Genomic DNA, 115,050 nt, shown 5'->3' on the forward strand with positions numbered 1-115,050 from the left:
CCCGGCCCACACGGCCGGGGGCGGCGCTGTCTGTATTCGGCGAACCCCAGCGGACCGGCCCGGCCGAGAGGGCGAGCAACATCACCCTCGCCCCTCTTCGCCCCCGGCACCCCTTTGCCTTCCTTTGCTCTGCACCCGTCCGCGCACCACCTACCCAGCGTGACTGTCGCCTGGGCGGGTGCAGAGCAAAGGAGGGTTCGCGGGGCCATCGACCAAGAGCGCAGGCCGCCACCGGGGTGACGTTTGACCGTTTCCGCCCCGGGTAGCTGATCGACGTGACCGACGACGCAGACGCATCCGTGGCCGGCGAGCCGGACACCCAGGCCCTCGACGACCTGCTCGACGACATCTTCCGGGCGCAGGAGCGGGTCACCCAGGCGGAGATCTATCGCCGGGCGGTGGCCGCCGAGCTTCCACCGGACCTGCTCGCCCGCATCGACGCGCTTCCCGAGGGCGAGTACTCGGTGGACGAGGCCAGCGACCTGCTGGGCGGTTCCATCGGCTGAGCGAGCGACCTGGGCGGCACCATCGCGCGAATGACCGCAGGAGGGACACCGACATGACGCACCACGAGGACCACGACGAGAAGGTGCCGGCGCTGGGTCAGCCCCCGAAGGGCAGGGACACCACGCCCGAGCCGGACTTCGCCAACGAGCACGACCGCACGGCGGTGGATCGGGACATCATCACCGGGGCGGACGAGGACGAGCGGGAGCCGGAGTCGCCGCACGGTTGGTCCGGCATGCAACGTTGAGGCGTACGAGAAAAAAAGGGGGGCCGGTGTCTGCCGGCCCCCCTTTCCCGTCCTGCTCGTCAGTCGTCGTCCTGGTGCCCACCCTCGGCAGCCTGTTGCGCCGTCGCGTACGCCATCTGGAGGAAGTCGGACGCGGCGACCGCCGTCAGCGCGGTGGCCACCAGACGGGTGAGCCGGGGCGCGAGCACCAGGCCACCGGTCAGCCCGGTGGCCACCCAGACCGCCAGGCAGAACGGGCAGCTCAGCAGCTCGCCGATGGCGTGCCGGGTGGGGCTGCCCGAGTCGCGGACCTGCTCCATCACCTCGCCGCTGCCGATCGGACGGTCGTAGCGGGTGAACGGCGCCCGCAACGGGCTGGTCACCGCGTCCTTGGACAGCAACCGGCTCAGCTTGTGCGTGGCGATGGAGAGCAGCACCACGTCGGACGGCGCGGGACGCTCCGGCACCGGTCGGCCGGTCGCCTTGACCAGGCCGGCGAGAACCCCGGTCACCCCGGCGTAGGCGCCCATGGCCACCAGGTAGCCGCCGAGCGGCCGGTGCTCGTGCGGCGCGTACGCCCGGCGCAGCCGGGCCGCCTTCTGTCGCAGGCCAGTGTCGCTCACCCGATCTCCTCACGTGTCGTGGTGGTGCGGGAACGGCGTCCCGCGCGGCCGGCTCAGCCGGCCTGGAGGTTGTCGGCGACCTCGCGTGCCAGGTTGGTGAGCGCCTCGTCGGCCAACTGGTCCGGACCGGGTCCGCCGGACCCGTCGGCCAGGTCGAGCTGAATCCGGGCGCCACCGGAATCGGCCGGCTCCACCCGGATCTCGGCGGACCAGTCGTCGGCGTCGCCGTCGCCCCAGCGGGCGCGCAGCTCCTCCCCGCTGATCTCCGCCGCGGGGCTGCCGTCGCCGCGCAGCGGCTCCGGCAGCCAGGCCGAGGCACGGTCGGGGTCGGTGGCCGTGTTGAAGACCACCTCGGGTGGCGCGGACATGCCGCGCACGGCGCGCGCCGGCATCACGCGTCCCGCAGGCGGCTGGGATCGACCTCGCGACCCGGGTGTCGGGCCAGGTACTCGGTCTCCAGCTCCGCCGTGCGCCGCAGGTGGTTCGCGAGTGCGGAGTCCGTCGCGTGCCGCAGGGTGTCCAGGCGGGTGCGGTGCAGGCTGTGCATCTCGCGGATCAGGTCCTCGTCGGTCAGCTCCGTCGGGTCGATGCCGAGCAGGTCGCCGTCGAGGCCGGGAGCGCCGGCCGGGTCGGCGAGCTGATCGCCGCCCCACTCGGGCACCCGCTGCTCCGGGCTAATATCCGCACTGCCGCTGGACGCGAAGCCGTCCCCACGTACCGATCCGGTCATGATCGCCCCCCTTGATCTCGTTTGGGCTGGCGTCTAGACGATTGCCCAGGCGTGGTGATGCCAAACCAAGCCGGCGAGGCGACGACTACGACACGGTGTCGGAGACCGGTAGCGCCCCCGGTACCCTCAATGTCATGAGGCGGCTCTGGACCCCGGCGTGGATCGCACGCCACGTGGCCATGGTCGTGCTGGTCGTGGGCTTTCTCGGGCTGGGCTGGTGGCAGATCAGCCGGGCCACCGCCGGCAACAGCCTGAGCTGGGGGTACGCGGTCGAGTGGCCGATCTTCGCCGGCTTCGTGGTCTACGTCTGGTGGCGTGAGGTGAAGCTGGCCCGCCGCAGGGCGGCGGAGGCCGACGCGCCGCCCGCGGATCCGGCCGTCGAGCCGGCGCCGGCGGTCACCATCGGGTCCCGACCGGCGGTACGCCGCCCGGTGCGGGTGTCCCGGGTGCCGGCCGCCGGCGATGTCGTCGAGGACACCGACCTGGCCGCCTACAACCACTACCTGTCATGGTTGAACGCCAATCCGGGCGCCCGGCCCGGTGACTATCCCGGCTGAGCCGGGCTCGGAAGGACGGACGAAGGTGGGCGCTGCCCTTACCCGGTACCGCGTGATCGCCTGGATCGTGGGCGTGGTGCTGATCCTGCTGGTCGTGATCGGCATGCCGCTGAAGTACGCGTTCGACAACCCGGTCGTCGTGGAGACCATCGGGCCGGCGCACGGCTTCCTCTACATGATCTACCTGGTGGCCGCGTTCGACCTGAGCCGCCGAGCCGACTGGCCGCTGAAGCGGATGCTGCTGGTGATGCTGGCCGGCACGGTGCCGTTCGTCTCGTTCTACGCCGAGCGCCGGGTCAGCGCCTGGGTGGCCGCACCGCAGGAGGAACGGACTCCGGAGCCCGTCCTCCCGCGATGACGGTGAGCGGGCGTGAAGATTGGTTGCGCCGACCTTCACGCCCCTCGGCGGGCGAGTAGCCATCCGGCCAGCGTCAGAGCGGCCCCGACCGCCACCAGCAGGATCGAGTCGACCGCCACCAGTCCCACCAGAATCAACACCGCTCCCGCCACCGACAAGGCATACGCCTTCGGGTTGCGGGCAGCGGACGGTGGCCGCACCCCTTTTTTGACAGGTTTCGTCATTCCATCTCCCCTAATGACTTAATTATCAGCGCTGGGTGACTTTTTCGCGTTCTTCCTATCGATCCTCATCGAGCGAAGTATCAGGCCACCGGCGATGGCGGGGATTGCGCCGATCGGCACGAAATACCAGGACATCAGGAAAAACAGCGAGCCATCGGTACGCCCGTTCTCCGCCACAAAATGCTCCGGATCATTCGGGTCCACCCAGATGGTCAACGCCTGCGGCGGCGGGCTGCTGCAGGCGGCGAGCTTGGCGCAGGGGATCCAGTCGTGATGCTGCTCCCCCTCGTACATGTAGTAGACCTCGATCCGGTCGACGCCGCTCCCTCGGGCGTCGCCTCCCTCCCGGTCGGTGAGGGTGGCCGGAACCTGCACGCCTTCCACGCGCAGCCGATCCGCCTCCGATGAGTCCCACCACCGGTAGCCGAGCGAACTGCCGAGCAACCCCAGGCCTATCAGGAGCAGAATCATCGCCGTACGGAGCAGTTTCCGCTCATCCTCAGTTGCATCGGCCAACCACACGCGAGAAACCGTCCCTACCTCTTCGTCACGACATCCCCATCGATCGACCCACCCTAGAACCCAGCCGAGGGCTGGAACAGCCCTCGGCTGGGTTCGTCACCACGCGAAGGGGTCGGTGAACGGGACGCCCATCTGCCACTTCGCCACGCCGCCCGGCGCCGAGACCGCAACCCAGCCCAGTTGGGCAGCCAACGCCCTTGCAGCGGCATCGGTAGCAGCGGTATCCAGCCCGCCTCGAGGTCTGTACTGCTCCTTCCAGGAAAGGCTGTAGCTCCCGGTCGGATGGCGCCAGCTTCGCGGCGCGGGGACGGTGTTGCCCATCCGCGTCGTCTTGTACAACGGCACCGCTGGGATGAATCTGTATGAGGCATAGTCGATCACCGCCCCGCCCAGGGCTCTCGCCCAGGCCTCTGGCGACTTCGCCCCACTCTTCGAGGAGTAGAGGTCCATGCCTCGGCCGCCCACGGCGACCCCCAAGCCGATCCCGCCGGCAATCGCGCAGACCCCAGCCGTGGCGACGATGCACAGGGCCGCGCCGGTGATGCCGACCGCGCCGGTGACCCAGTCCCGGTTACCCCGCCACCACTTCTTCACCCCCTCGGAGCCGCTGGTCAAACACTTCCAGTCCTTGAAGGCGCACTTCGGACCATCGAGCTCACCCTCTGGCTTCTCAGGAATGGGCGCCGGGGGGCAGACCGGAGTACTTGGGATGTGCACTCGGGGCTTCGGCGGCCCTGCGGGTATGTTCGCCGTAGGGCCCTGCCAATTCAGTGCCGATCGCCAGACATTCAGCACCACTCGGGCCACCAGCCACACGCCCGGCATGCCGGAGTACTCCATCGGGATCCAGTAGAGCGTGTTGCCCACCCCACCGAGGCAGACGGATCCGCCGTACCGGCAGAAGAGGTAGTAGTCGGCACGGTAGTGATAGCGGTAGCCGCCCTTGGTGCTGGTCCAACTGTCGCTTCCGAGGTACGTCCAACTGCCACCGGGCTCCCGGCCAGTCGGATCGGACTGCGTGATGGGGCTGTTGCCCGCGTAGGCGTACCCATTCATCTGCTCGGGCGCGTCCATGTTGAACACCGGGTCAACACTCACGAACCGACCGAGCCCCGGGTCGTACTCGCGTGCCCCCAGATGGGTGAGCCCCGTGTTGTCCACCGTCCCACCGACGAAGCCCTTGCTGTTGGGCCAGGCCGGCGATCCGCCACGGGCCGTGCCGTACGGCGTCTGTCGGCGGATGGTGAACTGCTGGTTACCTGCGTTGACCGACACCTGGGCGGTGCCCTGATGGTCGCTGCCGAGCCATACCAGCCCCGCGGCGGTACGAGATGCGATCGTCTGCCCGTTGAAGGTGTAGTAGCGGGTGCAGGAGAGATTGCCGTCGGAGGTGCGGTATCGCACTTCCTGGCCCGGAAGGTAGAGCGTCTTCCCGGTCGGGTCCTTACGAATCAGCCGATTGCCGTCTGCGTCGTATATGTAGCTGGTGGGGCCTGTGCTGTCGGTGCTGGTGGCCAGCAGACCCTCCGGATCCCAGGTCAGGGTTTGGGTACCGGCGGTGGCCGTCGGCCGGGTCAGGGTATTGCCAGCCGCGTCGTAGGTGTAGGAGGTGGTTGCGGTGACCACCCCGTTGACCTTGGTAGTGGTGCCGTTGAGTGCGTGTGGCCGGACTCCGCCGCCGGCTGGATATCCGTAGTTGTAGGTGGTGACGCGCTCGCCGGACGAATTGCTGCGATCGATCTCCTCCAGCCGGCGACCCGCCTTGTCGATGTCCCACTCCAGCCAGTACTTGGCTGGACCACCGAGGCCGGAGACGGTCGGTGCGGTGTTGCAGTCGCCGTTGGCCGGCGTCCACGCCTGCGCCAACTGCCCTCGGTAGTCGTGTTGGAAGCATTGGTGGTCGGCTCCGCCCGTGGCCGCCATGTCGGACATCTTGGTGATGTTGCCGACCTGGTCATAGCTGTAGCGAACATCCGTGATCTTGTGCGGCGCGGTCGAATCCCGATCGGTGCTGCTGCCGGACACCCGGCCAGTTTCGAGTTCGTACGTGAACGAGCGGAAGACTCTCGATCCCGTCTCCGAATAGAGGCCGGTATACATCTCGTACTGATCGACCTTGCCGAGTGCGTTGTAGTCGGTGTCCGCCACATAGCTGGATTTCGGTCCGGCACCATATAGCGTGGTCAACTGTTTTGGCAGCCCGGAAACGGGGTCGTAGTGCTGGAACAGCGTCTCCGTCGGCAGGTCCGCACTGGCAGGAAGAGACCCGGAGGCCACACTGCCATCGACGTTGTAGGTGGCGCCGAAATCGTAGGTGCCAGCCAAGCCGGTCTCCGATGTCGGAATGACCACCTGCGTACCGGTGGGTTGGTAGTTGTCGTTGTATCCCGTGACCTTCACCTGGTAGACAGCCGTGCCAACTGCCCTGCTGCTCTGCGTGAGTTGTCCCTTGGCGAGGGTGTCGTACAACCACTCTGCCCGCAGCTTCCCACCCACCTGGTTCTCGTAGACCGCTCGCTTGCGACCGAGCGAGTCGTACGCGTAAACCAGCTTCTGGTTGAGCGCGTCCGTCGTAGACGTGACGCGGTCGGCGTTGTCGTACGTCATGCTGGTCGGCCCACGGTCCGGGTCGGTGGCCCCGATGCGCCGGCCACGGATGTCGTAGTTGAACGCCCACTGGTTACCCGCCGGGTCCGTCACTTGATCGAGCAGACCCTTCCGGTTGTAGCGGTAGAGAGTCGACTCGTATGTGCCGGTCGGGGTCGCACCGTGGTACTGGCGTAGCTCCACGGTGCGCCCCTGAGCGTCGCCCACCTTGGAATCGACGGTGCCGCCCAGCGGTGGGGTGGTGTCAACCCGGTCGCCGGCGTAGTAGGTGCGGGTCCTGTTCCGTTCGGCACCGTACGGCTGGAAGACCGACGCGACCGCCCGACCCACCCCGTCGTACTCGGTCCGCATCTGGGTTGGGACGAAGGCCGCTTCCGTCGAGGTGACCAGAGTGGTGCCTGGCGAGCCGGCGGTGTGGTACGCGCTGTAGGACTTCACCTCCCGACCGGCGGTGTCGTAGAAGGTGTCGGTCAGCAGGCGGCCACCGGACGGTGACGCGGCCTGGGTCTGCCGCTTGCGGAGCAGGCCGTCGTAGAGCTCGTACCGTTCGACGTAGTTGCCCGCCGAGTTGAGGGCCTTCGTAGTGATCACCGAGGGCGCGTCGGCCCGGATCAGATAGTCGTACGTGGTGTTCGCCGGTTGGGTCGTCTTGTCACGGCCTGGACCCCAGAGCGCTTTCAGTCGGCCGAGGCCGTCATAGCTGGTCTCGGTACGCTTACCGTTGGCATCGGTGACCTTGGTTGCCAGGCCCCAGCCAGGTTCCAGTTCACTCGTGATGGCATGGCTCAGTGGGTTGGTGACCACGAGACCGGTCACCGGGCCACCACTGGCCGGGACGTACGCCGTCGTGGACCGAGCGTTCACCGCGTCCCAGGCCTCCGTTACCCGGCCGTAGACGTCGAACGCCGCCCGAGAGACGGTCACGAAGGACGGCGCACCGGCCGTCCAAGCCGACATCTCTTCATTCCGGGTGGCCTCGCCGCGCGTCGGCGCCACACCGTGGGTGTTGCCGTCGTAGGAGACCCGCTCCACCGAGATGACCTTGTCCTCGGTGAGGCTGGCGGGGTTCTCCGCGTCAGCACAGCGGACCGCGTAAGTGGACTTGGTGTGCGGCTGCCCGATGAGCCAGTTCGTGGTGTTGTTCGCGTACTCGGTCTTGACACACTGCTCGTCACCGGCGTTGTCGGCGTCACCCAGATCGTCCACCTTGGTCGGCAGACCCTTGTCGTCGAAGGTGGTGTACTGCGAGGTGACCCGCTCACCGCGGCCGGCGTCCAGGGTTATCCTGTTGTGCCGTCCGGAAACATCCACGAATCTCGCTTCGACGAGATCGCCGTTGATGGTGCGGGAGGCGGTAGCGGAAGACTGCCAGGGCTCGCTCACCTCACGGGACACGACCGCGCCCTCGGGACCGTTGTACGTGGTCTTCTCTCGTTCCATGCCGGCGTAGGCGTCCTCGTCCTTCACCGTCGGCACGCCGGTCCCCGTCACCGACACGTTGCGGGTCCCGGTGGGCTGCTTGTCGCCGTGCATGCCGCGGAAGTACTTCGTCTCGACGTAGGTCTGCTCGCCAGGGTCACCGACGGTGACGCCAACCTTCTCGTATCCCCGCCACACCGACCAGGTCTTGTCCTTCTTCCCGATCAGTCCGTCGTCGTCGGCGTAGTGCCACGCCGGATCGCCGAGGTAGCTGTACGAGTAGGCGGTCCGCGGACTGCCGTTCGGAGGTACGCCACCGGTGTGGTCGATCTCGTAGATGGTGGTCACCACGTACTTGTGGAACCAGTCGGTGACCGGGTTGGTGTAGCCCTCCGGTGTCCAGCGGACCGGGTAGCAGCGCATCGTGTTGCTGTGCGGGGCACTGGGCATCCGGGATCCGGCGATACAGTCCGGCCCGGAGTAGGTGACGTTCACCGTGCCACCGCTCTCGCTGCGGATCGCCGCGAGACGCATCCAGTTCATCGCGGCCGAGTGGTCGATGGTGTCGACCCGATTGCTGAGTTGCGTCTCGGTGAACTCGATGTCCGGTACCGAGGCGGTGGTGCCGACCAGACCCGCGTGGGAGATCTTCTTCAGGAACAGGCCCGCCCTGGTGCCGTCACCGGGGTCGGGGAACGTGTGGGTGAGGGTCCATCGCTCCACGTTGCGGTAGGCGCTGCCGTCGCGGACCTGTGTGGTCACTGTCGACAGCCGCTTCTTCGACCAGAAGGTGGGCGCACCGACCAGGCAGGAGTCGCCGGTGCACTCCTGGTCCCAGGGGGTGTCGGGCCAGTGGGCCGCATCGTGGTTGGAGCAGTCGTTCAGGCACCGGTCCGCTGCGGCGAGATCCACCCGCATCGGCGCGGCCACGCCACGATAGAGCGAGTCGGTGCGGACACCGCCGACCGCGGTGCGGTTGTCGGTGCCGTACTCGATCCGGGTCAGGTAACCGCCCCGGGTGTAGGAGGCGACGTCGTCAGCGGTGTTGTTGCGGGCGTATCCGTTGGACTCCTTCGCGTACCAGAGCGACATGGTGTTGCCATGCGGATCGACGATGTAGTCCAGGTTCCACCGCCACGCCTGCATACAGTCTGAGGCGGCGAAGTTGGAGCCCCGGCAGGGCTCATTGGGGTCGTTACCGAAGACCGGGACCGTCCAGGTGGAGTTGGTCACCGCCTTGTCGGTGGTCCAACCGGCCAGCTTGTGCCGACCGAACCAGTACTGGGTGCCGTCGGTGGTGGTGACCTTCCAGTGCTCACCATCGTTGTCACCGTTGCCGTACGACGTGCCGCCGACGATGCGCTCGGCCCGGGTGCCGTTGTCCCGGCGCAGGTGCCAGTAATCGTCGGTGGCGTTGTAGATCAGCTCGCCACCGGCGCCACCGAGCGACATCGTCGCGTTGTTGGTCTCCCAGCACAGGTCACCGGTCTTGGTGGCGTTGTTGTTGTCGTCGCCGTCCATGTCCTGCCCACAGGACCGGTAGCGCCGTTCGATGAAGTCGCCGGGGACGAACTCGAAGCCCTCGCCCACCCAGGATGGCTGGTTGTTGGAGGCCGCGTGCCGCCCGTCGACGCTCTGCGCGGAGTAGGCCAGCTTCATCTCCGGCGTCGGCCCATTGAGCCCTGGCGGGTTGCGCATCGGGTACGACCAGGTGAAGTCACCGGAACTGCTACCGGCCGACCAGGTCGCCGAGGGCGAGAGACTGGTCGCGCCGTAGTCGCCGGCCGCACCGGAGGGGCCGGCGGTCAGAGCGAACAGGCTCCCCTGCGCCGCCAGGTCGAGGCTGCCCTTCTCCGTCATCCGAGGCTCGACCGGCACGGTGGCGGTCGCCGTACGCGCGGCGAGGTCGTTGCGAGTCGGCAGGACGGTGCCGGCGCACTCCGGACGCCCCGGTGTGCTGAGGGCACAGGCCGGCAGGGAGACCAGGCGTAGCCGGCTCGCCCAGTCGGCACCGTAGGCAGTGGCGAATGCCCGGTAGTCGACGCCGAGTTCGACGGTGCCCCGTTGGGCGGCACCGTCGACCCGGGCGACCCGGAGCAGCACCCCACGGATCCGCGCCTGCTCGGCGGCCCGCTGGTCGAGCACGCTGACCCGGACCCGGCTCGGAATCGAGCTGGCACCGCGCGCGGAGGCCTCGGGACGGTTCACCCGCACCGGCAGCGCCCCGGCTCGGGCGGGCGAAGCCACTCTGCCCTGCGTCGTCGGCCCGGGCAGGTCGACCTCGGCGGTGCCCGCCGACGGCCATTGGGGGGCCGGCTGCGCGGAGGCCTCCGGTACGGCGGCCTTGGCCGCCACCTCGCCGGCGGGCACGGTACGCACAGGTACCGGTTTGACCTTCGCAGCCTTCGGTGCCGTGAAGGGTTCCGGTGTCGATGCTCGAGCTGGCGGTACGAACAACGTCGTGGCAGTTAGCGTCACCACCAGAAGCATCACGACGAATGTCCTGGTTCGGCTGGGTTTGGACGACGGCACGAACATGTTAGTGGACAGGCTCGACTGCACCGGGTTACCTCCGAGAGGGGTCCGAGGAGCGACGGCTGTGGGGAGAACCGGCTGTGGTCAGGAAGTTGGTGGGTTGATCCGTAGGCCGAGGTCGGCACGGAGTACCGGTTGCCGGTGTGTGTACTGAAGAGCTGCTGTGCCGTCGGCACCTTCGAGGCCGATGGTCGCCGCACCACCGCGCTCCACGAACGTCCCGTCGAGATCGGCGTAGACGAAGCTGTATCCGCCCGCCTCGTCGAAGATCAGCTGGAAGGTGACCCGAATGTTGGGGTCCTCGTAGGAGGACACGTTGCGCCACTCGATGACGAACTGCCGGCTGGGTGCCGTACCTCGGAGCGCGGTCCGCACGCTGGCCGAGGAGTCGACCACCCAGTCATGCCAGAACGGGTAGATGCCGTTGGCCGGGCTGCCCGCCGACGGGATCGGATAGGGATACGGAGACGGCGCCTCCGGGTTGGCGAAGCTGACCAGCCCGTTGGTGTCCACCCAGGCCGAGCTGACCGACTGCCCGTACAGCGTGACGGGGAACGGCAGGTCGACTCGTGTGTCCCGATCGTCGCCGGTGAGGGACAGGACCGCACCGTCGGCGGGGGTGTACGTGATCGGTTGTTCGGCGATGGTGTAGCCGGCACCGGCCGGAGTTGCCCCCACGGCGAAGTTGACGACCCGACTGGTACCAGCACCGACGGTGGTGTGCTGCACCGAGGAGCCGCGGCAGGTGCCGGTGGGGCTGGTGGCGATCACCGCATACGAGCCGCTGGGAACGCTCGTGACCTGGTAACTGCCCGTGGCTGAGGTGACGGCGGTCTTCCCGCCGACCGCCACGGTCACGTCGGCCACTGGCGTTCCCTGGCAGCTGACCGTGCCGGTCACCGTACCCAGTCCTGGTGGGCTGGGCCGGAAGGTGACGCCCTGGCCGCTGGTCAGCAGCGCCTCCCGGTGCAGGTACTGGAAGGCCACGTCGCCGGCGGCGTTCTCGATGCCGATGGTCGCCTGACCGCCGCGCTCCCTGGCGTCAGCGGGGTCGATGTCCGCGTAGGCCAGCGAAATGTCGCCGTTCTCGTTGAAGATGACCTCGAACGACGCGCGATACGCCTTGTTGCCCGAGCGGTACACGTTCCGCCATTCGACCACCCACTGCCGGTTCGGCGCCGCGCCGCTGAGCTTCGTGGCGATCGCGCTTGAGGCGTCGACCCCCCAGTCGTCGAAGAACGCGTACACGGCGTTGTCGATCGTCCCGCCCAGCTCGTCGTACGGCAGGGGGGTTGGCGTTGGCGTGTCGGTGTCGATGCCGTCGAGGCTGCTGAAGCTGATCAAGCCGTTGGAGCTGATCCAGGCGGAGGTGTGGGTCTCCCCATAAAGCTTGATCGGGAATGGCGCGGTCTTCTGCCAGACCTTGTCGTCGCCGCGCCACGTCTCCACCACGTCACCGGGGATGAAGGTGACCGGTCCGGCTTCACAGGAGTAGCCGAACTCGTCGCCGTTGGACATCACTGAAAGGTCGAGATCCTGGGCGCCACCGCCGGGATGGTTGACGAACTGGCGGGCGTACTGCCCGACGCACCGGTTGTCGGCGCCGACCGCGCCCACCACCTGCTCTCCGATGGGCACGTTGGCGAACTGGTAGCCACCATCCGCCGCGGTGACCGTCGTGCGTCCTCCCGGGTCGAGGGTGACGGTGGCGCCGGCGATCGGCTCACCCGTTCCGGCGGTCGTCAGGGTGCCGCTGATCGAGCCCGGCGGCGCCGGAGTGAAGGTGATGGAGCCGTTGCTGACGGCCGCCGGCTCCATGAAGGAGTAGAGCTTCGCGACGGCGCCGGAGGCACTCTCGATGCCGATGGTCGCGCTGGAGCCCTTCTGAACGAGGTTGGTGAGAGTGCCGTAGTGGAAGGAGATCCGACCGTCTTCGTGCAGCATCGCCTCGAAGCTGATGCTGTAGGTCGCGGTGAACGTCTGCAGCACCATGCTTGACCACTCGACGACATAGGTCCGGTTCGGCGCGGTGCCGATGGTCTTGGTGCGCATCACGCTGCTGGATCCGATAGCGAGCTGGTCGTCCCAGAACGGGGCGATTATCGCGTTCGGCGCGTCGACCCTCGGCATGGTGGGATTGATGATCGTGATCGGAGCTGCATCGAAACTGATCAGCCCGTTCTGGTCCACCCAGCCCGTGGTGTAGGTCTTTCCATGCAGAGTGAACGGGAACGGCAGGGTCACCTGCGATGTGCCGTTGGTCGGAGCCAGCGGCGTGTCGGCGGTGACATAGCCGGACGCACCGACGGCGCAGGCGTAGCCGAGACTGCCGTAGTCGACGGTGAGTTGCAGCGCCCGTACCGTGTCCTCGGTCAGGTCGACCTGGCTCTCCACCGACGGGCCGCACCTGTAGTTCTGGGTGGACGAGATGGTGTAGCTGTCGGCCACCACGTTGGTGAACTGCCATGCCCCGCCCGCACCGGTGGTGGTGGTCAGCCCGGTCGGGTCAAGGGTGACGGTCGCGCCGACCACCGGGTTGCCCGACGGGTCGACAAGGGTGCCGGACAGATCGTGCTTGGCCAACGGCCCAGTCGTCGGGGGGATGGCGAAGGTGATCGCCTGACCGGTGGCCAGTGCCGGAGTCGCAGCTGAATACACCAGGCCGTCGTCGCCACCAGGTGCTTCCATCCCCACCACCGCGTTGGCCCCACGTTCAGCGTCGTTGTCGAGCTGGTCGTAGTTGGTGGTGACGGTGCCGTCGGCGGCCAGCAGGACCTGGAAGGAGAGCCGCTGCGCGGTCGACGACTTCCGGTGCACGTTTCGCCATTCGATGACGAACTGTTCGCTCGCACCGGTTCCCACCGTCCCCGTGCGCACACTCGCCGAGGAATCCACGACGAGGTCGTCCCAGAACGGAGCGAGCAGGCCGTTCGGGTCTGCCGGAGCGGGCAGTGCGCCCCCGGTGTACGGGTGGGATCCACCCGGGTCGGTGAAGGAGACGAGACCGTTGGTGTCCACCCAGGCGCTGCGGTACGCGTGGCCGTAGAACGGGAACACGAAGGGCAGTGCCACCTCGCCGACCGCGTCGTCGCCCGTCAACGCGAGCATGGTGTCGGCGGCGATGAACGGTTTCGCCGACGTGGCGCAGGTGTGCCCCTCGTCGTCCCGATACGCCTGCAGCGGGAGATTGACACCGAGCCCCTGGCCGTCGATCTCCCACGGACCGCTGGTGCCGGAGAGCCCACACCGGCCGCCGAAGGAGCCGACGAGGGTGTAGACCCCGGGCGCGAAGCCGGCGAGGCTGAACCCACCTTCGGGGCCGCTGGTCGTCTGCAGCCCGCCCGGTTCCAGCCGCACCGTGGCACCGTCCAGCGGCATCCAGTTCTCGTCGTAGACGGTGCCGTAGACGAACGCCGTCACCTTGATCGTGAAGGATGCCTGGGAGATTCCGCCGAGTCGACCGCCGTCGTCCAGGGATGCCACGTAGATCAGGCGCATACCGGTGGTGGCGCCGGCACTGATGGTGACCGTGGCGGTCCCACCGGCGACTGTCGCATTCACCGTGCTGCCCAGCGTGGTGTCGCCCACGCTGTACCGGAACTTCGTGATGTTGGTGTCGCCACCAGCGTTGAACGTGACCTGGAGCTGCCCTCCGGCGGTCACCTCGGTGCCGTTGGGGAATGACACCACCGGCTGCAAGGGCACTGCCAGCTCGGCAAGCTTGGTCGGGGTTTCGACGAGGTTGTAGACCCGGATGTCGTCGACGGCGCCGGTGAAGAGGCCGTCGTCGGCGCCGCTCCACCTGCGCTTGCCGACGGTTATCGAGCCGGTGGCGTTGAAGCCGCCGACCAGCGTCGTCGTCGCGGTCTGAGCCACCCCGTTGACATAGAGGGTCATCTTCTTCGTGGCGCCGTCGTAGGTCGCCGCGATGTGAGTCCACTTTCCGGCGGTGGCCGCCGAGTTGGACAGGACATGATGCAGCGCGGTGTTGGTGGTGTCCGCGGTCGACATGGTGAATCGCCACCGCTGGCTCGCGCCGGAGTAGCCCAGACTGTAGGCGTGCGACTGGGCGCCGTTGGCGCTGAGCACGGCCTGGTAGCCGGTGGTCGGCACGGTCGGCAGCCGAACCCAGGCTGCCACGGTGAAACTTCCGTCGGTACGCACCGGGGTGGCCGCGCCCGTGTCCGGATTCGGGGTCAGCACTGAACCTGTCAGTGAGCCCGTTGTGCTGCCGTTGAGACTGAGCGCGGTGCCGACACCGGCCCGACCCGGCGTCCGGGTTCCCGATGGGGCCAGGGTGAGCGTGTTGCCGTGACCGGTGACGTCGGCAGCGGTGTTCCCGGTCTCGTCGAAGGTCCAGCGGGCCGCCGGACCGGATCCTGCCCGTACGGAGAACGTGTAGGTCGCCGGTACGAGCGAGTACCGACCGGAGTGGTCCCGGGACCAGACGCGCAGGGTGTTCACCCCGTCGTGCAACGGCATGACGCTGATCGAGGCACTGAAGTCCGACCGGGCCGGCACGTTCTGCGCCTCGGTGAGCACGCCCGAGTCAAGGGTCCAGGCGTATTCCCTCACCTCGTACGGACGCTGCGTCGGCGGTGCCACGGCGAACACACCCGCTACGCCGACCCCACCACGCGGCGTGCCGTCGTTGCTGTAGGTGGTGGAGCTGAGGCCCCCGGGTTCCTTCGGAGGTGTGGCATCCACTGTGAACTCGCAAGTGCCGGACCAGTCGCCGTAGACCGATCCGTCCCACGTACGCGCCTGCCACACGTAGGTGGTGCCGTCCACCAACCTGCCGGACGGAATCTGCTTCGACACCGCCGACGGGTTGCCCGACGCCTGGGAGATCTTGTTGGTTTCGTTGCGCGAGCCGCCGAGCGGCCACCAGTAGAACCACGTCGTCAGGGACTGCTGCGAGCTGTCCGGGTCGGACTGCCTCACCGACAGGTACGGGGTGGTGTTCAACACGTACGGTCGGGAGTTGCCGACGGCGCAGGGCTTACCGTCGGACTGGTGTCCCGACGGTGGGTTGGGTTTGGTGTTGTAGGTGATCGACAGCTTCGGCGTCGAGTGCTTGAACCGCTTCCACTGGTTCTTTGTGCCCTCGTCGATCGCCCGGAGCCCCACCGTCAGGTCGGCCCAGCCGCTCTTTGCCGCCCGGTCGACCATTCGGGTGACGTCGAACTCGATCGTTCCGGTCCCCAGGCAGCCGTGCGCCCCACCGATCTTGCGGTTCGCCGACGTCTGAGCGGTGTAGCTACTGTCCCAACTCGGCTGGTTGTTCCAGGTCGTGGAGGATGAGATCTTCCCGGTGAGCCAGAGCTTCGCGTTGGACTTCGGGTTGCAGGTCCAGGAGTGGAGTTGCTCGATCCGGAATTCGGCCCTGCTGATGATCTTGCCCCTGACCGCGCTGGTGTTCATCCGAAACAGGGATCGGATGATGTGGTCCGCGCAGCCGTCACAGTCCTCGGTACGACCTGCCCCGGCAGCGCCGTAGGTGGACGCCCGCTGGAGGGCGGTGGAGTTCTGCCAGAACGAGCTGGACTTGTGCTTGCTCCACACCGATGTCCAGGCGTTGCTGGCTATCCCCCCGGTCCACGACGGGTCGATGTAGATGGGCAGCTTGGTCCGTGGGTCGTCCAGCATCGCCCGGTCCGGCACGATGGTCAGGGAGTCGCGGCTGACCGTCACCGGCATCACCGCGCGCCGGGCCACCCCGGCGGTGCCGGCGGGTGCGTCGGTCGATCGGGCGCCCTGGCCAGCGAGGTCCGGCTCCGCGCCGGCGACCGTGGCGTCCCACATCAGCGGGGCTGGCGCACTGAAGACGTTCTGGCCGTTGGCGTCGCGGGCCGCCAGACCACCGCCGGGCGCCGGACTGACCGTCACCCCTTTGCTCTCCAGACCGAAGCGCAGGGATCTGAGCTTCGGGTTGGCCGCTGCCTTCCGGGTGTGCACCACCAACACCTCGGAGAAGCCGAGGGCGCCGGCCGTCACCCGCAGGTCGACCTCGGGCAGCACGTTCCGGTAGATGGCAGTGGATCCGTCAAGCACCGGCGCGGGCAACCGCCCGGGCCAGGACATCGTCAGCTCGCGGGCACCGTCGCGGAGCCGAGCCAGCGGCGCGCTCTCGCCCCCTGGGGAGAAGACCATCGGGAGCACCGACGCCCTGGGGGCAAGTCCTTCCGAGGTCGCCTTGAGGACAGTGTCCACCGGCACCCAGGAGTCACCCTTGCGTACCCGCACCGGCTCGATGCTCTGCTCCAGGGTGAGCGATCCGTCGGGGTTGAGGAACGTCTGGGCGTACTCGGTGCGCTCAGACAGAATCTCCACCTGCCGGCCACAGGTGGCGAGCATCGCGCGGGCGCTCTTGGCGTTCGGTTGGACGTCGACGCAGGCAGCGGCGGGCGTGGGCGCGGCCGATTGGGCCGGAGCGGCAGGTGGGACGAGCACCGAGGCTGGCAGGAATGCCATGACCAATAGGGCCGAACTGCGATGACGAATGCCCAAAAAGGGCGTGCGACGCCCACCATTAACGACCATGAACAGCCCCCGTGTTGATCGATCCGCCTCCGCGGCGCGCTCAACATACTGAGCCGATCTTCAGTTATCAATATTCAAGATCAGTGAGTTCACGCCTGGTGCGTCAACGGCCGAATTACGGCCGGCTGGGGCGTAAGGGTCCGCACTGCCCAGACTGGTCAGCCCGCCAGGGGGCCGCCGCCTGAGCCGGTCGCGCCCGATCAGCGGTTGGGCCGCCACGGGTCCGCTTCGGCGAGCGGGTCGACCCAACTGCCGTAGCGGTTGACCTCCCGGGCCCGCAGCAGCGACCGGGTGACCTGGCCGAACTGCCGTTCGTCGTCGGCGCTGAACAGCAGCACCTCCGAACCTTGGTACCACCCCCACAGTTCGTGCGGCGGTGGGCGCCAGCGGTCGCCGACCAGGGCGAGTGCGGCCGGGAGCAGGAACACCGCGCCGAGGATCAGGTACGCCCCGGCGGTGAGGCGGTGCAGACCGCCGGTGAAGCCGAGGAGCACCCCCACACCGCCGAGCATGCTGGCGGTGATGACCACGGCCCGGACGGCGATCCGGTCGTGCGGACCCCGGGTGGTACGCAGATGGGTCAGGTCGGCGACCCGGTAACTGTTCCGACCGACGGTGAACCGGTCGACGGTCACGATGATGCCGGGCCGCGCGTACAGCAGGGTCGACCGGGCGCCCGGCACCGTTCGCGGCGGTCGCGTCTTTGCGCCTTCACGATTCACGGTTCCTCCCGAAGGGGACGGTTGGCCGAGTGGGCCCGCTGGCGACAGTCATCGCTGCCTGTCGACGGGATTCCCGGCTCCGGACTTCATTGTGTTGCGGCATCGCCAGTCGACCTGGGCATTTCCCGGGTCCCGACAGCTCGCCACGACCGGGTGACATCGCCGAGAAACAGCATCCATTTCAGCTTTTATCGGTTATGGCGGCTAGGAATCCGGCGGCATACGCCCGGAACGACGAAAGTCGCATATCCGTCAGTGGGCCGCGAAAAGGGCGATGTTCCCCCGTCCCCAGGCGTCATCAGCCACGATGGCGCCACCCAGCCCATGGGCCCGACCCGCAACTCTCCCAACTTTCGCCCCTGCTTCAACTGCGAGCGACATCCGTCCCGGGTTAGGTTGGGCGAGCCGGTCCGGCCCAGTGCCGTCCGCCCGGATGGCCCCGGCCGGTGTCGTCGAGGGCGTCAGCAGCCCCGGCGGCCGTGGGAGAGGGGCCTTCCGCTCTTGTCATCCCTGAGAAATCTGCTGCGCACCGTGGCGCTGGTCGGCATGTCGGCCGCGCTGATCGCCCCGACGGCGGTGGCCCAGGCCGAGCCGTCCCCCGCCGACCTGACCCGCCGGATCGAGACGTCCTCGGCCGAGTTGGAGCGGGTCGTCGAGTCGTACAACAAGTTGCGTGAGGAGATCAAGACAAACGAGGCCGCCGTGGCCCGATTACAGACCCGCATCGGCCCGCTCGAACAGCAGGTCGAGCAGAGTCGGGCCGACGTGGCGGAGCTCGCCTCCACCGCGTACAAGAGTGGCGGTCTGCGCACCGCGGACGCCCTGCTGCGTCCCGGCGGCTCGGCCGCGCTGCTGGACCGGCTCGGCACGATCGAGCAGTTGACCCGCCAACGGCAGGAGCGCATCTCCGGCTTCACGACCGACCAGCAGCGACTGCTCGACGAGAAGGCCCACCTGGGCGCGACCTTGACCCGACAGGCAGCACAGGCTCGCCAGCTCGCCGCAGGTAAGAAGCAGATCGAGCAGGACCTGGCCAAGCTGTACGAGCTGCGCCGGCAGGCGTACGGGGCCGCCACCGAGCGACCCGAGCCCAGGGCGGCGACGAGCGAGGCCAAGAACGTGCCCGCCGTGTCCGGTGCTGCCGGCGCGGCGGTGCGTTACGCGTTCGGCGCGATCGGCAAGCCCTACGTCTGGGCGGCCGACGGGCCGAACGGCTACGACTGCTCCGGCCTGACCTCGGCTGCCTGGCGGGCTGCCGGGAAGTCCCTGCCGCACAACACCAGGATGCAGTGGAGCGCTGTCGCCCACATCGGGCGGGGCGAGCTACGCCCCGGCGACCTGGTCTTCTACAGCGGGCTCGGGCACGTCGCCCTCTACGTGGGCGACGGTCAGGTGATCGACGCGCCCAGCGCCGGTCGCAACGTGCTCAAGCGTGGCATGAACATGATGTCCATCCAGGGTTACGGCCGGGTGCGCTGACCACCATCGGAAACGGCGAACGGCCGGCGTCCCCCTATCGGACGCCGGCCGTTCGCCGTCATTAGTCATTACTTCCAGGTCAGGCTGCTTGCAGCCCTTCCGCCCGAGCCAGCTCGCGGAGCCGGCCGAGGGCCTGGATCTCCAGCTGCCGGATCCGCTCGCGGGACAGCGAGAAGCGGGACGCGACCTCGGTGAGCGAGTGCTCCCGGCCGTCCTCCAGCCCGTAGCGGGCCCGCATGATGCCGGCGGACCGGTCGTCGAGGTGGTTGAGCAGCCCTTCGATGCGCTGCCGCTCCAGGCCGCTGAGGACGATGTCCTCCGGCGACGGCGCGTCACTGTCGGCGACCAGGTCACCGAGGTTCGTGTCGCCGTCGTCGCCCACCGGGGTGTCCAGCGAAACGGTGTCCTGCGACCAGCGACGCAGCTCGTTCACCCGCTCGACGGTGACGCCGAGGGCGTTGGCGATCTGCTCCGGCTCCGGGTCGCTGCCCAACTCACGGGTCAACTGCCGGGCCACGTTGCGCATCCGGTTGACGTCCTCCACCAGGTGCACCGGTAGACGGACGGTGCGCTCCTGCTGGGCGATGGCCCGGCTGATCGCCTGCCGGATCCACCAGGTGGCGTAGGTGGAGAACTTGTAGCCGCGCTCGTAGTCGAACTTCTCGACCGCCCGGACGAGGCCGGTGTTGCCCTCCTGGATCAGGTCCAGCATGGGCATCCCCGAGCGCACGTAGCGCCGGGCGATCGACACGACCAGTCGGAGGTTGGCGCGGATGAAGAGGTCCTTCGCCCGCTCGCCCTCGACGACCAGCCACTCCAGGTCGGCCCGGTCGACACCGGCGGGAACGGCTTCCTCACCGAGCAGGTGCTCGGCGTAGAGGCCGGCCTCGATCGCCTTGGAGAGATCGACCTCCTTGGCGGCGTCCAGCAGTGGCGTCCGGGAGATCTCGTGCAGGTAGACGCCGACCAGGTCGCGCTCCTCGGCAACCTCGTCGGTTCGCATGCCGATGTTCTTGTCCACGTTGCCCACGGTCCCCTCGCTCGCGCCGGTTGCCCGGTTCCTTGCCATTCCCCACACCTGTCAGCCCCTGGTAACTTCTGCTGTGCCCATCGGTGCTGACACCTACACAACAGATGAGACGTGTCGGGGATTCCTCGTCGTGAGTCGAAAGTGTCACGAATGCCTGAGTAGTAGCTGAAAGCACGGTCCATGTTTGCTGTCAGCACCCCATCGGGTGGCTCGCCACTGGGCACCACGTACGGGTTACCGCACCATGGCAACACCGCCCGCCGTGGGGGCACAGCGACCCGGGTCACCACCGCGATGCGATCCTGGTCACTGCCAGATACGCACCGGTGCACCGGTCGGTTCATTCACGAGGGTGTTATTACCCCTCGGCCAGATGAACAATCCGAGGGCTCGTTCGCTTCCCGGTACGGGTGGCGCTAGGAGGCGAGCAGGGCGAGTGCGCCGCGCACCTGGTCGGCCGAGCGGGCCAGCGCGGCCCGGGCGGCGTCGATCTCGGCGCCCGAGACCAGGGCGACCAGCGCCGTCTTCAGGTCCCCGTCGGCCTCGGTGAGGGCCTGCCGGGAGAGTTCCTCCGAGCAACCGGTGGCCTCGACCAGAATCGAGATCATTCGTCCGCGGAGTTTCGCGTTGGTGGCCACCATATCGATCATGAGGTTCGAGTAGACCCGCCCCAGGCGCACCATGACGGCGGTCGAGAACGTGTTGAGGACCAATTTCTGCGCTGTGCCCGCCTTCATCCGGGTCGACCCGGTGACCACCTCGGGTCCGGTGTCCACCCCGATGAACACGTCGACCGACCGGGCGGCCTCCGCCTCCGGATTGGCGCAGAGCAGCACCGTCGAGGCGCCCTTGGCGCGGGCCGCGGCAAGCGCCCCGAGGACGTACGGGGTGCGTCCGCTGGCCGCCAGACCAACCACCAGGTCCCCGGCCCGTACACAACTGGCCGCTTCGACCGCGCCGCCCCGGTCGTCGTCCTCGGCGTCCTCGACGGCCCGCCACATGGCGTCCGGGCCTCCCGCGAGGTGCGCGCAGAACCAGTGTCGGGGCGAGTTGAAGGTGGGGGCCAGTTCGGCGGCGTCGAGCACGCCCAGTCGGCCGGAGGTGCCGGCCCCGAAGTAGTGCACCCGGTGGCCGCCGCGAAGCGCCGCGACCGCCAGGTCGACGGTGGTGGCGATCTCGTCGAGCACCGCGGCGACCGCCGCGGGCACTCGCCGGTCCGCCTCGTTGATCACGGTGAGCACGTCCCGGGTCGACATCAGGTCGAGGTCGACGCTGAGCGGGTTACGCCGTTCGGTGGGGGCACCCACCCGGACCGTGGGGCGAGCGGGCCGTGCGGGCATCTCCGCACCGGCCGTCATGCCCGCCTCCGGTTGGCACCCACCCGGTGCGACTGGACCGCCTCGGCGGTCGCCTCCAGGGCCTTGCGGGCCCGGGCCCTGTTGCGGGCGGCAACCCCGACGAAGAGGCAGTCGACCACGGTGAGCTGGGCCAGCCGGCTGGCCGTCGCGCCGGAGCGGTAGGTGGTCTCCCGGGCCGCCGTGGTCAACACGAAGTCCGCCACGTCGGTGATCGGCGAGCGCGGGAAGTTGGTCAGCGCCACTGTCGCCGCACCGCGGGTACGGGCCTGCTCCAGCACCTCGATCACGTCGGAGGTGGTGCCGGTGTGCGAGATGCCGATCGCCACGTCTCCCCGGCCCAGGAGGGCGGCCGAGGTCAGCGCGGTGTGCACGTCCGGGAAGTAGAAGGCGATCCGGCCGATGCGGTGCAGCTTCTGCTGGAAGTCCGAGGCGACGAACCCGCTGGCGCCGGCGCCGTAGATGTCGATCCGACCGGCACCGCTGATCGCCTCGACCACCTGCTCGCAGACGGCCGGGTCGAGTTGCTCGGCGGTCTCCTCGACGGCGCGGGCGTCGTTGAACGCGATGGTGGCGATGATCTGGGCGAGGTCGGCACCGGGCGGGATGTCACCGCCGACCACTCGGGCGTCCGGTGGCTCGATCCGGCGCGCGGCCTCGGCGGCGAGGCGGATGCGCAGTTGGGGGTAGCCGTCCATGCCCACCGAACGGCAGAACCGGATGACTGTCGCCTCGGATGTCTCGGCTGCGGTGGCGAGGTCGGTGATTGTCCGCCGGGCAGCGGCCGCCGGGTCGGACACGACCAGCCGGGCGACCCGCTGCTCGGCGGGCGACAGCGATGGCAACAGCCCGCTGATGTGGACGATCAGCCCACCGGGCTCGTGACTCGCAGAAATCTTCGGACTCTTCGCCACGGATGAAACTTACTTTCAGCAGGCGTGAGCGTCAACTATGACTGTCCGAGGTGGGGGAAACTTCGATCGCCGGGATCACCGGTCCCGCACAGCCTGCCACTTCCCCAGGATCGCCGCCTCATCCGCCGGGCCGAGTCCACCCTGCCGGACGGCCGCCGGCTGTGCGGCCATCCAGCACGCGGTCGCCCGAACGGTATCGGCCAGCGGACGGACCGTCAGACCGGCGTCCAGGGCCGGTCGGACGTCCCGGTCCATCAGGCCGGCGGTCTCCGGCAGTCGCACCCAGAGCGGCAACGCCCGCTCCCCCGACCACTCGCGTACGTCGTGGGACACCAGGAACTCCTGGTCGACCCAGGTGAGAGCCGGATCGGCGACGCCCAGCCCGGCGGCCACACCGGCCAGCAGGTCGGCCCGGGACATCGCCCGACCGGTGCCGTCGTACGTGCCGCCGAGTCGGGTGCCGGCGGCGTGCAACAGCCAACGCGCCAGATCGGCGACGTCCACGAACTGCACCCGATCGGTCGGACGCCCGGGGGCCAGCACCTCGCCGCCGGCCGACAGCCGCCGCACCCAGTACGGGAAACGATCGCTCGGATCCTCCGCGCCGACGATCAGCCCCGCCCGGCAGATGAACGAACGGTCCACGCCGACCCGCTCCCGGACCAGTTCCTCGATGCTCACCTTGCACTCGCCGTACCAGCGGTGGTCCGGGCCGACCGGACCGTCCACGTCCGGCGGGGCCGGCGCCAGGATCGCCGCGTCCGCAGCGGTCTGGCCCGGGGTGGTGTGGTCCGCGTACACCGAGATCGTCGACACGAACGACCAGTGGCCGACGTGGTCGGCGAGCGCGGCGAGCGCGTGCCGGGCGTGGCTGATCTGGCGGGTCACGTCGACCACTGCGTCGAAGCCCTCGGCCGCGAGCGGGACGAGCGACTCGGGATCATCGCGGTCGGCCGCGACGAACCGCGCCCCGGCCGGCACCGTGCCGGACACGCCCCGGGCCGCGCAGGTGACCTCGTGACCCTGTTCGACGGCGAGCAGTGCCGTCGCCCGGCCGAGGAACTGGGTGCCACCGAGAATGAGGATCCGCATCCGCCGATCCTGCTCCCCCCAGCTCCGAACAACCCAGCCGCTCTGCCGACGGCAGACCGTGATCATGAAGTTGTTGCCACTCGGATCGGCGTGTCACGGCAACAACTTCATGATCGGCGGAGGCGGGCGGAGGGGGCGGAGGGGCGCGCAGGGACGTGGGGGGCACTAGCGTGGGGCGTATGGGACTGGGCAGCGTGTTGGTTACCGGGGGGTTCGGGGGGCTTGGCGGGGCGGTCGTGACCGCGTTCGCCGAGTCGGGCTGGCGGGTGGTCGTACCGGAGCGGAAAACCCGGCCCGGGTCGGAGCCGGCGGCGGCCGGACTGGTCCGCGTGGTCGCGGACCTGGGCGAGCCGGCGGGCGCGGCGCAGGCGGTCGAGGCCGCGGCCGGCGAACCGGCGGCGCCGCTGCGCGCGGTGGTCAACCTCGTCGGGGGGTACGCCAGCGGCGGGTTGGTGCACGAGACCCCGGTCGAGGAGTTCGAGCGGATGCTCGCCGTCAACCTGCGGCCGACCTACCTGGTCACCCAGGCCGCGCTCCCGCACCTGGTGGCGTCCGGCGGCGGCGCGGTGGTCTGCGTCTCGGCCCGCGCGGCGGTCGCCCCGTTCCGCGGCGCGGCCGGCTACTCGACGGCCAAGGCGGCGGTGCTGGCCTTCGCCAACGCGGTAGCTGTCGAGTACCGGTCGCAGAACGTGCGCTGCAACACAGTGCTGCCCAGCGTCATCGACACTCCGGCGAACCGGGCGGCCCAGCCCGACGCCGACCATTCCCGCTGGGTCACCCCGGCCGAGATCGCGCCGGTGATCCGGTTCCTCGCGTCGGCGGATTCCGCCCCGACCAGTGGTGCCACAGTGCCGGTCTACGGGCGGGCCTGAGCCACCACCGGGCCGACGTCCTCTCCACCCGAGGCGGACGACGGTAACCACGTCTCCAGGTGCGCCTGGATCTGCTCGGTCACCTCCTCGGCCGGGCGGCCCGCGTCCACCAGCACGAAGCTGGGGTACTCGGGCAGTGCCCGGTAGGCGGTGTCGGCGGCGGTCAGCCACCCCATCGTCTCGTGGTCGGTGCCGCGTTCCTCGATGCGCCGGTACGCCTCCGCCGGGTCGACGGCGAGCAGGAAGGTCACCTGCGGCGTCGGGAACAGCCGGTAGCCGGCCCGGGCGAGCCGCTCCCAGCGCTGCCCGCCGTGCGCCCGGATGCTCGCGTACTGGCAGGCCGAGTAGCGGTCCATCACCGCCGTCCGGCCGGTGAGCAGACAGCTGATCAGGGCGATGGCGATGGCCAGCCAGCGCAGCACCGACTCCACGGCCAGCACGCCGTCACGACCGACGAGCCGTTGCGCGTCCGGCCGGCCGAGGCGTTGGGCGAGCCGGCCGAGCCAGCGGCGGCCACTGGCGTTGCGGCGGTAGGTGGCGGGGCGTCCGGCGGCGTTCAGCGCGTCGGCCAGCCGGTGTGCCTGAGTGGTCTTGCCCGAACCGTCGATCCCGATCAGGGCGACGGTGCGCAATCGGGCCTTGCGTCGTCGCATCCCCGATGATCTGGCCACTCTCCACAGGTTATCCGACCCACGCACCTGGTCCGCGAGGTTTGTGGTGCTTCATCCCTGTTGACGCCCGACCGAGACACCAGCAGGTGTGGACGACCGGAATGCCGGGTACCGGAGTTTGAAATCCAACCGCCGGTCCACCAACACGACGACGGAGGAACCAGATGGCTGAGCGCGGAGACGAGAGTCTTGTGCACACCCTCAAGAAGGTCGCCGCCGTGCTCAAGCAGTCCGAAATTCCGTTCGCCCTGGGCGGCAGCTTCGCGGTCTACGCCCACGGAGGCCACTCCAGCGATCACGACGTCGACTTCCTGATTCGGGAGGCCGACGTGGAAGAGGCACTGGAAGCCCTGGTGGCCGCCGGCTTCGTCGCCGAGCGTCCACCGGAGGACTGGCTGGTGAAGGTGTTCGACGACGACCGGATGGTGGACCTGATCCACCGGCCGATCGAGACACCGGTCACCGAGGAGACGTTCACCGACACGGTCATCCGACCGGTGGACGCGATTCGCATGCCGGTGCTGTCCGCGACCCAGCTGATGGTGCACAAACTGCTCAGCTTCTCCCAGCACTACTGCGACTTCGCCCGCGGGCTCCCGCTGGCCCGCTCGCTGCGGGAGCAGATCGACTGGGAACGGGTACGCAAGGAGACGCAGCACTCGCCGTACGCCGAGGCGTTCCTGGTGCTGCTGGACCGGCTGGAGGTGGTGCCGGCCGCCGGCACCCAGCCAGGAGAGGGGACATCGTGACCCACCATCGCGACATCGACGCCGGGCCACCTGACGAGTACGTCGAGGCGGAGATCCAACGGTTGCTCGTCGAGGACCCCGCCGTCGCCGAACAGGGGATCACAGTGGTTCGACGGGAACGCGCCCTCGTGCTCTACGGCGAGGTGGAGAGTCCGCACCGGCGGGAGGAGATCCTGCGTCGGGTGTCCGAGCGCTTCCCGGACGTGCCGGTCACCAGCGACATCGGGGTGATCCGCGCCCAAGCGCCCACGGAGATCGAGCAACTGCCCTGAGGGAGGTTCCATGGTGATCCGGATTGCCGCTGTGGGCGACGTGCATCTGGACGAGGACGTGGTCGGCCGGTTCCGACCGGCGTTGGAGGAACTGCCGGAGTGCGCCGATGTGCTGCTGCTGGCCGGGGACCTGACCCGGCACGGCACCGAGGCCGAGGCGCGCTGCGTGGCAGAGGAGTTCGGTGGGTTGGCCGTACCGGTGGTGACAGTGCTGGGCAACCACGACCACCAGTGCGACCAGGTGCCACAGGTGGTCAAGGTGCTGGAGGACGCGGGCATCACAGTGCTCGAGGGCAACGGCGTCGTGCTGGACTGCGCCGGTGGCCGGCTCGGCATCGCCGGCGTCAAGGGCTTCGGCGGCGGGTTCGCCGGGCGGTGTGCCAGTGACTTCGGCGAGCCGGAGATGAAGGCCTTCGTGCGGACCACCACCGACAGCGCGGACCGTCTCGGTGCGGCGCTGCGCTCACTGGACTGCGACATGCTGGTCGCGCTCACCCACTACTCGCCGGTGCCGGACACGCTGGCCGGCGAGCCGTTGGAGATCTACCCGTTCCTGGGGTCGTACCAGTTGGGGCAGGCGATCGACTCGGCGCCCACGGCGCTGGCCGTGCACGGGCACGCGCACGCCGGCACCGAGCGCGGCACGACCCCCGGCGGGGTACGCGTCCGCAACGTCGCGCACCCGGTGATCAAGCAGGCGTACAGCGTCTTTCACGTTGGCGATCAACTCGACACCGACCAGGTTTCCCCGATCGGCCAGTCGGGTAGTCAGAGGTCATGGAGCTGATTCTCTGGATTCTCGCAGTCGTACTCGTGGTCGCCGGCATCCTCGCGCTGTTCCGCCGGCAGATCCTGTGGGGCATCGTCCTCATCGTCGTCGGGCTGTTGGTCGGCCCGGGTGGTGTCAGCATCTTCAATTAGCGCTCATACGCCTTGACAACGGGACCCGCCGGGGTCGCCGCGACCGGAGCTTCGTCCTCCCGACAGAAGCACCGGCCGTGGCGATCCCGGCGCTTTTTCGTGGGTGGCCGGCCCGGTGAACCGCCCTCCCGCTCGGCGGTTTGAGCCGACCCCGAGAGGAAATATCTCGACCATGGAGATATCTCAGGACGCGCCGGCGACCTCCGGGCGGCGAGCGTGGTGGGCCCTCGCCGGTTTCGCGGCGGCGGTCTTCGTGGCGGCCGCGATCGGCGGGCTGGGCGTGCAGGGCACCACCGAGGAGTACGCGAACCTGCGGCAGCCCGGCTGGGCCCCGCCGTCGTGGCTGTTCGGCCCGGTCTGGTCGCTGCTCTACGCGCTGATCGCGGTGGCCGGCTGGCTGGTCTGGCGCCGGGTCGGCTTCTCCCCTGCCCTCTGGGCCTGGACGGCCCAACTCGTGCTCAACGCGATCTGGACCCCGCTGTTCTTCGGCGCCGGGCAGTACGGTCTGGCGTTCGCCGAGATCGTTCTGATGTGGCTGGCGATCGGCCTGACCGTGGTGCTGTTCGCCCGGGTGTCCCGGGTGGCGACGGCGCTGCTGCTGCCGTACTGGGCCTGGGTCACCTTCGCCGCCGCGTTGAACCTGTCGATCTGGCAGCTGAACAACTGACCGCACGGTCCCCGGCGGGGGTGCCCGCCGGGGACCGTAGCCGTCACCGGGTCAGCAGCGGGGCACGCCAGGGATGTAGCCGTCGGAGCCGGTGTACACGTACGCGTCGGCGATGTAGCGGCCGGAGCCGATCCGGTCCCAGATCGAGCTGGTGCCGTACGTGCCGGTGACAGTGGTGCCACTGGTCTGGCAGGCGATGGTCACCCGGGTGCCGTCGGCGACGGTGCCCACCGAGGCGTACCCGGTGCCGGGGCCGGAGCGGACGGTCAGTGGCGTGCCGCTGGTGTCGACGGTGCCGTTGCCGCTGCCCGAGGAGCACCCGTTGTTACTGGTGTAGCTCTTGCTGCCCCAGTAGAGCGCGAGGGTGCCGTTGAAGCGGACCTGGATGTCGGCGCCGTTGAGGCGCTGCTCGTAGTGCAGGTGGGGGCCGGTCGATCCGCCGGTGGTGCCGACCCAGCCGAGCACCTTGCCGTACCCGACCGTCTGCCCGACCGAGACGTTGAAGCCGTTGAGGTGCGCGTAGTAGGTGCTGTAACCGCCCCCGTGGTTGATTCTGACGTATTTGCCGTAGCTGGTGCCGCCGAGGTCGGTCACCCGGTCGACGGTGCCGGGGGCGCTCGCCACCACCGGGTCGCCCTGATCGTTGGTGCGGTTGAAGTCGACGGCGTACGCCGGGCTGTGGTCCGACCGGGTCTGCCCGGACCAGGACTGGCCGCACGGGAACGGCACCTTGAAGGTCGGCGCGGCCATCGCCGGGGTCGCCGGCACCAGCGCTCCCCCGACGAAGAGACCCGTCACCAGCAGGCTGATCCACCGCTTTCGCATACAGCTCCTCCTATGTCGAAAACCTTCGATCCGGTGCCCTCAGCCTGACAGATATCGTCACTCTTCGAAAGAGTCCCCAGCTTGTCCCGGGGGAGCGCGCCCACCAGGGCAGCCCGCAGGTTTCCGGATTGTTACTCGCTCGTGTCTGACAGGGGGTGGACCCGGGCCGGATGCAAGCGCTTACATGTGTGCACGCCCAATCGGACCGGCGACGGGTCACCAGCACGACCGCGCCGGCTAGGAAGGAGGACGGCATGGCGGTCTTTACCAGACCACGCCAGGCCTTCGTGATCGCCGGTGTACTCGGGCTGGCGCTCAGCGCCACCGCCTGCGGTACCGGCGACGACAAGAAGAGCAACAACGCGGGCTCCGCGGAGTGCGCCGCATACGACAAGTACGAGGGCCACGACGGCAAGAAGGTCTCCATCTACGCGTCCATCCGTGACGCCGAGGCCGACCTGCTGGAGCGGTCGTGGTCGCAGTTCACCGACTGCACCGGCATCGAGATCGACTACGAGGGCAGCGGCGAGTTCGAGGCGCAGCTCCCCGTCCGGGTCGACGGTGGCAACGCGCCCGACATCGCCTTCGTGCCGCAGCCGGGCCTGGTGAAGCGCTTCGCGGACGCCGGCAAGCTGAAGAACCTGAGCGCCGACACCAAGGCCCTCGCCGAGCAGAACATGCCGGCCGACTGGCTGAAGTACGGCACCGTCAACGGGACGCTCTACGGCGTGCCGCTCGGCGCCAACGTGAAGTCCTTCGTCTGGTACTCGCCGAGGACGTTCAAGGAGAAGGGCTGGGAGGTCCCGACCACCTGGGACCAGCTCATCGCCCTGAGCGACAAGATCGCCGCCAGCGGCACGAAGCCGTGGTGCGCGGGCGTCGAGTCCGGTGACGCCACCGGCTGGCCGGCCACCGACTGGATCGAGGACGTGCTGCTGCGGACGGGCGGCCCCGAGGTCTACGACCAGTGGACCACCCACGCCATCCCGTTCAACGACCCGAAGGTCGTCGACGCGGTTGACCGCGCCGGCAGCATCCTCAAGAACGACAAGTACATGAACGGCGGCTTCGGCGGCGTCAAGAGCATCACCACCACCGCCTTCCAGGAGGCGGGCCTGCCGGTGACCACCGGCAAGTGCGCGATGCACCGACAGGCGTCGTTCTACGCCAACCAGTTCCCCGAGGGCACCAAGGTGGCCGAGGACGGCGACGCGTTCGCCTTCTACCTCCCGGCCATCGACCCGGCCAAGGGCAAGCCGGTGCTGGGCGCTGGCGAGTTCGTCGTCGGCTACGCCGACCGTCCCGAGGTCCAGGCGGTGCAGACCTACCTGGTCTCCGCCGAGTACGTGAACAGCCGCGCGAAGCTCGGCAACTGGGTCACGGCGAACAACAAGCTGGACATCGCCAACGTCGCCAGCCCGATCGACAAGCTCTCCGTCCAGATCCTCCAGGACAAGACGGGCACGTTCCGCTTCGACGGATCCGACCTGATGCCGGCCGCCGTCGGCGCGGGGACGTTCTGGAAGGGCATGGTCGAGTGGCTGAACGGCAAGGCGACCGCCCCGGTGCTCCAGGGCATCGAGAGCAGCTGGCCTAAGTGATCCCGGCGGTGGCCCGGTCCGCGTTCGCGGACCGGGCCACCGGCCGAGGTGGACCCGGAAGGGAGGGTTGATGGAGTTCGACTTCGCCGATCAGCAGCCGAAGCTCCTCATGCTGATGTACGGGCTGGTCGCCTTCGTGCTGGTGGTGGGTGGTCTCCTACTGCTGCTCGACGTGGTGCCGGCCTGGTTCGCCCGCCGGCGGGAGGCGCAGCTCATCGCTGCCTCCGTAGGCGGGGGCCCGCTGCCCCGCCGACGCAAGCAGAGGGAAGGGCTCTTCGCGTTCTTCTTCCTGCTGCCGACGCTGCTGCTGCTCGTCATCGGCCTGGTCGTACCGGCCATCCGCACCACGCTGCTCTCCCTGATGGATGGGACCAGCACCAACTGGGTGGGGTTGCGCAACTACGGCTGGATGTTCTCCGACGACTCGATCTTCCGGGTCCTGATCAACACCCTGGTCTGGGTGCTCCTGGTCCCGCTGGTGGCGACCGGGTTCGGCCTGATCTACGCCGTACTGGTGGACAAGGCCCGGTTCGAGGCGGTGGCCAAGTCACTGATCTTCCTGCCGATGGCCATCTCCTTCGTCGGCGCCAGCATCATCTGGAAGTTCGTCTACGCCTACCGGGGCGACGGCGATCAGATCGGTCTGCTCAACCAGATCGTGGTCAGCCTCGGCGGTGAGCCCAAGCAGTGGCTGCTCGAATCGCCACTGAACACGCTGCTGCTGATCGTCATCATGGTCTGGATCCAGGCCGGTTTCGCCATGGTGGTGCTCTCCGCAGCGATCAAGGCGATCCCCGGCGACATCGTCGAAGCCGCCCGGCTCGACGGCGTCAGCCCGTGGCAGATGTTCTGGCAGATCACCATGCCGAGCATCCGGCCCGCGCTGATCGTCGTGGTGGTGACCCTCACCATCGCCACGCTCAAGGTCTTCGACATCGTCCGGACCTCGACGAACGGCAACTACGACACCAGCGTGATCGCCAGCGAGATGTACAACCAGGCGTTCCGGTACGGCCAGAACGGGCAGGGTTCCGCGCTCGCGGTCTTCCTCTTCATCCTGGTCATCCCGGTCGTGATCTACCAGATCCGCAACCTCCGTCAGCAGCGGGAGGGCTGAGATGACCACCGCAACGCCCACCGTCGCCGCCGGCACCCAGAAGACCGACGGCACCCCGACCACCACTGCCGGCCGGGTCCGCAAGCGGTTGAACAGCCGAACCGCGACGCTCGTCTCGATCGTCATCGCGGTGGTCTGGACCATCCCGACCTTCGGCCTGCTCGTCTCCTCCCTCCGCCCGGAGGACGAGATCAAGACCACCGGCTGGTGGACGGCCTTCACCAACCCCCAGTTCACGTTGGAGAACTACCAGCAGGTCCTGTTCGGGCGGTCGTCGTCCTCCGGGCAGCTCGCCGGTTCCTTCATCAACTCGCTGGCGATCACCATCCCGTCGGTGCTCTTCCCGCTCGCCTTCGCGTGCCTCGCCGCGTACGCGCTCGCGTGGATCAACTTCCGCGGCCGGGACTGGGTCTACATCGCGATCTTCGCGTTGCAGATCGTGCCGTTGCAGATGGCCCTGGTGCCGCTGCTCAAGTTCTTCTCCACCGGTGTCACCCTCGGCGGCGTCACACTGATGCCGGCCTGGGACCTGGTCGACGAGCAGAAGTTCGCCCAGGTGTGGTTCGCGCACACCTGCTTCGCGCTTCCGTTCGCCGTCTTCCTGCTGCACAACTTCATCTCGCAACTGCCGGGGGACCTGATGGAGGCGGCCCGGGTCGACGGGGCCACCCACCCGAAGATCTTCCGCACCATCGTGCTGCCGCTGATCACCCCGGCGCTGGCGGCGTTCGGCATCTTCCAGTTCCTCTGGGTCTGGAACGACCTGCTGGTCGCATTGATCTTCGCCGGTGGCGGCGATGAGACCGCCCCGCTCACCGTCCAACTCGCCGAGATGGCCGGCACCCGCGGCAACGAGTGGCAGCGCCTGACCGCCGGCGCGTTCGTCAGCATCGTCGTACCGCTCATCGTGTTCCTGTCCCTGCAGCGCTTCTTCGTGCGAGGTCTGCTCGCCGGCAGCGTCAAGGGCTGACCCGCGCGTCCGCCGCCGCCCGGCCCCTCGGGCGGCGGCGGACGCGCCGGGCACCGAGCGGGGGAAACCGTGACGAGGATCGATGATGTGGCCCGGCTGGCCGGAGTGTCCACGGCCACCGTCTCGCGGGCGCTGCGCGGACTACCGACGGTCTCGGCCGCCACCCGACGCCGGGTACTCGCCGCCGCCGAGCAACTCGACTACGAGGTCTCGCCGAGCGCGTCCCGGCTCGCCGGCGGCCGGACCGGCACGGTCGCGGTGGTGGTCCCCCGGATCACCCGCTGGTTCTTCAGCACCGTCGTCGAGGCGGTCGAGGAGTACCTCCACCAGTCCGGCTACGACCTGCTGCTCTACAACCTGGGCGGCCGGGAGCAGGTCCGCCAGCGGGTCCTGCGGACGGCCAACCTGCACAAGCGGGTGGACGCCATGATGCTGGTCGCCACGCCGCTGCGCCCGGCCGACCTGACCGCGCTGGCCACGCTGGAACTGCCCGGCGTCACCATCAGCTCGGGCAGCAGGGTGCCCAACTGGCCGTGCGTACGGATCGACGACGTGGCGGCCGCGCGGGCCGCGACCAAGCATCTGATCGACCTCGGCCATCACCGGATCGCCCACATCTCCGGCGACCCGGACGACGAGTTGGCCTTCACCACCCACCTCGACCGACGCCGGGGTTACCAGGCGGCACTGCGCTCCGCCGGGCTGCGACCCGACCCGACCCTGGACATCGAGTCCACCTTCACCATCGACGGCGGCAACCGGGCCACCGCCGAGCTGCTGGCCCGCGGCGAGCCACCGACAGCGATCGTCGCCGCCTGCGACGAGATGGCGATGGGCGCTTTGACCGCCCTGCGCGACGTCGGACTGCGGGTGCCGCAGGACGTCAGCGTGGTCGGCATCGACGACCACGACCTGGCCGGTGTGCTCGGGCTCAGCACCGTCGCCCAGCCCGCCGCCGAGCAGGGCCGGCTGGCCGCCCAGATGCTGCTCGACCCGCTCGGGGCCCGGCCGCCGGGCCCCATCGTCAGTCAGCGGGACGCCGGTTGCGACACTCCGATGGTCCTGCCCACTCGGTTGGTGGTCCGGGACTCGACAGCACCGCCCCGGGCACACTGAAACCCAAACACCGCAACACGGGAGACGACCCTGAACACCGACCCGACGCAGCAGACCCCCTCCGTTCACCAGACCACCGGCTGGTGGACCGAGGCCTCCATCTACCAGATCTACCCCCGCTCGTTCGCCGACTCGGACGGGGACGGAATCGGTGACCTGCCCGGCATCACCGCCCGCCTCGACCACCTGGTCGAGCTGGGCGTGGACGCGGTGTGGCTCTCCCCCTTCTACCCCTCGCCGCAGGCCGACGCCGGCTACGACGTGGCCGACTACCGCGACATCGACCCGCTGTTCGGCACCCTCGCCGACGCGGACAAGCTGATCGCCGAGGCCCGGGCCCGCAACCTGCGGGTGATCGTCGACCTGGTCCCGAACCACACCTCCTCGGCGCATCGCTGGTTCCAGGCCGCGCTGCCGGCCGCGCCCGGCAGCGCGGAACGGTCGCGCTACATCTTCCGGGACGGCAGTGGCCCGGCCGGCGACCAGCCGCCGAACGACTGGCAGAGCGTCTTCGGTGGTCCGGCCTGGACCCGGACGGTCGACGCCGACGGACAGCCCGGCCAGTGGTACCTGCACCTGTTCGACACCGGGCAGCCGGACCTCAACTGGGACAACCCGGAGGTGCACGCGGAGTTCCTGGACGTGCTGCGCTTCTGGTTGGACCGCGGCGTGGACGGCTTCCGGGTCGACGTGGCACACGGCCTCATCAAGCAGGCCGACCTGGCCGACTGGCAGGAGCCGCAGGAGATCCTCTCCGGCAACGAGATCGACAAGCCCCGCCCGCCGATGTGGGACCAGGACGGCGTGCACGAGATCTACCGGCAGTGGCGGCAGGTGCTGGACAGCTACCCCGGCGAGCGGGTGCTGGTCGCCGAGGCCTGGGTGGAACCGGCCGAGCGGCTGGCCCGCTACGTCCGCCCGGACGAGATGCACCAGGCGTTCAACTTCGAGTACCTGCTCGCCGCGTGGAGCGCACCGGCCCAGTACGCGGTGATCACCCGTTCGTTGGAGGCGACCGACTCGGTCGGCGCGCCGACCACCTGGGTGCTGTCCAACCACGACGTGGTGCGGCACGCCTCCCGGCTCGGCCTGCCGGTCGGCACCGTGCGCCCCAACGGCATCGGCATCGGCGACCCGCAGCCGGACGCCGCACTCGGTCTGCGCCGGGCCCGGGCGGCCACCCTGCTGATGCTGGCGCTGCCCGGCTCGGCGTACCTCTATCAGGGTGAGGAGCTGGGGCTGCCCGAGCACACCACCCTGCCCGACGAGGCCCGGCAGGACCCGACCTGGACGCGCAGCGGGCACACCCAACGCGGCCGGGACGGCTGCCGGGTGCCAATCCCGTGGGAGGCCGACGCCCCGTCGTACGGCTTCGGGCCGACCGACGCGAGCTGGTTGCCGCAGCCCGCGCTCTGGGCGGAGTACGCGCTGGACCGCCAACGCGACGTGCCCGGCTCGACCTACGAGCTGTATCGCACGGCGCTTCGGTTGCGCCGTGCCCACGGGCTGGGTCGCGGCACCCTGGAGTGGTTGTCCTCCGGCGACGAGGTGCTGAGCTTCCGCAACGGTGAGCTGACCGTGCTGACCAACTTCGGTGCCGTCCCGGTGCCGATGCCGGCCGGCGCCGAGGTGCTCGCCGCCAGCGCGCCCCTGGACGACAACGGCGCGGTCCCGGCCGACGTCACCGTCTGGCTGCGCGGCTGACCGAACGCTCACCGGCCCGTCCCGCGGTACTCGCGGGCGGGCCGGTCGGCGTGGACCGCCCCGCACCCGCCGCGCCGATCTTGCAGTTTCGGTTGTCGGTATGGGTCCGATGTCGCTTCTGTCGGGACAGTAAGCGCAAGATCGCGGGGCGCGCGGGGTGGGGTTAGAGGCGGTTGGCTCGGGTGTGTAGCAGGTCGTGCACGTTGTCGATGTCCGCTGGTGAGGTTCGCGAGGCCAGCCAGTACATGACGCCGGTCGGGATGAAGAAGAGCTGGAAAGCGGCCAGCCCGACGGCGAAGTTCAGCGGTGGCGGGAATGCCGCTCGCAGTGCCTGGAAGGCCACCCCGACCAGCCCGTTGCCGGCGGCGCGACCGACCCCGTTGACCAGGTTGCCCAGGCTGTAGACAGTGCCCCGGTGCTCCGGCGGGTTGACGTCGGCGATCAACGCGAACCAGTTCGGCGAGTTGGCCGACGTCAACGCGAGCGCCACGATGGCGGTGAGCAGGCTCAGCCCGACCGACGGCTCGGTGAACACACTGGCCAGTACCGCACCCACCACCGCGCCGCCGCTCGCGCCGTCCGGCACGTCGATGGTCACCGGTACGAAGAACAACACCAGGTAGAACGGCAGCGCGGCGAGGATGCCGATCGAGGCGACGAGTGCCCGCCCTCGCGGGGTACGACGTTGCACGGCGTCACCGATCAACCCGCCCACTATGGAAAGCACCCCACCGAGCTGGAACAGGGTGGCGAAGACGCTGCCCACCACCACCGCTGTCGACGTGGAGTAGCCCTGGGCCTCGGCCCGTTCGGCGAAGAGCACCGGCAGCCAGACCAGCGAGCCGAACGCGGCCTGCGCGGTCAGACCCTGCAGGATCAGCCACCGGTTGGTCCGCCGGGCCAGGATGCGCGGCAGGTCGGCGCGACTGATCCGGTAGTCGTACTCGGCGCCGGCGTCCAACCTGCCGGCCAGTTCCGGCTCGCTCTGGCCACGCCGGACGTCGTACGTGAACAGGTAGGCCAGCGTGGCGACCAGGCCGACGCCGGTCAACAGCAGGAACGGCCGCCGCCAGTCGGCAGCCCCGAGCAGCCCGCCGACGAGGGTGCCCGCGAGGGTGCCGACCCCCTGGGAGAGCCCCCAGAAGCTCATCACCAGCCCGCGCCGAGTCGGCGAGATCAGGTCGGTGACCACGGAGAAGCCCACCGAGCCGACCGCGCCGAGGCCGACCGCCGCGACCAGTTGCGCGGCCAGGAACGTCAGGTAGCCGCCGGCGAGCGCGCTACCGCCGGTGCCGGCTACCCAGAGCAGCGTGCCCACCATGAGCAGCGGTTTGCGGTTGGTGTGGTCCCCGACGTACGCCCAGCCGACCGCCGCGACCGCGCTGACCAGGAAGCTGACCGCGGTGACCACGCCGAGCAGCCGCCCGGACACGTCGAACGCGTCCGAGATCGGGCCGTACAGCGGGGGGACCAGCCCGATCGCCACGTTGTCCAGCGAGGCGAGCAGCACGAACACCACGACGCTGTACAACCGGTGCGCCGGCCCACCGCCCCGACCGTGCGGGCGCAGGCCGGGCCCGCCACTGGTCACCGTCATGACCGGCAGCCAACCAGACCGCGTGAAGGAGGTCGTCACGCGGGTGGGTGCCGGTCACCGTCGACCGGCACCCATCCGCGTCGATCCCGACTGTCAGCGCCGGTCGAGCACCAATCCGCGCGCCGCGGCGTACTGGTCCCGCACGGCGGGGACGGCCGCCGCCGCGTACTCCTCGGTGCCCTCGACCGCCCAGACGGGCGGCGCGGCGCCGCCCAGGGCGACCCAGGCGGCCTGGCGGGCGGCGCCGTCGGCGACGTACTCCCCGGCTGGCGGGACGACGACCGGGCAGCCGAAGACCTGCGGGGCGATCTGACGCACCGCGGCCGACCGGGCCCCGCCGCCGACCAGGATGACCCGGCGGGCGGTGGCACCCTGTGCGGTCAACGCGTCCAGCCCGTCGGCGAGCGCGCAGAGCATGCCCTCCACGGCGGCCCGCGCCAGGTGCGCGGGGGTCGACGTGCGCAGGGTCAGGCCGTGCACCGCACCGGTGGCGAGCGGTCGGTTCGGCGTCCGCTCACCCTCCAGGTAGGGCACCATGACCAGTCCGTCCGCCCCGGCCGGCGCGGAGAGCGCCAGCTCGGCCAGCTCGTCCAGGTTGACGCCGAGCATCGCGGCGGCGGCGTCCAGCACCCGGGCCGCGTTGAGCGTGGCGACCAGGGGCAGGAAACGGCCGGACGCGTCGGCGAAGCCCGCGACGGTGCCGCTCTCGTCAGCGGCGGGCACGTCGGCGACGCTGAACACGGTGCCGGAGGTGCCGATCGAGACGATCACGTCACCCGGGCCGGCGCCGACGCCCAGCGCGGCGGCCGCGTTGTCCCCGGTGCCCGCGCCGAGCAGCGCGCCGCCCGGCCCACCCAGTACGTCGGACAGCTTTCCCGCCGAATCGGCCGGACCGAGCACCTCGGGCAGCACCAACCGCCGGCCGAAGCCGCGCTCCAGCAGGTCCAGTCGGTATTGCCCGGTGGCCGGCGACCAGTAGCTGGTACCGCTGGCATCACCCCGGTCGGTACGCAGCGCGTCAAGCCCCGGTGCGCCGGCCAGCCGCCAGGTCAGCCAGTCGTGCGGCAGGCAGACGGCCGCCACCTGGGCTGCCCGCTCCGGCTCGTGCGTGGCCAGCCAGCGCAGCTTGGTGAGGGTGAAGCTGGCCACCGGAACGCTGCCGGTGGCCTCGGCCCAGAACCGACTCCCGGCCGAGCCGCCGCCGGCCTCCTCGATGAGGTCGGCGGCGGCGTCGGCGGATCGGGTGTCGTTCCACAGCAGCGCCGGGCGGACCACCCGGCCGTCCTCGTCGAGACACACCATGCCGTGCTGCTGGCCGGCGACGGAGATCGCCGCCACGTCGGCCAACCCGCCGGCCTGGTCGGCGGCGCTACGTAGCGCCTGCCACCAGGCTTCCGGGTCGACCTCAGTGCCGTCCGGGTGCGGTGCCCGGCCCTGCCGGAGCAGGGCGCCTGTCTCCGCGTCCCGGATCACCACCTTGCAGGACTGGGTGGACGAGTCAACGCCTGCGACCAACGGCATGGCGGGGCCTCAGCGGGCGCCGAGCAGGTGCTCGACGGCGAGCTGGTTGAGCCGGACGAAGGCGAAGCCCCGGGCGGCCACGGCGTCGACGTCGACGTCCTCGAACGCGGACCGGTCGGCCAGGAGCTCCTCGTAGCCCTCGCCGTCGCCGAGCGTCGGCGTGCTCAGCTCGCCGACCTTGCTGGCGGCGAGCGCCTCGACCACCTCGGGGTCGGCGCGGAACGCCGCTGCCCGCTCCTTGAGCAGCAGGTAGGTGCTCATGTTGGCCGCCGCGGAGGCCCAGACACCGTCCATGTCCTCGGTGCGGGACGGCTTGTAGTCGAAGTGCCGGGGGCCGTCGTAGGCCGGCCCGCCGTTGGGGCCGCCGTTCTCCAGGAGGTCCACCAGGGCGAACGCGTTCATCAGGTCACCGTGGCCGAAGACCAGGTCCTGGTCGTACTTGATGCCGCGCTGGCCGTTGAGGTCCAGGTGGAACAGCTTGCCCTGCCAGAGCGCCTGGGCGATGCCGTGGGCGTAGTTGAGCCCGGCCATCTGCTCGTGGCCGACCTCCGGGTTGAGGCCGACCAGCTCCGGGTGGGCCAGCTGGGAGATGAAGCCGAGCGCGTGCCCGATGGTCGGCAGCAGGATGTCGCCGCGCGGCTCGTTGGGCTTGGGCTCCAGGGCGAACCGCAGGTTGTAGCCCTTGTCGATGGAGTACTGGGTGAGCAGGTCCACGGCCTCGCGGTAGCGGTCCAGGGCGGCGCGGACGTCCTTGGCGAGGTCGTACTCGGAGCCCTCGCGGCCACCCCACATGACGAAGGTGCTGGCACCCAACTCGGCGGCCAGGTCGACCTGACGCAGCACCTTGCGCAGCGCGTACCGGCGGACGTCGCGGTCGTTGCTGGTGAAGCCGCCGTCCTTGAAGATCGGGTGGGTGAAGAGGTTGGTGGTGACCATCGGCACCACCAGGCCGGTCTCGTCGAGGGCCTTGCGGAACCGGGCGATGTGTTGGTCCCGGGTGGCCGCGTCGACGCCGAACGGGATCAGGTCGTCGTCGTGGAAGGTGATGCCGTACGCGCCCAGCTCGGCGAGCCGGTGCACTGCCTCGACCGCGTCGAGCTCCGGACGGGTGGCGTCACCGAACGGGTCGCGGGCCTGCCAGCCCACGGTCCAGAGCCCGAAGGAGAACTTGTCGGCGGGGGTGGGACGGGGTGCCATGAGCGACCTCCGGGGTGGTGTTGTCCGCTATTTGTTCAGCGATTGAATTATTTGCCCACCCTATGGCACTGTCAAGGGGTGAGCCTCACCCACGCCCCGGCCGGTGCAGTCCGTCAGGGCAGCCTGCGCGAGCTCAACCTCGCCCTGGTCCTCGGCCGGATCGCCACGGCCGACCGACCTCCCTCCCGGGCCGACCTGGCGACCGCGACCGGCCTGACCAGAGCCACCGTGTCCGCGGTGGTCGAGGACCTGCTCGCCGGCCGGCTGGTCAGTGAGTCCGATCCCGCGCCCCGCTCGGGCGCCGGCCGCCCGGCGCGCGGGCTGGTCCTGGCCGATCAGGGGCCGGCCGGGCTCGGCCTGGAGGTCAACGTGGACTACCTGGCGGTCTGCGTGGTGGACCTCGCCGGCCAGGTCCGGCACCGCACCGTCCACCGTGCCGACCTGCGCCCGGTGGCCCCCGCCGACGCGCTGGCCCGCCTGGTCGAGATGGCCGGGGCAGCCCGCGAGGACGCCGCCCGGCGCGGCCTCACCCTGGTCGGGGCCGCGCTCGCGGTGCCCGGCCTGGTGGACGACGCCGGGCTGGTCCGGCTCGCGCCGAACCTCGGCTGGCGTGACGTGCCGGTGCCCGCGCTGCTCGCCGAGCACCCCCCGCTGATCGAGCAGGTGCCCGGCATCCCCGCACTGGTGGTCGACAACGAGGCCAACCTCGCGGCGCTCGGCGAGCTGCACTCGCAGCCAACCGGCACGTCCAGCTTCCTGCACATCTCCGGCGAGGTGGGCATCGGCGCGGGCATCGTGCTGGACGGCGCGCTGTTTCGCGGCGTACGCGGGTGGAGCGGCGAGATCGGGCACCTTCCGGTGCACCCCGAGGGCCGTCCGTGCCGCTGCGGCGGGCAGGGCTGCCTGGAGCAGTACGCCGGCCAGGAGGCGATCGTGGCCGCCGCCGGGCTGGCTCGGGCGGAGCTTCCGGCGGACACCGCGACGGCCCGGCTGGCCGAGTTGGCCGAGGCCGGCGACGCCGACGCGCTGCGGGCGCTGCACGACGCCGGAACGGCGCTCGGCGTCGCGGTGGCCGGCGTCGTCAATCTGCTCGACCTGGACACCGTGGTGCTCGGTGGCGGTTACGCGGCGCTCGCACCCTGGCTGTGCCCCCCGGTCCTCGCCGAGATCGGTGCCCGGGTGCTCACCGCGGCCTGGTCCCCGGTCACGGTCCGCCCGTCGACGCTCGGCGCGGAGGCCGCCGCGGTAGGCGCCGCCGGCTCGGTGGCCCGCCGGATCGTCGCCCAGCCCGCCGGCTGGCTGGCCCGCGCCGGCTGATCGCCACCCCACGCCGTGCGCCGCTGTCGGAGAGAATCGGTACCCTTGCTCTCAGGCAACGATCCCGGGTGAGGAGTCGAGAAGCAGCATGCGCACACGTCGTCAGACGCGAGCCGGCGTCCGGCGGTGACCACGACCCAACAACCCGGCGGCACCCCGTTGCCAGCCGACGAACGGTTGGCCCGGGAGCTGCTCGACGGTCTCGCCGAGGCCGTGCTGACAACGGACGGGACCGGTCGGGTCACCCTGGTCAACGCCATGGCGGCCGAGCTGATCCCGGAGATCGACGCCGGCACCGAGCTGGCCGGTTGCTCGGTGGCAGCCCTGGCCCGCGCGGTCGCCACCGGCGCTGACCGCTTCGACGCCGACCACCACGGCCGGCGACTGCGCGGCGTCCGACGGCAACTCGCCGGCTCCCGGTGGGCGTGGTACGTCCGCGACGTCACCGAGGAGCACGCCCGCGCCGACGCCCTGCTCGCCGAACGCTCCCGCACCGCTTTCCTCGCCCAGGCCGGCAGTCGGCTGGCGCTGGCCCTGCACCGGGACCAGGTCCTCCTGGCCACCACCACGCTCGCCGTTCCCTACCTGGCCGACGTCGCCGTGGCACTGCCCCGACCGACCGCGCCGGCCGAGCCGCACCCCCGATGGATCCGGTACGCCGCCGGCGAACCCGCCCCGATCACCGGGCTGGCCGGCCCCGCGCTGACCAGCTCCGTGCCCGGGCTGGCCGAAGCGCTGGCCGGCGACCGGGCCGAGCCGGGCCCCTGGCCGGACGCCCCGCTCGCCGACCTGGCCGACCTGCTGCCGCCCGAGTTCGGCCCACCGGCCATGGCGCTGGTCAGCCCGCTGCTCAGCGCCAGCGAATCGGCCGGCGCGCTGCTGCTCATCCGTCGGTCCGGGCGGGCCGGCTTCGACAGACGCGACGTGGAGCTGGCCCGGGAGTTCGCCGCCCGCGCGGGTGCCGCGCTGGCCACCGCCGACCTGCACGGCGAGCAGGCCCACCTGGCCCGGGTGCTGCAAACCAGTCTGCTCCCGCCCGAGCTGCCCGTCGTGCCCGGCGTGAGCCTGGCCGGCGGCTACCGGGCAGCGGGCGACACCCTGCGCATCGGCGGCGACTTCTACGAGGTGTTTCCGCACCCGCGCGGCGCCCTGTTCGCGCTCGGCGACGTGTGCGGCAAGGGCGTGGGCGCGGCGGTGCTGACCGGCCGGGTCCGCCAGTCGTTGCAGACGCTGCGGCTCGTCGAGCAACGCCCGCTGGAGCTGATCCACCTGCTCAACCAGGCACTGTTCGACGCGCCGGACGCGGCACGGCGCAACCAGTTCACCACCCTGTTGCTCGGTTCCCTGGACCGGGGGCCGGCCGGGCTGGACCTCCGCATCGCCGGCGGGGGTCACCCGGCGCCACTGCTGGTCACCGCGGACGGCACTGTCACCCCGGTCCCGGTCGGTGGCATGCCGGTGGGGGCGCTGACGGCCGCACGGTTCGCCGAGACCCGGGTGCACCTCGATCCCGGCGATCTGCTGCTCGCGTACACCGATGGGGTGACCGAGGCGCGCGGACCGCGCGACACGGCGATGTTCGGCGAGGCCCGGCTGCGGGCCGCGCTCGTGGCGGCGGCCGGGCAACCGCCGGCGGCGCTGATCGACCAGGTGCTCCGCGCGGTCGACGACTGGCTGGGCGGGCAGGCCCACGACGACATCGCGATGCTGGCCGTGGGCGCCTCGGCATGACCGACGGGCGACCGCCCGGCCGGCTTGATCAGGCGGTACGCGCCACCGGCGGGCCGCCGGCCGGCCATTCCCTGGTGGTGCCGACCGATCGTTCCAGACCGCCCGACGAACCCGTCCACCCCGTTCGGGTCTGCGGACCCGAATCGCCCGACCAGTCCTCCGGCCGCCCACCGGGCCGGTCCGGGTCGTCCGGCCAGTCCCCCTGGCCCGTCGACTCATCCGACGCCGGCGCGTGCTGCGCCTGCTGGCGGCGGGCGGTCTCGTCGAACTCCCGCATCCCGCGCAGCAGCGCGTCGCGGCCCTCCTGGCTCATCCCGGCCAGCACGGCGGCGAGTTGGCCCTGGCGGTCGGCCCGCAGCTCGGCGACGAGCCGGCGGGCCTCCGGGGTGAGGTGCAGCGAGATCTCCCGCCGGTCGAAGCGGCCAGGCTCGCGTTCCAGCATGCCGGCGGCGACCAGCCGGTCGCAGAGGCGGCTGGCGGAGCTGAGCAACATGTCGAGTCGGGTGGCGAGCCGACGCAGGTTGATCCCGTCGTACTGCTCCACCACCATCACCGCCCGCAACTGGGCACCGGACACGCGGTTCGCGGTCCCCTCCCGGGCAGACTCCCAGATGCCCAGCAGGGCAGCGGCCGCCACATCCAGCGCGGCAGCCATACTCGTCTCAGGGTCCGTCGGACGGTTCAGTTCGGCCATGGTGGCCCGAGAGTACTCCGAACCTCCTGGTGGTCGAGCTTTCAGTAAGGACTGACGATGAGCGAACCGGTCAATCGGGCACGACGTGCCCTGAACGAGACACCAGCTGACCGGCTCGTCGGTGGGATCGGGGACGTACTCGCCCAGTCGTACGGGATCACCGACGTCGAGCTCTTCCAGGTCGACTACCGGCTCGCGGAGCTGTTGCCACTCGGCGACGACGACTCGATCACGAGCCCCGGGCACCCGGCCTGGCGCGCCTTCGACCACCAGTCGCCGATACTGGTCGACGGCACCGCCTGGTTCCCGGTCACCATGCGCGGCGAGCGTCGAGGGGTGCTGCGCCTGTCACCCGTCGCGGACGACCGGGACGTCGTCGCCGCGCTGGCCGAGATCGCCACCGCGCTCGCCCACGAGGTGGCGGCGGTCTCCGCCGGCACCGACGTCTATCTGGCGGCCCGGCGCACCCAACGCCTCACCCTGGCCGCTGAGATGCAGTGGGACCTGCTCCCCGGCCGCAGCCGGATCCGTCCCTCGTTCAGTCTGGCCGGGCAGTTGGAGCCGGCGTACACGGTGCGCGGCGACAGCTTCGACTGGTCCGACGACGGGGAACGGGTCTGGTTGTCCACCATCAACGGCACCGGTGAGGGGGTGGCGGCCTCCCTGCTCACCTCGCTGGCCACCCACGCGCTGCGCAACGCGCGTCGAGCCGGGCTGAGCCTGGCCGACCAGGCCGCCCTCGCCGATCAGGCCATCTACGACCTGTACCGGGGCGAACAGCACCTTTCCGCGTTGCTGATGGAGTTGGACCTGCGCTCCGGGGTGATGACAGTGGTGGACGCCGGGTCGCCCCGACTGGTCCTGCTCCGCGACGGGGACGTCACCGAGCAGCCCTTGGAGGCGCAGTTCCCGCTGGGCATGTTCGAGGCGACCGACTACCACGAGCAGACGTTCCCGCTGCAGCGCGGCGACCGGGTCTTCGTGGTCAGCGACGGGGTGGTGGAGGCCACCGGTCAGCACATGCGCTACGGCGAGACGGCACTGGACCGGTTCCTGCGGCGGACCGGGCCGATGGCACCCCTGGACGCCGTCCGGTCGCTGATCGGTGATCTGCGCGCGTTCGTGGCCGGTGACCTGGTCGACGACGCGGTGGTCGTCTGCCTGGACTGGACTGGCCCGCAACCGTGACCGTGACCGGTGGTCAGTACGCCCCGCGGCCGTTCAGCACCGCGCCGAAGGTCTTCCAGAGGATGGTGAGGTCGGCGGCGAGGGACCAGTTCTCCACGTAGTAGAGGTCGAGCCGGATGCCGTCCTCCCAGCTCAGGTCGGAGCGGCCACTGACCTGCCACAGGCCGGTCATGCCGGGCTTGACCAGCAGCCGCCGGGCCACGTCACCGTCGTAGCGGGCCACCTCCGAGGGCAGCGGCGGGCGGGGCCCGACGAGGCTCATCTGCCCCAGCAGCACGTTGACCAGCTGCGGCAGCTCGTCCAGTGACCACTTGCGCAGCAGCCGGCCGACGCGGGTCACCCGGGGGTCGTGGCGCATCTTGAACATCAGGCCGTCGGTCTCGTTGCGCGCGGTCAACTCGGCGAGCAGCGCGTCCGCGTTCACCACCATGGTGCGGAACTTGAACACGCCGAACTCCTGCCCGCCCCGGCCGACCCGGACCTGTCGGAACAGCACCGGGCCCCGGCTGTCCAGTTTGATGGCCAGCGCGATGAACGCGATCAGCGGCAGCAGCACCGCCAGCGCCAGCGACGAGACGGACCGGTCGACGAAACCCTTCACCAGCTTGCGGACGCCGCGGAACTCGGGCGCCTCGACGTGGATCAGCGGCAGGCCGGCGACCGGGCGGGTGTGGATGCGCGGGCCGGCGACGTCGGTCAGCGCGGGTGCCACGACCAGGTCGATGCCGGTCCCCTCCAACTGCCAGCCGAGGCGGCGCAGCCGGGTCGCGGTCAGCTCACCGGAGGCGGTCACCGCGACAGTGTCCGCGCCGATCGCGGTGGCGGCCTCCGGGATACCCCGGAACGACCCCACCACCGGCACGTCACCCAGCCGCTGCGCCACCGGTGCGAGCAGCGCGTCGGGGATGCAGGCGCCCACCACCTGGTAGCCGGCGTACGGCTCACGGCGCAGCGTGTGGACCAACTCCAACACGTGGGCGGTGTCGCCGACCACCAGCACCTTGCGGGACCAGCCGGCGCCCACCGAGCGGGCCCGGTGCAGTCGCTTGCGGGCGGCGAACCGCGCCACCTCCAGCCCGACGGTGCCCACCGCGAAGGAGATGCCCAGGAAGCCCCGGGAGACGCCGACGTCGGCGATGTAGCCGATGATGGCGATCGCCCCGGCCAGGCGCAGGCTGGCGGAGCTGACCCGCCGGTACTCGTCCGCCCCGTAGCCGATCACCCGGTCGTCGTAGCAGCCGAGCGCCTTGAGCGAGATCAACCAGGCCAACACCAGCCCGGGGGCGACCAGCACGTACGGGATCTCCGAGCCGGTCGGTTCGTCGTCACCGAAACGGGCGACGTACCCGATCAGCAGCGCGATGATGAGAACTGTGGTGTCCAGCACCACCAGGACCCGGACGTAGGACCGTTCGTCGGCGCGCCCCACCAACCCGGCGCGTCGACCGTCCGGCTCCGCCGACGTGGCGGGGGTCAACAGTGTCGCCACGCTCACCGGCCCTCCCACTCTGTACAGGATGGCCCCGGCCGACGGGTCGGACCGGAGGCGGACCGACTATGCCGGAACAGTCGACATCCTGCCTTGACAACTATGACTGCCGATTGCTTCCGACGTATTGCCGTCACTTTTCTTCAACAACCTGGTGGCCGAAAAGGGGCCTGCCACACCGAATCGACGGTACGGCAGGCCCCTGGACGTCTGAGCGTCGGATCAGCGCGGCGCTGGCGGACGCCGTGCGATGGCGCTGAGGAAGATGCTGCCGATCTCGCTCGGGTCCTTGGTGACGAAGACGTCGCCACCGGTCACCTTGGTGATCGACTCCAGCTCTGCCTTGCTGACGCCCTCGCCGATACCGATCATGATGACCTGGACCGGCCGCTCCGGATCGGCGATCTGCTTGAGCTTGGCGAGCAACTGCTGCTGGTTGAGGCCGTTGTCGTCCTCGTTCTTGCCGTCGGTGAACAGCACGATCGAGTTGACCCGGCCGGGTTGCCAGTTCTCCTGCACCGCCTGGTACGCGGCCAGCATGGTGTCGTAGAGGCCGGTGTCGCCGCTGGAGGGCTTGACGGTCGCGAGCGCGCCCTCCAACTGGGCCCGCTGGCCGGAGAGCGGCCCGATGGGGACCAGCTCCCGGTAGTCCCGGTTGCCGACCAGCTGGGTGGAGAAGGTCCACAGGCCGATCGACCAGGAGTCGTCGAAGAGGCCGAGGCCGCGACGGGCCGCGTCCACGGTGACCTCCTCCCGGCTGCGGTTGTTGGCGCTGGGCACCGGGTCCTTCATCGAGCCGGAGACGTCGATGACGGCGAGCATCCGACCGGACTGGGTGGCGATCGACCAGCTGGAGACGACCCGCTGGATGGCGGCCGGGTCGAGGCCACCCGCCGCGGTGCCGCCGTTCGCCGGTGCGGTCGGCGCGCCGCCGGACGGGCTCGGAGCACCCTGCGGCGCCTTGAAACCCTCGCCCCAGTTGCCGTCCGGCGCGCGCAGCGACTGCGCGGCGAGCCGGTTACGGAAGGTCGGGCTGGTGAGCAGCTCGAACAGCACCTTGGCCGCCGACGCCTTGCTCGGCTCGATGCCGGGCAGCACCGCGTACGGGTAGTCCAGCGGCATCGGCGCCGGCTCCATGTAGAGCGCGGCGAGCGGCACCGGCGGCTTCTTGCTGTTGTACGCGATCACGTCTTCTTCGGACAGGGCCGCCGCACCGAGACCGCTGGCGATGGACGTCGAGTCGTTCGCCGTGGGGAAGCGGGCCAGCAGGTCGTTGCGGAGCGAGGACCGCCCGGTGGCCAGTGCGCGGAGCGCGCCGACGGTGTTGCGCTGGGCGTCGCCGCCGGCGCTGTTCGCGGCGGCGGTCAGCGAGAGCAGACCGGACAGGCCCGCCGCGTCGCGGGTCGGCTCGACGATCCCGGTGCGCAGCGGCGCGCTGGTGTTGTTGACCTGCTTGAGCAGGTCGGTCCAGTTGAACTTCTTGTCCGGCCAGCCCAGTCGGGTGGCGATCGGCTCGGGCATCGCGACGACGATCGGGCTGCGCGCGATGGACTGGCCGTTGGTCGGAGCGAACGCTGTCGCGTCCTTCTTCAACCGCAGCAGCCAGGTCGAGGAGTCGGGCACCCAGACGTCCGGGCTGACGGCGGTGCCACTGGCCTGCCCCACGCCGGCCAGTACAGCGCCGTGCTTGGCCGCCACCACGGCCGCCACGTCGACCGGGTCGGACGCGGACACGTCGACGCGGATGCAGGTCGGGCCTACCGCAGCGCCATCCTTGACCCACTGGGACGCGGCGGCGTCCACCGCTGGCGCGAGTTCGGACGCGACCGCCACGGCGAGTCGGATCTCTCCCGAGCAGCTGGGCTGGATCAACTCCTGGTAGCCGAACCACGCGCCCGTCGTCACGACGAGCACCCCCGCCGTTGCGGCGGCGGCGGCTAGGTGGAGTTTCGAACGCATGCGATGACGGCCTGCTGACACGGTGACCATCTTGCGTACTAGGTGCCGTCTCTGCCACATCCGTTCGGACTAAAGTTACGGAGGAGAAACAGTTGACCACCTTTTTGCAACACAGAGTGATGGGGCAGCCTCGCGGCGTTGCCAAATCAGCGTCGCCCTCACGTCTCTAAACCATCGTTCAGGGCAATACGCACGTCGGGCTCGGCACCGGCACCGGCTCGCCGACCGCCTCCGGGACGCCGGTGTCGGCGTCGCGCCGGAACACCCGCACCATGTCCGCCCGCTCGTCGGCGACGTAGAGGTGCTCCCCGATGAGGGCGAAGTGCCGAGGCCACTCCCCGCCGGTGTCCACTTCGGCCACCAGCTCGGGCAGTTCCCCGGCCACTGTGAAGACCGCCACGGTCCCCACCCCACGGTTGGCGACGTAGAGGAACCGGCCGTCCGGGGCGATGGCGACCTCCGACGGCTGGACGTGACCGGCCCGCTCGCTCGCCTCGACCCGCCCGCGCTGGTGCAACGCGCCGTCGTCGGTCAGCTCGTATGCGATCACCGAGGCGTCCAGCTCACCGACGAGGTAGCAGCGCCGTCCGTCGGGGTGCCGGGCCAGGTGCCGAGGGCCGGTGCCGGGCTTCGTACGCATCCGCGGCGCACGCGGCACCAGTCGTCCGGTCGCCTCGTCCAGGTCGTACCGGTAGACCGAGTCGGTGCCGAGATCCACGCCGAAGATCGGCCCCTGGCCCGCCCCGGGCGAGACCATGTGGGCGTGGGCGTGGTCCTGGCGCTCCGGGTCCGGGCCGTGCCCCTCGTGCACCACCAGGTCGGTGCGCTCGCCGGGCAGGCCCCGCGGGTCGAGCGGGAAGACCGCGATGCTGCCGCTGCCGTAGTTGGCCGCCAGCAGGTGACCCCCGCCGGGCAGCACCGCCAGGTGGCACGGCTCCGCGCCGCCGGTCGACCGACTGCCGAGCGGGTCCAGCGCGCCGTCCGCCCCGACCTGCCACGCGCTGATCTCGCCGTCCGTCAGCTCGTTGACCGCGTAGAGCACCGGCTGGCTGGGGTGCCGCACCAGGAAGGAGGGGGACGGGGTGACTGCCACAGTGCCGAGCGGGGTCAGCGCCCCCGTCCTCGGGTCGCGACGAGCGGCGACGATGCCGCTGCCCCGCCCGCCGCTCTGCGCTGTGTAACCCCCGATGTGGACGACCTCACCCTGACCGCTCACGCCCAACTCCTCCGCCGGCATCCTTCGTTGATCCAACCAGAGGCTGCCCGCGTTGCCCGCCCGTTAACCGGCTTTCCGGCCCCCGATCTCAGGCCGCCGGCACCGGCTCGCCGCGCTGTCGCGCGACGTGCTCCACCAGAGAGATCAACACCATTTTTCCGGACTGCCGGTCCCGGGCGTCGCAGAGCACCATCGGCACGTCCGGGTCCAGGTCGAGCGCGCGGCGTACGGTCTCCAGGTTGAACCGGCGGGAGTCGTCGAAACAGTTCACGCCCACCACGAACGGGATTCCCCGCTGCTCGAAGTAGTCGATGGAGGGGAAGCAGTCGGCCAACCGCCGGGTGTCGGCGAGCACCACCGCGCCGAGCGCGCCGAAGGCCAGCTCGTCCCAGAGGAACCAGAACCGGTCCTGGCCCGGCGTGCCGAACAGGTAGACCTGAAGGTCGTCGTTGATGGTGATCCGGCCGAAGTCCATCGCCACGGTGGTGGTGGACTTGCCCTCCACGCCGGAGATGTCGTCGGTGCCGATCCCGGCACCGGTGAGCACCTCCTCGGTCTGCAACGGACGGACCTCGCTCAGGGCGCTCACCAAGGTCGTCTTGCCGGCCCCGAAGCCTCCCGCGATGAGGATCTTCAGTGCCAGCGGAATGGTGGTGCTGGTGCCCACCTGGTCATAGCGCACGGAGTCCACTGACCACCGCCTTGAGGATGTCGTCGTCGGGAAGGATGCCGGCGGCCGGCGGCTCGTGCACCGCGACCAGGCCCTCGGCGAGGAGATCACCGAGCAGTACCCGGACCACGCCGACCGCGAGGTCCAGCTCGGCTGCCAGTTCGGCCACCGACACCGGCCGGTGGGCCAACGTGACCAGCCGTCGGTGCTCCGGTAGCAGATGCGAATGGCTTGTCGCGTCGACGTCCGAACCGGCCAACACGAACGCGACCAGGTTGAAATCGTCGACGGCGGAGCGTACCCGGCCTCCGGTGAGCGTGTACGGGCGCATCACCGGGCCGGCTTCACCGTCCAGCCACTCGTGCTGCGGCCCGGGCGGCTCAGTCCGCATCTCCGGCACCCGCTGCCGATCGGGCCGGCGCGGCGAGGCTCTCCCCCACCCGGATCACCAGCATCGCCATCTCGTACGCGACCAGCCCGATGTCCGCGTCGGCGTCGCTCACCACGGCCAGGCAGGCACCCTGCCCGGCGGCGGTGACGAAGAGGTACGCCGCCTCCATCTCCACCACCGTCTGCCGGACCGGGCCGCCGTCCACGTGCCGGCTGGCGCCTCGGGCGAGGCTGGAGAAGCCGGCGGCGAGCGCACACAGGTGCTCGGCGTCGGAGCGCTCCAGCTCGGCCGAGCAGCCGAGCAGCAGGCCGTCGGCGGAGAGCACCACCGCCTCGCGGGCGGCCGGTACCCGTTGCACCAGTTCGTCGAGCAACCAGTCCAGGCCGGCGCTCTGCTTCGTCGAATGCCGCACTAGGCGTCCCTCTCAGTCACGGTCGGGGGTTCGGGGGTCGTCGGCGGGTCGGTGGGCGCCGGGACCGTCGGTCCGGTTGGCGCCGTCGGGGTGATGGCGGTGGCGCGTCCGCGCGCCGTGCCGGCCTGGAGCGCCGCCATCACCTGGCGGACCTCCTCCGGCGAGCGGGGCGACGGCGTGTCGGTGACGGTGGACCGGGGCTGGGCTGCGGGGGTACGACGTCGCACCCGGCGGGGCAGGCCATCCAGCTCGTCGTCCGGCTCGTCGGGGGTCGCCGACCCCTCTTCGCGCCCATTGGCCGGCGCGATGGCCGAGGTCGGCGCTCCGGTGGGTGGGGCGGGTGGGGCCGTGCTGGCGGACGGGGCCGTCGGCGGGCGGGTACGGGGGCGGGTCACGGCGCCCCGGCGCGCCGTCCGAGCCAGCCGCCGGCTCGGGTCGGCCGACGCGGTACCGAGCGTGGCGGGGTCGGGGCCGGCCGGTGGCTCGGTGGTGACCAGGTCACCGGGGACCAGCACCACGGCGGTCACGCCACCCTCCCCGGATGAGCGCAACCGCACCCGTACGCCGTGCCGGGCCGCCAGCCGGGCCACCACGAACAGGCCGAGTCGGGCGCTCTGCGCCGGGTCGAACTCGGGCGAGCTGGCCAGTCGGGTGTTGGCGGTCTCCAGTGCCGCGTCGGACATGCCCAGCCCCTGATCGGTGATCTCCAGGGCGTACCCGTTGGCCACCTGCGCGCCGGTGACGGTGACCCGGGTGTCCGGCGGGGAGAAGGCGGTGGCGTTCTCGACCAGCTCGGCGAGCAGGTGGATGATGTCGCCGACCGACCGCCCCAGCACGCCGGCCGGCTGCACGGCCTTGACGTCCACCCGTTCGTACGCCTCGACCTCGGAGATCGCGCCGCGGATCAGGTCGACCATCGCGACCGGGTTCCGCCAACCCCGGCCGGGCGCGGAGCCGGCGAGGATGACCAGATCCTCGGCGTGCCGGCGCAGCCGGGTGGCCAGGTGGTCGACCTGGAACAGTTCGGCCAGCTCGTCCGGGTCCTCGCTACGCCGCTCCATCCGGTCCAGCAGGTGCAGCTGACGGTGCACCAGGCTCTGGCTCCGTCGGGCGATGTTGAGGAAGACCTCGTTGAGCCCACGACGCAGGGTGACCTCGTCGACAGCGGCCTGGACGGCGGTGCGCTGCACCTCGGTGAAGGCCCGCCCGACCTCGCCGATCTCGTCGTGGCCGTACTCCAGCGGCGGCGCCTCCCGGGCAACGTCGACCTGCTCGCCACGACGCAGCCGGGCCACCACGTCGGGCAGCCGGTGCTCGGCCAGCTCCAGCGCGGCGGTGCGGACGCCGCTGAGCCGGCGGACCAGGGTGCGGCCGACCCGCAGCGCCACCAGCACCGAGACGACCACTGCGACGAGCCCGAGTACGCCGGCGGCGGCCAGCCGCACCAGGATGCGCACTGCCATCGGCACCGAACGGTCGGTGAGAGCGTCGGCCTCGGACAGTTCGAAGTCCCGCAACTGCTGCTGCACCGCGTCCTGGCTGGCCTGCCAGGACGCCGCGTCGACACTCGGCCGGCCGGACCGGTTGGGCACGACCAGCGCGTCCTGCATGCTGCGCAGCCGGGTGAACGCCTCGCTCTCGGTCAACCGTTGGTACGCGACCCGGCTGCTCTCGGGCAGGTCGGCCACGGCGCTCTCGGTGAGCCACCGTTGGTTGCCGATGGCCTGCACGAGCTGGGTGTGCTCCCCCTCGGCGAACCGTCCGGCGGTCAGCGCGCCGGCCAGCAGCGCGTCGCTCTGGCCGAGCAGTTCCCGGGAGCGACCCAGCGCGGTGAGCGCCAGGGCCTGCCGGTTGATGTCCGGGTCGGTCAGGGTCGCCATGCCGGCGAACGCCTGGAAGGCCGCGGAGACCATGCCGCTGTACAGGCCGATCGCGCCGGCCCGGTCCACCTTGCGCTCGTCGATGAACCTCCGCCCGTCGGGTAGCGCGGCCAGGGCGTTGACCAGCTGGTCGACCCGGGTTTCCAGCAGGTCGTCAGCGGCGTCGCGCAGCGGTTCCCCGTCCACCCGGCGGCGCAGCTCGGCGACCGCCCGATCGGTGCGCCCGCGCTGCTCGGCGAGTGCGGGCAGCTCGGTCTTGCCGGCGAGCTGCACCACCGAGAGTCGGCGTTCCCGTTGCAGCTCGGTGACCACTGTCTCGCCGGGGCGACCCAGGTCGTACAGCAGGGTGCGGGCGGAGAGCAGGTTCAGGGCGGGACCGAACGTCAGCGTGGTCGCGAAGATCCACAGCGCCAGGAGCGCGGTCACCGGCGCGACGACCAACGCGGTCAGCTTCGAGCGGATCGGCCAGTCGCGGGTTTTCATCAGACCTCGCCCGTACAGGGTGGCAGGAGGGGTGCCGGCACCGCCGGGCACCGCGCCTGCCGGCTGCGCGCCCGGCCGCGTCGCCGGGCACCGGCGCGGGCGCCTTGGGCAGGATACGTAATCGGAGGCTGTTTCACTACCGCCCGTATCTCTACCCACCCAAGCGCCTCTTCCGGGATGAATCAGGTTTTGGCCGGTGAGTAGTTGCGCCCCTCGTCAGGAAAGTGTCTCGGATCGGGATTGGCGATCACTGCGCGGAGGGAATAGCAGATGACGAAGGAGGAGCCCATGTCGCCCACGCAGATAGTCGTCATCGTGCTCGTCGTGCTGGTGATCGTCGCGGTGCTGGCCGTGGCCGCCCGCTCGCTCAACAACCGCCGGGCCCTGCGCAACCGGTTCGGACCGGAGTACGACCGGGTGGTGGCGGAACAGGACAGCCGGTCCGCCGCGGAGCGCGAACTGCGCGACCGGGAACGCCGGCATGCCGAGCTCACGCTCACCCCACTCGCCCCGGAGTCCCGGGCCCGGTACGCCGCCGCCTGGGAGGAGCTCCAGGTCCGCTTCATCGACTCCCCCGGCGAGACCGTGGGTGACGCAGACGAACTGGTCACCCGGCTCATCGAGGAGCAGGGCTACCCGACCGGTGACTTCTCCGACCAAATCGCCCACCTCTCCGTCGAGCACGCCCGCACGCTGACCAACTACCGGGACGCGCACGAGATCCACCTGCGCAACTCCCGGGGCGAGGCCAACACCGAGGAGCTGCGGCAGGCGGTCGTGCACTACCGCGCGCTCTTCGCCGAACTGCTGGGCGAGGAGCCGGTCGGCCACCGCACGCCCGAACAGCGCCACCACCCGGACCACGACGCCACGAGCCGCTGAGGAGGCCACCGATGCGCCAGGAAGAGCAGCAGGTGAGCAACGACCACCCGGAGGCCGTCCGGTCCGCGCCCGTGCCGGTACCCCCGGCCGGCGACCGGGCCGGCCGCTCCGACGTCCCGGAGGACGCCCTCGACGACCGGGGCACCTTCGACGACCAGACCGCCACCCACGAGCGGGCCGACGACGAGGGTGGTTTCCACGAGCCTGGGCCGCTGCCGACCACGTTCGGCGCCACCACCGTGGCCGACGCGGTGGCCGCCTCCGCGCTGGCCAGCCCGCACCCGCAGGATCAGCCGGACCCGAGGGCCGAGCGGACCGCCCAGCCGGGCGACGGCGCCGAGGACGGTGAGCGGGAGGGTCTGCGCGCCGACCCCACCGCGGAGCTGCACCGCCGCGACGCGTACGTCGACGGCGGCGCGGACGTCGACGACCGCACCGATCTCGACGACCGCACCGACGCGGACACGTCCGCGCGGACCGTCGTACCGCCGGGGAGCACGGACGGCGACCCCGAGCGACGCGGCGATCTGACCGGCGACCGGGACGCCACCACGGCGGGCGCGGCCGGCTACGGCAGCGCGACACCGGAGATGGTCGACCCGGACGCGGACGGCGAACCGGTCCCCGGCGACGACACCAGCCCCACGCTGGAGTCCGCCGGAACATCCCGACCCACCGGGTCGACGGTAGCGGCCGAGCCGGCCACGCTCCTCGACACGGACACCGCGCAGGGCTTCCGGGACCGCTGGCGGGACGTGCAGCTGCGTTTCGTCGACGACCCGCAGGGAGCTGCCGGCGAGGCGCAGTCCCTGGTCGAGGAGGCCATCCAGGCACTCTCCTCGGCGCTGGCCGCCCAGAAGAACACGCTGGGCGGTTGGCAGGACGCCGGCTCGGCCGACACCGAGCAACTGCGGATGGCGGTCCGCAACTACAGGGACTTCCTGGACCGCGTACTCGGTCGCTGAGTCACCCGACCAACACTGGCGCCCCGGCCGAAACGGCCGGGGCGCCCTGTTGTGTGCCGATCGTCGCGGAGCCCGCCAGACCGTGCGAAGAGCCCGAACACGGCGGTCTCGACCTCCGGGAGTGAAACCGCGCGGACGGGGTAATAGGGCGCGCGCGCACCAATCAGCGCGGACGTCGGGACGAGGGGTGACGGGATGGACGGCGACGGTCTTCGGCTCAACATGAACGGCCTGGACTACCTGATCCTGGCGCTGTACTTCGTCACCGTCCTCGGGGTCGGCTTCGCCGCGCGCCGGGCCATCCGGACCAGCGTCGACTTCTTCCTCTCCGGCCGCTCCCTGCCGGCCTGGGTGACCGGTCTCGCCTTCGTCTCGGCGAACCTGGGCGCGTTGGAGATCATCGGGATGGCCGCCAACGGGGCCCAGTACGGCGTGATGACGGTCCACTACTACTGGATCGGCGCGGTCCCGGCGATGGTCTTCCTGGGCATCGTGATGATGCCCTTCTACTACGGCTCCAAGGTCCGCAGCGTGCCGGAGTACCTGCGGCTGCGGTTCAACCGCCCCACCCACCTGCTCAACGCGATCAGCTTCGCCGTCGCCCAGGTGCTGATCGCCGGCGTGAACCTGTACGCGCTGGCCCTCGTCATGCAGGCGCTGCTCGGCTGGCCGCTCTGGACGGCGATCGTGGTCGGCGCGGCGATCGTGCTGGCGTACATCACCATCGGCGGCCTGTCCGGGGCGATCTACAACGAGGTGCTCCAGTTCTTCGTCATCCTGGCCGGCCTGATCCCGGTCACCGTGATCGGCCTGGTCAAGGTCGGCGGGTGGAACGGCCTGATGGACGCGGTCGGCGACACCAAACTCGGCGAGGCCGGCCTGCACGCGTGGCAGGACACCGGCAGCACTGCCAACCCGCTGGGCGCGCACTGGATCGGCATTGTCTTCGGCCTCGGCTTCGTGCTGTCGTTCGGCTACTGGACGACGAACTTCGCCGAGGTGCAGCGGGCCCTCTCGGCGAAGAACATGAGCGCCGCCCGGCGTACGCCGATCATCGCCGCGTACCCGAAGCTGCTCATCCCCCTGGTCACTGTCATCCCCGGTCTGGTGGCCCTGGTCACGGTGAAGGGCCTCGGCGCGGAGAGCGGCGACCTGCAGTACAACAACGCCATCCCGCTGCTGATGCGCGACCTGCTCCCCAACGGCGTGCTCGGGGTGGCGGTCACCGGCCTGCTCGCCTCGTTCATGGCCGGCATGGCGGCCAACGTCAGCGGCTTCAACACCGTCTTCACCTACGACATCTGGCAGGCGTACATCCGCCGTGACCGGTCGGACGAGTACTACCTGCGGGTCGGCCGCTGGGCGACGGTCGCCGCCGTGGTGATCGGGATCGGCACCGCGTTCATCGCGGCCGGGTTCAGCAACATCATGAACTACATCCAGGCGCTCTTCTCCGTCTTCAACGCGCCGCTGTTCGCCACCTTCATCATCGGCATGTTCTGGAAGCGGATGAGCGCGCTGGCAGGCTTCTGGTCGCTGCTGCTGGGCACCCTGGTGTCGCTGAGCCTCTACCTGCTCTACAAGGGCGGTGTGGTCCATTTCAACTCCGACCTGGAGGAGAGCTTCTGGGGTGCCGGTCTGGCGTTCGTCACGGCGGTGGTGGTCGCCGCGATCGTCACCCCGCTCACCGCACCCAAGCGGGACGAGGAGCTGCGCGGGTTGGTGTACGGCATGGGCGGCGTCGACCTGAAGGGGGACGTGCTCGCCGGGGACGCCGCCTGGTACCGCTCCCCGGTGCTGCTCGGTCTGATCGCGGTCGCGCTGGCCGCCGTCTTCTACATCCCGGTCTTCTAAGGAAAGGGGTCGGCAGATGAGCAACGAAGGCCAGCCGGCACAGGATCCGCTGATCGACGAGACGCAGGCGGAGCAGCGGCGTTCCGCCGCAGCCCGGCTGTTCGACATCCGCCGGGTGATCGGTGGCCTCTTCGTCGCGTACGGGGTCATCGTGACGCTGATCGGCATCTTCGACAGCCGGGCCGAGATCGACAAGGCCGAAGGCGTACGGATCAACCTGTGGGCCGGGCTGGCGATGCTCGTGTTCGGTCTGCTCATGCTGCTCTGGCAGTGGTGGCGCCCGGCGGAAGCGCCGGCCCCGAACGAGCAGCAGCCCGACGCCTGACCGCCTGACCGCACTGCCTGAGCACGGCCCGGCCCGGCCCGACCGCCGGGCCGTGCGGCATGAGCGCGGCACGAAGGGGTACGTGAGGGAAATCAGGCACCGTGTCGGACACAGGAGGCAGCACCATGACCGATCGCGATCGCCAACCGCCGCTGGAGGACAGCCCCGAGGTGGCCTCGGCGGTGGACGATGACGCCACCGTGCCGCAACTGCGGACCGGAGGTGGCCCGGATCGGGACACACCGGGCTTCGCCGAACCCCGCAGCCGACCGGCCGACCTCGCACCGGACACCGACGAGCTGATCGGCGACCCGTACGCCGCCGGCACCGGGGCGACCGGGACGGGCACCGGCGCCGGCGGGGACAACATCCGCACCGGGGGTGAGCAGCCCTGGGAGCCGGAGGACCTGGTGATGGCCCGAGGGCAGGATCTGACACCGGAGAACCTGGAGAAGGCCCGCCGTGACCTGGCCGAGCAGGGCCGGGCGGCGATCGAACGCACAGTGCCCTGATCGCGGCCAAGGGGGGGTCCCCGGCCCGACCTGTGACGGTCGAGCCGGGGACCCGGGGGGAACCTGCTGCCAACAGTGCCTCACCAACCACTGGCAGCGGGTTGGTGCGTGAGCTACCCGATCAGAGCGCCGGGTAGGCGTTGCGCATGAGTTCCTGGAACTGGGCGGAGAACCACGCACCGGAGATCGGTGCGTCGCCGAGCGCCCCGGACGGGTTGTTGCCGTTGCGGGCGTTACCGCCGTACGTCGGGTCGCACATCCGGTCGAAGCCCTTGCCCTCGTTGTTCGGGATCTCCTTGCTGGAGCCGTCCGACTCACCCGGCGGCTTCACCCAGACGTAGGCGTCGATGCCCGTCGCCGGGGTGGCCCGGGGCCGCTCACCGAGACCGGCACCAGCCTGGTTGCACCAGTTGCCGAGGTGGGCCCGACGGTCGATGCGGCCGCCGTTGACGTACGTGTCGACGCTCGTCGTCGCGCCCGGACCGGTGGGCCGGGCGGAGCCGCCCCAGCCGTTACGGGAGGTGTCGATCAGCATGCCGATGTTGGAGTTGAAGCCGACCGAGACCAGCTGGTTGCGGAACGCCTGGGCGAACGACAGCTCGTCGACGTAGAAGTTCCAGTCGACCCACTTGGACTGCCGCACCGTCTGGCCGTTCACGTTGTCGGTGACCTTGAAGTACGGCTCCTGCAGCGCCGAGTAGTTCGCGGTGTTGGTGATGAAGCCGTGCACGTTGTTGACAGTGCTGCCGGAGGCGACCGCGGCGGTCTTCAGGATGTTGGAGGTCGGGACGAAGTTGGAGTCCCAGCCGAGCCAGCCGTGGTGGCCGGCGTCGATGTAGTTGTAGACGTTGCCGATCGCGCCCAGCTTGGCGAGGGCGTAGCCGACACCGTTGACGTAGGCGCCGTTGGCCTTGACCGTGTCGCACATGACCGTGCCGCCGGCCTGATCGGACGTGTTGGTGACCAGGTTGGGCAGGGAGTCGATCTCGATGATGTTGATGATCCGCAGGCTGCTGTACTTCGACTCACCCTGGATCGCGGCGATCGGGTCGATGTACTGGGCCTTGTACTTCGGCAGCTCGTCCGGGCCCAGCTCACCGTTGGAGGCGAGCGCGGAGCAGTCCCGGCCGGGCAGGTTGTAGATCACGAACTGGATGTAGCCGGCGCCTTGGCGCAGCGCCTCGTCCAGGTGCTGACGAACCCCGAAGGCGCCGTTGGAGCTGCTGTCCGGCGTGCCGTTGATCGCGGCGATCCGGTCCAGCCAGACGGCGGTGGGGTTGTTGGAGATCCGGCTTCCGCCGGTCTCGGCGTCCGCCTTGGCCTTCCACTCCGGGTTCACGTAGCCGCGCGCCCCGACGTACGGGTTGTCCACCTTGGTGCCGGGCGGCGGCGTGGTGGGCGGCGGGTCGGTGGGCGGAGGTGTGGTGGGCGGCGGATCGGTCGGCGGGGGCGTGGTCGGCGGGGTGGTGCCACCGTTGCAGACCACGCCGTTCAGGGTGAACGAGGTCGGCTTCGGGTTGCTGCCGCTCCACGCGCCGTTGAAGCCGATGCTCGTCGACGCGCCGGTGGCCAGGGTGCCGTTGTAGGACAGGCTCCGGGCGGTGACCTGGCTGCCGGACTGGGTGAACGTGGCCGACCAGCCCTGCTGCACCCGCTGGCCGGAGTTGGGGAAGGTCCAACCCAAGGTCCAGCCGTTCAGCGGGTCGCCGACATTCTTGATGGTGACGCTCGCGGTGAAACCGCCGGGCCAGTCGTTGCTCGTGTACGCGATGTCGCACTGCGTCGCGGCCTGCGCCGCGGTACCCGGAATCGTTACGAGCCCACCGGCGACCAGGGCACCCGCGCCAGCGAGCGCGAGGGCCCGGCGTGGGCCGGTTAGCCTTCTCCACACATTCATGCCACTGATCTCCTTGGGCGAGACCGGGCCCACGTACGGCCCGGCGGGACGGCCCGATGGGCGTCCTGCACGGACGGCCGTCGGCGCCACGGGATTCTTTGGGGGGCGCCCGACCCGGACGGGCGATGGTGGTGGTGGTGCCCGGCCATGCGTCGGCCGGTCGATCGGCGGCGGGTGCGTCGCCCGGTGAACCGGGTGCCCTCGACTCCCCTGCCTGCACGGTGTGGCTCTCTGAACCGCGTTCGCCGATTCTTGCATGGGAGCGCTTCCATGGCAATGGCTCGATGCATTGCCGGAGTCGTTTCGGACGATACCTCCGAGTCCGCCCGACCTCACACGCGCAGCTCGGACCCACCGCTACCGGATGACCGGGGCAGGCCGGGAACGGGGAGCGCGGAACACCCTTCCGCACCCCACAGGGTTGCGGGACGCCTGACACGACGCTGAGCGCGGCGAAAGCCGCGTACCACCCCTTCACCTCTTACTTGGATCAAAGGTAAAACGCGAATCTTTCACTTCATAAGTCATGAAACGGTCTAACGTCGGTCTTAGCTCGGTTGTCGCCGAGCTCAGGACAACAGGGATGGAGTGACGCAGGTCATGGCTAAGAAGATGCTCGGGAAGGTCGTTGCGGGCGCCGCGCTCGGCGGCGCGTCGCTCCTGGTGTTCGCACCGGGGATCGCGTTCGCCGACGGCCACGACGATGGCAAGGTCTACGCCAAGCCGCATGTCGTCAAGGCTGGCGACGAGGTCAAGCTCCTCGAGATCTGCCCGGATCGGCAGGAGCACGCGTACGTGTGGTCCAAGGTCACCGGCAAGGTCAAGCTCAAGCCGGCGCACGAAGACCGGGGCGAGGACCGCGAGTGGCGCGAGGAGGAGAACTCCTCCGACCACGACAAGGGCAAGGACGAGAACGGCAAGGACGAGAACGGCAAGGACCACGAGGGCAAGGACGAGAACGGCAAGGACGAGCACGGCAAGGACGACAAGGGCAAGGACCACGAGGGCAAGGACGAGAACGGCAAGGACGACAAGGGCAAGGACGAGCACAAGGACGAGAACGGCAAGGGTGGCCAGGGTGGCGGCGCTGCCGCCGACGCCTACGGCGACGAGGGCAGCAAGGACTGGAAGGGCGAGGAGCACGGCCAGGACGCCGAAGAGGGCCGTGACAAGAAGGACTGGGACTCCAAGGACGAGCACGGCTCCGAGTACGGCTCGGACAACGGCTGGGAGTCCAAGGACGAGCACGGCTCGGAGTACGGCTCGGACGAGCGCGGCGGTTACGGCAAGGACGAGCACGGCTCGGAATACGGCTCGGACAACGGCTGGGAGTCCAAGGACGAGCACGGCTCCGAGTACGGCTCGGACGAGCGCGGCGGTTACGGCAAGGACGAGCGCGGCTCGGACGAGCGTGACTGGGACGACGAGCGCGAGTTCGTCTACTACGGCGAAGCCAAGGTCGACAAGGACGCCAAGCCGGGTCGCTACGAGCTCAAGGGCTCCTGCGGCGAGGGCGAGCTCGTCGTGCTGCCGCACGGCGGTGTCGACGGTGGTGACGGTGGCGTCAGCACCGGTACCGACCGGGGTCTGGCCACCGGCGGGGCGGGCCTGCTCGGCGCTGCCGCGCTGGGCGGGATCGTGCTGATGCGTCGTCGGCGGACCGATGGTTCGCTCGTCTGACGTGACGACGACACCGGCCGGCGGCCGTCGCGGGAAACCGTGGCGTGCCGCCGGCACGGCCGTCGTCGTCACCATGGCCATGATCGGCGCCGGCATGATCGGCGCCTCCCTGAAGACCACGCCCACTCCCCGACCGCCGCAGCCGCTGGCCCAGGCCGGACCCGAGGCGACCGGGCCGGCGAGCACCGTCGACGATGCTCCACCGGTCGACGGGCAGCCGGTCGGTCAGGCGGCGGCCGGGTTGGCCCGTTCGGCACCCACCAGCATCGAGATCCCCCGGATCGGCGTCGACGCGACGATCATGTCGTTGGGCACCAACGCGGACGGCACCGTCCAGGTCCCTCCGCTGGACAAGGCCGACCAGGCCGGGTGGTACGAGCCAGGTGCGAGCCCGGGCGAGACGGGTAACGCGGTCATCGTCGGGCACGTGGACTCGGCGGTGCTCGGCCCGGCCGTCTTCTTCGACCTCGGCGCTCTCACCCCCGGCGACACCGTCACCGTGCGCCGCGCCGACGGAGTGCCGGCCACCTTCACTGTCGACTCGGTGAAGTCGTACCCGAAGACTGCCTTCCCCACCGAGTTGGTGTACGGACCGAGCGACCGACCCAGCCTGCGGGTGGTCACCTGCGGTGGTCAGTTCGACCAGGCCGCGAAGAGCTACCCGGACAACATCGTCGTCTTCGCCACCATGGCGGCCTGACCGGCGGCGAAACGAAACGCGGTCCGGCCGGTCGGGGTGACCCGACCGGCCGGACCGCGTCCGGCGTACCTGACTCAGGCGGCCGCGGAGGTCCGCACCAGGGTGCGGATCTGACGCAACAGCACCGACAGGGCGGCGAGATCCGCCCGCGACTCGTCGAACTCACCCATCGCCCGTCGGGCCCGGTGGATGGAGGTGGCGTTCGACTGCTCCCACTGCTGTACCCGCTCGTGCGGCGGCAGGTCGCCCGGGGTGGAGTCGAGCACCTCCGCGGTGAGCGCGGCCAGCGCGGCGTACAGGTCGTACCGCAGCGCCATCCGGGCCAGCGTCTGCCAGCGGTCCTCCCGAGGCAGCAGGGAGATCTTCGACAGCAGCGAGTCCACCCGGAACAGGTCCGACAGCACGAAGTAGACCGAGGCCACCTCGCTGACGTCCCGCCCACTGGCGTTCGCGGTCTCCACCACGTCCATCAGACCGAAGCTGTACATCAGCCGGGTGGCCCGCTCCGCCAGCTCGCGGGGCAGCCCACGCTCGGTCATCGAGTCCATGTGCGCGGCGAGGCCCTGGCGCTCGTTGCCGTAGAACAGCTCCTCCAGCCCCGGCAGCAGCCGGGTGACCCCGTCACGCAGCCGGGCGATCTCGGCCGGCACGTCGATCGGCGAGCGCCGGTTGGAGACCAGCCACCGCACGGCCCGGTCGAGCAGCCGGCGGGTGTCCAGGTAGACGCTGGTCTGCAACTCCGGCGCCACCTTGTTGTCCAGCGCCTCGACCGCGTCCCACAGGTCGCGCAGGCCGAACACCTCGCTGACCACGACGTACGCCCGGATCACGTCGGCCGCGCTGGCCGCCGTCTCCTCGACCACCCGGAAGATGAACGAGATGCCACCCCGGTTGATCGCCTCGTTGACCAGCACCGTGGTGACGATGTCCCGGCGCAGCCGGTGCCGGCCCATCCGGTCGGCAAACCGCTCGCGCATCGGCGTCGGGAAGTAGTTGACCAGGACCTCGGTCGTCCACTCCTCGTCGGCCAACCCCTCGGTGAGGATCTCCCGCTCCAGGACGATCTTCACGTACGCGAGCAGCACGGCGAACTCCGGCGCGGTCAGCCCGGACTCGCTGCGGACCGCCAGTTCCTCGTCCGGCGGCAGCGCCTCCAACGCGCGGTCCAACCCGCCCGAACGCTCCAGCTCGTTGATCATCCGACGGTGCACCGGGAGCAGCGAGGCGGCCTGGGCCTGGGCGTTGTTGATCGCCCGGGCCTGGTCGTAGTTGTCCCGCAGGACCAGCTCCGCGACCTCGTCGGTCATCCCGGCCAGCAGCTCGTCCCGGTCGGCCATGGTCAGCTCACCGTCGGCCACCGCCGTGTTGAGCAGGATCTTGATGTTCACCTCGTGGTCGGAGGTGTCCACACCGGCCGCGTTGTCGATGAAGTCCGTGTAGATCCGGCCACCGGTCAACGCGTACTCGATCCGGCCGAGCTGGGTCCAGCCCAGGTTGCCGCCCTCGCCCGCCACCCGGCAGCGCAGGTTACGCCCGTCCACCCGGATCGCGTCGTTGGACTTGTCGCCCACCTCGGCGTTGGTCTGGGTGGAGGCCTTGACGTAGGTGCCGATGCCGCCGTTCCAGAACAGGTCCACCGGGGCGGTGACGATCGCCTTCATCAGGTCCTGCGGCGACAACTGCGTGACGTCGTCGTCCAGGCCGATCGCCGCCCGGACCTGCGGCGTGATCGGGATGGACTTCGCGGTACGCGGGAAGATGCCGCCACCTGCCGAGATCAGCTCCGGGTTGTAGTCCTCCCAGGAGGAACGGGGCAGGTCGAACAGCCGTCGACGCTCCGTGTACGAGGTGGCGGCGTCCGGCTCCGGATCGAGGAAGATGTGCCGGTGGTCGAAGGCGGCCACCAGCCGGATGTGCTCGGAGAGCAGCATGCCGTTGCCGAACACGTCGCCGGACATGTCGCCGACGCCGACCACAGTGAAGTCCTGGGTCTGGGTGTCCAGGCCCAACTCACGGAAGTGCCGCTTGACCGACTCCCAGGCACCCCGGGCGGTGATGCCCATCTTCTTGTGGTCGTAGCCGGCGGATCCGCCGGACGCGAACGCGTCGCCCATCCAGAAGGTGTGGGCCTTGGATATCTCGTTGGCGATGTCGGAGAACGTCGCGGTGCCCTTGTCGGCCGCCACCACCAGGTACGGATCGTCGCCGTCGTGCCGGACGACGTCCTCGGGCGGCACGATCTGCCCGCTGACGATGTTGTCGGTGACGTCCAGCATCGCGCCGACGAACTCCTGGTAGCAGGCGACCGCCTCGTCCCGGTCACCCGGCTTCTGCTTCAACACGAAGCCGCCCTTGGCGCCGACCGGCACGATCACCGTGTTCTTCACCATCTGCGCCTTGACCAGGCCCAGCACCTCGGTACGGAAGTCCTCCCGACGGTCGGACCACCGCAACCCGCCCCGGGCCACCGGCCCGAACCGCAGGTGCACACCCTCGAAGCGCGGCGAGTAGACGAAGATCTCGAACTTCGGTCGCGGCGCGGGCAGGTCCGGAATGGCCTGCGGGTCGAGCTTGAACGCCACGTACGCCTTGGGCCGCCCGTCGGCGCGCTTCTGGTAGAAGCTGGTCCGCAGGGTCGCCTCGATCAGCGTCAGGTACGAGCGCAGGATCCGGTCCTGGTCCAGGCTCGCCACGTCGTCCAACGCGCCCCGGATCGTCTCGACCAGCTCACCGCTGCGCTGCTGCCGCTCCTCGGTGCTCGACTCGCCCGGCGCGAACCGGGTCTCGAAGAGCTCCACCAGCAACGCGGCGAGCTTCGGGTACGCGATGAAGGTCTGCTCCATGTAGTCCTGCGAGAAGACAGTGCCGGCCTGCCGCAGGTACTTCGCGTACGCCCGCAGCACCACCACCTGCCGCCAGGTCAACCCCCCGCGCAGCACCAGCTCGTTGAACCGGTCCACCTCGGCCTCGCCGCGCCAGGCAGCCGCGAAGGCGTTCTCCACGTGCGGGCGCACCTCGGCCAGCTCGTGATGCCCCTCGGGCAGCATGAGGCCGAAGTCGTACAGGTAGACCCGACCGTCGATCCGGTCGACCTCGTACGGGTGCTCGTCGACCACCCGTACGCCGAGCGAGTGCAGCACCGGCAGCACTGCGGAGAGCATCATCGGCTCGCCGTACCGGTAGACCTTGAACCGGACGTCCATCGCCTCGGCCAGGTCGGCTCCCGGCACCCGGGTGCCCGGCCGGGGCGCCAACTGCTTGCGGAACAGGTGCATCTCCAGCTGGCCGGGCTCCTCCAGCAGCTCCAGCTTCGCCAGGTCCTTCATCGCCTCGTACGGCGTGTGCCCGTCCTTGTAGCCCTCCGGGAACGCGTCGGCGTACCGGGTGAACAGGTGCTTGGCCTGCTCGTCGCCGAGCTTGCGCTCCAGCACCAACCGGTAGTCGTCGTCCCAGAGCCGGGTGGCGTCGGCCAACTCCTCGGCGAGCAGGTCGGCGTCGATGTCGCCGGGTGGCCGCGTCGGGTCGGTACGGACGATGAAATGCACCCGAGCCAGCATCGACTCGGTGACCCGGGTGGTGTAGTCCACCCCGACACCGTTCAGCTCGCGCAGCAGGATGTCCTGCATGCGCAGCCGGTTCTGGGTGGTGAACCGGTCCCGGGGCAGGTAGATCAGGCAGGAGATGAACCGCCCGTACGCGTCCCGACGCAGGAACACCCGCAGCTGCCGGCGGCCGGCCATCCGCAGCACGCCGACCACCGCGTGGTACAGGTCGTCGGTCTTGATCTGGAACAGCTCGTCGCGCGGGTAGGTCTCCAGGATCTGGATCAGATCCTTGCCCGAGTGGCTGCGCTGGCTCAGGCCGGAGCGGTCCAGCACCTCGGCCACCTTGCGGCGTACCACCGGCAACTCGCGGACGCTGGTCCGGTAGGCGGCCGTCGAGAACAGGCCCAGGAAGCGCCGCTCACCGATCACGTCACCGGCGGTGTTGAAGATCTTGAAGCCGATGTAGTCCAGGTACGCCGAGCGGTGCACCGTGGCCCGGGAGTTGGCCTTGGTGATGATCAACAGGCGCTTCTCCAGCACCTTCTCGTGCGCCTCGGGCGTCATCGAGGACAGCGACCGCGCATCCGGCGAATCGGAGCGCAGAATGCCCAGACCGGTGCCGAGCACCGCCTCCAACGCCTTGCCGTCGACCGGGTCGCCGGCGTCGCCGCCGTCGGCGTCCACCAACCGGTACTCGCGGTAACCGAGGAAGGTGAAGTGGTCCTGGGCGAGCCACCGCAGCAGCTCCACCGAGTCGGTGATGTCCTTTTCCGGCACCGGTGGGCGGTTGTCGGAGGTACGGGCGGACGCCAGCTCGTCGGCGAGCGCGAGGGCACGCTGACGCATCTTCGGCCAGTCCTCCACCGCCTCCCGCACGTCGGTGAGCACCCGCTGCAACTCGCGGCGCAACCGGTCCCGTTCGGCAGCGTCCCGGACCGGGTCGATCTCGATCCGCATCCAGCTCTCGATGATGTCGCCGGCGATCGCGTCGTCCGGTTCCACATCCGCGGAGACCTCGGTGAGCCGGCCCAGCGGCTCCCGCCGCACCACCACCAGCGGGTGCACCAACAGGTGCACGTCGAGGTGGTACGAGTTGAGCAGCGCCGTCACCGAGTCGACCAGGAACGGCATGTCGTCGGTGACGATCTCGACGACCGTGTGGTGCTGGTCGGCGTGCGGTTCGTGGATCCGCAGCTTCAGCTCGCCCGGCACCCGTTGCTGGGCGAGATCCCGGTGTGCCCGGGCCGCGTCGAGCATCTCTTCCGCCGTGAAGCCGACCAGCTCCTCGTCCGGGGCGAACCGCCAGAAACGGCCGACAAGCGTCGCCGCGTCGTGGTCGTCCCCGGCGAGCGCGACGGCCTGGGCCACCAGGCGCTCCGCGTTGGGAACGGGTTCGTCGAGCTCGGCGTCCTCCACGTCGTCGGCCAGCGCCTCGGCTGGCAGACCCAGATCGTAGATGGTGTCGATGCTCGACCCGGTCAGCCCGGTGACTCCCGTGTCGAGTCGGCCGTAGCCGTCCCCGTCGGTCGCCGAATCGAAGCTGTCATCGTCCCGGCCGGAGTCATCCTGCCGGAGGTCGGGTTCCGGTTTGATCGCCGGACGCCGGTCCATCGGTGCCACTCCCCTCGACCCACCGCGTTGTGGGTCACTCTGCCGCCCAGCCTAGGCCCTGCCGTTCTGCGCCTTCGTCGGCGGACCACTGGCCAGACGTCCGGATCGGGACTTTGTCCTTTCACCCGTTGCGGGTCCGAGGTTGGCCGGCTGCGGGATACCCCGCCACGCGATGTTCATCACACGGGTGCGGCCCGTCTTTGAGCGCGGCCGAGCACCTGGGGGACGTTGGGGACGGCGTTCCCGTACTACCGTGCGAGGGCAGTCCGAGATCGGAAGGACCAGCTTCATGCCCTTGTCGTACCCCCGGCCCCACCGGCCGAACCCCGGCCGCCGGCTCGCCGCCGCCGTCACCACGGCGCTGCTCGCGGCGGGTGTCCTGGTCGGTTGTTCCGGTGACGACGGGCCGCAGCGCACCGTCGACGCCTTCCTCGCGGGATGGCGCAGCGGCGACCTCCAGGCGGTCGGTCTGATCGACCCGCTCGGCTCGAAACTGCCGTCGGCCGACGTGGCGCGCGAGATCAAGGACCTCTCCGGTGAGCTGGCGGCGACCCCGCCCACCCTGACGCGTCGCGGCGAGCCGAAGATCACGAAGGACATCGCCACCACGACCGTCCAGGTGGAGTGGGCCCTGCCCGGTCAGACCCGCTGGGCGTACGACCGGGAGGTGCGGCTCGCCCACGGCGACGACGACCAGTGGCAGGTGATCTGGGAGCCGAAGGTGGTGCACGAGCAGCTCACCAAGGGCGACCGGTTGGCGCTGCGTCGCGACCCCGGTGCCCGCGCCGCGGTGCTGGACAACGCCGGGAAGCCACTGGTGACCCCGCGCCCGGTGGTCCGGGTGGGTGTGCAGCCCAACGGGGTCACCGACCTCAAGAAGCTCGTCAAGGACCTCGACGCGGCGTTCAAGGCCATCCGCCCGGCGCTGGTCCCCGGCGTCGACCTGGCCGACCTGCCCGACCGGGTGGCCAAGGCCGAGCCGGGCGCATTCGTCGAGGTGGTGTCGCTCCGCGAGGAGGCGTACCGGCAGATCAAGCCCCGCATCTACGACCTGCCCGGCACCAAGTTCGTCTCCGACAAGATCGACCTGGCGCCCACCCGTGAGTTCGCCCGTGCGGTGCTCGGCACTGTCGACCCGGCGCAGGCCGACGACATCGCCGCACACCCCGACCGGTACGTCGTCGGCGATCTGGTCGGGCACGGCGGCCTACAGGGCCGCTACGACGAACGACTGCGCGGCGGCCCCGGGCTGACCGTTGTGGTCGAACGTCCGGCCGAGGGCGGCAAACTCGAACCCACCGGCGCCGAGCTGTTCCGCCGGGAGCCGCAGCCCGGGCAGGCGCTGAAGACCACGCTGGACGTCGCCGTCCAGAACGCGGCCGACGGGGCACTGCGCGCCGAGTCGCGCCGGTCCGCCCTGGTGGCGCTCCGGATCAGTGACGGCGCCGTGCTCGCCGCCGCGAACGGCCCCGGCCCGGCCGGGGAAAACCTGGCCTTCGACGCCCAGGTGCCTCCGGGCTCGACCTTCAAGATGGTCAGCACGCTGGGCCTGCTGGACCGGGGCGCGGTCACGCTGGACGGGCCGGTGGACTGCAAGAAGACCTTCACCGTGGACGGCCGGTCCTTCAAGAACTCGGACAACTTCGAGCTCGGCTCGGTGCCGTTCCGCACCGACTTCGCCAAGTCCTGCAACACGGCGTTCGCCGCGCTGGCCCCGAAGCTCGGCGGCGACGGGCTGGCCGCCGCCGGTCGCTCGCTGGGCCTGGAGGGTCAGTGGGACCTCGGCACGGACGCCTTCACCGGCAAGGTCTCGACGGGCGGCAGCCTGGCCGAGCAGGCCGCCGCGTCGTTCGGGCAGGGCACCACGCTGGTCAGCCCGCTCGCCATGGCCGGCGCCACCGCCGCCGTCGCCCGCGGCCGCTTCGAGCAGCCGAAGCTGCTGCTCGACCCGGCGCCGGCCAAGCCGGCCCCGGCAGGTGAGCAGCTCAAGCCGGAGTCCGTCGCGGCGCTGCGCACCATGATGCGCGAAGTGGTCACCGCCGGCACCGGCAGCGCACTCAAGGATGTGCCGGGCGAGGTGTACGGCAAGACCGGCACCGCCGAGTACGACGACAACCCGGCGCACACCCACGCCTGGTTCGTCGGCTGGCGGGGCGACGTGGCGTTCGCCGTCTTCGTGGAGAAGGGCGGGGCCAGCACCGCCTCGGCCGTCCCGATGGCCGAGCGCTTCCTCCGCGCCCTCCCAACCCCCTGACCTCACCACCCGAAGGGCCCACCGGGCGTCCGGCCACCGTCCGGGGCCCCCGCCGGGCGTCCGGCCATTGCCCCGGGGCCAACGCCCGGTGCCCGGGTCGAGGGCCAGGTCAGGCGGTGTCGGCTTCGCGCCTCGCCGGCGGGTTCTGGGGCGACGGGGAGGTGCGTCGGAGGAGACCTGGGCCGGCCGACGCCGGTGGGCCGACCGGTTCACGCTCGACCAGGGGCGCGACGCTGGCCGCGACGCCCGAAGGCTCGGAGTGGGCCCGTCCGCCAGTGCCGGGTGACTCCCCATCGGCCGGGACGTCGTACGGCAGAGCGCTCACCGACGAACCGACGCCGGGGACACCGACGCCGGCAGGCCCGTCATCGGCAGACCCGAGCGCAGCAGGCCCGACATCGGCGGCGTCGCTGTCAGCGGGGTCGATGCCAGCGGGGAATTCAAGCCGCGCAACCCGCTCAGCGCGGTCGAGCCCGTCAAGCCCGTCAAGCCCAGCCAGCGCGTCGGGCCGCTCGGCACGGTCGGGACGCTCGGCCCGGTCGAGCCGCTCGGTGGCGGTCGCGGCCCGGCCGTTGCCGCGCCGCGGGGAGGGCGTGGGCCGGGCCGACAGCAGTCGGGGCGGCACGGCTTCCGGGGCGGTCACCGGTGCCAGACCGGCGACCACTGTGTTGACGATCTCGGCCGCGTACGAGCCGTCCGGGTCGTAGTCGGGGTCGAAGACGGTCACCTCCACGCCGAGGCAGTGCGGGGTGTCGACCAGGCCGGCGAGCAGGATCTCCAGCTCGGCGAAGGCGATTCCACCCGGGTCGGGGGCGTCCACGGCGGGCATCACCGCCGGGTCGAGCACGTCCACGTCGATGTGCACCCAGTAGCCCGCGCAGTCGGCGAGTTGCTCGTGCGCCCACTGGGCCGTCCGGGCGGCACCTTCGGCGCGCAGCGCCGGCACCGGTCGGGTGGTGATCCCGGCGGCCTGGAGGTCGAGCCGGTATTCGTCCTGGGCGCGGATGCCGAGCACCACCACGTCGATGTCGCGGAAGTAGGGCCGGCGGCCCTCCAGCGCGGCCAGGTCGGCCTGCCCTCGCCCGGTGACCAGGGCCAGGTCCTCACCGGCGGCGGCGCCGACGTAGGAGGCGTTGCCGGGGTGCCGGAAGTCGGAGTGCCCGTCGACGAAGACCAGCCCGATCCGCCCGCCGACGGCCTCGCCGAGGCGGTGCATGGCCAGGGCCGAGCCGAGGAGCACGGAGCAGTCGCCGCCGAGCACCACCGGGAACTCGCCCCGGTCGATGATCGAGCCGATGCGTTCGGCGAGGGCCAACGAGTAGTCGGCGATCTCCCGGGCATGGCACACCCCGTCGCCGGGCCGCCAGTCGCCCGGGTCGTACCGGGCGGGGGTGACACAGCCGGCGTCGCGGGCGCGGAGCCGGGCCAGCAGGTCGTGGTCGCGCAGCGCCCCCGGCGCCTTGGCGCAACCCGGGACCGACGTGGGCGTCGGCGGCCGTAGACCAAGATTTGTCGGCGCGTCGAGGACGGCGATCCGGCGCATCGTGAGCTCCCGTCCTCGATGGTCGGGCGGGCCGGCCGGAACGCCGGCCCGCGCTGGCGTGCTACGAACTCAGAACAGGGCGCTGGCCAGGGCCCGACGCGCCGAGGCGACCGCCGGATCGTCAGGGCCGGCGATGGAGAAGAGCAAGACCAGGTGCTGGCGAACCGCCTCACGGTCCTCACCGGCGGTGCGCCGAACCAGACCGACGAGCCGGGCGTACGCCTGCTCGGCCAGGCCGCTGAGCACCTCGATGTCGGCGGCCAGCAGCTGGGCGGCGACGTCGTCGGGGGCGCTCTCGGCGGCGGCCAGCGCGGCGGACGGGTCGGCACCGGCCACCCGGCGGGCCACCCCGACCTGGGCCAGCCCCGCCGTGGCCGCGGCGTCCGCCGGGGCGTCGGCGAGGATCTTCCGGTACGCCTGCTCGGCGGCGTCCAGATCGCCGCTCATCAGCGCGTCGTCCGCCTCGTCGAGGCGGGGGTCCTCGGGCTCGGCGACGGTCACGCCACCGGCCTTGAGCACGGCCTGGATCCACTGCCGCAGCTGCGCCTCGGGAACCACTCCGGAGAAGGCGTCGACCGGCTGGCCGCCGACGACCGCGTAGACCATGGGGATGCCCTGCACCCGGAACATCTGGGCGATTCGGGGATTTTCCTGCACGTCAACCCGGGCCAGCACCCAGGTGCCGCCGCCCTCGGCGTTCAGCCGCTCCAGGACCGGGGCGAACTCGTCGCTCTCCGGGAAGCCGGCCGCACCGAAGAACACGACGACGGGCGTGGCCATCGAGCGTTCGAGCACGTCGGACTGGATGGTCGCCTCGGTGACGTCCACGATGGCGGTGTCACCGCCGGCGGTGGGCGCGCCGGGGGCGCCGTTGGTCGGGCCGCCCTGCGGGGGCGTGCCGGGGCGGGTACTTGCTGGTGCGGGGCCACGCAGCGTGCTGAGGTCGACCGCGCCGCGGGTGAAGATCGACGAGGTGATCCGTGGGTCGCTCATGGTTACCTAGTCTCGCACGTGAGCCCCCGATCTCAGCTCACCCGCAACCCCGACGTTGCAACTCTCACGCCCCGCCCCCACCCCCCCGCGATCTTGCATATTCTGTCGCCGGTACGCCGCATTCATGCCTTATGTCGGCACAGAAACTGCAAGATCACGGGGGTGGGAGGGTCAGAAGCGGGCTGGCTCTCGGTAGGTGCCCCACTCGGCGCGCAGGGCGTCGCAGATCTCGCCCAGGGTCGCCTCGGCGCGGACCGCGTCGAGCATGGCGGGGATCATGTTCTCGTCGGTACGGCTCGCCTCGATCATCCGGGTCACCGCCGCGCGGACCGCCGACTCGTCGCGCGCGCCCTTGCGCTCGGCGAGCACCCGGCGCTGCTCCAGCTCCACCTCGTGCGAGATGCGCAGGATCTCCAATTCCTTGGCCACAGTGCCGGTGTGGCAGTTGACCCCGACGATCTTCTTGTCGCCCTTCTCGAGGGCCTGCTGGTAGACGAAGGCCGACTCGGCGATGTGCCCGGTGAACCAGCCGTCCTCGATGCCGCGCAGGATGCCCGAGGTCATCGGGCCGATCTGGTGTGGCCCGTCCCCACCGAGCTGCCGGATCCGGGCGAAGATCTCCTCCGCCTCGGCCTCGATCTTGTCGGTCAGCGCCTCGACGTACCAGGAGCCGCCGAGCGGGTCGGCCACGTTGACCACACCGGTCTCCTCCATCAACACCTGCTGGGTACGCAGGGCGATCTCGGCCGACTCGTCGGTGGGCAGCGCCAGGGTCTCGTCCAGCGCGTTGGTGTGCAGCGAGTTGGTGCCGCCGAGCACCGCCGCGAGAGCCTCGACGGCGGTGCGTACGACGTTGTTGACCGGCTGCTGCGCGGTCAGCGACACCCCTGCGGTCTGCGTGTGGAACCGCAGCCACAGGGCCTTCTCGCTGGTCGCGCCATAGACGTCGCGCAGCCAGCGGGCCCAGATCCGGCGGGCGGCGCGGAACTTGGCGATCTCCTCGAAGAAGTCGAGGTGCGAGTCGAAGAAGAAGCTCAGCCCCGGCGCGAAGACGTTCACGTCCAGCCCACGGGAGAGACCCAGCTCGACGTAGCCGAAGCCGTCCGCCAGGGTGTACGCCAGCTCCTGCGCCGCGGTCGAGCCGGCCTCACGGATGTGGTAGCCGGAGACCGACAGCGGCTTGTAGCGCGGGATCTCCCGGGCGCAGTACTCCATCAGGTCGCCGATCAGGCGCAGGTGCGGCTCCGGGTCGAAGAGCCACTCCTTCTGCGCGATGTACTCCTTGAAGATGTCGGTCTGCAGGGTGCCGTCCAGCTTGGACAGGTCGGCGCCCTGCCGCTCGGCGGCGACCAGGTACATGCAGAACACCGGCACGGCCGGACCGGAGATGGTCATCGAGGTGGTCACGCCGGCCAGGTCGATGCCGTCGAAGAGCGCCTGCATGTCGGTGGCGGTGTCGATGGCCACGCCGCAGTGGCCGACCTCGCCGAGCGCCTGCGGGTCGTCCGAGTCGCGGCCCATCAGCGTCGGCATGTCGAACGCCACCGAGAGCCCGCCGCCACCGGCGCCGAGGATCATCTTGTAGCGCTCGTTGGTCTGCTGGGCGTTGCCGAAGCCGGCGAACTGCCGGATCGTCCAGGTCCGACCGCGGTAGCCGGTCGGATACAAACCCCTGGTGTACGGATACTCGCCCGGCCATCCGATCCGTTCGAAGCCCGGATAGGTGGCGCCCTCCGGCGGCCCGTACACCGGCTCCACCGGCATCCCGGAGAGCGTGGTGAAGTCCGCGTCCCGCTTGCGCGCGGCGTCGTACCGGGCCTGCCAGCGCGCCCGTCCGGCGTCGATCTCGTCGGCGTCCATGAGCAGGGCTCCTCCTCGGGTCCTCGACTGCCTGTCGAGTGTAAGGCCCCTACCTGAACGATCGCTAAGTCAGGCCGTACCGACGAGTAACGGCGAGCGCACCCGTCGATCATGGAGTTGTGGTGGTGCACAAATCCCGCAGCCGGGGCCAAAATGGCCACCACGACTGCATGATCGACGAGGGCGGGAGGGCGGGCGGGAGGGACCAGGACCGCTCAGGCTGGGGGTGTGGTGGGGGTTTCGCTGATCGCCAGGTCGTCGACCCGGATGTTGACCTCGTCGACCCGCAGCCCGAAGGTCTCGACCGCCTCGGTCACTCGAGCGCGCACCTGACCGCTGACCTCTGTCACCTGTCGACCGGCCTGGATCACCAACACCAGGTTGACCACGGCGGCGTCCCCGGTCACGTGGGCCGAGCAACCCCGCCGGGCGTCACCCATCTGGTCCAGCCCGACCCGGTCGAGAACCGCGTTGAAGAACCGGGCGACGTCCCCGCCCAGGTCGGCCACGCCGGGCACCGCGCGGGCCGCCGCGACGGCGATCTTCTCGATCACCTCGTCGGCGACCTGCGTCGTCCCGCCGGCCGGCACCGACGCCCTGGTCAGCTCCCGCGTTGCTTCCAGGTCCACAGTCGCTCCCTGCTCCTCACACCACCGAGTCAGCCGTCAGATTGTCGGGCAGCCACGCGTCAGGCTCCGGCTGCCGCCCCCGGCTGGTTCAGCTCGATGTCGTCCACAGTGACGTTGACCTGGGTCACAGTCAGGCCGTACTTCTCCACCGCTTCGATCACCGCGGCCCGCACCGCCTCGGTCACGTCGGCCACGACGTGCCCGGCGTCGATCACCAGGACCACGTTGATGACGGCCGAACTGCCCTTCACGTCGGCCGACACGCCCCGCCGAGCGTCGCCCACCTCGTCCAGGCCGATCTTGTCCAGCACGCTGTTGAAGAACCGGGAAACATCGCCGCCGAGATCGGCGACACCGGGCACGGCACGAGCGGCCGTACCGGCGATCTTCTCCACGACCTCGTCGGAAACCGACGTGACACCCCGGGCCGCGCCCGTCGCGGGCTGCACTGCACCGGCGTTCTCCACCGCGTCCGTCATGATCACATCTCCCCTGGTCCCGGTGAATTGTGGACCGACCGGCTCGTCAGCCCGCTTCGCGGAAGCCCCGCTTGCGGCCACGCGCGGCGAGCCTACTAAAACCAGAGGGACCTTCGCTTGCAGGCGTGCGGCGCGCCCGACCGGCCGCACGGGCGACGGCGTCCGTCCGCACCGGACGGTGCCGATCGGGTTCCACCAGGTGGACGCGCCGGCCGGCGGGTCGCCGGGTCAGCGTGCGAGCTGGGCGAGCAACTCGTCCGCCGCCGTGTACGGGTCGGTAGCGCCCTCGGCAACCTTGGTGGCGAGCGTGGCCAACTCCGTACCGTCGCGCAGTGAGCCGATCCGGGAACGGAGGGTGCCGAGCGCGATCGCCTCGATCTCGGCGGCGGCCCGCGCCTCCTGGCGGCGGCGCAGCTCGCCGTGCTCGACCAGCCAGCCCCGGTGCTTGTCGATGGCGGCGGCGATGTCGTCGATGCCCTCGCCGCGCGCGGCGACCGACCGGACCACCTGGGGCCGCCACTGCCCCGGCCCGCGCTCACCGAGCGCGATCATGCCCTGGATGTCACGGACGGTGGCGTCGACGCCGTCCCGGTCCGCCTTGTTGACCACGAACACGTCGGCGATCTCCAGGATGCCGGCCTTGACCGCCTGGATCGCGTCGCCCATCCCGGGTGCGAGCAGCACCAGCGTCGTGTCGGCGAGCGAGGCGACCTCCACCTCGGCCTGCCCGACGCCGACCGTCTCCACCAGCACCACGTCGCAGCCGGCGCCCTCCAGCACCCGGACCGCCTGCGGTGTGGCCGCGGCCAGCCCGCCGAGGTGGCCCCGGCTGGACATCGACCGGATGTAGACGCCCGGATCGGTGGCGTGGTCCTGCATCCGCACCCGGTCACCGAGGATCGCTCCGCCGGTGAACGGGCTGGACGGGTCGACAGCCAGCACGCCCACCCGGTGCCCGCGCGCCCGCAGCGCGCGGACCAGCTCGTTCGTGGTGGTCGACTTGCCCACCCCGGGCGAACCGGTCAGCCCGACCACCTGGGCCTGCCCGGCGTACGGCGCCAGCGCCGCGGCGATCTCCGGCAACAGCGCGTCACCGTTCTCCACCAACGTGATCAGGCGAGCCACCGCGCGGGGGTCGCCCGTGCGGGCCCGCTCGACCAGCAGCGGTACGTCCCGGCTGCGGCGCACCGACGTGGTGCCCGCTGCCGGGACGTGCTCAGCCTCGCTCACCGCGTCACCCCCGTTCGCGACCGCGGGGCTCGCGGGACCGGCTCGCTCCTGGTGCTCACTGGCTGGTCTCGGCCTTGCCCGGCACGTGGATGATCAGCGCGTCGCCCTGGCCACCGCCGCCACACAGCGCGGCCGCGCCGGTGCCACCGCCGCGCCGCTTCAGCTCCAGGGCGAGGGTCAGTACGAGACGCGCGCCGGACATGCCGATCGGGTGCCCCAGCGCGATCGCGCCGCCGTTGACGTTGACCTTGTCCGGGCTGATCCCGAGGTCCCGGGTGGACTGGACACCGACCTGCGCGAACGCCTCGTTGATCTCGATGAGGTCCAGGTCCGCCACGCTCAGGCCACCCTTCTTCAGGGCGTGGTTGATGGCGTTGGACGGCTGCGAGTGCAGGGAGTTGTCCGGGCCGGCCACGTTGCCGTGCGCACCGATCTCGGCCAGCCAGGTCAGCCCCAGCTCCTTCGCCTTGGCCTTGCTCATCACGAGCACCGCGGCGGCGCCGTCGGAGATCGGCGACGAGCTGCCGGCGGTGATGGTGCCGTCCTTGGCGAAGGCGGGACGCAGCTTGGCCAGCGACTCGACAGTGGTGTCCGGGCGGATGCCCTCGTCCTCGGTGATCACCAGCGGGTCACCCTTGCGCTGCGGGATGACCACCGGAGCGATCTCGTCGGCGAAGTGGCCGTTCTTCTGCGCGGCGGCGGCCCGCTGGTGGCTGGCGGCGGCGAAGGCGTCCTGCTCCGCGCGGGAGATGCCGTGCCTGGCACCGAGTCGCTCGGTCGACTCGCCCATCGAGCAGCAGTCCCAGGCGTCGCTGAGCCCGTCGTGCGCCATGTGGTCCTTGACCACCACGTCGCCGTACTTGTAGCCGGTGCGCTGGCCCATCAGCAGATGCGGGGCGTTGGTCATCGACTCCATGCCGCCGGCCACCACGATGTCGAACTCGCCGGCGCGGATCAGCTGGTCGGCCAGGGCGATCGCGTCCAGGCCGGAGAGGCAGACCTTGTTGATGGTCAGCGCCGGCACGGACATCGGCACGCCGGCCTCGACCGCCGCCTGCCGAGCCGGGATCTGACCGGTGCCGGCCTGCAACACCTGGCCCATGATCACGTACTGGACCTGGTCCGGGCTGACGCCGGCACGTTCCAGCGCCGCCTTGATGGCGATCCCGCCGAGCTTCGTGGCCGGGAGGTCCTTGAGGTTGCCCAGCAGCCGGCCCATCGGGGTCCGCGCGCCGCTGACGATCACCGAAGCCATGCCTGCCTCCGAGGGGGTGCCGAGCTGTACGCCTTAACGATTGTTCGGCCAGACTAGCGCCATGGCAGAGAACTCCCCCGTCGAGCCCGGTGCGGACTACGTCACAGACATCGGGCTTCGCAAGATTGACCACGTCGGGATCGCCGTGGCCGACCTGGACGCCGCGATCGACTTCTACCAGCGGACGTTCGGGATGCGCTGCGTCCACGTGGAGACCAACACCGAGCAGGGCGTCCGGGAAGCGATGCTGGCCGTCGGGCCGACCACCGAGGGCGGCTGCGTGCAGTTGCTCGCCCCGCTCACCCCGGAGTCGACGATCGCGAAGTTCCTGGACCGCAACGGGCCGGGCGTGCAGCAGGTCGCGTACACCGTGGTGGACATCGACGCGGCCTGCGCGGCGCTGCGCGAGCGTGGCGTGCGCCTGCTCTACGACGCTCCGAGGCGTGGCACCGCGGACAGCCGGATCAACTTCGTCCACCCCAAGGACGCCGGAGGCGTCCTCGTCGAACTGGTCCAACCCGCCCCCACCCCCCACTGACCGACCCCCCCCTGCCCCGCCCTCACCCCCTGCCCCGCCCTCACCCCCTGTTGATCAAGAGGTTTGCGTCATCCTGCGCCGCGCAGATGACCGAAAACTCTTGATCAGCGAGGGGTAACGGCCGTCGGACGCCGGGTGCGCGCACGTCAGTGCGCGGTTGGCGCTGTGGTCGGACACCTTCACGCATCGGCGGATGCAGTTTTTCACAGAGGACTTCCCGGCCTAGCTACCGTTCAGTAACGTCCGGCCCCACAGGAGCGCGACCGGTGCCGGATGTGTCGAATGCCGACATGGCGGTCGTGCCCACCGGCGCCGACGATGGCAGCACCCGGGCCCGTACGGGTGCGGATGAACCGGAGGTCACCGTGCAGGACATCCTCGAAGCGATCATGGCGGCGGAGGAATCGAACGATCCGGACCGCGAACTCGCCGGCCTCGCCGGGCTGCCCGTACCGGAGAGCTACCGGGGCGTGGTGGTCCGCGCCGAGGAAGCCCGGATGTTCGACGGCATGGCGACCCGGGACAAGGACCCGCGCAAGGCCCTGCACGTGCAGGAGGTGCCGACGCCGGAGCTGGCGCCGGGCGAGGCGCTGGTCGCGGTGATGGCCAGCGCGATCAACTACAACACGGTGTGGACCAGCATCTTCGAGCCGCTGCCCACCTTCAAGTTCCTGGAGCGCTACGGCCGGGTCTCCGAGCTGACCCGCCGGCACGACCTGCCGTACCACGTGGTCGGCTCGGACGCCGCGGGCGTGGTGCTGCGCACCGGCCCCGGGGTGACCCGCTGGGCCCCCGGCGACGAGGTGGTCGCGCACTGCCTCTCCGTCGAGTTGGAGGACGCGGCCGGTCACGACGACACGATGCTCGACCCGCAACAGCGGATCTGGGGCTTCGAGACCAACTTCGGCGGGCTGGCCGAGCTGGCGGTGGTCAAGGCCAACCAGCTGATGCCCAAGCCGCGGCACCTGAGCTGGGAGGAGGCGGCCAGTCCCGGGCTGGTCAACTCCACCGCGTACCGGCAGCTCGTCTCGCACCACGGCGCCAACATGAAGCAGGGCGACGTCGTGCTGATCTGGGGCGCCTCCGGCGGCCTCGGTGGGTACGCCACCCAGATGGCGCTCAACGGCGGCGCGATTCCGGTCTGTGTGGTGTCCTCACCGGAGAAGGCCGAGCTGTGCCGTCGGATGGGCGCGGAACTGGTCATCGACCGGGCCGCCGAGGGCTTCCGCTTCTGGAAGGACGGGGAGACCCAGGACCCGGACGAGTGGCGGCGCTTCGGCGAACGGATTCGCGAGCTGACCAGCGGCGAGGACCCGGACATCGTGTTCGAGCACCCGGGCCGGGAGACGTTCGGCGCCAGCGTCTACGTGGCCCGGCGCGGCGGGACCATCGTCACCTGCGCCTCCACGAGCGGCTTCCTGCACCAGTACGACAACCGCTACCTGTGGATGCACCTCAAGCGGATCGTGGGCAGCCACTTCGCCAACTACCACGAGGCGTGGCAGGCCAACCGCCTGGTGGCGCTCGGCAAGGTGCACCCGACGGTGTCCCGCACCTACCCGCTGGAGCAGACCGGCCAGGCCGCGTACGAGGTGCACCGCAACGCCCACCAGGGCAAGGTCGGCGTGCGCTGCCTCGCACCCACCGACGGGCTGGGCGTGCGCGACGGAGAGTTGCGGGCCCGGCACGAGGACGCGATCAACCGGTTCCGGGGTCACTGACCGGCGCCGCCGGCCCGGGGTCACTGACCGGCGCCGCCGGCCTCGGGGGCGTCGACCGGCATCCGGAGCGCCGAGGCGGGTCCAGGCCGGACGGCGGAACGCCGGATGACCATTGCGCTGATCGCTCATTGTTCTTCCGCCCCCATTAGCGGATAAGCCACCCGGATCGAACAAAGGGCCTCGGGGTAACCCCGGGGCCCTTTTCCGCGTCACGCTGCGTGGCGTCCGACCCGCCGGGACCTGCCAAGATCGCCGATTGGTCCAACCTCGCCGATCGCGGGAGTTGACCATGTAAAGAGGGCACGAAAGCTTCGCACCGCTCTTGCGAAGCACCCTGGGGCGTCTGCCAGTATGTCCCAATGCCCCAGCAGCAGTCCTCCCCTCTCGCGTTCTTCGATAACGCGAACTCGCAGCCAGATTTCACCGTTGGCCTGCGCGGATACAACACCCATCAGGTCGACGACTTCCTCGGCCGGATGACCGCCGCGCTGACCCAGTCCGAGCAGGCCCGTGCCGAGGCCGAGCAGCGGATGAACGACGCCCAGCGTCGGCTCCGCCAGGCCGAGCAGCGCATGAGTGCGCTGGAGCAGAAGCTCACCGACACGAACAAGCAGCTCGAAGAGAACAGCCGACCCACCCTCTCCGGGCTCGGCACGCGCGTCGAGCAGATCCTCCGGCTCGCCGAGGAGCAGGCCAACGACCACCGCAACGAGGCCAAGCGCGAGTCGGAGGGCATTCTCTCCGCCGCCCGCCTCGAGGCCCGCGAGATCACCGACAAGGCCCGCGCCGAGGCCGCCGCCATGAAGGCGAGCGCCGAGCGCGAGGCGGGCAACCTGCGCACGGCCGCCGAGCGCGAGGCCGCCGAGGTCCGGGTGCAGGCTCGCCGCGAGGCCGACACGCTGCGCGCCGACGCCGACCGGGAGACCAAGCAGCTGCGTACGGTCACCGCGCACGAGGTGGCCGAGCTGAAGTCGACAGTCGAGCGGGAGGTCGCCACCCTGCGGGCCACCGCAGAGCGGGAGATCACCCAGCAGCGGGCGAAGGCCGCCCGCGAGGCTGAGGAGAAGCGCGCCGAGGCGACCAAGCTGCTCACCGATGCGCGGGACAAGCGCGACAAGGACCTGCAGGCCCTGGAGCTCCAGCTGGCCGAGCGGCGGGAGAAGGCCGAGCGCGAGGAGTCCGAGCGGCACGCCGCCCAGGTCGCGCAGACCCAGAAGATGGTCAGCGAGGCCGAGCAGCGTGCCCGGGCCGCGCAGGAGCGGGCCAAGGAGATCGAGCAGCGCGCCGAGGCGCGGCGGGTCGAGTCGGAGCGCAACGCCGCCGAGACGGTCGACAAGGCCAAGGCCCACTCGGAGAAGACCCTCAACGAGGCGAAGGCCGAGTCGCAGCGCCTGCTCACCGAGGCTCGCACCGAGGCGGAGCTGACCACGCAGGCCGCCCGCCGCGAGGTCGAGGACCTCACCCGGCAGAAGGACGCTGTCACGTCGCAGCTGGGTCAGATGCTCTCCGGCCTCGCCGGCATCGTTCCGGGAATGCCGGCGCAGGCCGCTCCGGCTGCCAAGCCGGAAGCAGCCAAGAAGACCGATGGCGGTCAGGAGCGGGTGCCCGCGGAGACCGCCGGCTGACGCGAGGCGTCAGGTCGGGGCATCGACGGCGCGAGGTGACACCGGGTAACCGGTGCCACCTCGCGCCGTATGCGTTTCCTAACCCCGGGTATCCGTTGACCGCAACGGAGTGAAGTAGCTCCCACAAGGCCCGTCCGTATCGCCCCAGCAGGGCCCGTTGCGTGTGAGGATGGGGGCATGTCGCACGGCGAGGAACTGTTCGCTCTCGGCGGGGACGTGACGACGGAGCCCAGCTTCGAGTCCGCTCTGCGGGGGTACGAGAAGAAACAGGTCGACCGTTATGTCGCACGTGCTGAGCACGAGATCGCGACCCTCGCCTCCGAACGGGAACAGGCGTATACACAGATCCACAAGCTCGCCGGCCAGGTCGAGGTTCTCCAGCGCGACCTGACCCAGGTGCGCAAGCAGATGAACGTCGTCGACCGGGCGTCGTTCCGGCACCTCGGCCCGCGGGTCGAGTCGATCCTCACTCTCGCCGAGGAGCAGGCGGAGCAGATCCTCGGCGACGCGAACGGGGAGATCGAGGCCCGTCGTGCCGCGGCCGAGCACATCATCGAGGAGGCCCGCGAGCAGGCCGCGCGGGCGCTGAAGGACTTCGAGATCGCCCTCGCCGCCCGACGCGCGGAGGAGGAGCGGCACAGCGCCGCGCAGCGGGCCGAGGCGGACGCGGCCCTGCGGTCGGCCAAGGACGAGTCGGCGCAGTTGCGCAAGGCCGCGCAGGACGCTCTGGCGAAGGCCCAGCAGGAGGCCACCCAGCTACGGGACTCCGCCAAGGAGATCCACACCCGGGCCCAGCAGGAGGCCACCAAGCTGCGCGAGACGGCCCGCGAGACGCTGGCCAACGCCCGGCAGGAGGCCAGCGACCTGCGCGATGCCGCCAAGGAGGTGCATGCCAAGGCGCTCCAGGAGGCCAAGCGGCTCACCGACACCGCGACCGAAGCCGGGCGGGCCACCCACGCCAAGGCGCAGCAGGAGGCCAAGCAGATCATCGACGACGCGTCGATGGCCGGGCGGGCCACCCGCGCCAAGGCGCAGCAGGAGGCCGAGCGGCTGACGACGCAGGCAACCGAGTCGGCGAAGCGCAGCCGGGCCGAGACCGAGGCGTACGTGCAGCGCATGCGCACCGAGACCGAGGCGTACGTGCAGCACACCCGGGCGCAGACCCAGCAGGAGCTGGGCGCGTGGCGGGCCGGGGTGGAGCAGGAGGTCAACTCCCGTAGGGAGGCGGCCGACCGGGAGTTGGCGCAGCGGCGGTCCGCGGCCGAGCAGGAGTTCGCCAAGCGCCGCGACGAGTTGGACAAGCAACACGCGGCGCGCCAGCAGGAGTTGGAGGCCGGGCTCGCCAGCCGTCAGCAGGAGCTGGAGAGCGGGTTCACCACCCGTCGGGACGAGCTGGAAACCGAATACTCCACCCGGAAGAACGAGTTGGAGACCGAGTACACGGCTCGCAAGAACGAGATCGAGCAGGGCGCGGCCGGCGTCCGTCAGGCAGCCGAGCAGGACGCGGCGGCGCTGCGCCAGCGGTCCGAGGCGGAGGCCGCCGATCTGCTGAGCCGGGCCGAGGCCGAGGCCAGCGACAAGCGCCGCAAGGCCGACGAGCATGTCGCGGGGTCCCGACGGCAGTTCGAGGAGTACGCGGCCACCACGCAGCAGCACCTGGCCACCACCCAGCAGCACCTGGCGGCGACCCAGCAGGAGTCGGCGGCGGGCCGTCAGCAGTTGGCCCAGGTGATGTTGGAGATCGCCCAGGCCCAACAGCAGTTGGCGGATCTTCGGCAGGAGACCTGGAAGGCCCGGCAGGAGTCCGACGAGCTTCAGCGTCAGATGTCCGAGCTGCGGTTGCAGAGTGTCGCCGGTCCGATCGACGGCCCGACCGCGCCGGCCGGCGACGCCGGCGCGAGCGAAGGCGTGTCCGGTGGTGGGGACGACGGCGTGAGCGTTGCCGCCGGCGCGACCTCCGGATCGGGTGCGGGCGCCGGGCTGAAGACGGAGCCCGCCGACACCAGGCAGTCGGTGAACGCCGCTGCGGAGGAGTCCGGGCAGTCCACGACGCGGCCGGTGGCCGAGCCGGTGACCACAGTGGACGGTGGCACGGCGAGCGCCGGGGTGGACGGGGAGCCGACAGTGGCCGCCGTTCCGGGCGAGGGCGGTCGGGGCGCCAAGCCCACCAAGATCACTAGCACCGGTGAGAACGGCAAGCGACCCACCAAGCCGACCACCGACGAGCGCAGCGCCAAGCCCAGCAAGGTCACCATCGACAAGGAGTGACGGGCACCCGCCCGTCGAAGCTTCGAAATCTTGGACACTTTCCGTCATCGGTTGACGGAAAGTGTCCAAGATTCACTTTTGCGTCGGGTGGCGTAGGGGCGTGGTGGGGGTCCAGCCGGCCGCGATGAGGGCGCGCCGGACGGTGTCGGCGACCTCGTCCGGGCGGGCGCGGACCAGCCAGGCCGGGAAGCGCAGAATCCGGTCGCCGCTGGTCCAGACGTCGTTCTGCCGACGCATGTCGGCCGCCCACTGCTTGGCGTCCATGTGGTGCGCGCCGTCGATCTCCACCTGCACCCGCCACTCCCGCCAGTACGCGTCCAGCCAGCGGTTCCGGCCGGCCGCGTCGACCCGGTGTTCCTGCAGGTCCGGGGCGGGCAGCAGGTGCCTGCGGCACAGCCGCAGGAAGTCGATCTCCGAGAGCGCCTGTGCGCCGCCCGCGATGTCGCTGACGGTCTGCCCGATCAGCCGCCGACGGGGGGCCCGAGGGAGGACGTCGAGCACCGCCTGCAACTCCTCGGGCAGCACCCGGCGTTGCTGGCAACCGGCAGCCAGCACCGACTGCGCCTCGTCCACGCCGGCCGCCCAACCCGCCGCGTCCACCAGGGCCCGCGCCGTCGTGGTACGCGGTGGGCGGGCACGTTGAACATGGGCCTCGGGGAGAACCGTCGTGCGGTGGACCAGGACGGCGGGCATGTCGATCGGAAGTCGACGCAGGATGGCCCGCGCGGCACCGCGGGCTGCCGGCACCAGCACGTGCACCGGCTCGCGTCGCAGTCCTCGTACCCCGGCTTCGGCGGCGGCGGACACCCCGGCCAGCACCGCCCCCGGCCCGGCCGCCAGCACCGCCACCCAGAGTTGTTGGTCGCGGGTGAGTCGGCCGTTGCCGGCCAGCAGGACCCCGCGGCAGATCGACCGCCACCGACCGGAGCGAATCCGGCCCCGCACCCGCCCCTCGCTGAGCAACCCGGCGACCTGCGCGGTCGTCAGCACGCCCGCCTGCTCGAAGGCGAGCCAGTCGAGTGCGTCGGCGTCATCGGCGGGCAGCATCCGGACAGCTTTCGCCGTTGAGCGCCGCCCCACCACCAGATCTTGGACAGTTTCCGTCACGGCCTAACGGAACTGTCCAAGATCTGCACGGATTCGGCGCGCCTGGACGACGTCCGGGGTGGGTGGGGTCCTCGCCGAACTCCGCTTGCAGCAGCCGGGCGTTCTTGCGGGGCCACGGCCGGCCGTCGGCCCGGCAGCACCACATGGGTCGCAGCGGAGTGTGCGGCGTCCGCGCGCCGCAGGGGCGGGGATACGCCGGGGGTACGGCCCAAGCCGCTGGGGCCGTGGGGCCGACTTTCCGGACCGTTCAATCTGGCCCGAGGCGCCGACGGTGGTTGGGTGGGGCACATGGAGCATCAGATTGACGGTCTCGTGGTCGATGGCGACCATGAGGTGGCTACGCTGCTGGCGCGTTGGGAGATGATCAGAAACGGTGCGTTCTCTCGCCGCCAGTCGATCGAGCTGATGAAGGAAGTTGTGACCTCATGGACCTGACCGGCGCGCTCTGGCGCACGTCCAGCCGTAGCGGCAACGGAGAGTGTGTCGAGGTGGCGGACAACCTGGCCGAGGTCGTGGGGGTGCGGGACAGTAAGGACCCGGCCGGCCCGGTGCTGGTGTTCGTGCCCGCCGCGTGGCGGGCGTTCGTGGCCGTCGCCCGTCGTCCGACGGTCTGAGCCGGGAGGTCCCTGGTGCCACAGCACGACCCGTCCGGCGACGAGCCGAACGTGACCCCCGGCCCCCCGCCAGCCGAAACCCCACAGCCGGCGGAGACGCCACCGTCGGCGGAAGCGCAGCCGACGGAGGCGCGGGCGGCATCGTCGGCGGAGACGCCACCCCCGGTGCCGGTCCCCGCCCCCGGAGTCGACCCGGATGAGCCACCGGCGGTCCCGTCCGGAAAGTTCGGCACACCGGGGCGGCCACTGCGCCGCAGCAGTTTCCTGCTCGGCTTCACCGGTGCGCTGGGCGTGCTGCTGGCGTACACCCTCTATCTGGGGATTCGCAATGCCGGCGGCATCCTCGTGCTGGTGGTGATCGCGCTCTTCCTCGCGATCGGCCTCAACCCGGCGGTGGTCCGACTGGGCCGCTGGGGTGTGCCGCACGGCCTGGCGGTGGCGGGGGTCGCCCTGACCGTGGTGCTGCTGCTCTGCGGCGGGGTGGTGGCGCTGGTTCCGCCGATCGTCACCCAGTCGGGGCAGTTCATCGACCAGATCCCGAGCCTGCTCGACCAGTTGCGCCGCAACCCGACGGTCAATGACCTGGTGGAGCGGTACGACGTGGTGGAGCGGGTGCAGGGCGCGGCCAACGCGGAGACGGTCGGACGGGCGCTCGGCGGGGTGCTGGGCGGCGCACAACTGATCTTCGGCACGGTGTTTCGGACGCTGACCGTGCTGGTCCTGACCATCTACTTCCTGGCGTACTTCGACAAGCTGCGTTCGCTGGGCTACTCGTTGGTGCCCCGGTCGCGGCGGCAGCGGGTGCAGCTGATCGGTGACGAAATATTGGCCAAGGTTGGCTCCTACATGGTCGGCGCGCTGAGCATCGCGGTGCTGGCCGGCGCGACCACCTTCGTCTTCGCCCTGATCGTCGACCTGCCGTACCCGTTCGCGCTGGCCGTGGTGGTCGCGGTGACCGACCTGATCCCGCAGATCGGCGCCACCCTGGGCGCGGTGATCGTGAGTCTGGTCGGCTTCGCCGCCGACCTGCCCACCGGCATCGCCTGCGCGGTCTTCTTCCTGATCTACCAGCAGGTGGAGAACTACCTCATCTACCCGAAGGTGATGCGGCGTTCGGTGGAGGTCAACGAGGTGGCCGCCCTGTTGGCCGCGCTGCTCGGGGTGGCGCTGCTGGGTGTGGTGGGCGCGCTGATCGCCATCCCCACCGTGGCCGCGCTGCAACTGATCCTGCGCGAGGTGGTGCTGCCCCGCCAGGAGCGCCGCTGAGCGGCGGCCGGGCCGGGAACGGGCGGGTCAGTCCGCCTTGGTGGCGGCCGGGCCGGGAACTGGGGTGTCGGCGAAGGCGGCCACCGTCCGGTCGGCGTACGCGCTGACGTCGCCGGCCTCCATCGGGCCGTCCCAGGTCGTCGGAAGCGGCACCTCGACGGCTGGGTTGACCCGCCGGACGATCTCGTCGAGCACCGTCTCGGCGTCGCCCACCCACAGGTGCTTGGCGCCCGACACCCCGACCACCTCGGCCTGCGGTACGGCGGCGAACCGCTCCCGCGCTTCGGTGGGGCGTAGGTAGTCGTCGAACTCCGGCACCAGCGCCACCAGCGGCCGACCCGAGTTGGCCCAGGTGGCCAGGTCCTCGGGGGCGGAGAAACGCAGCGGCGGGGAGAGCAGGATCGCCCCGGCGATCGTCGGGTCGCAGCCGTACTTCAGCGCCAGGTCGGTGCCGAACGACCAGCCGACGAGCCAGATGTTGGGCAGCTCGGCGAACTCCGCGTACTCGATGGCGGCGGCCACGTCGTACCGCTCGCCCACCGCGCCGTCGAAGGCTCCCTCGCTGGTGCCGCGCACGCTGCTGGTGCCCCGGGTGTTGAACCGCAGCACCGCCAGGTCGGCCAGCGCGGGCAGCCGCCAGGCCGCCTTGCGGAACACGTGGCTGTCCATCATTCCGCCGTGGGTGGGCAGCGGGTGCAGGCAGACCAGGGTGGCCACCGGCGGCCGGTCGGCCGGCAGGGCCAGCTCACCGACCAGCCGCAGACCGTCGGCGGTGTGCAGCTCGATGTCCTCCCGGCGGCCGGGCAGGATCGACGACGCGCGGATCGCTGTGCTCACCACCCAAGTCTGTCGCGAAGTCGCCGCCACCGCCCGCCCAGGCACGAACAGGGTGACCCAGGTCGCTCAGTAGCGCGGGGAGCCCCGGCCACGCTGCACCGCCGGGCCGCGCCGCTCCCGGGCCCGCCAGCAGCCGCTGTGCCAGTGCCGCCGGTCGGTCAGGTCACCCAGGCCGTCCGCCGGCCAGGCCACCAGGTGGGCCACCCCAGGTGGGATCTCCTGGTTACAACCGGGGCAGCGGTACGTCTTGACCGACGCGCCCGCGCCGATGCCGCGTACCTGCCAGGCGCCGTCGGTCCACTGCTGCACCGAGGCGACGCCCTGGCGGACCCGGTCGGCGTCCAGGTTGGCGTTCTCGTCCCGGCGAGGGCGGTTGCGACGGGGGCTCACAGTCACCAAGGTTACGGTCACTCCCAGCTGGCCGGCTCGCCACGGTCGTCGGCGACCCGGAGCCCCGCCGAAACCGTGCTGACCTCCGCATCGTGGGCGACCGGTCAGCGGTGCGAGTGGTCGCGGAAGCCGCGGCGGGTCTTGCGGCCCAGGTAGCCGGCGGTGACCAGGTGCTCCAGCAGCGGCGCGGGCGCGAAACCCGGCTCTCGCAGTTCCAGGTACAGCTCGCGCTGGATGGCCAGGGAAACGTCCAACCCGACCACGTCGAGCAGCTCGAACGGGCCCATCGGGTAGCCGCAGCCCAACTTCATGGCGTGGTCGATGTCGTCGGCCGTCGAGTAGCTGGCCTCCAGCATCTTCACCGCGTCGTTCAGGTACGGGAAGAGCAGCGCGTTGACGATGAAGCCGGACCGGTCGCCGCAGACCACGCCGGTCTTGCCGAGCGCGGCGCAGACGGCGCGGGCGGTGGCGGTGGCCTCCGGGGAGGTGCGGATGGTGCGGACGACCTCGACCAGCGGCATCACCGGGGCCGGGTTGAAGAAGTGCAGCCCCACCACGTCGGCCGGCCGCTGGGTGGCCATCGCCACGTCGATCACCGGCAGCGACGAGGTGGTGGTGGCCAGCACCACACCCGGCTTGCAGATCTCGTCGAGGCTGGCGAAGAGAGCCTTCTTGACGCTCAACTCCTCGACGACCGCCTCGACCACCAGGTCGACGTCGGCGAGATGGTCGAGCGTGGCGGACCAGCTGATCCGGCCCAGGGCGGCGTCCCGGTCGGCCTCGGCGAGCTTGCCGCGCACCACGCCCTTGTTCAGCGAGGTCTTGACCGCCTCGCAGACCTTCGCGGACTTCTCCATGCCGCGGGTCACCGAGACGACCTCGTAGCCGGCCTTCGCGAAGACCTCGATGATCCCGGTGGCCATGGTTCCGGAGCCGACCACGCCGACCTTCGCGATGGCGCGCGCGCCGTCGGCGAGCGCGGCGTCCGTGGCGAGCGGCGTCGCCTCGTCCGGTACGACCACCGGGGAGCCGGGCCGCTCGTAGGTGTAGAACCCCCGGCCCGACTTCCGGCCGAGCAGCCCTGCCGTCACCATCTGCTTGAGCAGCGGCACCGGGGCGTGGCGGCGGTCCCGCCCGCCGCGCCGGTACATGGTGTCCAGGATCTCGTACGCGGTGTCCAGGCCGATCAGGTCCATCAACGCCAGCGGGCCCATCGGCAGGCCGCAGCCGAGCTTCATGGCGGCGTCGATGTCCTCCCGGGTCGCGTAGTGCGACTCGAACATGGCGACCGCGTGGTTGAGGTAGCCGAAGAGCAGCGCGTTGGCGATGAAGCCGGCCCGGTCGTTGATGGTGACGTCGACCTTGCCGAGCCGGGCGCAGAGCGCCTCCACGTCGGCGACCACCTCGGGTGCGGTGACTACCGTGCGGACCACCTCGACCAGCTTCATCACCGGGGCCGGGTTGAAGAAGTGGATGCCGATCACCTGGTTGGGGCGGCTGGTGGCGACGGAGATCTCGGTGACGCTCAACGACGAGGTGTTGGTGGCGAGGATCGTCTCCGGTCGGCAGACCCGGTCCAGCTCCGCGAAGATCCGCTGCTTGAGGTCCAGGTGCTCGGGCACCGCCTCGATGACCAGGTCGACGGAGTGCAGCGCGTCCAGCCCGACCGCGAAGTGCACCCGCTCGTGCAGGGCGTCGCGGTCCGCCTCGGCGAGCTTGCCCTTGGCGACCGCCCGGTCGGTGGAGCCCTTCAGGGTGGCCTGGCCGCGCTCCAGCGCCGGCGCGGAGATTTCCACTGCCACCACGTCGATGCCGTTGCGGGCGAAGACCTCGACGATGCCGGCACCCATGGTGCCCAGCCCCACCACACCAACGGTGCTGAACTCGCGCGCCACGACCGGCCTCCCCAGAGACTCCGCACGACCACTGAACGGCCGCTAAGGTTATGCGCGCGAGTCTGCCACGTGACGGTGAGTTGTCGAGACGCCGTGGCATATTTCACCCACGGCCCAGCGGCGCCGCTACCCGGCCGCCACGCTGGTCAGGGCCAACAACTCCGCGACGAACTCCGCCGGGCGCTCCAGGTGCGGGCTGTGCCCGCAACCGGGCAGCACCACCTCGTGGTACGCGCCGCCGGCCGCCGCGTACCGGTCGAGCACCGCCCGGGTCTGGCCGACCATCGGCTGCGGTGGGCAGGCGTCCGCGCCGGGCCAGCCGGGCACGAGATCCAGCGAACCCAGGTACGCCAGGTCGAAGAGCGAGGTGTCCGAGACGATGACGTCGACGTCTCCGCGTACCCAGGTGACCGGCGGTTTCTCGGCGACGGCCACCAGCTCGTCGGCGAGCCGGAACCAGGTCGGCGCGAGCGCGTTGAGCACCCCGCGCTCCCCCGGCGCGGTGCCCGGCCAGTTCTCCGACGGCACCGCCGTGCCCGGGTAGTTGTCGTCCCCGGTGGCGGTGGCAAGCACTGTGTCCAGCAGCAGTTCCTCGTCAGTGCCCAGCGAGGCGGGATCGGCGACATAGGTGGCTCGCAGCACGGCGCGCGGGCTGGCCGGCGCGTCAGTGCTCCGGTCACCGGCCGCGAGGCGGGCCACGAAGTCCGGGTTCGCCGTGCCGGCGCCGGTGCCGGCGAAGTCGGCTGTGGTCGGCGTACCGGTCAGGTCGCGGGTGCCGCCGAAGCCGTACGGGGAGACCGGTGCGGCGAGCAGCAACGCCCCCACCCGGTGCGGATGGTCGACCAGCAGGCGCATCGCCACCCCGCCGCCGAGGGAGTGCCCGACCACCACCGGGCGCGCCTCGGCGTCGAAGAGCGTCGGGTCGTCCAGCAGTGCGGCCACGTCGTCGGCGAAGTCCCGCAGGCCCCGGGTGGCGTCCACCGGGGCGGTCGCGGAGTCGCCGTACCCCCGCAGGTCGGGGGCGACCACCCGCAGCGTCGGTGGCAGACGGCGGACCAGCGGCTCCCAGAACAGCGCTGACGAGCAGTTGCCGTGGATCAGCAGCACCGGTGTGCCGTCCGGCGAGCCGGCCACCCGTACCGCCTGGGTGATGCCGTTCGCCGTCACGATCCGCTGCTCGGTCTCCATCCGCGGCATGGTGCCACGGGTGTCCCCGCCGGTCCAGGTGTCGGACCGCCACCCAACGGAGCTACCCGGTGTGGCGGACCGCCAGGCGATCAGCGACGCGAGCCCGGTGGCGCGGCCAGCGGCAGCGGCAGCGTCGGTCGGACGTCGCGCCGGGACGGGCCGAAGCTGAGCCCCACCGGGTCGGTGAGCGCCACCCCGGGGTCAAACAGGCGCAGTTCGGTGCGGCCCAGCCGGATCACGTCACCGTCGGAGAGTCGTTCCACCTCGGTGATCCGCCGGTCGTTGAGCCAGGTGCCGTTGGTGGAGCCCAGGTCCCGCAGGGACGGGCCCTCCGGTGCCAGCCACACCTCGGCGTGGCGACGGCTCAGGTGCGGGTCGTTGATGACCACCTGACCGGTCGGCGCTCGGCCGATCACCTGTATCTCGGCTCGCATACGAAAGCTCGCGCCGCGCATCGGTCCACCCGCGACCGTCAACAGCGGCATCAGTTCCGGAAGTTCCTCCATGGACAGTCAGCCCTCCACCCCACACCGTCACTCCGCGCGTCAGCTTGCCATCAGACGGTAGTCGTCAATACCGACCGGCCGGTCAGCCTCTCGTCACCTCCCGGCCACCTGCCGTTCGACGATTCGGGCGGGCCGTATCCGTCACCAACGCCCTGACCTGCACTGATCAACGATCGGCCGGGTTGGTGCGACGCCGCTCCCCCGCCCCGAATCGGGGACCCTACCGGCGAGTAATCCTCGGGTCTAGACTTCCGCCATGACGGCAGTGCATATCCCGGGCGTTCCGGTCATCGACGCGGGCCACTTGGTTTCCACCAGCCCGGCGACCGGCGCCGAGGCCGGTCGCCTCCCGGTCGCCACCGACGCCGACGTGCGGCAGGCCGTCGACAGCGCCCGCGCCGCCGGCGAGTGGTGGGCGGGCCTCGGTTTCACCGGCCGCCGCCAGCGGATGCTGCGGTGGCGTGCGCTGCTCGCCAAGCGCATCGAGCAGTTGGCCGAGTTGGTGCACGTCGAGGGCGGCAAGCCGGTCGCCGACGCCATCGTCGAGATCGTCACGGCGATCGAGCACATCGACTGGGCCACCCGCAACGCCGGCCGCGTGCTCGGTCCACGCCGGGTGCGGTCCCGGCTCATCCTGGCCGAGTTCTCCGGGCACCTCGAATACCAGCCGTACGGGGTGGTCGGCGTGATCGGGCCGTGGAACTATCCGGTCTTCACGCCGATCGGCTCCGCCGCGTACGCCCTCGCCGCCGGCAACGCCGTGGTGCTCAAGCCGAGCGAGTACACGCCCGCCGTCGGCCAGTGGCTGGTGGACAGCTTCGCCGAGGTGGTGCCCGAGCAGCCGGTGTTCACCGCCGTGCACGGGCTGGGCGACGTGGGCGCGGCGCTGTGCCGCTCCGGCGTCAACAAGTTGGCCTTCACCGGCTCCACCGCCACCGCCCGAAAGGTGATGGCCGCCTGCGCCGAGACGCTGACCCCGGTGCTCATCGAGGGTGGCGGCAAGGACGCCATGATCGTGGACAGCGACGCCGACCTGGACGCGGCCGCCGAGGCGTGTGTCTGGGGCGGTATGACCAACGCTGGCCAGACCTGCATCGGCATCGAGCGGGTGTACGCGGTCGACGCCGTCTTCGACGCCTTCGTCGACAAGGTGGTGACCCGCGCCGGTCGGTTGACGGTCGGGCCGGAGGGCACCGACATCGGCCCGATCACCATGCCCAAGCAGATCGACGTGATCCGCCGACACATCGATGCCGCCATCACGTCCGGCGGGCGCGCCGTGCTCGGCGGCCCGAGCGCCGTGCAACCGCCGTACGTCCACCCCACAGTGCTGGTGGACGTACCGGAGGAGTCCGCTGCCGTCCGCGAGGAGACCTTCGGTCCCACGCTGACCATCAGCCGGGTCCGCGACGCCGACGAGGCCGTCACCCGCGCCAACGCCCTGTCGTACGGCCTCGGGGGTTCGGTCTTCGGCCGACGGCGTGCGGTGACCATCGCCCGGCGACTGCGCTCCGGGATGGCGTCGATCAACTCCACGCTGACCTTCGCCGGCATGTCCACCCTGCCGTTCGGCGGTGTCGGCGACTCCGGCTTCGGGCGGATCCACGGGGAGGACGGCCTGCGTGAGTTCGGTCGGTCCAAGGCGATCACCCGACGTCGTGCCCGGTCGCTGCTGCCGTCGATGACCTTCGAGCGCACCCCCGCCGACGTGGCCCGACTCGTCAAGGCCATCAAGGTCATGTACGGGAGGTAAGTGTCGGATAACCGATCATCAACAAGGATCGGCGTATCCACATGTTTATACACCGTGGTCACGGCGGTACATTGCGTTAAATGGGCCCCAATCGATTGCGTTACCGCCTTGTCGACAGTGACCAGTCGTGGAGCGCCCGACGGCGTCGGCACCGCTCGGACTGGCTGGCGCGCACCTTTCCCGACATCGGCGACATGCACGTGGTCGACCTCGGTGGCCGGCTCGGCACCTGGCACCGCGCCACCGTCCGACCGGCCCGGGTGACAGTCGTCAACCTGGAGCAGCCGCCCGCCGTCGTCCCGGATTGGGCCCACGTCGAGCAGGCCGATGCCTGCGACCTGCCCCCGCACCTCACCAAGGGCAGCTTCGACCTGGTCTTCTCGAACTCGGTGCTGGAGCATGTGGGCGGGCACGAACGCCGCATTCGCTTCGCTGCGGCCGCCCGCTCACTGGCCGACCGGCACTGGGTGCAGACGCCCTACCGCTACTTCCCCATCGAGCCACACTGGATCGCGCCCGGCATGCAGTTCCTGCCGGTACGACTGCGCACCGCGTTCGCCCGACGCTGGCCGCTGGGGCACAAGCCGACCCGCAGCCACGACGCCGCCATCCACCAGGTGCTCTGGACCGAGTTGTTGGACCGCTCGCAGATGCGTCACTACTTCCCCGACTCGACGATGCTGGTGGAGCGGGTGTTCGGTCTGCCGAAGTCACTGATCGCGGTGCGCACCGGGTAGGACGCCGGTCAGAAGAGGGTCAGCTCGTCCTTCACGATGCCGCGCAGCTTGTCGTAGTCCACCACCACACACCGGATGCCCCGGTCGGTGGCGAGCACCCGGGCCTGCGGCTTGATCTCCTGGGCGGCGAAGACCCCGACGACGGGGCTGAGCAGCGGGTCACGGTTCATCAGCTCGAGATAGCGGGTCAACTGCTCCACGCCGTCGATGTCGCCACGTCGCTTGACCTCGACGGCGACCGAGCCCGAGTTGGCATCCCGGCACAGCAGGTCGACCGGGCCGATCGCCGTCATGTACTCGCGGCGGACCAGCGTGAACCCCTCACCCAGGGCACCCGGGTTGGCGGCCAGCAACTCCTGGAGGTGCGCCTCCACCCCGTCCTTGCGCAGGCCCGGATCCACACCCAGCTCGTACGAGGTGTCCTGGAAGATCTCCTCCAGGGTGATCCGCAGCTCCTCGCCAGCCTTGTTGACGACCCGCCACACACCGGGGGCCTCCTCCAACCGGCACGGCGGGCTCATCCAGTTCAACGGCTTGTACGCCCGGTCGTCGGCGTGAATAGACACCGACCCGTCCGCCTTCACCATCAGCAACCGGGTGGCCAGCGGCAGGTGAGCCGAGAGCCGTCCGACATAGTCCACCGAGCACTTCGCAATGACCAACCGCACCCGACGAGGGTAGCCGAGCACCCACCGGTCGCCAGCGAGCGGCACTGGCGCGTCGGTGCGATGCTGAGACCGTGTTCGAAGTCCTCACCGGCACCGGTCTCGCCGCCTCGGCGGGGCTGAACGCCTACATACCCCTGCTCATCCTCGGCCTGCTCGGCCGTTACACCGACCTGATCGACCTGCCCAGCGGCTGGACCTGGCTCGGCAACGGCTGGGTCATCGCCATCATGGCCGTGCTGCTCGCCGTGGAGATGGTGGCGGACAAGGTGCCGGTGGTCGACCACATCAACGACGTGGTGCAGACAGTGGTCCGACCCACCGCCGGTGGCCTGGCCTTCGGCGCCGGCTCCTCGTCGGAGACGGTGACGGTCAGCGACCCAGGGAGCTTCTTCTCGTCCCACCAGTGGGTGCCGGTCGTCACCGGCGTACTGCTGGCGTTGGGCGTGCACCTGCTCAAGTCCGCGGCCCGCCCGGTGATCAACGCGACCACCGCCGGAATCGGCGCCCCGGTCGCCAGCACCGCCGAGGACGCCACCAGCGTGGTGGTCTCCCTGGTGGCGATCATCCTGCCGGTGCTGGTGCTCGTCGTCCTGGTCGGCCTGGCGTTCTTCACCTTCTGGTTCTTCCGTCGTCGATCCGAACGACGCCGCGAACGAGAGGCCGCCCGCGCCGCCGGCTTCCGCGTCTGACGCGGCGGATCGGCGGCCCGCGATACCGGGGCTCCACGGGTCGACAAAAGCCTAGTATCGGGGCAAGAGCCTAGAGGAGGTCGGCATGACCGCAGCGTTGGAGATGCCCCGAGTCCAGGAATGTGTGGTCGCCGCGTGCGCGTACAACCAGGCAGGTGACTGCCACGCCTTCGCGATCACCATCGGCAGCATGGATCACGCCCACTGCCACACCTTCGTCGAGTCGCCCGTCCGGGGCGGCGTGGAGAGCCTGATCGCGCAGGTGGGCGCCTGCCAGCGCGCCGACTGCCGGCACAACGAGCAGCTGGAGTGCCACGCGGCGTCGATCAGGGTCGGCCCGGACAACGACATGGCCGACTGCATGACCTACGCCGGCCGCTGACCCACACTGGCCGCTGACCCACGCCGGCCGGCGACCTGCCGGGACAGCGCTCGATCAGGGCAGGTCGTTGGCGTGACGGATGACCGTCACCAGGTCGTCGATGATGCCGGTGAGGGCGAAGTCCTTCGGGGTGAAGACCCGGGCGACCCCGGCCGCCCTGAGGGTGTCCGCGTCACTGGCCGGGATGATGCCGCCCACCACCACCGGCAGGTCGGCCCGGCCGGCGGCGCGCAGCCCGTCGAGCACCGCGGGCACGGCGGCCAGGTGCGACCCGGAGAGCACGGAGAGCCCGACCAGGTCGACGTCCTCCTCGACGGCGGCGGCGACGATCTGCCCCGCGGTCAACCGGATGCCCTGGTAGACGACCTCGAAGCCGGCGTCGCGGGCGCGTACCGCGATCTGCTCCGCGCCGTTGGAGTGCCCGTCCAGCCCGGGTTTGCCGACCAGCAGCCGCAGCCGGCCGCTGCCCAGCTCCCGCGCGGTGGCGGTGACCCGCTCGCGGACCGCCACGAGGCCCGGCTCCCCACCGCCGCCGGTGGCACCGGCCAGGCCGGTCGGTGCCCGGTACTCGCCGAAGACCTGGCGCAGCGCGCCGGCCCACTCGCCGGTGGTCACCCCGGCCCGCACACACTCCAGGGTGGCCGGCATCAGATTGGTGGTGGTCGCGGCGTCCGCGCGCAGCCGGGCCAGCGCCGCGTCGACGCCGGCCGCGTCCCGGTCGGCCCGCCACCGGCGTACGCCGTCCACGGCGGCCGCCTCGACCGCGGGATCGACCTGCTCGACCGCGTCCGCGCCTGCGGCGGTCAGCGGGGAGGGTTCGGTGGCGGTGTACCGGTTGACCCCGACCACCACGTCGGCACCGGACTCCATCCGGCGACGGCGCTCGGCCAGCGACGTGACAAGCGCGCTCTTGAGGTAGCCGGTCTCCACTGCGGCGACGACGCCGCCCAGCTCCAGCACCTTGTCCAGCTCGACCCGCGCCCCGGTGACGACCTCGTCGACGAGCGCGGTCATCACGTGCGAGCCGGCGAAGAGGTCGGGATATTCGAGCAGATCCGACTCGTACGCCAGGACCTGCTGCATCCGCAGCGACCACTGCTGGTCCCACGGACGGGGCAGGCCGAGCGCCTCGTTCCAGGCGGGCAGCTGGACCGCGCGGGCCCGGGCGTCGCGGGACATCGTCACGCCGAGCATCTCCAGCACGATGCGCTGGATGTTGTTCTCCGGCTGCGCCTCGGTGAGGCCGAGCGAGTTGACCTGCACCCCGTAGCGGAACCGCCGTTGTCTGGCGTCGGTGACCCCGTACCGGTTCCGGGTGATCTCGTCCCAGAGCACGCCGAACGCGCGCATCTTGGCGATCTCCTCGACGAAGCGCACCCCGGCGTTGACGAAGAACGAGATCCGCTGGACCACGTCACCCATCCGCTCGGCCGGGACCTGGCCGGAGTCCCGGACCGCGTCGAGCACGGCGACCGCTGTGGCCAGCGCGAAGCCGACCTCCTGCACGGGCGTGGCGCCGGCCTCCTGGAGGTGGTACGAGCAGATGTTGACCGGGTTCCACCGGGGCATCTCGCGCAGCGTGTACGCCACCACGTCGGCGGTGAGCCGCAGCGACGCCGCCGGCGGAAAGATGTAGGTGCCCCGGGACAGGTACTCCTTGATGATGTCGTTCTGGGTGGTGCCGGCGCAGCGGGCCAGGTCGGCGCCCTGCTCCAGCCCGACGGTGCCGTACAGGGCGAGCAGCCACATCGCCGGGGCGTTGATGGTCATCGAGGTGTTCGTGTCGGCGAGCGGGAGACCGTCGAAAAGCGCCCGCATGTCGCCGAGGTGGGCCACCGGCACGCCGACCCGCCCGACCTCGCCGGCGGCGAGTTCGTGGTCCGGGTCGTACCCGGTCTGGGTGGGCAGGTCGAAGGCGACCGACAGGCCGGTCTGCCCCTTCGCCAGGTTGCGGCGGAAGAGGGCGTTGGTCGCCGCGGCCGACGAGTGGCCGGCGTAGGTGCGCATCACCCACGGGCGGTCCCGCTCGGGCAGCCGCCCGGGGAATGCCGTCTCATCCATGGCCGGAGTCTAAGTTACCGTTCAGTAAAAGGAGCTGTGGAAAACCACACAGGTCCATGTCGGGGACGACCGGGTGGCAAGCGCCCGCAGTGGCGTGGACCGCCACACCCCGGGCACCACCCGGCCCAGGCCAGGACGCACACTGGACGGCATGGATGACGAGCTGGCCATCTCCGTCCGAGGGCTGCGCAAGGCGTACGGCGACAACGTGGCGGTGGCGGGCGTGGACCTGGACGTCCACCGGGGCGAGGTGTTCGCGTTGCTCGGCCCGAACGGCGCCGGCAAGACCACCACGGTGGAGATCCTGGAGGGCTACCGCCGCCGGGACGCCGGCGAGGTCACAGTCCTCGGCGTCGATCCGGCCCGACCGGATGCCGACTGGCGCTCCCGGGTCGGCATCGTGCTCCAGGGCACCGGCGAGTTCGACGAGCTGACAGTGGCCGAGGTGATCCGGCACTTCTCCGGCTTCTACCCCGACGCGGACGACCCGGACAAGGTGATCGAGCGGGTCGGGCTGGCCGACAAGGCGAAGGCCCGGACGCACACCCTCTCCGGCGGGCAGAAGCGCCGCCTGGACGTGGCCCTGGGCATCGTCGGCCGTCCCGAGCTGCTTTTCCTCGACGAGCCGACCACCGGTTTCGACCCGGAGGCCCGCCGCGAGTTCTGGGAGCTGATCCGCGATCTCGCCGCGGCCGGCACCACAATCGTGCTCACCACCCACTACCTGGACGAGGCCGAGGCCCTCGCCGACCGGGTCGGCGTGATCGCCGGCGGCCGGCTGGTCGAGGTCGCCGCCCCCAACCGGCTGGGCAATCGGCAGGAGGCCCTCGCGACGGTCTCCTGGCGTACCCCGGAAGGGACGCGGGAAAGCGCGCAGAGCGCGACGCCGACGGCCTTCGTGGCCGACCTCGCCGCGCGCTACGGCGGCGAGGTCCCCGGGCTCACGGTGACCCGGCCGACCCTGGAGGACGTCTACCTCACCATGATCGGACACGCGCGATGACGACCACGACGAAGCCGGCGACGCCGGTCACCGCGACTCGCGGCCGGCGGCCGGGTGCCGGCGCGCTCGCCCTGCGCCAGGGCCGACTGGAGATCACCCAGTTCCTGCGCAGCCGGGAGTCGGTCGTCTTCACGATGGGCTTCCCCATCATCATGATCCTGATCTTCGCGTCGATCTTCGACGGCACGATCGGCGGCGGGGTCAAGTTCACCCAGTACTTCATCACCGGCATGATCGCGACCGGCCTGATGACTGTGAGCTTCCAGAACCTCGGCATCTGGATCCCGATCGAGCGGGACCGGGGCGTGCTCAAGCGCTACCGGGGCACGCCGATGCCGAAGTGGGTCTGGTTCGCCGGCAAAGTGATCATGGTGGTGGCGATCGGCATCGCCGAGACGGTCCTGCTGTTGGCCGTCGCGGTGGCGCTGTTCGACCTCGACCTGCCGGGCACCGCCGCGAAGTGGTTCACCTTCGGCTGGGTCGCCGTGCTCGGGGTGACCGCGTGCACCCTGTGCGGCATCGCGATCTCGTCGCTGGCCCGCACCGCCCGCAGCGGCTCGGCGGTGGTCACCCCCGTCGCCCTGGTGCTCCAGTTCATCTCCGGGGTGTTCTTCGTCTTCACCGACCTGCCCACCTGGATGCAGCAGGTGGCGGCGCTGTTCCCGCTCAAGTGGATGTGCCAGGGGCTGCGGTCGGTGTTCCTGCCGGAGAGCTTCGGCGCCCAGGAGCCGGGCGGCTCGTTCGAGCTGGGCCGGGTGGCGGTGGTGCTGGCCCTGTGGTGCGTGATCGGTGTGGTGCTCTGCCTGACCACCTTCCGCTGGACCACCAAGCGCGACGGCTGAGCGGCCGACCGGGGCGGACGCCCGCCCCGGTCGCCACGACTCAGTACGTGTAGAAGCCCTTGCCGGTCTTGCGGCCCAGGTCGCCGGCGGTGACCATCCGCTGGAGCAGCTCCGGCGGGAAGAACTTCTCGTCGGCGGTGTCGGTGTAGATGTTCTTCGAGGCGTGCAGCAGCACGTCCACGCCGGTCAGGTCGGTGGTGGCCAGCGGGCCCATCGCGTGCCCGAAGCCCAGCCGGCAGGCGGTGTCCAGGTCCTCCGCGGACACCACCCCGGACTCGACCAGCTTGACCGCCTCCATCACCAGGGCGGAGATCAGCCGGGTGGTGACGAAGCCGGCGATGTCCCGGTTGACCACGACGACCGTCTTACCGATCTCCTCGGCGAAGGCCCGCGCGGTGTCCAGCGTGGCGTCGGTGGTCTTGTAACCGCGCACCAGCTCGCAGAGCTGCATCATCGGCACCGGGGAGAAGAAGTGGGTGCCGACCACCGCCTCGGGCCGCTCGGTCACCGCGGCGATCTGGGTGACCGGGATCGCCGAGGTGTTGGTGGCGAGCACCGCGTCCGACTTGCAGATCTTGTCCAGGGCGCGGAACACCTCGTGCTTGATCTCCAGGCGCTCGAAGACCGCCTCGACCACGATGTCCGCGTCGGCCGCCGCCTCCAGGTCGGTGGTCGGGGTGATCCGAGCCAGCGTCGGCTCGACCTCGGACGCCTCGATCTTGCCCTTCTCGGCGAACTTCTCCAGTGACTTCCGAATACCGCCGAGACCCCGGGTGGTGGCCGCGTCGTCCAGGTCGCGCAGCGTCACCTGCCAGCCCGCCTGCGCCGCCACCTGGGCGATGCCGGAGCCCATCAGCCCGGCCCCGACGACCGCGAGTCGACCCGCCATCTGCTTCTCCCTCGCTGCGATTGAGTGCCTGCCTGCACCCTAGTCGGCGAGCCTGAACGATGGCTAAGTGGCGGTCGGGCCGGGGTCGTGGGGGCCTCAGATCTCCAGTGCCGGCTCCTCCGGCGTGGTGCCCCGCTCGACCGCCACCCCGAGCGCACGCAGGTCGGCGACGAAGTCCGGGTAGCCCCGGTCGACGTGGTGCACGTGGGAGACCTCGGTGACCCCCTCCGCGCAGAGTCCGGCAATGATCAACCCTGCTCCGGCCCGGATGTCGGTGGCCCGCACCGGGGCACCGGAGAGCCGATCCCGGCCCCGGACCACAGCGTGGTGCCCGTCGGTCTTGATGTCCGCGCCGAGCCGCATCATCTCGTTGGCGAACATGAACCGGCCGTCGAAGATGTTCTCGGTGATCAGGGAGGCGCCGTCACTGACGGCCGCCAGCCCGATCGCCATCGGCAGCAGATCGGTGGCGAAGCCGGGGTACGGCAGCGTCACCACGTCCACCGCCCGGGGCCGCTCGTCCATCCGTACGCGGAAGCCGTCTGCCCGGGTCTCCACCAGCCCGCCGGCGGCCACCACCTTGTCCAGGGCGACCTCCAGGAAGGCCGGGTCCAGCCCGGTCACCGTCACGTCGCCCCGGGTCATCGCCGCGCCGAACGCCCAGGTGCCGGCGACGATCCGGTCCCCCACAGTGGCGTGGCGCACCGGACGCAGACCGGGCACACCGGTGATGCGCAACGTCGACGTGCCCGCGCCGACGATGCGCGCGCCCATCTGGTTGAGCATCGTGCAGATGTCGACGATCTCCGGCTCCCGGGCGGCGTTGTCGATCATCGTGGTGCCCTGGGCCAGCACCGCCGCCATCACCAGGTTCTCGGTCGCGCCGACGCTGGGGAAATCCAGCACGATGTCCGCGCCGCGCAGCCCGTGCGGGGCGGAGGCGATGACGAACCCGTGCTCACCGGAGATCTCCGCGCCCATCCGGGTCAGCCCGGAGATGTGCATGTCCAACCCCCGCGAGCCGATCGCGTCGCCGCCGGGATGGGCCACCCGCACGTACCCCCGGCGGGCCAGCAACGGGCCGAGCACGCAGATCGACGCACGCAACCGGCGGACCAGGTCGTAGTCGGCCTCCGCGCCCGGCTGCTCGGGTACGTCGATCGTCACCGACCGGGACCGGGCCACGCCGCCACGGGCGACCATCGGGTCGACCGGGTCGTCCGCGTCGAACTGGACGTCGCAGCCCAGCCGACGCAGCACCTCCCCCATGATCGCGATGTCGGTGATCCGGGGGACGTTGGTGATCACACTGCGGCCCGGCGCGAGCAGCGCGGCGGCCATCAGCTTCAACGCCGAGTTCTTGGCACCGACCACGTGCACGGTGCCGGACAGTCGGGCGTCACCGCGTACCCGGATGACGTCGACGTCGTTGACCGCCGAATCGCCGGCGTCGCCGGGGCCCACCACCACCGGCCAGCCGGCGGTGCTGTCCGGCCGCGCCGGGATCGTCAGGTCGGGAATCCGTAGGCTGTGCGTCATGGCCGTCCACCTCACGCGCATCTACACCAAGGCCGGCGACGCCGGCATGACCAGGCTGAGCAACAACGAGCAGGTGCCGAAGACCGATCCACGGATCGCCGCGTACGCGGATGTCGACGAGTGCAACGCGGCGATCGGCGTCGCGCTCGCGCTGGGAAACCTCGACGAGGAGCTTCGCGGCGTGCTGGGGTCGGTGCAGAACGACCTGTTCGACGTCGGCGCCGACCTGTCCACCCCGGTCGAGCCGGAGCCGAAGTACCCGCCGCTGCGGGTCACCGAGGAGTACGTCGAGCGCCTGGAGGGCTGGTGCGACGAGTACAACGCACGCCTGAGCAAGCTCGACTCCTTCATCCTCCCCGGCGGCACCGCGGGTGCGGCGCTGCTGCACGTGGCGCGGACCGTCGCCCGGCGTGCCGAACGGGCAGCGTGGGCGCTGGTCAGCCACGATCCGGAACGAACCAGCACGCTCCCGGCAAAGTATCTCAACCGGCTCTCCGATCTGCTCTTTATCCTGTCAAGAACGGCAAATCCGGCAGGAGACGTGCTATGGGTGCCGGGCGGCAAGCGCTGAACGTCGGGCGCTCCGCACCACGTCGAGGTCTGGTTTCCCACTCTGCCCGCCACCACGCGTAGCCAAGCGGGCCCATCCCAGCCACCAGAACACCCCGACATCAAGAAAACCGAGCCGATCACCAGCCCGGCGCGCTGCGCGGGGCCGGCTCGCTGCGCGCACCGAGGAGGCAGGACCCAGCCGCATCGGTAACGGCAGGTGATCAAAGCCCGCGCCGAGCCGGCGGACAGTGCCCAACGAAGGGTTTCCGGGGGAGCCCGCCCGGCGCAGGGATCAAGCCTGACCGCCCGGAGCCGGGCGGGCTCCCCCGGAAACCGAGAAGAGCAACCACAGAAAGAGCCGATCAGGCAGCCGGCCAGTCCTGGGAGGCCATACGCGGCGAGACCGCCCCCGGAGGGGCGGCCTCGAGCCAGGAGAGAAAACCAGTCACTGTCGATCGCGCCATGGCGATCTCCACCGGTGCGTGGTCACTGGTACAGCGGAGGATCACCCAGTCGGCCGGCATGGAGAAGCGTTCCTGACCTTCGGGCAACCGGCGGCGCTCCACAGCCAGCCCCTTGCGGGAGAGAACCCGCTTGGGCCGGATCGCGAAGCTGAACATCCGGTACCAGCGCAGCTCGTCACCCGCGAACCGGCCGAAGCCGGGCGACCAGCCGCGGCCGTCGAGCATGGTGGAGACCCGGACGCTGAGCCGGATGATGCCACCGCTGCGGGTGACCAGAGCTCGCCGGACGAAGAGGATCAGAAGCGCGCCGAGGATGACGACAACGCCGATTCCGAATCCTTCGACGATCTCCATCCCCGGTGTGGCTCAGCGGCTCTGCGCGGAGACCGGGGTTGCGCTCTCGGCCAGCACGGTGACCCCGTCGGCGCTCACCGAGAGGAAGCCGCCGGCCACCTCGTAGGCGACCTGCTCGCCGCCGGCGAGCTTGATGCGTACCTGGCCGGGCTCGGCGAGTTGGCCGAGCAGCGGCGCGTGCCCCGGCAGGACACCGAGCTCGCCTTCGGTCGTCCGGGCGACGACCATCTCGGCGTCACCGGACCAGACCTTCTCCTCGACGGCGACGAGCTCGACGTGAAGCTGCTGTGCCACGCTGTCTCCTTGCTGCGGCTACGGATTGCCGAAAGTCTAGCCTGACGACGCGGCGCGCCCAACGCGGGTGGGGACAACGCCGACCTGACTACTTGGCCTTGTTGACGAATTCCGGGTGCTCCAGCAGGAACGGGTCGAGTTGCTCGTTGTGCAGAGCGGTGAAGAAGTCCGGAACACCCTCCTGGAACTGCTCGCCCAGGTACTTACTGCCCTCGAAGACCCCGCCGCCGGGCAGCTTGATCATCTCGATGGTGTTCGGGCGGATGTCCTTCAGGGCTAGCCCGAAGTCGACAACGCTGTTGCCTCGACCGCTGAAGATCAACGACTGGCCGGCGGCGCGGAGCACCTTGTCCAGCTTGATCGGGTTGGACACCACGTCGGCGCTGAACGCCTGGCCCACCATGGCCTTGACGAACTGCTGCTGGTGGCGCTGCCGACCGTAGTCGGAATCCGGAACGCCGTTCTTCGGGTAGCGCTGCCGGACGTAGTCCAGCGCCTGCCACCCACTCAGGTGCCGGTTGCCCTTCTTGTAGATCGCCTGCGGGCCGACGTAGCCCTCACCACGGGTGTTGCCCGGCCGCGGCTTGCCGTCCGGCTGCTTGTGCTCGGACTTCACGTCGCGCTCGATGTACATGTCGACGCCGCCCATGGCGTCGACGATCTTCTGGAAACCGGTGAAGTTGATGATCGCGCCGGCGTCGAAGCGCTTGATGCCCGTGACGTTCTGCACTGTGGCGGCCAGCAACTCGAAGCCCCGCGCCGCGTCGGGGTTGGCCCCCGGCACCTTGCTGCCGAAGGACATCGCGGCGTTGATCTTCGTGGTCTCACCCGGGAAGTCGGCCTTCTTGAACGCCGGGATCCGCACGTAGAGGTCACGAGGCAGCGAGAACAGGTAGGCCCGGTCCATCGAGGCCGGCACGTGCAACACCATGATCGAGTCGGCCAGCGGCGCGGCCGTCGGCGTACGCGGGTCGATGCCGACGAGCAGGATGTTCAGCGGACCCTTGATGTCGCTCTTCTTCGCCTGGGCGCCCGCCGCCTGGTCGCCGAAGAGGTCGGCCTTGCCGACGGACCCCTCGTAGCGGGCCATGAGCACCTCGGTGCCGACCAGCACGGCGCCGCTGAGCACGGTCAGCACGGTGCCGAACACCGTGCAGATCCTGGCCCATCGCGGCACACCTCGCCAGATGGACGGCTTGCGGCCACTCTTGCCGGCCTTACCCACGAGCAGCTCCGTTCGTTACGCCCACGACGAGGAAGACGGGCGCACGTCGTCGAAAGGTTGCAGAGATCAACGCTCGTTCAGGTGAGCGCGGAACGAACCGTAGCTCGGGAGCCGCGGAAGTGACGACCACGAGTAACGGACCGCGACGATGGTAAGACGCGAACATGAACAAAAGACTGCCCCGGCATTGCCGGGGCAGTCTTTTTGCTACGAATCGGATGAGAGCTGGGTCAGCTCTTCATCAGCTCCTCAGCCTTGCGCTCCAGGTCCTCGAGACCGCCGCACATGAAGAACGCCTGCTCGGGGAAGTGGTCGTACTCACCCTCGCTGATCTTGCGGAACGCCTCGATGGTCTCCTTGATCGGGACCGTCGAGCCCGGCACGCCGGTGAACTGCTCCGCCGCGTAGGTGTTCTGCGAGAGGAAGCGCTCGATCCGCCGGGCGCGAGCCACGGTGATCTTGTCTTCCTCGGAGAGCTCCTCGATACCGAGGATGGCGATGATGTCCTGCAGGTCGCGGTAGCGCTGCAGGATCCGCTTCACCTCGGTGGCTACCTGGAAGTGCTCGGCGCCGACGAACTCCGGGGCGAGGATCCGGGACGAGGACGCCAGCGGGTCCACGGCCGGGTAGATGCCCTTGTCGGAGATCGACCGCTCCAGGTTGGTGGTCGCGTCCAGGTGGGCGAACGTGGTGGCCGGGGCGGGGTCGGTGTAGTCGTCCGCCGGCACGTAGATCGCCTGCATGGAGGTGATGGCCTGGCCCCGGACGGAGGTGATCCGCTCCTGGAGCTCGCCCATCTCGTCGGCCAGGGTCGGCTGGTAACCCACGGCGCTCGGCATACGGCCGAGCAGGGTGGACACCTCCGAACCGGCCTGCGTGAAGCGGAAGATGTTGTCGATGAAGAGCAGCACCTCCTGCTTCTTCACGTCCCGGAAGTACTCGGCCATGGTCAGCGCGGAGAGCGCCACCCGCAGCCGGGTGCCCGGCGGCTCGTCCATCTGGCCGTAGACCAGCGCGGTCTTGTCGATGACGCCGGACTCGGTCATCTCGGCGATGAGGTCGTTGCCCTCACGGGTGCGCTCACCCACGCCGGCGAACACCGAGGTGCCACCGAAGTTGCGGGCGACCCGGGTGATCATCTCCTGGATGAGCACCGTCTTGCCCACGCCCGCGCCGCCGAACAGGCCGATCTTGCCGCCCTTGACGTACGGGGCGAGCAGGTCGATGACCTTGATGCCGGTCTCCAGCATCTCGGTCTTCGGCTCGAGGTCCGCGAAGGCCGGGGCCTTGCGGTGGATGCCCCACCGGTCGTCGGCCTCGAACGTCTCGCCCTCTTTGAGGTTGAGCACCTCGCCGATCGCGTTGAACACCTTGCCCTTGACCGCGTCGCCCACCGGCACCGTGATCGGCTCGCCGCGGTCGCGCACCTCGGCGCCACGGACCAGGCCGTCGGTCGGCTGCATCGAGATGGCACGGACCAGGTTGTCACCCAGGTGCTGGGCAACCTCCAGGGTCAGCGTCTTCTCACCGCCGGACAGGTTCACCTTCACGTTCAAGGCGTTGAACAGGGGCGGCATGGCGTCGCGCGGGAACTCGGCGTCGACGACCGGGCCGATGACCCGGACCACGCGACCCGTGGCCGTCTTGGTCTCTACTGGTGCAGTCATCACACTTCACTTCCCGACGCGGCCAGCGCGTTGGCGCCGCCGACGATCTCGCTGATCTCCTGGGTGATCCCGGCCTGGCGAGCCGAGTTCATCTCGCGCGTGTACTTCTCGATCATCTCTTCGGCGTTGTCGGTGGCGCTCTTCATCGCCCGCCGCCGTGCCGCCGACTCACTCGCCGCCGACTCGATCAACGCCGCGTAGATCCGCGTGTTGATGTACCTCGGCAGGAGCGCGTCGAGCAGCGCCTCCGCCTCCGGCTCGAACTCGTACGCCGGCAGCAACCCCTCGGAGCGCGGCCGGTCCTCCACCTGCATCGGACCGATGACCTTGGTCACCGGGTTCTGCGTCATGAGCGAGTGGAACTCGGTGTAGACGATGTGCAACTCGTCGACCCCGAGCACCCCGTCCGCTCCGGCGCCGCCGTCGACGTCGTCCGCACCGGCAGTGAACGCCTTGATCAGCGTCTCACCAACGGTACGGGCGTCCTCGAACGACGGCTGCTCGCTGAAGCCGGTCCAGTTCGCCTCGATCGGCCGCTCGCGGAACCGGTAGAACCCGACGCCCTTACGCCCGATGACGTAGAGCACCGGCTCCTTGCCGTCCGCCTTGAGCCGCGCGATCAGCGACTCCGCCATCCTGATCGCGTTGGAGCTGTAGCCGCCGGCCAGGCCACGGTCGCTGGTGACCAACAGGACGCCGGCCCGCCGCACCCGCTCACGCGGGGTGAGCAGCGGGTGGTCGATCCGCGCGTTGGACGCCAGCGCCGTGAGCACACCGGTGATGGCCTGGGCGTACGGCAGGGACGCCTGCACCCGGGCCTGAGCCTTGGCGATCCGGCTCGTCGCCACGAGCTCCATCGCCTTGGTGATCTTCTTCATCGACTTCGCCGAGCGGATCCGTTGACGAAGAACGCGTACCTGGGCCGCCATGGGATCAGCTCTCGGCCGGGCGGTCGGTCGCGCCGTCGCGGAAGCGGGTCACCGTCTCGCGGTTCTCGTCGCCCTCAAGCGGCGCGGCCGGCGCGTCGTTGACCTTGCGCTCGTCCTCCTTGCCGAGGAAGACCTGCTTGAACTCGGCGATCGCGCTGTCCAGCGAGCCGATGATGTCATCGTTCCACTGGTTGTCGGCGATGCCGGCCAGCACACCCTGGTGCTTGTGCCGCAGGTACTGGAGGAACTCGGCCTCGAAGCGCCGAACCTCGCCCACCGGGATGTCGTCCAGCTTGCCCTCGGTGCCGGCCCAGACCGAGACGACCTGCTCCTGCACCGGGAACGGCGAGTAGTTCGGCTGCTTGAGCAGCTCGACCAGGCGCGAACCGCGGTCCAGCTGGGCCCGGGAGGCCCGGTCCAGGTCGGAGGCGAAGGCGGCGAACGCCTCCAGCTCGCGGTACTGGGCCAGGTTGAGCCGCAGCGAACCGGCGACCTTCTTCATCGGCTTCACCTGCGCGGCGCCACCGACTCGGGAGACCGAGGTACCGACGTTGATCGCCGGACGAACGCCCTGGTTGAACAGGTCGGTCTCCAGGAAGATCTGGCCGTCGGTGATCGAGATGACGTTGGTCGGGATGAAGGCCGAGATGTCGTTGGCCTTCGTCTCGATGATCGGCAGACCGGTCATCGAGCCGCCACCCAGCTCGTCGGAGAGCTTCGCGCAGCGCTCCAGCAGGCGGGAGTGCAGGTAGAAGACGTCACCCGGGTACGCCTCACGGCCCGGCGGGCGACGCAGCAGCAGCGACACGGCGCGGTACGCCTCGGCCTGCTTGCTCAGGTCGTCGAAGACGATCAGGACGTGCTTGCCGCCGTACATCCAGTGCTGCCCGATGGACGAGCCGGTGTACGGGGCGAGGTACTTGAAGCCGGCCGGGTCGGAGGCCGGGGAGGCGACGATGGTGGTGTACTCCATCGCGCCCGCCTCCTCGAGCTGCCCCTTGATGGAGGCGATCGTGGAGGCCTTCTGGCCGATGGCGACGTAGATGCAGCGAACCTGCTTCTTCGGGTCGCCGGTGCGCCAGTTGTCCCGCTGGTTGAGGATGGCGTCCAGGGCGACAGTGGTCTTACCGGTCTTCCGGTCACCGATGATCAGCTGCCGCTGGCCCCGACCGATCGGGGTCATCGCGTCGATGGCCTTGATGCCGGTCTGCAGCGGCTCGTCGACGGACTGCCGGGACATCACGTTCGGAGCCTGCAGCTCCAGCTCGCGGAAGCCCTCGTTGGCGATGTCGCCGAGCGCGTCGATCGGCTCACCGAGCGCGTTGACCACGCGGCCGAGGAAGGCGTCGCCGACCGGAACGGAGAGAACCCGCTCGGTGCGCTTGACGCGCTGCCCTTCCTCCAGCTTGGCGGAGTCACCGAGAACGACGACGCCGATCTCCCGGACGTCGAGGTTCAACGCCACGCCGAGCGTGCCGTCCTCGAACTCCAGGAGCTCGTTGGTCATGGTCGAGGGCAGGCCCTCGACGTGGGCGATACCGTCGCCGGTGTCGGCGACGGTGCCGACCTCCTCGCGGGAGACGTCGGACGAGTAGGAAGAGACGTAGCGCTCCAGGGCGCCGCGGATCTCCTCCGTCGAGATGGTCAGCTCGGCCATCCTCTGCTTCCTTAAAATTCAGGGGCCCGGGATACCTAGTACCGACCGGTCCGAATGGCGTCTGTCATTCCGGGCACTGAGCGATCCAGTCACCCCGATGCTGGGCGGCGGAGCCGCTCAGCGCCGGGGCGGCGAAGCCACCGCATTGCTGGGCGGCGGAGCCGCTCAGCGCTTCGCGAGCGCGTTGCGGGTCTCGTTGAGGCGGCGCAAAATGGTGCCGTCGTACAGGTCGGAGCCGACCCGCACGCTCACGCCACCCAGGACGTGGGGGTCCACCGTCTGCTTGACGGAGACCTCTCGACCGTATATCGCGCTGAGGCTCGCACCCAGCCGGCGCTCGTCCTCGTCACTCAACGGGGCCGCGACGGTCACGTACGCCACCTGCCGGTCGCGTCGCTCGGCGGCGAGTTCCACCAGCCGGGTGAGCGCGCCGGTGAAGGAGCGCCCGCCGTACCCGCCGAGTGCGACCTCGACGAGGCGGACGGTGACCGGACGGGCCTTGTCGGCGAGCAGCTCGCGAGCCAGGGTGGCCCGCTGCTCGACCGGGGCGACCGGGTCGGCGAGCGTGTTGCTCAGCGCCGACTGACCGGCCACTACCTGACCGAAGCGGAACAGCTCGTCCTCGACCTCGCCCAGCTCGCCGGCCTTGTCGGCGCTGGCCAGCAGCGCCTCCACGCCCAGCCGCTCGGCGCCGTCGAGCAGCTCCGACGGTGCCGACCATCGGCCGGCGACCAGCGACACGAGCAGGTCGAGCGCGTCCGCGCCGATCCGCCCGCCGAGCATGTCGCCGAGCAGAGCGCCGCGATCCTCGCCGGACCGGGACGGCTCGGAGAGCGCCCGGCGCAGCCGCGGCTCACGCCGCAGCAGGGTCGCCACGGAGAGGATGGCGTCGGCGGTGGAGGCCACCGCTGACGGCTCCGCGCCGCGGACGTACGCGTCGAGGCGCTCGGCCGCGACCTTGTACGACTCCCGGCTGGCGGCCTGCATCAGCGGGCCCCCGTGCTCTCGAGGCCGCTCAGGAACCGGTCGACGGTGCCCTTACGCCGCGCCTCGTCGGCCAGCGACTCGCCAACGATCTTGCTGGCCAGGTCCACCGCGATGGTGCCGACCTCCGCGCGCAGCTCGCGCACGATGGTGGCCCGCTCGGCGGCGAGCGCGTCCTTGCCCGCCTGGATGACCCGGTCGGACTCTTCTCGCGCCTTGGCGAGGATGTCCTGCCGGATGCCCTCGGCGTCGGCCCGCGCGTCGTCACGGATCTTGGCGGCGTCGGTCCGGGCCTCAGCGAGCTGGGCACGGTACTGCTCGAGCAGCTGGTTCGCCTCGGCCTGAGCAGCCTCGGCGCGCTTGATGCCGCCCTCGATCGCGTCGACCCGAGCCTGGAACGTCTGCTCCATGCGCGGGAAGACGAACTTCATCAGCACGAAGCAGAGCACGGCGAAGGCCACCGAACCGACCACGATCTCCTGCCAGAGCGGGATGATCGGGTTGTGGGCGGACTCACCACCCTCGGCGGCGAGGAAGTACATGGAAGACCTCCCGGTCGAAAGGGCTGGATCAGGCGGCGGAGCCGGCCCAGATGAAGCCGAACGCGATGCCCAGCAGCGCGAGCGCCTCGATGACGGCGAAGCCGATCCAGACGTACGGCAGGGTCATCCGGGACGACTCCGGCTGGCGGGCGGTCGACTGGATGTAGGCAGCGAAGACCAGGCCAACGCCGATGCCCGGGCCGATGGCGGCGAGACCGTAGCCGATGGCAGCGGTGCTACCGGTGACCTCGGCGAGAACGCTAGCGTCCATTGGTGTGGTTCCTCCTGGTTATCACACGTGACTCTCACGCGGGACGACAACGGATGGTGCGGGTGGATCAGTGCTCTTCGGCGAGCGCGCCCTGCACGTAGCTGGCGGTGAGGACGGTGAAGACGTATGCCTGCAGGCAGATCACCAGGAACTCGAGGAAGGTGAGCGCGATGGTCATCACCCAGGAGAGCACCGAGACCGGGGCCAGCCAGGCGTTGGCGCTCAGCATCGCGAAGCCGCCGAGCGTGAAGACCAGCAGGAGCATGTGGCCGGCGAACATGTTCGCGAAGAGACGCACCGCGAGCGAGAACGGCCGGACGATGAAGGTCGAGAAGAGCTCGATCGGGATCAGCAGCGGCAGGATGTACCAGGGTGCCGGCGGGATCAGCGAGTTCTTGAAGTACTTGACGAAGCCGTGCTTCTTGATGCCGATGTAGTTGAACAGCACGTAGCTGATGATCGCGAGAATCGCCGGGAAGGCGATGTGCGAGTTCGGCGAGATCTGGAAGAGCGGGATGATCGCGAACGCGTTCGTCAGCAACACGAAGCAGAACAGCGTCGTGAAGTAGGGAGCGAACCGCACACCCGCGTGCCCGATCATGTCGACCGCGATGTTGTTACGCACGAAGCCGTAGATCGACTCGGCGAACCACTGCTTCTTGGTCGGCACCAACTGCGGGTTCCGGTAGCTCGCCAGGAAGAAGATGATCAGGACGCCGACCGCGATCCAGACCATCGCCGTGATCTTGGTGAACCAGTACGAGTTCTCCGCACCCCAGGGCAGGATGCTGGGCAGGTAGAAGTCGTCCACACTGGGTGGGAATCCCGCCTGGCCCGCTGCCAGAACGTTCGCCTGTCCGAACACCGCGTCCCTTCCTAAGTAGGCGTGCCGAGTCGGCGGATGACCAGGATGATGCCCCCAGCCATACCGAGCACGACGCCGATCCCGGTGGCGACGCCGCCGGTGTCGAGCCACTGGTCAACAACCCAACCGATGAAACCCCACACGAGCATGCCTCCGATGAGGTAGCTGAGCGCGGTCCAACCCTGACCGGCACCGGACGGATAATCGTCCGGTTCACCGGCGGGACGGGGGGTTTGGTCACCAGCCATGACGGGGCGAACGATATCAGCCGGGAAGACGAGGCTGTGCCTCACCCCCCGCACAACCGTGGTTGTGTGGGCTTCTCGTGGGCGCCGTCGTCTGTGGGCACGCTACTCCCCTTCCGCCCGTCGGAAAATGACCGGAGGCCGACACATTGCCGCGCGTCCGAAAGGTGGGACGACCGTCAGGTCAACTCTGCGCCCGACGAGCGTGCACCGTGGTCAGCCACCAGATGTGCACCGCAGTCCACACTGCCACCCCGGCGACGATGCCGAGGCAGAGAGGGATCAACCCGGGCCAACCGGTCGACGCCACCGCCACCATCACCACACCCAGCAGGCTGAACTTCAGCACGTACAGCCCCAGGCCGAGCGGCAGCAGCAACTGCGGGTTGATCTGGTCGGCCCGGGCCAGCACCACAGTGGTGAGGGTGTAGCTGAGCACCGTGACGCCCACGCCGGCCGCCGCGCCGAGCGCTGCCGTCACGCCGCCGGTCAACCCCCCCACCACGGCGGCGACCGCCGCGAGCGCCGCCGACGCGCCCAACAGCACCGGCAGGTGCCGCAGCCGCCACCGCCGGTCGGTGTCCGGCCCGACCACCCCGGGCTCAGCCACGGGGGTACGCCGGGAACGCCGCGACCAGCTCGGACACCTCGGCACCGAGCCGGGTCAACTCGTCGGCCCCGCCCGGAACAGCGGGATCGGTGCGCACCGCACGGGCGATCAGCGTCGCCACCTGGCGCAGCTCCCCCTCGCGCATCCCCTGCGTGGTGACGCTCGGCGTGCCCACCCGGATGCCGGAGGCCACCATCGGGGGCTGCGGGTCGTACGGGATGGCGTTCTTGTTCAGGGTGATCGACGCGGCGTCGCAGCGGCGCTCGGCCTCGGCGCCGGTCACCCCCAGCTCCCGCAGGTCGATCAGGGCGAGGTGGGTGTCGGTGCCACCGGACACCGGGCGCATCCCCTCGTCGGCCAGCCCGGCGGCGAGCGCCTGGGCGTTGCTGACCACCTGCCGGGCGTACGTCTGGAACTCCGGCTGGGCGGCCTCGCGCAGCGCGACCGCCTTGGCCGCTACCGCGTGCATCAGCGGGCCGCCCTGGGTGAACGGGAAGACCGCCTTGTCGATCCGCTGGGCCAGCGACTCGCGGCACAGGATCATGCCGCCGCGCGGCCCGCGCAGCACCTTGTGGGTGGTGGCGCAGACGACATCGGCGTACGGCACCGGAGACGGGATCGCCCGGCCGGCGACCAGGCCGATGAAGTGCGCCGCGTCCACCATCAGGTACGCGCCGACCTCGTCGGCGATCTCCCGGAACCGCGCGAAGTCGATCAGGCGCGGGTACGCGGTGGCCCCACAGATGATCAGCTTGGGTCGGTGCGCCCGCGCCAGGTCCCGTACCTCGTCGTAGTCGATCTGCTCGGTGTCCGGCCGGACCGGGTAGCCGACCGGGTGGAACCACTTGCCGGAGAAGTTCACCCGACTGCCGTGGGTGAGGTGCCCGCCGTGCGGCAGGTCCATCGCCAGCACCGTGTCCCCCGGCTGCACCAACGCGGCGTACGCGGCCAGGTTGGCGCTCGCCCCGGAGTGCGGCTGGAGGTTGGCGTGCTCGGCCCCGAACAGCTCCTTGGCCCGGGCGATGCCGATCTCCTCGGCCCGGTCCACCTCGGCGCAGCCGCCGTAGTAGCGCCGACCCGGGTAACCCTCGGCGTACTTGTTGGTCAGCGTCGAACCGAGCGCGGCCAGCACCGCCGGCGAGGTCAGGTTCTCGCTGGCGATGAGCTGCAGGCCACCCCGCAACCGGTCCAGCTCGCCGAGGACCACCCCGGCGATCTCCGGGTCGGTGGCCCTGAGCTGCGCGAAATCCGGCCCCCAGAAGGTGCTCGTCTCGGTCTCCACAGCGAACGAGTCTAGGGGGCCGCAGACTGGGACCTGTGAGATGCCTCGTCACCGGAGCGACCGGCTACATCGGCGGGCGGCTGACGCCGCTGCTGCTCGCCGACGGGCACACAGTGCGCTGCCTCGCCCGCAAGGCGGTGCGGCTGCGCGACGTGCCCTGGGCCTCGGCGGCCGAAATCGTGGAAGGAGACCTCAGTCGACCGGAGACGCTGGCCGCCGCGTTCGCCGACGTGGACGTCGCTTACTTCCTGGTGCACTCGTTGGGCCGGTCCGACTTCGAGGCGGTCGACCGAACGGCGGCGACCAACTTCGCGGCGGCGGCGCGCGCGGCCGGCGTACGTCGAATCGTCTACCTGGGCGGTCCGTTGCCGGCGACCGACGCGGTCCCCTCGCCGCACCTGCGGTCCCGTGCCGAGGTGGGCCGGATCCTGCTGGGCAGCGGGGTGCCCACGGCGGTGCTGCGCGCCGCGGTGATCATCGGGTCCGGCTCGGCGTCGTTCGAGATGCTGCGGTACCTGACCGAGCGGCTACCGGCCATGATCACGCCACGCTGGGTGCGCAACCGGATCCAACCGATCGCGGTCCGCGACGTGCTGAGGTACCTGGTCGGCTGCACCGCCCTGCCAAAGGAGGTCAACCGGGGCTTCGACATCGGCGGGCCGGACGTGCTCACCTTCCGCGAGATGATGCAGCGCTACGCCCGGGTGGCCGGGCTGCGCCGGCGGATCATCGTGCCGGTCCGGGTGCTCACCCCGTCGCTCTCCTCGCACTGGGTCGGTCTGATCACCCCGGTGCCGAACAAGATCGCCCGCCCGCTGGTGGAGAGCCTGATCCAGGAGGCGGTCGCGGACGAACACGACATCGCCCGCTACGTCCCGGACCCGCCCGGCGGGCTGACCGGCTTCGACGACGCGGTGGCGCTGGCGCTGGTTAAGGTGCGCGACGCCCAGGTGGAAACCCGCTGGTCCACCGCGAGCGGCCCGGACGCGCCCGCCGAGCCACTGCCCACCGACCCGGTGTGGTCCGGTGGCACCGCCTACACCGACGTCCGGGAACGGGCGGTGGACGCAACACCAGCGGCGCTCTGGCGGGTCGTCGAGGGCGTCGGCGGCGAACACGGCTGGTACTCGTTTCCCCTCGCCTGGTCGATCCGGGGCTGGCTGGACCGGCTGATCGGCGGGGTCGGGCTGCGCCGGGGTCGACGCGACCCGCACCGCCTCCAGGTCGGTGAGGCGCTGGACTTCTGGCGGGTCGAGGAGATCGTCCCGGGCGAGCTGCTGCGACTGCGCGCCGAGATGCGGCTGCCCGGCCGGGCCTGGCTGGAGATGCGGGTGGTGCCGGCCGACGACGGTCGCAGCCGCTACCAGCAACGCGCCGTCTTCCTGCCGCGCGGCCTGCCGGGGCACGCGTACTGGAAGTCGGTGGCCCCGTTCCACGCGGTGGTCTTCGGCGGGATGGCCCGCAACATAGCCCGCAACGCCGAGCAAACCCCCTAACCGCCCCCCGCACCCCGCACCCGCACCCGCACCCGCACCCGCACCCGCACCCGCGATCTTGCACTTCGTGTTGCTGATTTGCGGGCTTCGGCACCTTTTGTCGCGACAGAAAGTGCAAGACGCTTCTATGTCGGTGGTGATCGGTTCGGCTGGTTGCCGCTAGGTTCGGCGTCGGTGACCGCTTGGGTGGCTCATTGCCGATCCGGCC

The 115,050-nt window shown here is 70.4% G+C and carries 98 protein-coding genes and 1 pseudogene; 42 read left to right on the forward strand and 57 right to left on the reverse strand.

From position 1 onward, the window contains the following. Positions 1 to 275: 275 nt before the first annotated feature. Together ABZ794_RS26030 and ABZ794_RS26035 are read left to right on the forward strand one after the other, a co-directional pair. Complete coding sequence (locus ABZ794_RS26030; protein ID WP_210784557.1) at positions 276 to 506, forward strand: hypothetical protein; 231 nt, start codon at positions 276 to 278, stop codon at positions 504 to 506. A 53-nt stretch (positions 507 to 559) separates the two neighbouring features. After that, positions 560 to 754: a hypothetical protein gene (locus ABZ794_RS26035; RefSeq protein ID WP_091405645.1), complete on the forward strand. Its 195-nt coding sequence runs from the start codon at positions 560 to 562 to the stop codon at positions 752 to 754. Between the two features lie 59 nt (positions 755 to 813). Here ABZ794_RS26035 and ABZ794_RS26040 read toward each other — a convergent pair whose 3' ends face one another. Genes ABZ794_RS26040 through ABZ794_RS26050 form a run of 3 tightly spaced genes read right to left on the reverse strand, consistent with a single transcriptional unit; the run spans position 814 to position 2,086 of the window. Next, positions 814 to 1,356, reverse strand: a complete 543-nt coding sequence (locus ABZ794_RS26040; RefSeq protein WP_210784556.1) for a DUF1360 domain-containing protein — start codon at positions 1,354 to 1,356, stop codon at positions 814 to 816. A 53-nt stretch (positions 1,357 to 1,409) separates the two neighbouring features. Beyond that, complete coding sequence (locus tag ABZ794_RS26045) at positions 1,410 to 1,748, reverse strand: SRPBCC family protein (protein ID WP_210784555.1); 339 nt, start codon at positions 1,746 to 1,748, stop codon at positions 1,410 to 1,412. Then, positions 1,748 to 2,086, reverse strand: a complete 339-nt coding sequence (locus tag ABZ794_RS26050; RefSeq protein WP_357518006.1) for a DUF6158 family protein — start codon at positions 2,084 to 2,086, stop codon at positions 1,748 to 1,750. Before ABZ794_RS26050 ends, ABZ794_RS26045 begins: the two co-directional genes overlap by 1 nt. Before the next feature lie 134 nt (positions 2,087 to 2,220). Between ABZ794_RS26050 and ABZ794_RS26055 the strand changes: the two genes are divergently transcribed. Together ABZ794_RS26055 and ABZ794_RS26060 are read left to right on the forward strand one after the other, a co-directional pair. Next, positions 2,221 to 2,643: a hypothetical protein gene (locus tag ABZ794_RS26055; RefSeq protein WP_238688563.1), complete on the forward strand. Its 423-nt coding sequence runs from the start codon at positions 2,221 to 2,223 to the stop codon at positions 2,641 to 2,643. Positions 2,644 to 2,668: 25 nt separating this feature from the next. Continuing rightward, complete coding sequence (locus tag ABZ794_RS26060; protein ID WP_238688562.1) at positions 2,669 to 3,001, forward strand: DUF3817 domain-containing protein; 333 nt, start codon at positions 2,669 to 2,671, stop codon at positions 2,999 to 3,001. Between the two features lie 35 nt (positions 3,002 to 3,036). Here the strand turns inward: ABZ794_RS26060 and ABZ794_RS26065 are convergent, their stop codons facing one another. From ABZ794_RS26065 to ABZ794_RS26085, 5 genes are all read right to left on the reverse strand, one after another. Further along, positions 3,037 to 3,225 (reverse strand): hypothetical protein, encoded by a 189-nt coding sequence (locus ABZ794_RS26065; protein ID WP_210784551.1) that lies wholly within the window; start codon positions 3,223 to 3,225, stop codon positions 3,037 to 3,039. An 18-nt stretch (positions 3,226 to 3,243) separates the two neighbouring features. Continuing rightward, positions 3,244 to 3,696, reverse strand: a complete 453-nt coding sequence (locus tag ABZ794_RS26070; protein ID WP_210784550.1) for a DUF3592 domain-containing protein — start codon at positions 3,694 to 3,696, stop codon at positions 3,244 to 3,246. Between the two features lie 147 nt (positions 3,697 to 3,843). Further along, positions 3,844 to 10,152, reverse strand: a complete 6,309-nt coding sequence (locus ABZ794_RS26075) for an RHS repeat-associated core domain-containing protein (protein WP_357518009.1) — start codon at positions 10,150 to 10,152, stop codon at positions 3,844 to 3,846. A gap of 240 nt (positions 10,153 to 10,392) precedes the next feature. Further along, positions 10,393 to 16,782 (reverse strand): carboxypeptidase regulatory-like domain-containing protein, encoded by a 6,390-nt coding sequence (locus ABZ794_RS26080; RefSeq protein ID WP_357518011.1) that lies wholly within the window; start codon positions 16,780 to 16,782, stop codon positions 10,393 to 10,395. A gap of 269 nt (positions 16,783 to 17,051) precedes the next feature. Next, on the reverse strand, positions 17,052 to 17,573 hold the full coding sequence (locus ABZ794_RS26085; RefSeq protein WP_210784548.1) for a DUF6232 family protein: 522 nt from the start codon (positions 17,571 to 17,573) through the stop codon (positions 17,052 to 17,054). Positions 17,574 to 18,074: 501 nt separating this feature from the next. On the opposite strand from ABZ794_RS26085, the gene ABZ794_RS26090 reads away from it, so the two are divergent. Continuing rightward, positions 18,075 to 19,052 (forward strand): NlpC/P60 family protein, encoded by a 978-nt coding sequence (locus tag ABZ794_RS26090; RefSeq protein WP_357518014.1) that lies wholly within the window; start codon positions 18,075 to 18,077, stop codon positions 19,050 to 19,052. Positions 19,053 to 19,131: 79 nt separating this feature from the next. Here ABZ794_RS26090 and ABZ794_RS26095 read toward each other — a convergent pair whose 3' ends face one another. From ABZ794_RS26095 to ABZ794_RS26110, 4 genes are all read right to left on the reverse strand, one after another. Continuing rightward, complete coding sequence (locus tag ABZ794_RS26095) at positions 19,132 to 20,121, reverse strand: sigma-70 family RNA polymerase sigma factor (protein ID WP_091405669.1); 990 nt, start codon at positions 20,119 to 20,121, stop codon at positions 19,132 to 19,134. A 377-nt stretch (positions 20,122 to 20,498) separates the two neighbouring features. After that, a complete protein-coding gene (gene murQ / locus ABZ794_RS26100) occupies positions 20,499 to 21,440 on the reverse strand; it encodes an N-acetylmuramic acid 6-phosphate etherase (RefSeq protein ID WP_210784546.1) in 942 nt (313 codons plus the stop codon). Further along, complete coding sequence (locus ABZ794_RS26105; RefSeq protein ID WP_030488123.1) at positions 21,437 to 22,351, reverse strand: MurR/RpiR family transcriptional regulator; 915 nt, start codon at positions 22,349 to 22,351, stop codon at positions 21,437 to 21,439. Before ABZ794_RS26105 ends, murQ begins: the two co-directional genes overlap by 4 nt. A 75-nt stretch (positions 22,352 to 22,426) precedes the next feature. Further along, positions 22,427 to 23,443, reverse strand: a complete 1,017-nt coding sequence (locus tag ABZ794_RS26110) for an NAD-dependent epimerase/dehydratase family protein (protein ID WP_357518016.1) — start codon at positions 23,441 to 23,443, stop codon at positions 22,427 to 22,429. Between the two features lie 179 nt (positions 23,444 to 23,622). Between ABZ794_RS26110 and ABZ794_RS26115 the strand changes: the two genes are divergently transcribed. Continuing rightward, positions 23,623 to 24,315 carry an SDR family NAD(P)-dependent oxidoreductase gene (locus ABZ794_RS26115; RefSeq protein ID WP_357518018.1) on the forward strand — a complete coding sequence of 231 codons (693 nt, stop codon included), beginning with the start codon at positions 23,623 to 23,625 and terminating at the stop codon, positions 24,313 to 24,315. On the opposite strand, the gene ABZ794_RS26120 is transcribed toward ABZ794_RS26115, so the two are convergent. Then, complete coding sequence (locus tag ABZ794_RS26120) at positions 24,300 to 24,986, reverse strand: thymidylate kinase (RefSeq protein WP_238688556.1); 687 nt, start codon at positions 24,984 to 24,986, stop codon at positions 24,300 to 24,302. The genes ABZ794_RS26115 and ABZ794_RS26120 overlap by 16 nt on opposite strands. A 161-nt stretch (positions 24,987 to 25,147) precedes the next feature. Here ABZ794_RS26120 and ABZ794_RS26125 point away from each other — a divergent pair. From ABZ794_RS26125 to ABZ794_RS26145, 5 genes and pseudogenes are all read left to right on the forward strand, one after another. Continuing rightward, positions 25,148 to 25,735, forward strand: a pseudogene (locus ABZ794_RS26125) (nucleotidyltransferase); the annotation flags it as partial. Continuing rightward, entirely contained in the window at positions 25,732 to 26,007 is a 276-nt protein-coding gene (locus ABZ794_RS26130) for a hypothetical protein (RefSeq protein ID WP_112676011.1), read from the forward strand. The pseudogene ABZ794_RS26125 and the gene ABZ794_RS26130, both read left to right, overlap by 4 nt. Positions 26,008 to 26,017: 10 nt before the next feature. Further along, positions 26,018 to 26,794 (forward strand): metallophosphoesterase, encoded by a 777-nt coding sequence (locus tag ABZ794_RS26135; RefSeq protein ID WP_091405690.1) that lies wholly within the window; start codon positions 26,018 to 26,020, stop codon positions 26,792 to 26,794. Continuing rightward, positions 26,785 to 26,928, forward strand: coding sequence for a GPGG-motif small membrane protein (locus ABZ794_RS26140; protein WP_007464364.1), 144 nt, complete (start codon positions 26,785 to 26,787; stop codon positions 26,926 to 26,928). Before ABZ794_RS26135 ends, ABZ794_RS26140 begins: the two co-directional genes overlap by 10 nt. Before the next feature lie 172 nt (positions 26,929 to 27,100). After that, positions 27,101 to 27,595, forward strand: a complete 495-nt coding sequence (locus ABZ794_RS26145) for a TspO/MBR family protein (protein WP_238688555.1) — start codon at positions 27,101 to 27,103, stop codon at positions 27,593 to 27,595. Between the two features lie 51 nt (positions 27,596 to 27,646). On the opposite strand, the gene ABZ794_RS26150 is transcribed toward ABZ794_RS26145, so the two are convergent. After that, positions 27,647 to 28,420, reverse strand: a complete 774-nt coding sequence (locus ABZ794_RS26150; protein WP_238688554.1) for a M23 family metallopeptidase — start codon at positions 28,418 to 28,420, stop codon at positions 27,647 to 27,649. 254 nt (positions 28,421 to 28,674) lie between these two features. On the opposite strand from ABZ794_RS26150, the gene ABZ794_RS26155 reads away from it, so the two are divergent. From ABZ794_RS26155 to ABZ794_RS26175, 5 genes are all read left to right on the forward strand, one after another. Further along, the gene (locus ABZ794_RS26155; RefSeq protein WP_238688553.1) at positions 28,675 to 30,021 is read left to right on the forward strand and encodes an ABC transporter substrate-binding protein; all 1,347 of its coding nucleotides are present in this window, start codon (positions 28,675 to 28,677) and stop codon (positions 30,019 to 30,021) included. 70 nt (positions 30,022 to 30,091) lie between these two features. Next, on the forward strand, positions 30,092 to 31,138 hold the full coding sequence (locus ABZ794_RS26160) for a sugar ABC transporter permease (protein ID WP_210784539.1): 1,047 nt from the start codon (positions 30,092 to 30,094) through the stop codon (positions 31,136 to 31,138). Position 31,139: 1 nt separating this feature from the next. Then, positions 31,140 to 32,108 (forward strand): carbohydrate ABC transporter permease, encoded by a 969-nt coding sequence (locus ABZ794_RS26165; protein ID WP_210784538.1) that lies wholly within the window; start codon positions 31,140 to 31,142, stop codon positions 32,106 to 32,108. Between the two features lie 69 nt (positions 32,109 to 32,177). Beyond that, positions 32,178 to 33,224, forward strand: a complete 1,047-nt coding sequence (locus tag ABZ794_RS26170; protein ID WP_210784537.1) for a LacI family DNA-binding transcriptional regulator — start codon at positions 32,178 to 32,180, stop codon at positions 33,222 to 33,224. A 30-nt stretch (positions 33,225 to 33,254) separates the two neighbouring features. After that, positions 33,255 to 34,928, forward strand: a complete 1,674-nt coding sequence (locus ABZ794_RS26175) for a glycoside hydrolase family 13 protein (protein ID WP_357518069.1) — start codon at positions 33,255 to 33,257, stop codon at positions 34,926 to 34,928. Positions 34,929 to 35,091: 163 nt separating this feature from the next. Here ABZ794_RS26175 and ABZ794_RS26180 read toward each other — a convergent pair whose 3' ends face one another. The 3 genes from ABZ794_RS26180 to xylA all read right to left on the reverse strand — a co-directional run bounded on the left by ABZ794_RS26180 (position 35,092) and on the right by xylA (position 39,243). Continuing rightward, positions 35,092 to 36,525, reverse strand: coding sequence for an MFS transporter (locus tag ABZ794_RS26180; RefSeq protein WP_210784536.1), 1,434 nt, complete (start codon positions 36,523 to 36,525; stop codon positions 35,092 to 35,094). A gap of 93 nt (positions 36,526 to 36,618) precedes the next feature. After that, positions 36,619 to 38,046, reverse strand: a complete 1,428-nt coding sequence (xylB, locus tag ABZ794_RS26185) for a xylulokinase (RefSeq protein WP_238688551.1) — start codon at positions 38,044 to 38,046, stop codon at positions 36,619 to 36,621. Between the two features lie 9 nt (positions 38,047 to 38,055). After that, positions 38,056 to 39,243, reverse strand: coding sequence for a xylose isomerase (gene xylA / locus ABZ794_RS26190; RefSeq protein ID WP_210784534.1), 1,188 nt, complete (start codon positions 39,241 to 39,243; stop codon positions 38,056 to 38,058). A 78-nt stretch (positions 39,244 to 39,321) separates the two neighbouring features. On the opposite strand from xylA, the gene ABZ794_RS26195 reads away from it, so the two are divergent. Together ABZ794_RS26195 and ABZ794_RS26200 are read left to right on the forward strand one after the other, a co-directional pair. After that, on the forward strand, positions 39,322 to 40,560 hold the full coding sequence (locus ABZ794_RS26195; protein ID WP_238688550.1) for an ROK family transcriptional regulator: 1,239 nt from the start codon (positions 39,322 to 39,324) through the stop codon (positions 40,558 to 40,560). 126 nt (positions 40,561 to 40,686) lie between these two features. Beyond that, complete coding sequence (locus ABZ794_RS26200) at positions 40,687 to 42,291, forward strand: PP2C family protein-serine/threonine phosphatase (protein ID WP_357518025.1); 1,605 nt, start codon at positions 40,687 to 40,689, stop codon at positions 42,289 to 42,291. Between the two features lie 28 nt (positions 42,292 to 42,319). Here the strand turns inward: ABZ794_RS26200 and ABZ794_RS26205 are convergent, their stop codons facing one another. Further along, positions 42,320 to 42,985 (reverse strand): MarR family transcriptional regulator, encoded by a 666-nt coding sequence (locus tag ABZ794_RS26205; RefSeq protein ID WP_247670114.1) that lies wholly within the window; start codon positions 42,983 to 42,985, stop codon positions 42,320 to 42,322. Between the two features lie 57 nt (positions 42,986 to 43,042). On the opposite strand from ABZ794_RS26205, the gene ABZ794_RS26210 reads away from it, so the two are divergent. Then, the gene (locus tag ABZ794_RS26210; RefSeq protein WP_210786111.1) at positions 43,043 to 44,173 is read left to right on the forward strand and encodes a PP2C family protein-serine/threonine phosphatase; all 1,131 of its coding nucleotides are present in this window, start codon (positions 43,043 to 43,045) and stop codon (positions 44,171 to 44,173) included. A gap of 13 nt (positions 44,174 to 44,186) precedes the next feature. Here the strand turns inward: ABZ794_RS26210 and ABZ794_RS26215 are convergent, their stop codons facing one another. The 7 genes from ABZ794_RS26215 to ABZ794_RS26245 all read right to left on the reverse strand — a co-directional run bounded on the left by ABZ794_RS26215 (position 44,187) and on the right by ABZ794_RS26245 (position 52,673). Further along, positions 44,187 to 45,602, reverse strand: coding sequence for a sugar transferase (locus ABZ794_RS26215; protein ID WP_238688616.1), 1,416 nt, complete (start codon positions 45,600 to 45,602; stop codon positions 44,187 to 44,189). Between the two features lie 282 nt (positions 45,603 to 45,884). After that, positions 45,885 to 47,642 (reverse strand): substrate-binding domain-containing protein, encoded by a 1,758-nt coding sequence (locus tag ABZ794_RS26220; protein ID WP_210786109.1) that lies wholly within the window; start codon positions 47,640 to 47,642, stop codon positions 45,885 to 45,887. A gap of 157 nt (positions 47,643 to 47,799) precedes the next feature. Further along, entirely contained in the window at positions 47,800 to 48,837 is a 1,038-nt protein-coding gene (locus ABZ794_RS26225; RefSeq protein WP_357518028.1) for a lactonase family protein, read from the reverse strand. Between the two features lie 88 nt (positions 48,838 to 48,925). After that, positions 48,926 to 49,528, reverse strand: coding sequence for an ATP/GTP-binding protein (locus ABZ794_RS26230; RefSeq protein WP_091405745.1), 603 nt, complete (start codon positions 49,526 to 49,528; stop codon positions 48,926 to 48,928). After that, complete coding sequence (locus tag ABZ794_RS26235; RefSeq protein WP_112584165.1) at positions 49,509 to 49,898, reverse strand: DUF742 domain-containing protein; 390 nt, start codon at positions 49,896 to 49,898, stop codon at positions 49,509 to 49,511. Before ABZ794_RS26235 ends, ABZ794_RS26230 begins: the two co-directional genes overlap by 20 nt. After that, entirely contained in the window at positions 49,888 to 50,310 is a 423-nt protein-coding gene (locus ABZ794_RS26240) for a roadblock/LC7 domain-containing protein (protein WP_112584065.1), read from the reverse strand. Before ABZ794_RS26240 ends, ABZ794_RS26235 begins: the two co-directional genes overlap by 11 nt. Further along, positions 50,310 to 52,673, reverse strand: a complete 2,364-nt coding sequence (locus ABZ794_RS26245; RefSeq protein WP_357518030.1) for a nitrate- and nitrite sensing domain-containing protein — start codon at positions 52,671 to 52,673, stop codon at positions 50,310 to 50,312. Before ABZ794_RS26245 ends, ABZ794_RS26240 begins: the two co-directional genes overlap by 1 nt. A gap of 288 nt (positions 52,674 to 52,961) precedes the next feature. Here ABZ794_RS26245 and ABZ794_RS26250 point away from each other — a divergent pair, with 288 nt between their 5' ends. The 5 genes from ABZ794_RS26250 (at position 52,962) to ABZ794_RS26270 (ending at position 57,211) form a co-directional block, all read left to right on the forward strand. Further along, on the forward strand, positions 52,962 to 53,555 hold the full coding sequence (locus tag ABZ794_RS26250) for a hypothetical protein (protein WP_210786106.1): 594 nt from the start codon (positions 52,962 to 52,964) through the stop codon (positions 53,553 to 53,555). Positions 53,556 to 53,566: 11 nt separating this feature from the next. Continuing rightward, positions 53,567 to 54,520, forward strand: coding sequence for a hypothetical protein (locus ABZ794_RS26255; protein WP_357518032.1), 954 nt, complete (start codon positions 53,567 to 53,569; stop codon positions 54,518 to 54,520). A gap of 195 nt (positions 54,521 to 54,715) precedes the next feature. After that, positions 54,716 to 56,374 (forward strand): sodium:solute symporter family protein, encoded by a 1,659-nt coding sequence (locus ABZ794_RS26260; RefSeq protein WP_210786104.1) that lies wholly within the window; start codon positions 54,716 to 54,718, stop codon positions 56,372 to 56,374. A 16-nt stretch (positions 56,375 to 56,390) separates the two neighbouring features. Beyond that, a complete protein-coding gene (locus ABZ794_RS26265) occupies positions 56,391 to 56,699 on the forward strand; it encodes a hypothetical protein (RefSeq protein WP_210786103.1) in 309 nt (102 codons plus the stop codon). A gap of 125 nt (positions 56,700 to 56,824) precedes the next feature. Further along, on the forward strand, positions 56,825 to 57,211 hold the full coding sequence (locus ABZ794_RS26270) for a hypothetical protein (RefSeq protein WP_210786102.1): 387 nt from the start codon (positions 56,825 to 56,827) through the stop codon (positions 57,209 to 57,211). A gap of 121 nt (positions 57,212 to 57,332) precedes the next feature. Here ABZ794_RS26270 and ABZ794_RS26275 read toward each other — a convergent pair whose 3' ends face one another. Further along, positions 57,333 to 59,108: a glycoside hydrolase family 6 protein gene (locus ABZ794_RS26275; RefSeq protein WP_357518035.1), complete on the reverse strand. Its 1,776-nt coding sequence runs from the start codon at positions 59,106 to 59,108 to the stop codon at positions 57,333 to 57,335. Positions 59,109 to 59,708: 600 nt separating this feature from the next. Between ABZ794_RS26275 and ABZ794_RS26280 the strand changes: the two genes are divergently transcribed. Next, positions 59,709 to 60,788, forward strand: coding sequence for a hypothetical protein (locus ABZ794_RS26280; protein ID WP_357518037.1), 1,080 nt, complete (start codon positions 59,709 to 59,711; stop codon positions 60,786 to 60,788). Between the two features lies 1 nt (position 60,789). Beyond that, positions 60,790 to 61,488, forward strand: coding sequence for a class F sortase (locus tag ABZ794_RS26285; protein WP_357518039.1), 699 nt, complete (start codon positions 60,790 to 60,792; stop codon positions 61,486 to 61,488). Between the two features lie 74 nt (positions 61,489 to 61,562). Here ABZ794_RS26285 and ABZ794_RS26290 read toward each other — a convergent pair whose 3' ends face one another. Next, on the reverse strand, positions 61,563 to 66,644 hold the full coding sequence (locus tag ABZ794_RS26290) for an NAD-glutamate dehydrogenase (protein WP_210786098.1): 5,082 nt from the start codon (positions 66,642 to 66,644) through the stop codon (positions 61,563 to 61,565). A 289-nt stretch (positions 66,645 to 66,933) separates the two neighbouring features. Here ABZ794_RS26290 and ABZ794_RS26295 point away from each other — a divergent pair, with 289 nt between their 5' ends. Further along, positions 66,934 to 68,898, forward strand: a complete 1,965-nt coding sequence (locus tag ABZ794_RS26295) for a penicillin-binding transpeptidase domain-containing protein (protein WP_210786097.1) — start codon at positions 66,934 to 66,936, stop codon at positions 68,896 to 68,898. Between the two features lie 109 nt (positions 68,899 to 69,007). Here ABZ794_RS26295 and ABZ794_RS26300 read toward each other — a convergent pair whose 3' ends face one another. The 7 genes from ABZ794_RS26300 to ABZ794_RS26330 form a co-directional block, all read right to left on the reverse strand. Further along, complete coding sequence (locus tag ABZ794_RS26300; RefSeq protein ID WP_357518041.1) at positions 69,008 to 70,441, reverse strand: arginase family protein; 1,434 nt, start codon at positions 70,439 to 70,441, stop codon at positions 69,008 to 69,010. A 69-nt stretch (positions 70,442 to 70,510) separates the two neighbouring features. Then, complete coding sequence (locus tag ABZ794_RS26305) at positions 70,511 to 71,434, reverse strand: tetratricopeptide repeat protein (protein ID WP_210786095.1); 924 nt, start codon at positions 71,432 to 71,434, stop codon at positions 70,511 to 70,513. Between the two features lie 171 nt (positions 71,435 to 71,605). After that, complete coding sequence (locus ABZ794_RS26310; protein ID WP_210786094.1) at positions 71,606 to 73,294, reverse strand: methylmalonyl-CoA mutase family protein; 1,689 nt, start codon at positions 73,292 to 73,294, stop codon at positions 71,606 to 71,608. A 215-nt stretch (positions 73,295 to 73,509) separates the two neighbouring features. After that, positions 73,510 to 73,923: an Asp23/Gls24 family envelope stress response protein gene (locus ABZ794_RS26315; RefSeq protein ID WP_357518044.1), complete on the reverse strand. Its 414-nt coding sequence runs from the start codon at positions 73,921 to 73,923 to the stop codon at positions 73,510 to 73,512. A 59-nt stretch (positions 73,924 to 73,982) separates the two neighbouring features. Then, positions 73,983 to 74,402 (reverse strand): Asp23/Gls24 family envelope stress response protein, encoded by a 420-nt coding sequence (locus ABZ794_RS26320; protein ID WP_112584058.1) that lies wholly within the window; start codon positions 74,400 to 74,402, stop codon positions 73,983 to 73,985. 228 nt (positions 74,403 to 74,630) lie between these two features. After that, positions 74,631 to 75,632, reverse strand: a complete 1,002-nt coding sequence (gene meaB / locus ABZ794_RS26325) for a methylmalonyl Co-A mutase-associated GTPase MeaB (protein ID WP_238687331.1) — start codon at positions 75,630 to 75,632, stop codon at positions 74,631 to 74,633. Positions 75,633 to 75,687: 55 nt separating this feature from the next. Continuing rightward, entirely contained in the window at positions 75,688 to 76,887 is a 1,200-nt protein-coding gene (locus tag ABZ794_RS26330) for an acetyl-CoA C-acetyltransferase (RefSeq protein ID WP_091405811.1), read from the reverse strand. Positions 76,888 to 76,948: 61 nt separating this feature from the next. On the opposite strand from ABZ794_RS26330, the gene mce reads away from it, so the two are divergent. From mce to ABZ794_RS26350, 4 genes are all read left to right on the forward strand, one after another. Next, positions 76,949 to 77,425: a methylmalonyl-CoA epimerase gene (gene mce, locus ABZ794_RS26335; RefSeq protein WP_210785794.1), complete on the forward strand. Its 477-nt coding sequence runs from the start codon at positions 76,949 to 76,951 to the stop codon at positions 77,423 to 77,425. 365 nt (positions 77,426 to 77,790) lie between these two features. Continuing rightward, complete coding sequence (ccrA, locus tag ABZ794_RS26340) at positions 77,791 to 79,146, forward strand: crotonyl-CoA carboxylase/reductase (protein ID WP_357518072.1); 1,356 nt, start codon at positions 77,791 to 77,793, stop codon at positions 79,144 to 79,146. Positions 79,147 to 79,505: 359 nt separating this feature from the next. Then, positions 79,506 to 80,771 (forward strand): DivIVA domain-containing protein, encoded by a 1,266-nt coding sequence (locus ABZ794_RS26345; RefSeq protein WP_091405818.1) that lies wholly within the window; start codon positions 79,506 to 79,508, stop codon positions 80,769 to 80,771. A 177-nt stretch (positions 80,772 to 80,948) separates the two neighbouring features. Beyond that, a complete protein-coding gene (locus tag ABZ794_RS26350; protein ID WP_357518047.1) occupies positions 80,949 to 83,039 on the forward strand; it encodes a hypothetical protein in 2,091 nt (696 codons plus the stop codon). A 72-nt stretch (positions 83,040 to 83,111) separates the two neighbouring features. Here the strand turns inward: ABZ794_RS26350 and ABZ794_RS26355 are convergent, their stop codons facing one another. Continuing rightward, complete coding sequence (locus ABZ794_RS26355; RefSeq protein ID WP_357518049.1) at positions 83,112 to 84,086, reverse strand: hypothetical protein; 975 nt, start codon at positions 84,084 to 84,086, stop codon at positions 83,112 to 83,114. A 348-nt stretch (positions 84,087 to 84,434) separates the two neighbouring features. Between ABZ794_RS26355 and ABZ794_RS26360 the strand changes: the two genes are divergently transcribed. From ABZ794_RS26360 to ABZ794_RS26370, 3 genes are all read left to right on the forward strand, one after another. Then, positions 84,435 to 84,581, forward strand: coding sequence for a hypothetical protein (locus ABZ794_RS26360; protein WP_210785797.1), 147 nt, complete (start codon positions 84,435 to 84,437; stop codon positions 84,579 to 84,581). Further along, the gene (locus ABZ794_RS26365) at positions 84,572 to 84,760 is read left to right on the forward strand and encodes a DUF397 domain-containing protein (RefSeq protein WP_210785798.1); all 189 of its coding nucleotides are present in this window, start codon (positions 84,572 to 84,574) and stop codon (positions 84,758 to 84,760) included. Before ABZ794_RS26360 ends, ABZ794_RS26365 begins: the two co-directional genes overlap by 10 nt. 165 nt (positions 84,761 to 84,925) lie before the next feature. Continuing rightward, positions 84,926 to 86,026 carry an AI-2E family transporter gene (locus ABZ794_RS26370; protein ID WP_210785825.1) on the forward strand — a complete coding sequence of 367 codons (1,101 nt, stop codon included), beginning with the start codon at positions 84,926 to 84,928 and terminating at the stop codon, positions 86,024 to 86,026. Positions 86,027 to 86,053: 27 nt separating this feature from the next. Here ABZ794_RS26370 and ABZ794_RS26375 read toward each other — a convergent pair whose 3' ends face one another. The 5 genes from ABZ794_RS26375 to ABZ794_RS26395 form a co-directional block, all read right to left on the reverse strand. Next, a complete protein-coding gene (locus ABZ794_RS26375; RefSeq protein WP_357518052.1) occupies positions 86,054 to 86,863 on the reverse strand; it encodes an alpha/beta hydrolase in 810 nt (269 codons plus the stop codon). A 66-nt stretch (positions 86,864 to 86,929) separates the two neighbouring features. Next, the gene (locus ABZ794_RS26380; RefSeq protein ID WP_124821217.1) at positions 86,930 to 87,259 is read right to left on the reverse strand and encodes an ATP/GTP-binding protein; all 330 of its coding nucleotides are present in this window, start codon (positions 87,257 to 87,259) and stop codon (positions 86,930 to 86,932) included. 98 nt (positions 87,260 to 87,357) lie between these two features. After that, on the reverse strand, positions 87,358 to 89,148 hold the full coding sequence (locus tag ABZ794_RS26385; RefSeq protein WP_210785801.1) for a 3-hydroxyacyl-CoA dehydrogenase: 1,791 nt from the start codon (positions 89,146 to 89,148) through the stop codon (positions 87,358 to 87,360). A gap of 126 nt (positions 89,149 to 89,274) precedes the next feature. Further along, the gene (locus ABZ794_RS26390) at positions 89,275 to 90,345 is read right to left on the reverse strand and encodes an alpha/beta hydrolase (protein ID WP_357518054.1); all 1,071 of its coding nucleotides are present in this window, start codon (positions 90,343 to 90,345) and stop codon (positions 89,275 to 89,277) included. Between the two features lie 80 nt (positions 90,346 to 90,425). Beyond that, positions 90,426 to 90,842 carry an FHA domain-containing protein gene (locus ABZ794_RS26395; protein WP_210785804.1) on the reverse strand — a complete coding sequence of 139 codons (417 nt, stop codon included), beginning with the start codon at positions 90,840 to 90,842 and terminating at the stop codon, positions 90,426 to 90,428. Positions 90,843 to 91,098: 256 nt separating this feature from the next. Between ABZ794_RS26395 and ABZ794_RS26400 the strand changes: the two genes are divergently transcribed. Both ABZ794_RS26400 and ABZ794_RS26405 read left to right on the forward strand, forming a co-directional pair. Then, positions 91,099 to 92,595 (forward strand): aldehyde dehydrogenase family protein, encoded by a 1,497-nt coding sequence (locus ABZ794_RS26400; RefSeq protein ID WP_357518056.1) that lies wholly within the window; start codon positions 91,099 to 91,101, stop codon positions 92,593 to 92,595. Positions 92,596 to 92,675: 80 nt separating this feature from the next. Then, positions 92,676 to 93,332, forward strand: a complete 657-nt coding sequence (locus ABZ794_RS26405) for a methyltransferase domain-containing protein (RefSeq protein ID WP_210785806.1) — start codon at positions 92,676 to 92,678, stop codon at positions 93,330 to 93,332. Between the two features lie 8 nt (positions 93,333 to 93,340). On the opposite strand, the gene nucS is transcribed toward ABZ794_RS26405, so the two are convergent. Continuing rightward, complete coding sequence (gene nucS / locus ABZ794_RS26410; RefSeq protein WP_112584054.1) at positions 93,341 to 94,000, reverse strand: endonuclease NucS; 660 nt, start codon at positions 93,998 to 94,000, stop codon at positions 93,341 to 93,343. A gap of 71 nt (positions 94,001 to 94,071) precedes the next feature. On the opposite strand from nucS, the gene ABZ794_RS26415 reads away from it, so the two are divergent. Together ABZ794_RS26415 and ABZ794_RS26420 are read left to right on the forward strand one after the other, a co-directional pair. Next, complete coding sequence (locus ABZ794_RS26415; protein WP_091405855.1) at positions 94,072 to 94,689, forward strand: DUF4126 domain-containing protein; 618 nt, start codon at positions 94,072 to 94,074, stop codon at positions 94,687 to 94,689. Between the two features lie 85 nt (positions 94,690 to 94,774). Further along, entirely contained in the window at positions 94,775 to 95,071 is a 297-nt protein-coding gene (locus ABZ794_RS26420) for a DUF1540 domain-containing protein (RefSeq protein ID WP_210785808.1), read from the forward strand. A 54-nt stretch (positions 95,072 to 95,125) separates the two neighbouring features. Here the strand turns inward: ABZ794_RS26420 and ABZ794_RS26425 are convergent, their stop codons facing one another. After that, positions 95,126 to 97,132: a protein meaA gene (locus tag ABZ794_RS26425; protein ID WP_357518059.1), complete on the reverse strand. Its 2,007-nt coding sequence runs from the start codon at positions 97,130 to 97,132 to the stop codon at positions 95,126 to 95,128. A gap of 151 nt (positions 97,133 to 97,283) precedes the next feature. Between ABZ794_RS26425 and ABZ794_RS26430 the strand changes: the two genes are divergently transcribed. Both ABZ794_RS26430 and ABZ794_RS26435 read left to right on the forward strand, forming a co-directional pair. Then, a complete protein-coding gene (locus tag ABZ794_RS26430) occupies positions 97,284 to 98,135 on the forward strand; it encodes an ABC transporter ATP-binding protein (RefSeq protein ID WP_238688528.1) in 852 nt (283 codons plus the stop codon). After that, positions 98,132 to 98,977, forward strand: coding sequence for an ABC transporter permease (locus tag ABZ794_RS26435; protein WP_112584029.1), 846 nt, complete (start codon positions 98,132 to 98,134; stop codon positions 98,975 to 98,977). Before ABZ794_RS26430 ends, ABZ794_RS26435 begins: the two co-directional genes overlap by 4 nt. Positions 98,978 to 99,017: 40 nt before the next feature. On the opposite strand, the gene ABZ794_RS26440 is transcribed toward ABZ794_RS26435, so the two are convergent. Further along, on the reverse strand, positions 99,018 to 99,866 hold the full coding sequence (locus ABZ794_RS26440; RefSeq protein ID WP_357518061.1) for a 3-hydroxyacyl-CoA dehydrogenase family protein: 849 nt from the start codon (positions 99,864 to 99,866) through the stop codon (positions 99,018 to 99,020). 96 nt (positions 99,867 to 99,962) lie between these two features. Further along, the gene (gene murA / locus ABZ794_RS26445) at positions 99,963 to 101,405 is read right to left on the reverse strand and encodes a UDP-N-acetylglucosamine 1-carboxyvinyltransferase (RefSeq protein WP_210785811.1); all 1,443 of its coding nucleotides are present in this window, start codon (positions 101,403 to 101,405) and stop codon (positions 99,963 to 99,965) included. Between murA and ABZ794_RS26450 the strand changes: the two genes are divergently transcribed. Then, complete coding sequence (locus ABZ794_RS26450; protein WP_091405871.1) at positions 101,404 to 101,976, forward strand: cob(I)yrinic acid a,c-diamide adenosyltransferase; 573 nt, start codon at positions 101,404 to 101,406, stop codon at positions 101,974 to 101,976. The two genes, murA and ABZ794_RS26450, sit on opposite strands and share 2 nt — an antisense overlap. A 343-nt stretch (positions 101,977 to 102,319) precedes the next feature. On the opposite strand, the gene ABZ794_RS26455 is transcribed toward ABZ794_RS26450, so the two are convergent. From ABZ794_RS26455 to glyA, 13 genes are all read right to left on the reverse strand, one after another. Next, positions 102,320 to 102,775, reverse strand: a complete 456-nt coding sequence (locus ABZ794_RS26455) for a DUF2550 domain-containing protein (protein WP_210785812.1) — start codon at positions 102,773 to 102,775, stop codon at positions 102,320 to 102,322. Between the two features lie 12 nt (positions 102,776 to 102,787). Further along, complete coding sequence (locus ABZ794_RS26460; RefSeq protein ID WP_030333186.1) at positions 102,788 to 103,069, reverse strand: F0F1 ATP synthase subunit epsilon; 282 nt, start codon at positions 103,067 to 103,069, stop codon at positions 102,788 to 102,790. Between the two features lie 88 nt (positions 103,070 to 103,157). Continuing rightward, positions 103,158 to 104,300 carry an LCP family protein gene (locus ABZ794_RS26465; protein ID WP_210785826.1) on the reverse strand — a complete coding sequence of 381 codons (1,143 nt, stop codon included), beginning with the start codon at positions 104,298 to 104,300 and terminating at the stop codon, positions 103,158 to 103,160. A 224-nt stretch (positions 104,301 to 104,524) separates the two neighbouring features. After that, on the reverse strand, positions 104,525 to 105,961 hold the full coding sequence (gene atpD, locus ABZ794_RS26470; RefSeq protein WP_210785813.1) for a F0F1 ATP synthase subunit beta: 1,437 nt from the start codon (positions 105,959 to 105,961) through the stop codon (positions 104,525 to 104,527). Then, a complete protein-coding gene (locus tag ABZ794_RS26475) occupies positions 105,961 to 106,890 on the reverse strand; it encodes a F0F1 ATP synthase subunit gamma (RefSeq protein ID WP_210785814.1) in 930 nt (309 codons plus the stop codon). The genes atpD and ABZ794_RS26475 overlap by 1 nt, the downstream gene beginning before the upstream one ends. Before the next feature lie 4 nt (positions 106,891 to 106,894). Further along, the gene (atpA, locus tag ABZ794_RS26480) at positions 106,895 to 108,547 is read right to left on the reverse strand and encodes a F0F1 ATP synthase subunit alpha (RefSeq protein WP_210785816.1); all 1,653 of its coding nucleotides are present in this window, start codon (positions 108,545 to 108,547) and stop codon (positions 106,895 to 106,897) included. A 165-nt stretch (positions 108,548 to 108,712) separates the two neighbouring features. Further along, positions 108,713 to 109,534 (reverse strand): F0F1 ATP synthase subunit delta, encoded by an 822-nt coding sequence (locus ABZ794_RS26485; RefSeq protein ID WP_210785818.1) that lies wholly within the window; start codon positions 109,532 to 109,534, stop codon positions 108,713 to 108,715. Then, positions 109,534 to 110,073, reverse strand: a complete 540-nt coding sequence (locus tag ABZ794_RS26490) for a F0F1 ATP synthase subunit B (RefSeq protein ID WP_130404094.1) — start codon at positions 110,071 to 110,073, stop codon at positions 109,534 to 109,536. Before ABZ794_RS26490 ends, ABZ794_RS26485 begins: the two co-directional genes overlap by 1 nt. A 28-nt stretch (positions 110,074 to 110,101) precedes the next feature. Further along, complete coding sequence (locus ABZ794_RS26495; RefSeq protein ID WP_130404096.1) at positions 110,102 to 110,344, reverse strand: F0F1 ATP synthase subunit C; 243 nt, start codon at positions 110,342 to 110,344, stop codon at positions 110,102 to 110,104. Positions 110,345 to 110,411: 67 nt separating this feature from the next. Then, complete coding sequence (gene atpB / locus ABZ794_RS26500; RefSeq protein ID WP_210785819.1) at positions 110,412 to 111,209, reverse strand: F0F1 ATP synthase subunit A; 798 nt, start codon at positions 111,207 to 111,209, stop codon at positions 110,412 to 110,414. Positions 111,210 to 111,220: 11 nt separating this feature from the next. Beyond that, positions 111,221 to 111,457: an AtpZ/AtpI family protein gene (locus ABZ794_RS26505; protein ID WP_210785820.1), complete on the reverse strand. Its 237-nt coding sequence runs from the start codon at positions 111,455 to 111,457 to the stop codon at positions 111,221 to 111,223. A 181-nt stretch (positions 111,458 to 111,638) separates the two neighbouring features. Continuing rightward, positions 111,639 to 112,064 carry a hypothetical protein gene (locus ABZ794_RS26510; RefSeq protein ID WP_357518067.1) on the reverse strand — a complete coding sequence of 142 codons (426 nt, stop codon included), beginning with the start codon at positions 112,062 to 112,064 and terminating at the stop codon, positions 111,639 to 111,641. Further along, a complete protein-coding gene (gene glyA / locus ABZ794_RS26515) occupies positions 112,057 to 113,346 on the reverse strand; it encodes a serine hydroxymethyltransferase (protein ID WP_210785822.1) in 1,290 nt (429 codons plus the stop codon). Before glyA ends, ABZ794_RS26510 begins: the two co-directional genes overlap by 8 nt. 35 nt (positions 113,347 to 113,381) lie before the next feature. Here glyA and ABZ794_RS26520 point away from each other — a divergent pair, with 35 nt between their 5' ends. Continuing rightward, positions 113,382 to 114,842 (forward strand): SDR family oxidoreductase, encoded by a 1,461-nt coding sequence (locus tag ABZ794_RS26520; RefSeq protein WP_210785823.1) that lies wholly within the window; start codon positions 113,382 to 113,384, stop codon positions 114,840 to 114,842. Positions 114,843 to 115,050 lie beyond the last annotated feature (208 nt).

It is taken from the genome of Micromonospora sp. NPDC047187 (assembly GCF_040643355.1).
Classification (GTDB): Bacteria; Actinomycetota; Actinomycetes; order Mycobacteriales; family Micromonosporaceae; genus Micromonospora; species Micromonospora salmantinae.

What these genes read in the sequence shown, in the direction of transcription:
- ABZ794_RS26035 (WP_091405645.1), top strand. Translation starts at nt 560, where the DNA reads ATGACGCACCACGAGGACCACGACGAGAAGGTGCCGGCGCTGGGTCAG.
- ABZ794_RS26045 (WP_210784555.1), bottom strand. Translation starts at nt 1,748, where the DNA reads ATGCCGGCGCGCGCCGTGCGCGGCATGTCCGCGCCACCCGAGGTGGTC.
- ABZ794_RS26050 (WP_357518006.1), bottom strand. Translation starts at nt 2,086, where the DNA reads ATGACCGGATCGGTACGTGGGGACGGCTTCGCGTCCAGCGGCAGTGCG.
- ABZ794_RS26055 (WP_238688563.1), top strand. Translation starts at nt 2,221, where the DNA reads ATGAGGCGGCTCTGGACCCCGGCGTGGATCGCACGCCACGTGGCCATG.
- ABZ794_RS26065 (WP_210784551.1), bottom strand. Translation starts at nt 3,225, where the DNA reads ATGACGAAACCTGTCAAAAAAGGGGTGCGGCCACCGTCCGCTGCCCGC.
- ABZ794_RS26070 (WP_210784550.1), bottom strand. Translation starts at nt 3,696, where the DNA reads ATGATTCTGCTCCTGATAGGCCTGGGGTTGCTCGGCAGTTCGCTCGGC.
- ABZ794_RS26080 (WP_357518011.1), bottom strand. Translation starts at nt 16,782, where the DNA reads ATGGCATTCCTGCCAGCCTCGGTGCTCGTCCCACCTGCCGCTCCGGCC.
- ABZ794_RS26095 (WP_091405669.1), bottom strand. Translation starts at nt 20,121, where the DNA reads ATGGCAAGGAACCGGGCAACCGGCGCGAGCGAGGGGACCGTGGGCAAC.
- murQ (WP_210784546.1), bottom strand. Translation starts at nt 21,440, where the DNA reads ATGACGGCCGGTGCGGAGATGCCCGCACGGCCCGCTCGCCCCACGGTC.
- ABZ794_RS26110 (WP_357518016.1), bottom strand. Translation starts at nt 23,443, where the DNA reads ATGCGGATCCTCATTCTCGGTGGCACCCAGTTCCTCGGCCGGGCGACG.
- ABZ794_RS26115 (WP_357518018.1), top strand. Translation starts at nt 23,623, where the DNA reads ATGGGACTGGGCAGCGTGTTGGTTACCGGGGGGTTCGGGGGGCTTGGC.
- ABZ794_RS26135 (WP_091405690.1), top strand. Translation starts at nt 26,018, where the DNA reads ATGGTGATCCGGATTGCCGCTGTGGGCGACGTGCATCTGGACGAGGAC.
- ABZ794_RS26140 (WP_007464364.1), top strand. Translation starts at nt 26,785, where the DNA reads ATGGAGCTGATTCTCTGGATTCTCGCAGTCGTACTCGTGGTCGCCGGC.
- ABZ794_RS26145 (WP_238688555.1), top strand. Translation starts at nt 27,101, where the DNA reads ATGGAGATATCTCAGGACGCGCCGGCGACCTCCGGGCGGCGAGCGTGG.
- ABZ794_RS26150 (WP_238688554.1), bottom strand. Translation starts at nt 28,420, where the DNA reads ATGCGAAAGCGGTGGATCAGCCTGCTGGTGACGGGTCTCTTCGTCGGG.
- ABZ794_RS26155 (WP_238688553.1), top strand. Translation starts at nt 28,675, where the DNA reads ATGGCGGTCTTTACCAGACCACGCCAGGCCTTCGTGATCGCCGGTGTA.
- ABZ794_RS26160 (WP_210784539.1), top strand. Translation starts at nt 30,092, where the DNA reads ATGGAGTTCGACTTCGCCGATCAGCAGCCGAAGCTCCTCATGCTGATG.
- ABZ794_RS26165 (WP_210784538.1), top strand. Translation starts at nt 31,140, where the DNA reads ATGACCACCGCAACGCCCACCGTCGCCGCCGGCACCCAGAAGACCGAC.
- ABZ794_RS26180 (WP_210784536.1), bottom strand. Translation starts at nt 36,525, where the DNA reads ATGACGGTGACCAGTGGCGGGCCCGGCCTGCGCCCGCACGGTCGGGGC.
- xylB (WP_238688551.1), bottom strand. Translation starts at nt 38,046, where the DNA reads ATGCCGTTGGTCGCAGGCGTTGACTCGTCCACCCAGTCCTGCAAGGTG.
- xylA (WP_210784534.1), bottom strand. Translation starts at nt 39,243, where the DNA reads ATGGCACCCCGTCCCACCCCCGCCGACAAGTTCTCCTTCGGGCTCTGG.
- ABZ794_RS26205 (WP_247670114.1), bottom strand. Translation starts at nt 42,985, where the DNA reads ATGGCCGAACTGAACCGTCCGACGGACCCTGAGACGAGTATGGCTGCC.
- ABZ794_RS26210 (WP_210786111.1), top strand. Translation starts at nt 43,043, where the DNA reads ATGAGCGAACCGGTCAATCGGGCACGACGTGCCCTGAACGAGACACCA.
- ABZ794_RS26235 (WP_112584165.1), bottom strand. Translation starts at nt 49,898, where the DNA reads ATGCGGACTGAGCCGCCCGGGCCGCAGCACGAGTGGCTGGACGGTGAA.
- ABZ794_RS26245 (WP_357518030.1), bottom strand. Translation starts at nt 52,673, where the DNA reads ATGAAAACCCGCGACTGGCCGATCCGCTCGAAGCTGACCGCGTTGGTC.
- ABZ794_RS26250 (WP_210786106.1), top strand. Translation starts at nt 52,962, where the DNA reads ATGTCGCCCACGCAGATAGTCGTCATCGTGCTCGTCGTGCTGGTGATC.
- ABZ794_RS26255 (WP_357518032.1), top strand. Translation starts at nt 53,567, where the DNA reads ATGCGCCAGGAAGAGCAGCAGGTGAGCAACGACCACCCGGAGGCCGTC.
- ABZ794_RS26260 (WP_210786104.1), top strand. Translation starts at nt 54,716, where the DNA reads ATGGACGGCGACGGTCTTCGGCTCAACATGAACGGCCTGGACTACCTG.
- ABZ794_RS26265 (WP_210786103.1), top strand. Translation starts at nt 56,391, where the DNA reads ATGAGCAACGAAGGCCAGCCGGCACAGGATCCGCTGATCGACGAGACG.
- ABZ794_RS26270 (WP_210786102.1), top strand. Translation starts at nt 56,825, where the DNA reads ATGACCGATCGCGATCGCCAACCGCCGCTGGAGGACAGCCCCGAGGTG.
- ABZ794_RS26275 (WP_357518035.1), bottom strand. Translation starts at nt 59,108, where the DNA reads ATGAATGTGTGGAGAAGGCTAACCGGCCCACGCCGGGCCCTCGCGCTC.
- ABZ794_RS26280 (WP_357518037.1), top strand. Translation starts at nt 59,709, where the DNA reads ATGGCTAAGAAGATGCTCGGGAAGGTCGTTGCGGGCGCCGCGCTCGGC.
- ABZ794_RS26290 (WP_210786098.1), bottom strand. Translation starts at nt 66,644, where the DNA reads ATGGACCGGCGTCCGGCGATCAAACCGGAACCCGACCTCCGGCAGGAT.
- ABZ794_RS26295 (WP_210786097.1), top strand. Translation starts at nt 66,934, where the DNA reads ATGCCCTTGTCGTACCCCCGGCCCCACCGGCCGAACCCCGGCCGCCGG.
- ABZ794_RS26300 (WP_357518041.1), bottom strand. Translation starts at nt 70,441, where the DNA reads ATGCGCCGGATCGCCGTCCTCGACGCGCCGACAAATCTTGGTCTACGG.
- ABZ794_RS26305 (WP_210786095.1), bottom strand. Translation starts at nt 71,434, where the DNA reads ATGAGCGACCCACGGATCACCTCGTCGATCTTCACCCGCGGCGCGGTC.
- ABZ794_RS26310 (WP_210786094.1), bottom strand. Translation starts at nt 73,294, where the DNA reads ATGGACGCCGACGAGATCGACGCCGGACGGGCGCGCTGGCAGGCCCGG.
- ABZ794_RS26320 (WP_112584058.1), bottom strand. Translation starts at nt 74,402, where the DNA reads ATGACGGACGCGGTGGAGAACGCCGGTGCAGTGCAGCCCGCGACGGGC.
- ABZ794_RS26330 (WP_091405811.1), bottom strand. Translation starts at nt 76,887, where the DNA reads ATGGCTTCGGTGATCGTCAGCGGCGCGCGGACCCCGATGGGCCGGCTG.
- mce (WP_210785794.1), top strand. Translation starts at nt 76,949, where the DNA reads ATGGCAGAGAACTCCCCCGTCGAGCCCGGTGCGGACTACGTCACAGAC.
- ABZ794_RS26345 (WP_091405818.1), top strand. Translation starts at nt 79,506, where the DNA reads ATGCCCCAGCAGCAGTCCTCCCCTCTCGCGTTCTTCGATAACGCGAAC.
- ABZ794_RS26350 (WP_357518047.1), top strand. Translation starts at nt 80,949, where the DNA reads ATGTCGCACGGCGAGGAACTGTTCGCTCTCGGCGGGGACGTGACGACG.
- ABZ794_RS26355 (WP_357518049.1), bottom strand. Translation starts at nt 84,086, where the DNA reads ATGCTGCCCGCCGATGACGCCGACGCACTCGACTGGCTCGCCTTCGAG.
- ABZ794_RS26360 (WP_210785797.1), top strand. Translation starts at nt 84,435, where the DNA reads ATGGAGCATCAGATTGACGGTCTCGTGGTCGATGGCGACCATGAGGTG.
- ABZ794_RS26365 (WP_210785798.1), top strand. Translation starts at nt 84,572, where the DNA reads ATGGACCTGACCGGCGCGCTCTGGCGCACGTCCAGCCGTAGCGGCAAC.
- ABZ794_RS26390 (WP_357518054.1), bottom strand. Translation starts at nt 90,345, where the DNA reads ATGCCGCGGATGGAGACCGAGCAGCGGATCGTGACGGCGAACGGCATC.
- ABZ794_RS26395 (WP_210785804.1), bottom strand. Translation starts at nt 90,842, where the DNA reads ATGGAGGAACTTCCGGAACTGATGCCGCTGTTGACGGTCGCGGGTGGA.
- ABZ794_RS26400 (WP_357518056.1), top strand. Translation starts at nt 91,099, where the DNA reads ATGACGGCAGTGCATATCCCGGGCGTTCCGGTCATCGACGCGGGCCAC.
- ABZ794_RS26405 (WP_210785806.1), top strand. Translation starts at nt 92,676, where the DNA reads ATGGGCCCCAATCGATTGCGTTACCGCCTTGTCGACAGTGACCAGTCG.
- ABZ794_RS26420 (WP_210785808.1), top strand. Translation starts at nt 94,775, where the DNA reads ATGACCGCAGCGTTGGAGATGCCCCGAGTCCAGGAATGTGTGGTCGCC.
- ABZ794_RS26425 (WP_357518059.1), bottom strand. Translation starts at nt 97,132, where the DNA reads ATGGATGAGACGGCATTCCCCGGGCGGCTGCCCGAGCGGGACCGCCCG.
- ABZ794_RS26430 (WP_238688528.1), top strand. Translation starts at nt 97,284, where the DNA reads ATGGATGACGAGCTGGCCATCTCCGTCCGAGGGCTGCGCAAGGCGTAC.
- ABZ794_RS26435 (WP_112584029.1), top strand. Translation starts at nt 98,132, where the DNA reads ATGACGACCACGACGAAGCCGGCGACGCCGGTCACCGCGACTCGCGGC.
- ABZ794_RS26440 (WP_357518061.1), bottom strand. Translation starts at nt 99,866, where the DNA reads ATGGCGGGTCGACTCGCGGTCGTCGGGGCCGGGCTGATGGGCTCCGGC.
- ABZ794_RS26450 (WP_091405871.1), top strand. Translation starts at nt 101,404, where the DNA reads ATGGCCGTCCACCTCACGCGCATCTACACCAAGGCCGGCGACGCCGGC.
- murA (WP_210785811.1), bottom strand. Translation starts at nt 101,405, where the DNA reads ATGACGCACAGCCTACGGATTCCCGACCTGACGATCCCGGCGCGGCCG.
- ABZ794_RS26455 (WP_210785812.1), bottom strand. Translation starts at nt 102,775, where the DNA reads ATGGAGATCGTCGAAGGATTCGGAATCGGCGTTGTCGTCATCCTCGGC.
- atpD (WP_210785813.1), bottom strand. Translation starts at nt 105,961, where the DNA reads ATGACTGCACCAGTAGAGACCAAGACGGCCACGGGTCGCGTGGTCCGG.
- ABZ794_RS26475 (WP_210785814.1), bottom strand. Translation starts at nt 106,890, where the DNA reads ATGGCGGCCCAGGTACGCGTTCTTCGTCAACGGATCCGCTCGGCGAAG.
- atpA (WP_210785816.1), bottom strand. Translation starts at nt 108,547, where the DNA reads ATGGCCGAGCTGACCATCTCGACGGAGGAGATCCGCGGCGCCCTGGAG.
- ABZ794_RS26485 (WP_210785818.1), bottom strand. Translation starts at nt 109,534, where the DNA reads ATGCAGGCCGCCAGCCGGGAGTCGTACAAGGTCGCGGCCGAGCGCCTC.
- ABZ794_RS26490 (WP_130404094.1), bottom strand. Translation starts at nt 110,073, where the DNA reads ATGTACTTCCTCGCCGCCGAGGGTGGTGAGTCCGCCCACAACCCGATC.
- ABZ794_RS26495 (WP_130404096.1), bottom strand. Translation starts at nt 110,344, where the DNA reads ATGGACGCTAGCGTTCTCGCCGAGGTCACCGGTAGCACCGCTGCCATC.
- ABZ794_RS26505 (WP_210785820.1), bottom strand. Translation starts at nt 111,457, where the DNA reads ATGGCTGGTGACCAAACCCCCCGTCCCGCCGGTGAACCGGACGATTAT.